Genomic DNA, 115,343 nt, shown 5'->3' with positions numbered 1-115,343 from the left:
CTTGAAAAATACTGGAAGAACGATCGGTCGAGCCCGGGATCAGGGAATCCGGACAAGCCCAACAAGCGCTATCCCAGCTATGAAGCAGCGCGTGCGCGCTACATCCTATCCCCGCCTCAGCCCGTCGAGGAGCCATTCCTGCTAGATTATATTGCGTATCATTCGCTGAAGCATGAAAGAGGCAGTTGGACGTGGAAATTCTCACCAGAGGTTTTCCGGCGGAGCAATAGGCCCGAGGAGTGGCTGAACATGGGTAAGCGCCTGGTGCAAGCGCCGGGCCGCAAAGCAATCGTGCACGGCGGTAACAGTCTGCTCTTCTCACAGGATTCTGCCGATTACATCCGCGAGATGGGTGGAACCGACATCCCGATAATAGCCATACCGGAAGCCCGCCACCACCTGATGCTCGATCAGCCATTGGCCTTTGTCGCAGCTCTCAGGAGCGTTCTTTCTTTTTGGAAAAGCTCCCACGAACGCTAACCGCAATGTTAGAATGACCTGTCATATCTTCGATGAATTGGGTGGTCGAGAATACCAAATATGAATTTTGATACCTTGATTTGAACCTAGTTGTTTAGTCCCGGCATATGATGGGTTGGATTGAGCGTAAATCTGTTTGGTTCGGTTGTCCACATTTTGCAGATGTATTCGAAGGGTGTGAGTCTCTTGAGGGTCTTCAGCCGCCGACCATAATTGTAGGCATCGATGAAGTCGTGGAGATGTGCAGTCAGCTGCGCATGGCTGTCATAATGATACCGTTTGACGGTCGCCTCCTTGATTGTTCGGTTCATCCGTTCGACCTGCCCGTTGGTCCAGGGATGCTTGATCTTGGTGAGCCGGTGCTCGATCCCGTTTTCTTCGCAGCGCATATCGAACATGTGGGTCATGTAGGTGGCGGTCGGACCGTCAGCGTAGCGCGGCGGGAAGGTGAACTGGATACCATTGTCGGTCAGCACGGTGTGGATTTTGTATGGCACGGCCTTGATCAGGGAGACCAGGAAGGCTGAGGCTGTCACCCGGTTCGCCTTGGCCACGAGCTGGACGAAGGCGAACTTGCTGGTCCGGTCAATACCGACATACAGGTGCAGCTTGCCTTCCGCGGTGCGGACCTCGGCGATGTCGATATGGAAGTAGCCGATGGGGTATGTCTTGAACTTCTTCTTCGGCTCCTTGTCCCCAGTAACTTCGGGCAATCGGCTGATCCCGTAGCGCTGCAAACAGCGGTGCAGCGACGAGCGTGTCAGGAGCGGGATCGTTGCCTGCAATGCGTAGAGGCAGTCGTCCAGCGGCAGCAGTGTATGCCGACGGAAGGCAACGATGATGGCCTCTTCTTCGATAGTCAGGACGGTGGACTTGGCCTCCTTGGGGCCGGTGGGGAGGTCGTGCACTGACGTGCGCTGCTTCCACTTGGCCACTGTCTTCGGGTTGATGCTGTAGCGCCTCGAAAGCGCCATCAGGCTCTCTTGACTATGTTGTATTGCTCGACGGACTGTCTCTGTCGTGGTGGCGCTCCCGTGTAGAATCTGTCCCATAGCGCGTCCTTCCATTGGTGGGTGAATATTACACCATCAAATGCCGGGACTAAACACCTAGTGCGTTGTAGCGGCATCGGCAAAAGGTTGCGTTGATGCCGTGATGAGACAATTTGACTAAGCGCGGCGCTCTTTCCACAATCCTCCCGATAGCTTTGCGCGAACGCGGGTTTTAAGCCGAGCATAGTCATCAGGCAAAGCATATGCAGCAGGCACTACCAACAATGTCAAAAAGGTCGATGTCGCTAATCCGCCCATAATGATAAAGCCCATAGCATTGCGCCATTCGGCTCCATCCGACTGAGCAAAGGCGACAGGCATCATTCCGAAAATTGCTGCCAGAGCCGTCATTAACACTGGCCGGAGCCGTTCGGGTGCGGCTTTTTGCATGGCATCCGCTGCGTCCATACCTCCCCGCCGATATTCATTGGCAAGATCCACAAGAAGAATCCCGTTTTTCATCACGATCCCCATCAGGGCAATCATTCCGATTTGGGCGAACATGCTCAATTCCTGATTGGAAAGCCAAAGTGCAATAAACGCTCCGGAAAAAGAAAGGGGAGCCGTAAGCATGATCAGGACAGGTTGTCCGAAGCTGTTAAATTGGCTGGCGAGGACAATATATAGGGCCACAAAAGCAAGCGCAAACGCTAGCAGTATGGCAGAAGTTGTGTCTGCCAGTCTCCGCGCCATACCCTCCATTTTGGTCGACATTCCTTCAGGTGGGGGATTGTTGGTCAGGATTTTTTCAACCTGAGCGACAGCGACGCTCAATGCTACGCCGGGCGGCGTGTTTGCCATGACTGTAATTCGCCTCGCTCGGTCCACGCGATCAATCTGAGCTGGGCTGTCGGCAACTTCAATATCAGCAACTGCCGCCAGATCGACTAAACTTCCACTTCCTGATCGAACTGGAAGCCGGGCAATGTCGTTCAAAGTTTGCCGTTTATCTTCATCCACTCGCACTCTCACATCATAGCGTCTGCCGTCGGCTTCAAATGTTCCCGCATCACTCCCGCCAATTAAAGTTCGCGTTGCTGCTGCGACATCCCGAGCCGTCACCCCTAAATCTGCGGCCCGATTGCGGTCTAACCTGATCTGCAATTCCGGCCTGCCGCCTTCGTAGGTAGAGGCGACATCCACCAGTTCTGGGGTAGCACGCATTTCCTCCGCGATGATATTTGCATATTCATTGATCGTCGTAAGGTCGGAACCAGAAATTATAAGCTCTATCTGAGCCGATCCCACACCGGCACCGGAAACCCATGGAACTTCTACAACCGAAATATCCGTGGCTTCTGGCAGCGTCTTTGCAAGGACCTCACGCGCTTGGTCCATGATCGCGCCCTGCTCGACTGATCGACCCTGTTTAGGACTGAGATCAAAATAGAAATCGAGCAAGTTGGTTTTCTGATTGGTACCTGCCCCTATGGTTACGAAAACATATTCTACATCTTCAATATTGCGTAGCGCTTCGTCGGCTCGCAGCGACGCCTCTTTAGCTGTCGCAATCCCAGTTCCCAACGGAAGTTCAACACTTGCAAGGAACTCTGATCTGTCCGTGAGGGCCATGAAGGTGGCGGGCACCATTGCTGCGAAAAGACCGCCGATTAAAAGACTTATGATGGCTCCCAAAAAAACGAGATATCGTCTTCTGATCGACCAACCTACAAGCCGTTCGTATCGCTTTCGCATGATCTGGTGGAAGATTTCAATTTTTCCCAGCCAGCCTGTTTTCTCTTTTTCCGATTTCAGGAATCGAGACGCAAGCATGGGCGACAGGGTAAGCGCCACCAGCAATGAGACGCTAACCGAAAATACTATCGCCAAGCCATATTGAAAAAAGAAACGTCCGACTATCCCTTCCATAAAGGCAATAGGCACAAACACTGCCAACGTGGCAAATGTCCCGGCAAGCACCGCCAATGCGACCCGCTTGGTTGCTTTTGGTGCGGCCTCCATTGGATCAGCGCCTTCATCGACATCGCTTTGCACGGCTTCAACAACGACGATAGCGTCATCAACAAGCAATCCAATCGCGACCGTCAAGGCCAATAATGTCATGAAATTAAGCGTAAAATCGAAGGCGGCAAAGGCAGCGAACGTGGCAATAACGGAAGTCGGGATGGCCAGCATAACGATAAAAGTTGCCCGCCAGCTGAGCAGAAAAAAGAATGTGACAAAAACAACCAATACCACCGCGATCATCAGATCAAACAGAACATCACCAATGGCCGATTCGATGAATCTCGCTGTTTCTCTCGTGACAACAATTTCAACCCCGCTCGGCAGCTGGTCCTTGATCTGCTCGATTTCCGCTTTGATTGCTCTGGTCATTGCAACGGTATTGCTTCCAGATTGCTTGCGAACCTCAAGCACAACCCCGGGGCGACCATTTAATTGGGCATAGCTGGTTTCATCCTCGACCGAGTCTTCCACGCGACCGATATCGCGGACCCGTGTGACCTGTCCGTTGGGCCGATATGCTACCGCGAGATTGCCAAATTCCGAGGCTGTATTGGCTTCCGCCAATGTTCTGGTCCCATATTGCTTGCTGCGACCATCAATCTCAAGGCGGCCGCCCGGCAACTCGGCATTTTCGTTTCTCAAGGCGGCTACGACATTATCCGTGCTAATAGCGCTTGCCCGCATTTTTGCCGGATCAAGCCAGACCCGCATTTCTCTCTCGCGCCCACCTACAATGGAGATAGAACCTACGCCGCGAATACGCTGAAGCCTCTCTTTAACGACCTCATCGGCAAAGACCGTGAGTTCTCGGACCGGCGCATCTCCTGCGATAAGCAGCGACAGTATCGGCGCTGCGTCCGGATCAAGCTTTTCGACAATAGGCGCGTCCGATTCTTCCGGCAAATTGCTTAATATGCTGGCCACCCGGTCCCTGACATCCTGGGCCTTCACGTCGGCATCTTCCGACAACTCAAACTCCAACACGACCTGACTGACGCCTTCGGCGCTGACTGAACGCATTTGCCGAATGCCAGAAACGCTGTTGACCTCTTCCTCGATAACGTCGGTGATTTCAGTCTCGATCGTATCTGGAGACGCGCCGGGCAAAGTCGTTGTTACCGAAACGTAAGGGAATTCGATTTTGGGGAACAGATCAACACCCAGTCTCCCGAAACTCAACAGACCCAGAACGACTAGCGAAGCAATCACCATTGTCGCAAAAACGGGACGCCGGATCGAGACATCAGAAATCCACATCAGCTTACCGTGCAGGCTTTCTTTGCTTGCGCTCTACTTTTTGCCCATCGCGCAAAGTGGATGGTGGGTTTTGGATGATTTTTTCGCCGGTCCGGACGCCCTGGGTGACCTTGACCCGTTCGAAATCTATGCTTTCGACCTTTACATCCCTTCGGCGTGCGATGCCTTTCTCAAACAGGAATATATATGCGGCTGCGCTATCACCTTTCACGGCTGATCTAGGAAGAATAATTGCGGATTCCGGCGGCGTCTCGATAAGCGCGCGCACGCCAAGTCCGCTACTGATTCGATAATTGGGGTTTCTTATCGGCAATCGCAATTCGACCGTCCGGGATTCCGGGTCAACCCGGTCATTGATGATGAACACAAAGCTGTCGAAAGGCTCATCAAAGCCATCAATATAAACTTTTGCCTTCTGGTTGAGCTTGAAATCATCAACCCGGGCCTGCGGAGCACTGACGATTGCTGCCACTATTTCTAATTCCTGTAGTTGCAAGGCTGCAGATTGTTCACCCATCGAAAAGCGATTGTTGAGATAGGACCCCTCATCGACCAATCTGGCTGTAACGACGCCGTTATATGGAGCGCGGGCAACAGTATCGCGCAGCGCCTGTTTGGCCGTGGCCAGTAGCGATTGCGATTGAGATACCTGCGCTTTCGCGACGACCAGGTCTGTTTCAACCCTTTCGACCTGTGCTTTCGATACAAAGCCTCGCGGGGAAAGCGCAATTACGCGGTCATGTTGGCGCTGGGCCTGTGTCGCCTGCGCTTCCGTCAGGCGTAGCGCTGCGGATGCTTCCGCAACCCGTCTTTTATAATCTGCTTGCCTGATCTGGAAAAGCGCTTGGCCCTTTTTGACCCTATCGCCGACGGTCACAAACATAGTTTCAAGCGGTCCTTCCACGAGAGCGCCGATTGCGCTGCTCTGCTTGGCCGCAATCGTTCCAAAAACCTCGACAGGATCGGCCAAAGGTTCGGACTTCGCTATCAGAAAGTCTACTTCGAATGCGGCGCTTGTTTGAATGTCATCATCATTGGCATTCGCAGTATCGTCGTTCGCACAGCCCGAAACCAAGCCCAGCATGGCTACAGACAAGAGAAATATGATATTTTTGACACCCATTTACGTGCTCAAATATGTCCCGCGCCCGCTGGCTACCAAGCGATCATCATCATCTAAAATGCGGGTGTCTGCGGTGCTTATGGTTTTTCCTAGCTTCACGACCTGCCCAATTGCACGAAGCGGGCCGTTGGTGGCTGCCCGATGATAATCTACCCTCAGATCCACGGTCGCCCTGGCAACGCCCCCTGCAGCAATAATCGCATAAAGCCCGGTTAAATCGATCAGAGATGCCAATATGCCGCCGTGCACGGCTCCAATCACGGGATTAGATACGAGTTCGTCCCGCCACGGCATTTCCAGTTCCAGTTGATCGTTGTTTTGCTGAACAATTTTCAGACCCAACCAGCGATGGAAAGGCGCAATCTGCATTACGTCAGCAAGATTTTCCGTATCATATTTCATGCTGCGGCACCGCGATTGTGGGTCGCATTCAAAAAGGAGATTATCGCCGAACAAAACGCATCATTGCGGTCACCGACGACCATATGGCTAGCATCCGCAATGTCGGTTAAAAGCGCGCTAGGAACCAGCGTTTGGAAATGGGCCACAGCTTCTTCAGAGACCATGTCGCTGGAACCTCCGCGTATGAGATGAACCGGCAGTGTCAACCTGGCAGCCGCAGCGCTTAACCTGTCGAAACCATTCTCTTTTGCTTCGGCAGCGTTGTCCCGAGCGTGCGTCACATGGTGAATAAAATTGGGGTCCCAATGCCAATAATATCGCCCGTTTTCCCGTTTGCGTAAATATCGATCAAGCTTGCCTGTGCCGGTGCGTTTCTCTCGCTGTGGCATATACTCGGCGATAATTTTGGCAGCTTCTTCTGGGGAGGAAAATCCATCTGTCATGTGGGCCTGCATGAACCCGACCACTCTTGATACCCCGACGGCTTCCATCTTCGGCGCGATATCAACCAAGGTGAGCGACCTAAAACCTGCAGGAGCCAGTTCACCGGCCGCAATCATACCCGCGATTCCGCCCAGTGACGCTCCCACTAACGCTGGAGGATTACTAAGCTGCTTGGAAATAGCGACAAGATCACGCGCAAAATCGCGCATATCGTAAGCGCCATCTGATGCCCATTCACTGTCCCCATGACCACGCATGTCAATGGCCGTCGCGCGGTAGCCAGCATTTGCGAGTTCGTCCAGCACCTTCACCCAGGCATGACGGGTTTGCCCTCCACCATGCGCAAGCATTACCGGAAAGCCGGTTTTTGGCCCAGTCGTGCTTGCCGTGATCTGCAAGCCGTTGTGACCGGCCAAGATACTCTCTTCATGGTCCATACTGATTTTATAGGCTGTATAGTGATAGACAGTAAAGGGCTTTATATTATATTAAATTTACGATATGGTCACTATCATGACAACCAAAACAGCTACAATGAGTGCCAACGCGCAAGACGGGTTCCTTAATGAGACCGATGAGTTTGCGTTTTTGCTGGAGGAAGTACCCCGAGTTCTGCGCAAGGCATTTGATGAATCGATTGCCCAGTTCGGCTTGTCCCGCACACAGTGGAGAACATTGGCCTATCTGATCAAGACCGAGGGAATGACGCAAACCGAGTTGGCAAATTGCCTTGAGCTGGAACGCGCTACGATCGGATTAACGATTGATCATCTTGAAAAACTGAGATTTGTCGAACGCCGGTCCGCAGAAGGCGACCGGCGCGTCTGGCGGATATTCCTGCGTCCAAAGGTAATCGATATCATTCCACAACTTCGGAAAGAGGCTAACGCCGTTTATAAAAAGATGTTCAAAGGCGTTTCCAACGCAGACGTGGCCATCATCCGAACCGCGATGGAAAAAATGGTTGGGAATCTAAGGGAATGTTGAGTGTTTAATCTCCCAAAATTTTAGCGAGTTCTGATCCTTCTCTCCCGTTGGATCAGCTGGAGCGAGTGGCTGGGGCCACTCGCTCCCTTTTTTTTGCAGTCCAGGCCAATTAATTTAATAATTATCGGACGGTGAATTATACCGTTGATACCTGCCGGGACACCAATCAAATATGCGCTAGCGCACAAAAGTTGCTATCGCCGTGGCTAGTGGTTTCTCTGATTCATGAAAACAGGTGGCGCGGACAAAGCTCGCGGCTTTGCCTTCACGTTCAAAACAGCTGTGCGTGAATAGATCGCGCGAACCTACGGCTGGACGCAAATAACGAATGTCAATTGACTCTAGCTGCTGGCCGATCGAACTTTCACCGCCTGCCACTCGGCCCTGGCATGCAGCCATCAGCGCCGCAGCAACGGCGCCGCCATGGACAATATTTCCGCTCTCCCAGCCCAAAACGGCCCGGTTTCCTGCAGCAATTTGTGGCGAGCCTGGTGCGCCCGATAAGCCCAAACTGGTGCTCATCGGTCCGGGCATTGCTTGAGGATCGAAATCACCGACCAAATTATAGTCGGCCGGAGCACCCCCCGGAAAGCTCCCCAAACGAAACAGGCCTGTTGCTGTTCCGACGATATCTTGGGACGAGTTGGTTACACTGCCTGTTACAGTGGCAGATGCTTTACCAACCATCACCGCTTCGGCGGTCAACGTCAATTCATCTCCCATCGAAGATCCTGATAAAAGTCCGATCCGCAAATCAAAAGTTGAAATCCCGATTTCTGTCCCAATCAAACCTTGCAACGATTGGGACAATCCTTGGTCCATAAAGCCCATGAGTGCTAGCGGATCAAGGTTTGGATTTCCCGGAGCTTTGGCAATCCGCCTATTGGCTTTCATTCGACTGATCGAACGCCCGCTGCTGCATTCCAGCAATTCCATACCGAGCGTCAATTGGTAAGGGGTTACAAGTCGAACCCGCATTTTCTCACCCGTCTGTTCATCTGGCTTAGATTGCGCAGTCATCCATTTATCTTCCAACAAGGCATACTCAACAAGGCATACTCAAAATTCCTTAGTTAGGCGTAAACTGCAAACAAAGGGCTCCGTTCGCCGGCGACGCGAAAACTGATGTCCGCAAAAACCCGAACGGTGCAAGGTAATTATGATCTAAGGGGATGAGGTCCAATGATTGCGTTTACAATCCTGAACAACATCCCCTTTGTCATTTGGTCATGTTAAATTACCAAGACCACAATCGGAGGTCGACGCAGCGCCGGTTCGCCTTGCCGAAAGTTTCTTAGCGTTGAGCACGCCGCACGTTAGAACTTCACCGTTGCCTCGATGCCATATGTGCGCGGTGTTCCCCGGTTAAGATAATCGAGTCCGAAGATGTCTATGTTCAACCCGTAGCTATAATAGACCTTGTTGGTCAGGTTCTTGGCCCACAGGCTCGCTGAAAAATTATCCTTCTGATATGTCAACCGGCTATTGACGAGCCAGTAGCCCGGGTTTCCGCAAGTGATTGCCGGGCCTGCAGGACGGACGCTACCAGGTGCACCTGGGCGATCACAGGGTGTTTGGCCGTAGTCGCCAAACGGATCGAAGAAATATTTTCCCGTATACGCAGCATCACCGCGCAGACTTAGCTTGCCTGAATCAGTGTCAAAAACGTCCCAGTCGAACCCTGCAGAAAACGTCTCGCGTGGAGCGTTGGGGAACGGATTTCCGTTTACATTGCGTGTGGGGCTTCGAGGATCAGTAGGATCGACAACATTTCCTTGATATTTACTGCGCAACAAGCTGACCGATGCGTCAAAGCGCAGGTTATCGGTAGCAATGATTGCGAGTTCCGCCTCACCGCCGTAGAGTTTGCCATTGGCGCTGCGAACAAACGTCGTCGCTCCAATCACCTGAGTGACCTGATGGTTGCTGTAGTCGTAGTAAAAGCCAGCTAAATTAAGCTGGACGCGCCGATCAAACAGGAGCGTTTTCAGACCGCCTTCATATGCGTTTATCTGCTCCGGCTCAACATAATAGACCTGATCGGTTCCCTGATACGCTAACCCATTAAAACTGCCGCTGCGATATCCTCGGCTGAAATTGACATATCCCAACACATCGTCGGTGAAATCATAACTGACATTGATCCGCCCCGTGACTCGGCTTTCTTTTTCGCGTTGCTCAAGCGGAGGTTGGTTTGGGTTGAAGGGGAAGGTATAGGGAATCGTACTTGCTCGCTCGGTTCCCCCCAAATCAACCAGCACTGTTCGTCCGTTGAGGTAGTTCACTTTGTCTTTGGTGTAACGCAAGCCGACACTGACCGTCAGTTCGTTGGTCACATCATAACTGGCATCAGCATAAATGGCAGCGGAAGGACGTTCGACGGTGAAATTCTGTTCACCGGTTATTGGTCCAAATGGGGGAGCGCCAGCTGCCCGACACGCAGCAGAAAGGGCTCCACCGAAGCCGCCGCCAGCCGAATTATCAATCTGGATATCGGTCTGGAGGGCAATAAGCGATCTCGCATCAAGGAACCCGTTGGGATTCCCGGTTGCAACCGGTGCACAGCTCGATGCAAGAGTGGGGTCAAGGGCTGGATTGACCAAAAATGCCGGGACAATCGCAGCAGCCTGAGGTGCAGAAACAGGTGCGTTAAAAAACGAGTCGCCAATGCCGAAACTGCGCAACACTGGATCCAGAACACCAAAGAAATCGATCCCGTTCCGCGTTTTGATTTTATCTACACCATAATAAAGTCCAGCGATCAGATTGAAACGGTCGTCCTTGTAAGCAAAGCGCAGATCCTGATTGAAATTTTTGCTCGTTGAATTGAAACGGATCGCGCAAACGTCATTCGGTGAACCGTCACAGTCAAACGGAGAAATGCTGTAATTCCCAGTATCATAACCGGTAATCGATGTAACCGAGAGGCTGTCACTAATCTCGTAGGCGACGTTTAGCGCCAGACCCTTCGACAGAGTGTAGTAGTTTCCGCCCGTATCGGCAGATACCTCGTCGCGGTTTAGCGCGCGCCCCCCATTCTGGGCGGGATCGAAACGTGAATAACCCAAAACATCACGGCCCTCTGCATATTGACCGAACGCATACGGGTTGGGTGCAACCGGATTGTCCCGGGAAATATATCCCTTCAAGTTGATATCAAGTGTATCAGTTGGTTTGAAACGGACCGACAGGCGGCCAGCAATCGAATTTGTCGTGCCGGTATCGCGGTTCTGAACGGGATTGAATTGCCAGCCATCGCCCTTGGCAAAGGTTCCCGCAAAGCGGATACCAAGCACATCAGGAACCAGAGTTGTTTCTATCGCACCTTGGATTGTCTTTGTGTCGTAATTACCGTAGCCAACCGAAAGCGTTCCAGTTGTATCAACAAGTTCGGGTTTGTTTGAAAAAAAGCTGATGGCACCGCCGGTTGTGTTCCGCCCATAAAGCGTTCCTTGCGGCCCACGCAACACCTCAACGCGTTCCAGATCGTAAAGCTGCTGACCGTGGCTGGCACGGAAGCTCTGGTAAACTTCGTCAACATACACACCGACAGGCGAAGCGGTTGAAGCATTAAATTCATTAGCCACTGAAACGCCGCGCAGTGCGAAGTTCGGTTGGGTGCGGCCATAAGGCGTGGTGATCTGAAGACTTGGTACAAATCCTTGCAAATCTGATGTTTCATCTACGCCGCGAGATTCCAGTTCCTTTGCCGTCAATGCGGACACAGCGACGGGAACATCTTGAAGCGCTTGTGACCGCTTTTGCGCAGTCACAACAATTACCTCAAAACCACTGGTATCTTGTTCTTTGGTTTGGGCCAAGGCAGTTCCTGATAGAGCTATTTGCAATACAAATAACGCGCAACCTCCAGCCAAATATGTTTTGTTCATGTTCTTCCTCCCTATTTTTCGGACTTTTTTTATTTTTGGTTTTCCAGAATAAACTCTGCAGCGCGCTCGGCGATCATCGCTACCGGGGCATTGGTGTTGCCGGATATTAGATTGGGCATAACGGAGGCATCGGCGATCCAGATATTTTGAATGCCGCGAACCTTTAATTTTTCGTCACACACAGCGGTTTCATCATTCCCCATCCGGCATGTCCCAACCGGGTGATAGACTGTATCTGCGCGCGCCCTTATCGCATCAATGAGTTCTGAATCTCCGCTCATGCCCTTTGTAAAAAGCTCAGTGCCGCGAATGGACTTAAGCGCGTCTGATTCCATAATATCGCGCACCAGCTTGAAGCCGGACAACAGGGTTTTAATATCACCATCTGTTGCGAGAAAATTTGGATCGATGACAGGAGCGGCAAGAGGGTCGGCCGAACCGAGTGTCACGGAACCCCTGCTCTCGGGTCGCAGCACGCAAACATGGCAGCTCATCCCTCCGCCCAAATGGATCTTGCGAGAATGATCATCAATAATGCCGTGGACGAAGTGCATCTGGACATCTGGTCGATTGCCACGACCTTTGGTGGATAGAAAAGCACCGCCTTCCGCCGCGTTGCTGGTAAGCGGACCACGACCATTACGGATATAGTCGGGAATCGACGCACCAATACGCGCGACACCGCCAGGGCTGACAGCAAATAAATCAGGACTTTTGGCGCGATATACCGTGACATGATCAGGATGGTCCTGAAGATTCTGGCCAATTCCCGGTATGTTCAACCGGACGGGTATAGAATGGCGTCGCAGTTCGGACTCCGGCCCAACGCCCGATACCATCAGAAGGTGCGGCGTACCGAACGCACCGCTCGTCAGCACAACGCCGGCATCAGCGCCAAGTGTCATAGACCGTTTGTTGCAAAGCACCTCCAGGCCCGTCGCTCGTTCACCATCCAATATAATGCGAAGCGCCTTTGTTCGTGTCATCACCGTAAGGTTCGGTCGATCAAGGATTGGTCGCAGATACCCGCGCGCTACACTCCAACGCCGGCCATCCTTTTGGTTTACCTGATAACGCCCAACGCCTTCTTGTTCAGCTCCGTTAAAATCGTTTGTTGTTTTGTGTTGTTGTTCCGCTGCAGCCTCGATGAAGAGATCGGTAACCGGGTTGGGTGAACGGTGATCTGCTACGTTAAGCGGTCCCGACACGCCGTGATATTGATCTTCACCGCGTTCATTGCATTCCGACATCTTGAAATAAGGCAGCACATCATCATAGGACCAGCCCGGCGCACTGTCCGCCGCCCAAGCGTCATAATCCTCGGCTTGGCCGCGGATATAGCACATCGCATTGATCGAGCTTGATCCACCAAGAACACGGCCACGCGGTTGATAACCTTTTCGGCCATTGAGTCCCGGCTGTGGAACAGTTTGATAGCCGTAATTATTGATTTTGGTTGGCAACATGGCGGCCATGCCAAGCGGCACGTTGACCAGCATCTGATCGTCATCTCCGCCAGCTTCAATCAAGCAGACCTGTATCGCCGGGTTCGCTGAAAGACGGTTAGCCACCACGCATCCGCCTGAACCTGCCCCAACGATTATATAGTCGAAAACATTTTTCCTCATCGAGCCGGTCATTGATATAAAATCAATGCTGCGCGAGAGGCAGGCGAACGATCAGTCCGTCAAGCTCTTCCGTAATCGATATTTGGCAGGCCAGACGGCTATATTCATCGGCTCCTTCCACAAATTCGAGCATATCGCTCTCACTGCCGTCCGAAGCGTGACCGGTTTTTTCAATCCACGCCGCGTCGATATGAACATGGCAGGTGCCGCAAGCTGCACATCCGCCGCAATCGCCATCGATGCCCGGGACTCCGTTGTCTCGGGCTGCCTCCATGACTGATGAATTGGCATTTACATTGACAAGATGGTCGTCACCTTGAGCGGTAATAAACTTTACTAATGGCATTGGTATTCCTTCACTCTTATCGCGCGTGAACGCGGACCATCATTTTGGTGTAACCTCGGACAAAATTCGACTGAACACGTTCGGGCTCACCGATCACTTCAATGCGGTCGAAGCGATTGAGTATTTCCTCCCACAAAATTCGCAGTTGCATTTCGGCAAGCCGATTACCAACGCATCGGTGGATGCCGAACCCGAAGGATAAATGCTGGCGAGGGTTCGGGCGATCGATGATAAACGCGTCAGGCCGATCAATGACTTCATCATCACGATTTCCCGAAAAATACCACATGACGACTTTGTCACCTTTGCGGATGGTTTTACCGCCAACAACCGAATCTTCCTTTGCTGTACGCCGCATGTGCGCCAAGGGTGTCTGCCAGCGGATAATTTCCGGCACCATGCTTTCAATTAGCGCTGGAGAGGCCCTCAATTTGGCCATCTGGTCCGGGTTCTGATGCAGCGCAAGAACCCCACCCGTCATCGAATTTCGCGTTGTGTCATTGCCGCCCACAATCAGCAGCAGCACGTTGCCGAGATATTCTTCCGGTGTCATGTTTCGGGTCGCCGGGGAATGGGCCAACATTGAAATAAGGTCATTGCCTGGATCCTCGTTTACCCGTTCATTCCAAAGCGTCTGAAAACATTGCGCACATTCCATTAATTCATCTTTGCGCTGCGCCCATGAATCAACGACGCCCCCGCCAGGTGCAGCTGTGGTCACATCCGACCAGCGAGTCAGCTTACGACGATCTTCAAACGGAAAATCAAAGAGAGTGGCCAGCATCTGGGTGGTAATTTCGATCGAGACCCGATCAACCCAGTCAAATTCTTCATCTATTGGCAGGCTATCCAATACGGCCCCGACACGCTCGCGAATGGTGCTTTCCAGAAGAGCAAGGTTACCGGGAGCTACGATGGGGCTGACGGCTTTTCGCTGTTCGTCATGGCGCGGTCGGTCCATCGCAATGAAATTAGGAAGGTCAAGCCCCTCTTCACCACCACCTTTTTGAATATTGTCATCGATGATGATGCCGCCGAAGCCTGCCGCCGACGAAAAGATGTCATGATGGGTATCAACATGCATGATGTCTTTATATTTGGTGATCGACCAATAGGGCCCGTAAGCACTCTCAGCGCAATAGTGGACAGGGTCTTCTTTGCGCAGACGTTCAAAATAGGTGCCAGCCGAATCGTCCTTGAAAAGCGCTGGTGAGCTTACGTCGATTTTATCAAGTGGTATCGCATACGCAGCTTCAGTGCCGGTTCGTGTCATGCTGGCCATCCTCTCTGATGATATATGATTTTTATTGAGTATAGTATCAGTTATAAGTGAGTATAATGTCAACAAGGAAAATCTGTTGCGATTTTTTTTGATGACCGGCACACAAGCGCGCTCGGATTTAAGCGGTGATGCCGGCCATCAATCAGGAGCCTAGTATATTGAAATACAAACACGAATTGGGGAAAAGGCGCCTGAAGCCGGACGAGAGGCGCAAACAATTGACACTCTGCGCGCTCCAAGCCTTTGCGGAGAACGGTGTCGCTCGTGCCACTCATTCTCACGTCGCGAAGCTGGCCGGAGTTGCGATACCAACCGTGCACTCCTATTTTAGATCACGGGAGGATCTGGAGTCAGCGGTGCTCGACGAAGTAGAAAACTACCTGATCAAACTCGTCACTGATTCGCTTGGTGGGAAAAAATCCGTGGAAGAAGCGCTTACGACGCTAGCAACCCGATTTGCCAACGACGCGACCACGAAATCTGATATCATTAAAGTTTGGCTAGACTGGAGCACCGGTGTTCGCGCTGGCGTATGGCCCCGATATCTTACTTTGTTGGACAAGCTACACTCGATTGCTCGACCGGTTTTTTCGCGTGGCAAACGTGAAGGTATACTGAGCGAAAATCTCAATGTGAAAGCAGCGGCCAGATTGTTCATAGGCGGCGGACATACTCTCGCACTAATGCAGTTTGCCAAAGTCCCCAACCGGGATCTAGCGATTTACATGGATCAATTTATACAGAGCTTGATGAACATCGGAAAGCCTTGATCATAGTTTTGGGATGAAGATGGGCGAATTGAACCGGAAATCGCTTCGCGCTCAGCAAGCGTAAGACCTAATCTGGATCGCTTCTACTTTGGTGGATGAATGCCGTCAGTGCGCGACAAAAAGGGACAAATCGATGAGGAAACCGGTCAACCCCGCGACCACTCGAGCTTATCGACTCCCCGCGCTGCCAACGATCCCATATCTCGTACTTCTGAAAGTCGGTAAATATATCCGCTGACTCTGTTTCATCTTCAACGCCCCATCTTCTTTCAAAAGATTAGATTGTTATGACGATCAGTTGAAATCACCACGCATTTGTGGGCGTTTGCCTACCAAACTATCCTGGTTGAACGCGGACGGCCGAATAACTTCTCGTACTGGGTAACAGTCACTAGGAAGCAGAATATGGAGCCGAATAAGTATTGAAGCGCACAGCCGTCGCAGTAATCGCGCCCCAAAATTAGGATCAAAGCCGCAGAGCTAGATTGCCAAACTAAAAAAATAGGGTCATAACCCTAAACATGGAGAGTCGCAGCAGCGATTGAGGAGGAGAAAGTAAATGGCAACAACACTGGCACCTGAAAAAACTGTATTTGATCCAATCGACGTTTCGCTGGCTGAACTTTACACAGAGGACCGCTGGCAGGAGCCGTTCCGCAAACTGCGCGCAAATGCACCTATCCAATATGTCCCAGATTCAAAATTCGGTCCCTATTGGTCGGTCTCCACCTACAAGCCTATTGTCCACATCGAGGCGCTGCCGAAAATTTTCTCTTCTTCGTTTGAATATGGCGGTATTTCGATAGCATTTTATCCGGATCGCCTTCTGCCGGACGAGTTTCGCCAGCCGCAATTTATAGCTATGGACCCGCCACAGCATACAGCCCAGCGCCGGACAATTGCTCCAGCCTTTGGCCCCAGCGAGGTCAAGACAATGCAGGACGAAGTGCGCCAACGCACAGCAGAAGTTCTGGATTCTCTTCCCATTGGAGAACCGTTTGACTGGGTTGAGAAGCTATCTATCGAACTGACCACCGGCATGCTTGCGAAGCTGTTTGATTTTCCTTGGGAAGAACGCGACAAACTGACCTATTGGTCAAACATGCTGGGCGATGTCGAGCTGGTCCATCAGGAGGGCGGGATTGCGCGGCGCAATAAGATTGCGATGGAAATGGCAGGTGCCTTCGCCGAACTCTGGCAACGCAAGGCAGCCGGTGAACCGGGCAAAGACCTGATCTCGGTAATGATGCAATCGGACGCGATGAGCGAGATGAGCCAGGAAGAGTTTATCGGTAATCTCATTCTGCTGATCGTTGGCGGCAATGACACTACGCGCAATTCGATGAGCGCCTATGCTTATGGTCTAAGCCAGTTCCCGGAAGAACGTGCCAAGCTGGAAGTTGATCCGTCTCTTATCCCCAATGCGGTGAGTGAGCTGATCCGCTGGCAGACACCGCTCTCCCATATGCGCCGGACGGTGATGGAAGACACCGAGTTCGAAGGCGTGCAGATGAAAAAGGGCGACAAAGTTGTGCTCTGGTATATCTCTGCCAATCGCGATGAGAGCGTGTTTGACGATCCCGACAGCATCCGCGTTGATCGCGAAAACGCGCGGCGACACTTGTCCTTTGGCTATGGTATCCACCGCTGCGTTGGCGCGCGGGTTGCTGAGTTGCAACTGCACGTGTTGCTGGAGGAAATGGCTAAGCGGCGACTACGGGTGGATGTGCTTGAAGAGCCAGAGCGCGTCCCGGCCTGTTTTGTGCACGGATACAAGAAGATGATGGTCAAGCTGGAGAATTACTGAATTGAAAACCCGCGACCGGATCGTGATGGAGGCGAGGCGGCTATACAACCGAAACGGTTATGGCAATGTTTCCAGTGCGACGCTCGCGTATCATCTCGGCATTTCGGAGGGCAATCTCTGGTATCATTTCAAAGCCAAGCGTGCGATCCTCCGCGCTATCAGCGAGAAGTTCGCGCAGGATATCGAAAAGCGCCTGTCGCGCGCGCCGACCGGCGAAGCGGATATCGTTGATGAATATACCGCCCTGTTACAGGCTATTATTGACGAGCTTCACGAATATCGTTTTCTTTACCGCGACCAAGCGGATTACGGCGAGCATGATGAGATCGTGCAGCAGGGCGTGCGCGGCTGGACCGAGCGGACCCATCGGCAGTTTCAAACCTATCTAGCAGGATTTGTCGCGGCCGGCCTGCTCGACTGGCCCAAGGACCGATTGGCCGACCTCGCTATCAACGTGACCATCATCCTGCGCTACGGTCTTGAATATTTCCGTGAGATGGGCGATCCAATTCAGGAGGGCGGCGGCGCGATACGCAATACATTGCTCCGGCATCTGACTTTGTTCGAATATCGCCTGCTGCCAGAAACGGTGCTCCGGCTACGACGGTTCATTGACCGGATGGAAGTTGAGAGAGAAGCGATGGGCAAGACCATTGGAAAAGTTTTGGAATAGCTGCGCTAGCAAAACGGGACCATCACAGCGGTCACAAACTTGAGGCCACCTCGAAAATTACCCTTTCGTGTGCGCCGATTTTCTGATTCAGTAGATTTGAACTGAGGAAGGATTTCACACCATGGGTCAGCCAGGATTTTTTGATTTGAGCCGCCGTTATGAAGGTCTGGACGCGGCGGGTGATCCGTTGGTGGCGATAGCAGCGGCAGTACCCTTTGAGTTGTTCCGGGGGAAGCTTCAGCGTGCGCTTGTCAAAGGCGGTTTGCGCAAGGCGGATGGGGACCGCAAAAGTGCCGCAGGGCGCAAACCCTGGGAGGAGGTTCTGATTTTCAAGATATTGGTGCTTCAGGCGCTCTATAATCTGTCGGATGATGCGATGGAATATCAGCTTCGCGACCGGCTTTCATTCATGCGTTTTGCCGGGCTCGGCCTGGAGGATGCGGTGCCCGATGCCAAGACATTATGGCTTTACCGCGAGGCGCTGACCCAAGCGAAGGCGGTGGACAAGCTGTTTCACTTGTTTGACAACTATCTCAAGGACCAAGGCTATCTGGCTATGGGCGGTCAGATTATTGATGCCGCCATCGTGCCTGCCCCGCATCAGCGGGGCTCGCGTGACGATAATGCGAAGATCAAAGCGGGCGGGACCCCGGCGGGATGGGAGGCGCACCCCGCCAAGAACCGCCAGAAGGACAAGGATGCGCGCAGGACCAGGAAGCATGGCAAGTCGCATTTTGGATACAAGAACCACATCAACGTTGATCGCCGCCACAAGCTGGTGCGGCGCTACGCCGTCAGCAGCGCCTCGGTGCATGACAGTCAGAAGCTGGATGATGTGCTTGATCGTGCAAACACTGCCAGCGGGGTCTGGGCCGATAGCGCTTACCGCAGCGAGGCTAGTGAAGCGGTGCTCGCCGAGCGCGGCCTGACCAGCCACATCCATCGGCGCGGATCACGGGGCAAACCGCTCACCAGCGCCCAAGAAGCCGCCAACAAGACCCGCTCAAAAGTGCGTGTGCGGGTCGAACATGTGTTCGGATGCCAGCACAGCATGGGCGGCAAGTTCGTGCGCACCATCGGCATCCTGCGGGCGACTACGAAGATCGGGATGCAAAATCTGGCTTACAACATGCGCCGTCTGGTCGTGCTCGAACGGGCGGCAATCGTCGCTACCTGAGGCCAAAGGCCAGAAAGACAGGCTGCATCAACCCAAAACAGGCTGGGGGAAACCCAAAATGATCCGACTTCTGGCCCAGTGAGGATATCAAATCGCTATATCAGCCGGAAATCGGTATTGTTCGAGGTGGCCCACAATCAGGTTGGCGTTGGCGCCTCTGTTACCTTATTCCATTGTTGTTCCAATCGATTTTTCTTGTCTGACAAGATATTGACTTTACTGAGGTCGCCGTCGGCCCATTCCATTACTTTGGGGTCCATCACTCTGAAGAATAGAGGCGGGATCGCTGCCAGTAAAAACATTCCGGGATAGCCACTCGGCAAACGAGGCAAATCGGCAAAATCTCGCAACGTTTGATAAGGGCGCATCGGATTAGCATGATGGTCAGAATGCCGTTGTAAATGAAAGGTCATTAAATTGGAAAAGATATGATTGGTATTCCAGGAATGATGTGGCTGACATGTTTCATAGCGACCATTTTCGTGTTTCTGGCGCAGTAAACCATAATGCTCTACATAGTTGGCTTGAGTTAGCCCGTACCATCCAAATATATGGTGGACAAGAATGAATGGAGCAATCATCCAACCCAGATGTGCGGTTAGGATCACCGTTGCCGCTAGAGTGATCATCCAGCCCTGCAAGATCTCATTGTCCAGTGAAAAAGACGACTTTCCTTTTTTATTGAGGCGCGTTGCTTCCGTTGACCAACCATTTTTCAAGGCACCAGGAATTTCGCGCAGGACGAAGCGATAAATCGATTCACCCATACGTGAACTGGCAGGATCTTCAGGAGTTGACACCAGCATATGATGCCCATGATTATGTTCCACGCGAAAATGGGCATAACCGATAACTGCGTTGGCCCACATGGCGAGCTTTTGATCGAGTTTGTTGCTTTTATGTCCAAGCTCATGACCAATAGTGATCGAATTACCGCTTACCGAACCGACGCCGACAACCAAAGCTATTATGGACCACCAAGGGAGCTCCTGTGTGCCAACCAGCATAGCGGTTGCGATAAAGCTGAGCCACAAAAATGGAACGGTAGCTCTAACCATCCAACTATAAAAACGATCAGCTGCCATCGCCGAGATGACTTCGTCCGGCGGATTGTGACCATCTTCACCAATGATCGCATCCACTATCGGAACAAAAACATATAGGTATATCAGCGGGATAAAAGTGGACCACACTCCGATCTGGGTAAAATAGAGAGCCGCAGCTATCGCCGGAACAAGGGGGAAAAACATGGACCAAAGATAAAGGAAACGTTTTCCATCCTTGTATCGAATTTCAGACCCATCTTTCGCAGTGGCTATAAACATATTCATGGCTCGTCCCTTTTTCCCCAATTGAGTTTTGCAAATAGAAGAGCGTCGCAGACGAATATAGTTCCCATTGCGCCAAATTCGTGGCATTTTGCGCCAACCATGTCAGCAGGTGCCCATCTTCGTATCCCAGCAACTTACGTCAATGCGTTGATTCGGCAATATAGGGACGTGCTAGACGATGATGCTATTTCGCTGGATCTGGCAAAACTAGAAACAAATTCCGGCATTGCCCAAACCGACATTCAGTCGTTATTTGCGTTGATTGAAGCTCTCAATAAGCAGGTGGGTCCAGAATGGCCGATTGAAGCATCATTTGCATGGCGAAGTCAAATGCATGGAACCATCGATGTTGCGGCGCGTAGTGCTAGGACATTGGGGGATGCGCTTAATGTCTTTGCGCGTTTTGGCCGAGTAAGGGCACCGTTCGCGGTTATAAATAAAAACGTATGGTCCAAAACCACCGCGTTAAAAATTCAGCCCTCCGTTTCAATGGAAGATTCAGTCTGGCAGGCACTAGCCGAGTTCATTATGCTGAGCACCACCGCAATCCTTAATCAAATCACCGACGATAGGCTGAGTGGTGTTACTTTCGAAATGCCAAATCGAACGTTTCAGCACAAACAGTCATTGGAAGATGCGTTCGGTGTCCCAACTCAATTTGGCGGCACCCAATTCACCATGACCTTCACAAACGAAACTTGCTCCTTGGTACTGCCCTTTCATGACCCTTTGCTTTTCAAGAACACTGTCGAACAACTGCAATCCGAAACCGAGCAATTGTCACATCACAACTGGATTGTTGAGGATGTAAGACGTCTGCTCTCTAGTCAAAACCACATAAGACCCAGCGCACAATTTGTCGCAGATGAACTCGGTCTCTCGCGGCGCTCTCTCGTCAGGAAGCTCACGGCAAATCAAACTTCATTTCGAACGATGTTGGATGATCATCTGAAAGAACGAGCAACAAAAATGTTGGGGCAAGATAAAATGTCGAAAGAGGCCATATCGGAAGCATTGGGCTATACCGACCGGACCAGTTTTAGCCGTGCGTGCAGACGGTGGTTCGACATTTGATGGCCACGTCGAGAAATGGGCCCTTCCCTTGGGGATTGAAATCCGGTTCAAGGATGCTGATGCAGCGAGGGAACTTGGATCATGGGCCAGCCGGGATTTTTTGATTTGCAGCAGCGGCATTAAGGTCTGGACGCAAAGTCTGATCCTTTGGTGGCGATATTGGTAGCGGTGCCGTTTGAGCTGTTCCGCGTGAATCTGAAGGCGGCCCTGGTGAAAAGCGGTCTGCGCAAAATGGCGGATGATCGCAAGAATGCGGCGGGCCGCAAGCCTTGGGATGAAGTGCTGATCTTCAAGGCCTTGGTGTTGCAGGCGCTCTACAATTTGTCGGACGATGCGATGGAATATCAGCTGCGGGACCGGCTCTCCTTCATACGGTTTGTTGGCCTTGGCCTTGAGGACGCGGTGCCCAATGCCAAGACGCTATGGCTGTACCGCAAGGCGCTGGTCAAAGCGGGAGCGATTGAAGGCCTGTTCCATCAGTTTGACAGCACGCGTCACTGCTATGAATGGCAGCGTGCTCAAAACATGTTATAGCAACTGTATCGTTCACGCTGTTTGCTCCATCCAGTTTATTTGTGAGCGACACAACGCGTTTAGTATCCGACGGAAAAAAATTTGTGGAATTCCGAAAGTTCTAGCTTGTAGCGTCGAGCGATGTCTTTGAGGTGATCCATCCGTTAATATCGCTTTCTAGCCACCTGACGCTGTAACCGCCTATTGAATGAGGCCTAGGAAATTTCCCATCGTCCATCCAGCGATAGATGGTTGATCGTCCTAGTCCGACACGGTGCTGGACTTCTTTCAGACGGAGCAAACGTGCCGCAGGCGGATCTGGCAGTTTATTTGGCTCAATATCAAGCATATCCGCCTCCATGTGCGCGATCGAAGCCATCGCCCAGAAGCGTATCCTTCCGGGCGAGGTCGTCCATGTGCTCAGCGAGCAGTCGCGCGACGCGTTGAGCAGTCCCCTTCGCCCAATGCGGTTTGACACCGTGGAGGTGATCACCAAGCTGGGTTTCTAGGACATCTGGCAAATGGCGAACCAGTTCTTCAAAAAACAAGGCTAGATCCGTTTGCATCCAGCGTGATGCCTTGTCCTGATCTGAAGCTAGATAAAGAAGCAAATGGGCATGCGGCGATGCGCCCGTGCCATATAATATACGCAACGCTTCGCTTACCGTAGCTTCGCGTTTGCCGGCCAAGATACGCCGCATCGTGCCCCGGTCAATTTCAGCCTCGCGCGCAATGCGCACTTGAGAACGGCCTGATGTTGAGGCCGCCTGATTAAGCAGCATAGATACGCCGGCTTTGATATGCGCTTCGGAAATTCTATTCAGTTCAGTCATGTCATTCATCCTGTCTTTAAGAGAACGAATCACCTGATATCTTGAAGGCGCACCTGTAGGAAAATGAAAAGAACATAAAAAGAACAAATAGGAAGTTTCGAATCACTCGATTCGTATTTCCTGTTCAGCTGAAAACATCTTCTGTTCAAACTAGCGCAGCAGCTGTGCTGGCCTGAACAGTTCCGGGCAGATTAGCGCAATCGCTGTTCGGCTATGCCCATTTGCCATCCAGAATGTCGCTTTTTGCTTGGAAGGCACCTATTTTCCCATTTCCTGTTTTCCTACAGGCGGGTCAATCGCGCACTTAGAACATACAGCGAACACATGCTGTTTCATGTTTCTCAAGCGAAAGTGATTTTCCATGACCAATATTTCTCAAACACACCGGCGCGCATCCGATTATCTCATTCCAGCAGCTATAGCGCTTCTCTGTGCAACGGCTGCCTATGCAGGCGCGGACAATACCTTTGATCCTGCGCTAGCAAAATTTACTGACTTTCTAGAAGGTTCTGGTGGCAAGATCATTACCGTTCTCAGTCTGGCTGCGGGGCTTATTGGTCTTGCATCCGGACGCTTTTCATTGGGGCAAATCGCGGTACCCGTAGGCGTCGGTATCGGCGTCGGGACCGGCGTTCCCATCGTCACCTCTGTTGTCACGGCAGTCATTTAACGACTGCGACCGGCAAGGAGGGCGGCACAAATGGCTGACAGATATCTTTTGCCCCGGCGGCTTGATGATCCCGAACTCATCGGATTTTGGACGATCGACGAGTTTCTTGGCCTGATCATCCCGTTCGCCTGGGGCATATTAGCGCAGCATATTTTTGTAGGAATCGCACTAGCATTTGTCGCCTGGTTTGCCCTTCGAAAAGCAAAATCTGGCGGTGCGAACGCGCAGCTCCTTCATGCTGTCTACTGGTATCTGCCCGGATCATTTCTGGGATTGAAAGCGACGCCGCCCTCCTATTGCCGACTTCTGGCCGGTTGAAGGAGGAGAAGATGGAAGCACAAATAGCACATCAATCGGCGCAGCGTCTGCTCCGGCAACGCAACTGGCTTGCGCTCGCAGCCGCAGGGCTAGCGGTCACCAGTCTGGCCGCCATTGCAGCTGGATCAATGCAGTCACGTGAAATCGTGCTGGTACCTGTGACCGGACAATCGCTGACTTTATCGAGCGCAGGCGTGTCCCATGAATATTTGGAGCTCGTCACCCGAGATACCGCTCTCATGCTGCTCAACCGTAGCCCTGAAGGGCTTGATTACTGGATGGAACAGATTCTCAAGCTAGCCGATCCCAGTGCCCATGGCCGCCTCAAATCAGAATTGGTCCAAATCGTTTCCGAACAACGCGGCTCCGATATTGCCCAGGCGTTTGTCATCCGTTCGCTCGTCATCGATCCGAAAGAACTCAAGTCTGAAGTGACCGGAACGCTCAAGACGTTTGTCGGCGCGCAGGTAATCGCCAGCGAGGAGCGCAAATTTATCTTTAGCTGGACCTACTCAGGCCTTCGGCTTGCGCTGACCGGTTTTGCGCAGGTCCCAACCGAGCGCGATCAACAAATTCAGCAAAAATCAATCGAAAAGGATGCCTCGTTATGAGCAGCATATTAACATCCCTGCCCGCCTGTCTTGTGGGCGGCGGCATGGCGAGCATCAGCTGGGGCGTTACGCGGCTTCCCGATACAGGGTTCAAAACTCTTGGCTTGGCATTACTTATTACCGCACTTTCGGTCAGCGCATCACCCGCTTTGGCGGACCAGTTTATCGAGGCGGCGGACAATGCAAAGATTGACTGCACATTATCGCGCGATGAACTCACGCGCATAGCGCTGGTTGGTGACGAATTTTCCAGCGTTTCAAAAATCGCTTCGGGCTATCCCTATAATGATTTCGGGGTGACCCATGAACCGGTGCGCGGCGATATCTATATTTCCGTACCGCCCAGCTTCGCCAGCGACAGCGTTAGTTTCTTCGCCACCAGCAAACAGGGTTTTGTCTATAAATTTGCCTGCCACACGGCCCCTGTTGAAGCGCATCAGCTTTTTATAACCAATCCCGCCCTTGCAAAACCGGAGGCGGAGACTTGGGAAAACGAAAGAAGCGAAGAGCAGACCATCATCGCTTTGGTCAAAGCGGTGGCGGAGGGGAAAGCGCCTCCCGGTTATAGCGTGCGCCAGCGGATGACGCGCCCGGTTCGAACCGGATCCATCGAAGTCCAGCTCATCGCGGAATATCGCGGAGCTAATTACAACGCGCAGCAGTTCATTCTCACCAATCGCGGAAAAATAGCAGTCGAGCTCAATGAAGAAGAGCTCGCACCAAAATCCGCGCGCGCAATTTCCTTTGCCCAAAACACACTGAAAGCCGGAACAAGCACATCGGCCTTTGTTGTCACCGCGACCCGGGGGGCAGACCAATGAGCGACGTCAAAACGGCAACCCAAATTCCGGACATAGAGGCAGAACCCGGACATGCGCGCGTCGGCCTCAACAAGAAGATCGCGCGCCGGCAAAATATGCTGCTCGCCGGTATTGGCAGTCTCGCGCTGATCGCAGGCGGTTGGTTTCTGTTTGCAGGTGATGGCGATGAAAAAGGTACGCAAGAAAGCGGCATAGTGACCATTGATGCTGGCAGTCTGGTCAACCGCAATCTTTCCCAGCGCGAGTTTGTCGCGGCTTATGAAAACCGGCTTAATAAACTTACCCAGGATCAAAAGGCTCTCAAGGAAGCGCAGCTCCCTACACGCGAGATAGAAGATAAGATTGAAGCTCTTCGGCTTGAGAACAGCGAAATGCGCACCAACGGGCAAGCGGCTATCGATGCGATCTCTGCGGAAAACGCGGGTCTAAAGACGCAGCTGGAAGAGAAAGCCGCAACACCGCCGCTGGCGACACCGCCGACCTATGGGCCGCAGGCAAGCGATTTTAACCGCCAGTCGTCATCGCTTGGATCACCCGATGGTACAGAAATCACGCCTGGTGGTTCTCCATCCGGCGCAGTCAAAATACTCAATTTCGGAAGCACCGAGCAGGGATCAAAATCTTCCAAGAAGCGCACATCTGAAACATCACCGCTGCTGGTTGAAGACAGCCCGGAATATCTACCACCCAATAGCTATGCACCGGCAAAAGTTATTGTTGGCGTTGATGCCTCGGTCGGGGTTGCCAGTCAGAGCGACCCCTTGCCGGTGGTACTCAGGATTACCGGCCCTGCCCGTTCGGTGGTCAAAAACGGCAAATTGCTTACGACAAATATCACTGGATGCATCGTCAACGGCGCGGCTCGCGGCGATCTCTCGGCTGAAAAAGTTTATGTGAAGCTTGCGCGTATGACCTGCGATCAGCCCGGCGGGCGGGTCGCCGTCAGCGAGGTTAAAGGCTTTATCAGCTTTGCCGGTAAATCCGGCGTGCGCGGCCGCGTTGTCAGCCGCGAAGGCAATCTTGTCAGTCAAGCCCTGCTTGCCGGGATTGTCGGCGGGTTTGGGCGCGGCTTTTCCGCCAATGCCAACGGCATATTTTCCGGTCAGATTGGCGCGGACGGGAAACGCGATAGCCTTTCGGGCGCGGACATATTGACCGGCGGCCTTGGTCAGGGCGCTGGCGATGCCGCCGATACCGTCTCCAAATATCTCATCGAACGAGCCGAACAATATCAACCTGTCGTCGAGATGCCGACCGGCATCGATGTCGAGATCGTCTTTCTCGACGGCGTCCATGTAAGGAGTGAAAAAAAGTGATCTTTTCCAATTTCAAAACCGAGATACGGAGTTTCAAGTCTCGGGCCGCCGCCATTACGCTTGCCGTCGCAAGCGGCGGGATGGTTTCGGGCCTTGTTGCAGCCAGCTTCATCTCGGCTCCAGCCAATGCCGCTGCTGTACTCGAGGATGTCAGAACGGCAATCGCACTGCGCCTGCCAAAAACACCCATTACCAGCCTCACCTGCAAGGGCTTTGGCGGCCTGTGCGAAGTCGTATCCGAAAAGACATTATTCTATATTGATGAACGCGCGCGCTACCTATTTGTCGGCCGTCTGTACGACATGGAAAGCCGGGCCGACCTGACGGCGGCCAAACTGCTGGAGCTTAATCCGCAGCTGCTGGTCGCAGGTTCCGCGCGTGCAAATGACAGTGGACCAACGGCCTCAAAACAGCCAGCTAAAGAACGCGCATCCAAAGTTCCCGTCGCAGACTTAAAGCCATTGGGAGCCATCCATTGGGGGGCCAAATCCGGCCCCAAACTCATCGTCTTTTCGGATTTCAATTGCAGCTATTGCAAGCGGCTGACGGCTGAACTCAAAAAAGCACGCGTGCGCGTCGAAGAGCGGCCCATTTCGATTTTTGGCGAGAAGAGCCGGAGACTGGCCGAAGCGGTGATTTGTTCGCGTGATCCTGCAAAGGCGCTGCATCAAGCCTATTCCGGCGAAACGCCAAAACCACAAAAATCATGCGACACATCGGGTCTCGATGCCAATGAGGCCTTTGCAAGCAGCCACGGTTTTTCCGGGACGCCGGTCATGGTGCGCGCAAGTGACGGCGCGGTGCTCGAAGGGTATCGCAGCGCTGCCGAAATCCGCGCGTTCCTTGGCTCAAATGCAAAAGGTGCAAAATGACGCGCGCGCGCTTTCCATTGGGCTTGTTTGCGTTTTCATGCGTCTCACTGTCATCCTGTGCTAGTCTGGGCAGCAATATTAGCGGCAGTTTTGATTGCAAGGCGCCGGGCGGTAGCTGCACGCCAACGTCGCAAATTGATGCAGCGGCGAGTGCCGCAATGCTCGATCAACCTCAGCCAAATGGCAGGCGGAGTCTGATATCGGCGGCGCAAACCTCGCGGACCGGCGAGCGTGTTCTGAAAATTGTCTTTCCCGGATTTGTCGATGCATCGGGCAATTTGCATGAAGCCCGCAGCGTGCACGTCGTCGCAAGATCTCCCGACTGGGCTGCCACATTGGCTAGTGGTGATACTAATATCGCCAAGCAAATGGCACGCGATATCTCAGATCAAGCCAAGCAAGCATCCAAAGACAATATCAGTGGCGTTCTTAACGCAGACGATAGCACCGTCGAAACGCAGCCGGACATTACAAGCGCCGTTGATCCATTTCTCAAAAGTTCATACAATTTGCCCTCGCGTGGTTCGTACCCCTTGACCGTGCGAGAGGCAATTGCCGGGGCAAACATGCCGGCAATCGAGGGGTTCGATGGGCTCCCTCCCCCAGCAAGTCGAACCCCTCACCCTGTTTTGAGAGCAATCACGAAAGATGGTTTTCCGAGCATTGAAGCCATCGAAGCCGCCAAGATACGCGGGGCCCAAAAACGGCCTGGCGAGGAGAAGGGACGATGAACTTCTCCATTCCATCTGCGCGCGCAAAACTGTTATCGGGCCTGTTTGGTGATCAGCAAACCGCTGACCATCAAAGACCGAGCATCGCGCTCGACATGCTTTCAGACTGGCTGCCGTACCGGGTGTTTGATACCGGACCGCGGCTGTATCGCAACGCGCGTTCCAAGGGGTTTATATTGTCGGCCGCGCCACTGATTGGCGCGGATGAACGCACCGGTGAAATATTGGGGCAGTTTTTTTCAGAAGGCATGCCCGAAGGCGCGTGCTTGCAGATTTTACATTTTGCCAGCCCGCGCATTGGCCAGGTAGTCGCCCCGTGGTTTGCCAAGCGCTACGCACAGGGCGGCGTATATGAAGCAATGGCGCGCCACAGATCAAAAAGGCTTTATGATCTGGTCTGGGAAAGCGGATCTGCCCATGCGCCGTTTCATGCCCGCTGCCATAATTTGGTTATCTCGCTGGGCGTTCCAGACACCGCAAACATTGATGACAATGAACTTGCGCAGTGCCGCGACGGGCTTGTCGGCGTACTGACGTCTCTTGGCATTGATGCGGGTGAAATGGAACCGCAGGAACTCATCGCGCTCGTTGATGACCTGACTTCCCCCACCACAGCGCCGCAAGAAGACCGAACCGTTTACAATCCGCTCGATGATATTGCCAGCCAAGCCATCCGCCGGGATATTGAGCTCGAAGTTGAAGATGACCGGATGATCCTGCGCACCGAAAGGTTCCGGGAAATTGGCCGAAGCGCTGATGGCACGCCGGAAATTGGCGCAATCTATCCCGATGCCTTTGACATCCGGCATTTTGGCGTCAGGCAAATGCCTGAACGATGGGCGCCTTGGGAATGCGCGCGGCTCATCGGCGACATGTTCACCGACAAATTGCGCTTCCCCTGCCCGGCTGCGACCATGCTTTGTCTGGTCTACCCCGACCGCGAGGGTGCCTCGGCAAAAGCCGGTTTCAAATTCATGCGCACAACCAGCCTCAGCCAATCCAAGAGCGCGCGGTTTCTGCCCAAGCTCGCCCAGCAATCGTCCGAATGGAGCCATGTCCAGGCAGAATTGCAGGCTGGCAAACGCCTCGTGCAACTGTTTTATGGCGTCACCAGCTATTCGCCGCTTGGCCTTGGCGATGCTCATGAACGCTCGATCAAAGCGATCTATAAGGCCGCTGGTTGGGATTTGGCCGACGAGCGCTTTCTCCAGCTCCAAGGTCTGATCGCCGCCATGCCCATGACACTGGCCGATGGTCTTGCCCATGATCTTAAACGTCTAAAGCGGCTTAAAACCATGCTTTCGACTAGCGCGGCTCATATTGCCCCGTTGCAGGGCGAATTTCTGGGCGGGCCGCTCCCGCATCTGCTGCTGGTCGGTAGGCGCGGGCAGCCATTCTACTGGTCGCCGTTCGAGAATGACGCGGGCAATCATAATGTGGCGATCTGCGGCAAATCCGGTTCGGGTAAATCGGTGCTGCTTCAGGAAATGTGCGCAAGCCTGCGCGGCGCCGGCGCAAAAGTTGTTGTTATCGATGACGGGCGCTCGTTTGAACATTCGGTTAAATTGCAGGGCGGGCGATTTGTAGAATTTACCCTCAAATCCGGTTTCTCGCTCAATCCCTTCTCGATGATTGATGATGTGCGCGCTGCCGAAGACGATGATTATAAACTCGACTGCATCGCAATGATCAAAGCGATTGTCGGTCAAATGGCGCGGCACAGCGACCGGCTTACCGATACCGAACGCGGTCTGATCGATCAGGCGGTTACAACAGTTTGGGAAGCGCTTGGCAGCGGCGGCACGATCAATGACGTGGCAGCAGCATTCGCGGGCATTTCCAATCCTGTCGCCGATGATCTGGGCGTTGCCATCGGACCCTATATGAGCGGGGGTAGCTATGGCGGCTTTTTTGAAGGTCAGGCCAGTATCGCGCTCGATGATGATTTTACCGTATTTGAGATGTCTGATCTAGCAACGCGCGAGGAGCTGAGATCGGTCATTCTGTGCGCTATCATGTTCATGACCAGCCAGGCGATGACCCAGAGCCCGCGCAGCACCAAGAAATTACTTCTCATCGATGAAGCCTGGTCGCTCCTCAAAGGCGGCTCGATGGGAGAGTTTGTTGAAACCTATGCGCGTACTGCGCGCAAATATGGCGGCGCGCTGGCTACCGCCACGCAGTCACTCAATGATTATTATAAATCGGACGGCGCAACCGCAGCGCTCGAAAATAGCGACTGGATGCTGGTGCTCCAGCAAAAGCCGGAAACCATTGCTGATTTCCGCAAGAACGACCGCCTCGACATGGATGATCGCACTGAAACGCTGATCCGCAGTTTGAAACGTTCGGGCGAGGAATATAGCGAGGTCTTTATCAAAGGCCCGGAAACGCAAGCGATCGGCAGGCTAGTTCTTGATCCTTATTCCGCCTGTATCTATTCTTCTTCGCCCGATGTTTATGCTGCGATCGAAGCTGAGCAGGAAGCGGGTGCTTCTCTGGCACAGGCGATTGCCCGCGTGTCCGGTGTCGGCGCCGACAATCGGAAGGGTACTTAAAATGCCTGACAAAACCGATACGCTGTTTGATTCTTATCTTTTCCTTGGGACAAGCAAGGACTTGCGCTGCAAAGGTTCGCCGTTTCCGGTGCGACAGTGTTTTCAAACCTCTTGCTACATTATGCTGGAAGCATCGCTATTCGCAATAAGCTCGGTCCTGATGGCCCTCGGCCTGCCGCTGTGCTTTTTCCTGCTGCTATCCGGTTGGGATTTGCTCGGGCTGTTCGCGCATCTGGACAATTTGAGCAGCCGCTACCTCGAAGCGGACGGGGTGCGCAGATTGGCGTTTTCCAGCGATCTTAAAATCATGTTCTTTGGGTCTACTGCTCTGATCGCGGCGCTTCGGATACCGAGATTCATTGCCCGGATTACCGATGATTTTCCCGAAGGGAGGGAGGGATGACCAAATCAGCACTATTAGAGCATCTACCAAGCGGGCGATCCGTTATCATGGTCCTACTGGTAACGGCTTTGGTTTTGTGGATCATCTGGGTCAGCTTGCGTCTGACCCAGCCCAATGGACAACAAATTGTTCAGGTCCATATGTCCGAGATCATGCGCGATTTCGTTGACGCAGAAGCAAAGGGTGATGCTGATCCCGAAGTCACCCGGCAAGAAATTGCCCGGTATCTCCAAGCAACCGAAGCGGCGGTGGATGATTTGGGCCGTAGTGGACATGTGATTTTGGTTGCTGAAGCCGTGCTTTCAAAAAATACGCCGGATGCCACGCTGCAGCTCAAAACCAAAATTGCCCAAAAACTGGAAAGCGCTAGCGAGGAAAAGCCGCAATGAACGTGCTCAAATCCCGTCTCAAACGCCCGCTTGTTCTGGCCTTGCTGGTAGCGATCCCGCTTCTCTATGCGCCGATTGCCAAATTCAGCGACAACCATGCGCTCTTGATCAATGCCAGTCCCAGCCTGCCCAACTGGGCATTTTGGCTGAACAAGAATTTTATACCTTCCCGCGGTACCTTGATATTTTTCGAGCCGCCACGCTCGAAATTGCTCATCAACCATTTCGGCGAGAAACCGCAGATTTTTGGCAAACGAATACTGGGCATGCCCGGCGATCAGGTTCGCCATGACGGCAAAAAAGTCCTCATCAACAATACGTTTGTGGCGCGAACAAAACCCAAAACCCGCAAAGGGGCCGCGCTAACCAAAGGCCCTGAAGGGATAATTCCGAACGGCTGCTATTATGTCGGGACGACCCATAAACATGGCTTTGATAGCCGCTATGGCGAGATCGGGTTCATTTGCGCGCCCCGGATTATTGGTACCGGGAGGGCAATATTGTGAACAGACTATCTTTGCCTTTTCTCATTGCAGCCTTGCTGTCGTCATCAGCTTTGGCGCGCGACTATGGCCAACAGGGTACACATTTCCCGATTATCGAGTTGGACCTGCTTAAGCAAATTCAGTCGCGCCTTCAGGCCATGGACAAGAATGGCGACATTGACGGGCTCAACCAGAAACTCAAATCCCGCACCATCGCGAGGGTGAACAGGCCCAAGCCTGTCGCAGGATTGGTGAGGGCGACAAAAGCCACCACGCAGATGTTCGATCCGACGATCACTTTGCAGGCCGATATATTTGATCATGATGGGCGCAGGATCTGGGCCAAAGGAACCAGGGTCAATCCTCTCGATACCGTTCCATTGCGCGCGGCGTTGGTTTTTTTAGACGGCGATGATCCGGCCCAGCTCGAATGGGCGTTTGCGCAAAAACCAAAGACAACAAAACTCATTCTGACAAACGGCGCGCCGCTAAAACTTATGAAAGCGCGCCAAAGACGTTTCTATTTTGATCAGGGCGGCAAGCTGACCGCGCATTTCGATATTAAAGCACTGCCGGCGATGGTCGATCAACAGGGCCGGATGCTGCGGATCCGCGAATTTACGCTGTCCGAAAAGCGGAGGCCAACCCAATGATAAAGGGCTTTTCAAAACTGTTCGGAACAAAATCCGCTTTGCTATTATGTCTGCTGGCAGTCAGCCTGCTCGCCTCAGCCCCGGCGCGCGCTGATGCCGGCCCTGGCCGCTGCACCGGTAAATTTGTCAATCCGATCACCGATATCTGCTGGTCGTGTCTTTTTCCGCTGTCCATTGGCGGCCTGGATATCTGGCCATCAAGCAGACCTGATCCTAAAAACCCAACCCTGCCCGTCTGTCTTTGCGGTTTGCGCCCGGGCATTGCCATGGGGTTCTGGGAGCCGGTCCGGCTTGCCGATGTCAGCATGAAGCCCTGGTGCTTTGTCAATCTCGGCGGGCTCAAGATCGATCCCGGATTTGACATTGGCTATCGATCCATCTCCGGGCCATCGGCAATTGGTGGGGCCAGCCAATATTATTCAAGCTGGCATGTCCACTGGTATGCCTATCCGCTGATCTACTGGATGGAGATTGTTGCCGATTTTCTCTGTCTCGAAGCTGGCTCTGTCGACATTCTCTATATTTCCGAGATTGATCCGCTCTGGCAAGACAGTGAACTCACCGCGATTATTAATCCCGAAGCAGTGCTGTTTGCCAATCCGCTCGCACTGGCTGCCTGCGCTGCCGATTGTGTTTCTGCCACGGTCAATCTGCCGCGCGATGAACTCTTCTGGTGCGCTGGCTGTCAGGGATCCATGTATCCAATGAACGGCAATGTCTCGGCCAGCATTGGCCATGTCCAGGCCTCGCGGCTCGTACTGTCGCGCTTTGCTTTCAAATTACACCGCCAACTGGTGTCCTGGGGAACCATGGGCAAAAAGGGTCTGTGCGGCAAATATCTGATGCCGATCATGCGCAAGCAGCAATACCGCCTGCAGGCAACCAATCCCAATCCTGCGACCAAGGGCCGCTATGCCTGCCCGCCCATCGGAGCCTCCACCACCTTTCAATCTGCCGGACAGGTCATTCCCGCCATTGGCGAGGACATGGGCTATCTCGTCTGGCGCAAACGGAATTGCTGCGCGCTATGAGAAACACAATTTCCTTTTTCCTTTTGTTCGGGGCCACTTGCACGGCGGGTTTCGCCGCCGCGCAAAATCAAAACTCGGAAGCCCTCGATATTGAGTCCATTCGTGCTTCGGCCAAATCCTATTCCGCCGAGGCAGAAGCGCTGGCTGAAAATGTCCGCATGCGCAGCGGAGATTTGCGAGATGAAGCCCGTCAGACCCAAGACCAGGCAAGGGCTAATGGCGAGCGATATACGAAGACTGTCCAGCGGAAACACAGAAACAACGACAACAAAAAAGACGAAGTCTTTGATTTCGAGCGGATGATTTCGGACCATGCAAAAATGGCCCAGGCCAATCTCGGCGACGCACCGCGTTTCATTGCCTTTGCAAGTCTGTCGATGCCGCCCCAGTCTTTGAAAAAACTCGTTCACGACACATCAGCGGCAGGCGGGGTCACGGTGCTGCGCGGTTTCCCCGGAGGCAGCGCCAAACAGCTGACAAAAATGCTCACCGCCATGGCATCAAACGGCGAGCAATTATCCGCGCTCGGTATTGATCCCAGGCTATTTCGCGCTTTCGATGTCAAGGCTGCGCCCAGTTTCGTCATGGTCTCCTCCGATTTTACTCTGTGCGACGGCTTTGACTGCAAAGGTGCGGTCCCACCCCATGACCGGATGACCGGCAATGTCAGCGTAGAATATGCGCTGGAAACATTTGCGGGCGGCGCTGGTCCGGGATCGCGTCTCGCTGCGCTGCACCTTGCCCGCCTGAAGAAGGAGCGCTGAGCGATGAAGTTTTTGAACACAATTCTACTCGCCGTCATGATCATCAGTTTCTCCGCAGGATCACTACTGGCCGCGCAGGACCGTGAGGCGGCGAGAGAAGAAGGAAAAGCTTTTGCTGGCAAACAGCAGAAACGCGCGCGCGCAAATGCAAGCACGCAGCCTGATGCTTCGCGTATTCCCGGCTACACATCAAATCCAGCTGAGGCCGATTATGCCAATAATCCGGAACGTATTGAAGGCGATGCGCGGGCTGCAGCGCGCAGCCACGAAGGCATGAAAGCGATTAAGGATTCCAATACCCGGCGGGCTAAGTTTGAGATAGATGAAATCAAAGCGGTCACTGCTCGGTCTAAATCGATCAACGAAGACCCGCTTGCCTATACCAGCGATATGGAAGTTAGCGGAGCGGAGGGGCGCTGCGTTCCGCTTCCACCTTCTCCCGGATCGCCGGGCCGTTATACAGCAACCTGCAATAGCGGGGTGGCGCTGGAAGAAACAAACGAGAGCTGCAGCATCTATCTGGATGTAAGCGTCGAAGCGCGGACCCAATATCATTATCTGTGCAGCTACATCAGCCCATATGGTTTTGGCGGCGTCCCTTCTTGCGAGATATTTAACGCAAATGGATGCCGTAGGACCGGATTACGTCCAGGACCATGTTTGCAGTGGCATGACAACGGATATGGCCCGAGATACTGCGTTGAACCCGGCGAGCCCTATGTTGAAATGAGCTGCAGCGCGCCTGTCGCGGGAGAAACGCCCTACGCGACATCATCTGAGAACATTATTCAGGAAAACAAAAATGATGCCGCATGCCGGACTTTCGCCGAAGATGCAGATTGCGAGCAAACAGCCGAAACTTGTAGCGACAGCGACCCGGAAACCCGCATCATAGACGGAGTGCCGGTGACAAAACCCTGTTGGGCATGGGAGCGGGCCTATCAATGCAATGCGCGGCGCGCTGCCAATGATTGCGAGGAACTCGACAATGATCCGGCTTGCCAGTTGCTGCGGCAAGATTGCCTGAGCGAAGATAATCCCTGTTCAACGATAGAGCGCGTTTATGATTGCCCGCTTCCAGATACGCAAGGCTCAGGCAACCAGTATATTTGTGACGGCGATGTCTATTGCATCGACGGATCATGCGAGACAATCGAACGTACGCCCAATGATGAGTTCAAAGATGCCGCTGTTGCCCTCCATGCGATGGACGATGCGCGGGGACAATTTGATCCGGACACATTGACGCTTTTCAAAGGCGAGCGCGAAACGTGCGGCTCGAAAGTCTTTGGCGTACTTAACTGCTGCAAGGGGAAAGGCTTTCCGCTTATTCCCGGTATCAGTCTGCTGGTTGCGCTGGGCTGCAACACGCAAGAGATCCTCCTTCACCAACGCGATGCAAATGGACTGTGTGCCTATGTCGGCAGCTATTGCTCGAAGAAGATCCTCGGCATCTGCATCACCAAGAAGAAGGCATATTGCTGCTTCACCTCGAAATTATCGCGTATTTTGCAGGAGCAAGGCCGCGCGCAGCTTCCCAAGCCCTGGGCACGCGCGAAAGACGAACAATGTCATGGATTCTCGATTGAGGAATTCGCGCAGCTTGATCTTTCAAAAATGGATTTTTCCGAAATCTACTCTGAATTTACCGAAGCTGCCCGCCTGCCCGATGAACTCGAAGCGGCCAATGACATCCAGCAGAAAATTCAAAACTTCTACGAGAGATCAGGCCCATGAAGAACAACTTAGCCCGAAGGTTTCCCCTGCCCTTAGCGCTCGGCGGCTTGGCCGTGCTTGTCCTTGCAATCGTGTTTCTTATTGACGCCGCCATCAGTCCGGCATTTGCGCAAGGCGCAACATCCAATCCAATTGACCCACCAACCAATACCGCGCGAACCAGCGCGGATGAACTCTACTGCGAGAAGCGCCGGCTAGGCTACTGGTTCTATTGCACCAAACCAAAGCCGCCTGAAATGGAAGCGCTGCCGCCAGAACCACAGACAAGCGCAAGCGAGAAACTCGATGCGGTCACGAAGGAATTGCGCGAGCTTAAAGCCAAAGCCATTCTCGAACCAACCCGCGAGAATGTTATCGCTTATATACGCTTCCAACGCGAACAGCTCGACCGCGCGTCGCTGTTTTCGGACGTTTGGCAGCGCGCGATCTGGCAGCAACCCGATCTGGATTACACGCTCGAGCGCCCGGTTTCCACGCTGGCCAAAAGACAGTGGCAAGATGCGCGAAGCGCTTCGCGTGATACCGTCATGGCCAATCTGGGGAAACGCTACGGGCTGTTTTACTTTTTTGCTCAGAGCTGCGGAGCCTGTGAGGTCATGTCGCCAATCGTAAAATCAGTATCGGGTCGCTGGAAACTGACGGTCCGCGCCATCTCAACCGATGGCGGACCATCGAAGCATTTCCAAAATTACACCGTCGAGACCGGGCAACGCGTGCGCATGGGATTGAAGCCTAAAATTACCCCTGCCCTGGTGCTTTGGGATAGCGCGCAAAGCCGGGCCATCCCGATTGGCTACGGCATCATCTCAGCGGATGAACTGCAGGACCGTATTTATTTGCTCACATCAAAGGAAGCCGGACATGATTATTAAAAAAGCAATCGCTACGATTGCAGCCGCAAGTCTAATCATCGCTCCCCTTTCTGCCAATGTCGGAGACAGTATGGACCGGTTCATGGATGATATGGGCGGCGCTGCCAATGTCACCGGACCTACCGCATTCGAGGGCCAGTCGGCGGGCTATTATAGTCTCGGTAATGTCTGGACGCGCTTTCCCCAGAAGACGACCAATATTGCAAACTTGCAGCTACCCTCTGCCAAAGCAGGCTGCGGCGGTATTGATATTTTTGCAGGTTCGTTTTCATTCATCAACGCCAGCGAAATTGTCGCGATGCTCAAAGCCGTGGCGAACAACGCGGTCGGCTTTGCCTTCAGCCTCGCCATCGACACGGTTTGCCCGGAATGCTCGAAGATCATGCAGGAGTTTTCGCAAAAAGCGCAGCTCATGAACAATCTCAATATTAATAGCTGCGAAATGGCGCAGGGACTGGTGGGCGGTATCTGGCCAAAGGGTGATCTAGCTGACAAGGCAATCTGCGAGGCGATTGGTAATTCGGAAGGCATTTTCACAGATTATGCTGCCGCCAAACATGGTTGCGGTACCAAAGGCCAGCGCGATTCCACAAACGCCGGTGCTGGCAGTGATTACGCCGATGTAAATCCTGGCGTCGCGCGCAACTACACATGGCATATCCTCAAGAAATCCGCCTTCTTCAATCCTGGCGGCAGCTTTGACCGCGAACTCGCAGAATATGCGATGACGCTCATTGGCACTATTATATATGTACCGCCCAAAGACGCATCTCCTGGAAAATTTGTGCCGTTCGCCGGCGATGCCTCCTCGACATTAGTAACTGCATTGCTGGACGGCACATCGGGACAGACCATCAAGGTGTTTGATTGCGATGAAGCCGATCAATGCCTCGATCCAACGTTTCGCAATATGAGCCTTGCTAGCTCTAAGGCCATTCGCCCTCGTGTCGCTGCACTGATCACCAGCATGGTCGAGGCTATTCGCGCCGACACGGCGATCGGCAATGCCGAAAAAGAATTGCTGCAGGTTGCATCGGTGCCGCTCTATAAAATCCTTACCGTTCAGGCGGCTTACGGTCGCGGCATGCCAACCGATGACCGCGAGACTCTCGCTGAAATTGCCTCGGTTGATCTGCTGTTTGCGGTGCTTGAACGGATTGTTGGCGAAGCGGGTCGTTCGATGTCCACCTTCATTGGGGCGGATGAAGCAAAACTCGCGATGTGGCAAGGTCAGATGAGCGAAGTGCGCCGCGCCTTGGCGGATAGACAATCTAACAGTCAGGCCAAAGTCAGCGCTATCATGCAGATCATTGAAAAGACTGCGATGATCGAGAATATGCTCTCCGCTTCCATGTCGCCATCCATGGCAGCAGCCCTCGACTGGTCGCGCGCGGTTCAAAACCGCTCGCTGACACCTTGAGTTGGGCATAGGCAGATGGTCGAGATATTCACAATTGGCGGCGGCGAATATATCGTCAATGTCCTCAATGCCGTTGCAGCGTGGACCGGTGCAGGCGGCTATAAAAGTCTGATCCAGGTCGCCATGGTGATGGGGCTTGCATTGTCGGTGATAGTGGTCGCGTTCAATCAGGACTGGCGCGCATGGCTTCACTGGTTTTTAGGCGCAACGCTGATCTACATGTGCCTGATGGTGCCGCGTCTCGATGTCCATGTCACCGACAGGATCAATCCATCACTGGCACCAGCCGAAGTTGCCAACGTTCCCTTGGGGCTGGCACTGATGGCAAGCTTTACCAGTCAGGTCGGCGACTATCTGGTGCGCTCCTCCGAGACTGTGTTCGGGCTGCCAACTGATCTGGATTATTCAAAAAATGGAATGATCTATGGCTCGCGGCTATTTGATTCGACGCGCAGTTTGCGTATTTCCGATCCTGAATTTGCCGCCAATCTCGACGAGCATTTCCGTCAATGCGTCTTCTATGATCTGCTTCTCGGTCGCTATTCGATGAAGGAACTGTCGGCAAGCGATGACATCTGGGCGGTGATTGCGCCGGGAAGCGTAGCGCGCGCGCAAAAGTTCCTGACCCGCAATCCCGATGATAGTGTCAGCGCCAATATCATAACCTGCCGCGCGGCCTATAATGATCTGAATAGCCAATGGACCGCGATGATCGATGAGATGGGGACCATCTTTGGCCGTCAGCTCTATCCCAAACAAACCGCTGCGCTAGCAAAAGCCAAGCTATTTGCTGATCTACCCATTGCGTATAGTTATTTGAGCGGGGTTTCCAAAAACGCCAGCGAGATATTCCGGCAAGTGCTGACTATCAACGCTATGAAACAGGCGATGCACGGAATGGCGGGCTCTAGCGGCACATCAAGCGTTGATGTTTTTGCCCAGACCCGCGCCGACATCCAGACTGAGCGTACTTATAGTTCGATTGCCCAAAATGCGATGAAATGGGTACCCATCCTCAATATCGTGCTGACAGTGGTATTCTACGCACTGTTTCCGGTGCTTTTCCCGCTATTCCTGATGCCAAGAACCGGACCAACGGCACTGCGGGGTTATATTACCGGCTTCTTCTATCTCGCGGCATGGGGGCCATTGTTTGTTATTTTGCACATGATCTTGATGTTCAAAGGTGCATCTGACGTTGGCGGTGCCGCAGGCGGGACTGGGCTAAGTCTAGCAAACTTCTCCGGTATGGTTGATGTAAATAATGATATTGGCGTGCTGGCAGGATATCTGGTTGCCTCTATTCCCTTTCTCGCTGGCGGGATCGCCAGAGGCGCGCTTGCGATTTCGGGTCAAGCCACTTCTTATCTCAATCCATCGCAAAATGCAGCAGAAGAAGCGGCGCGAGAAGCCAGCACTGGCAATGTGTCGCTTGGCAACAGTAATATTGAAAATTCGAGCGTGTTTTCGAAGCAATTTGCCCAAGGGTCTATTGCGCCGAACATTTCCTATGGCGCGGCGCAGACACGCGGGTTTAGCGCAAGCGGAACGCAGACTACCAGTTTCCCCGACAACAGTTTTGACCAAGTTCCCAATTCTGCCTATCCGTTCACACCGACATTGGGGCAGGATTTTACTTCTAGGCTTTCCACGTTGGCGTCCAGCAGTCGATCACAAAGTGAAACGTTTTCAAACCTTGCCCAGCAATCGACCAGTTCTGCCGTCACCCGGTTTAACGAGCTCAGAAATACATACAGTCAGGGAAATTCTTCAGAAACCGCAGTCGGCACCAACGAAAGCAACAGCGTCAACAAGGCGTTCAGCGAGGTGGATTCAGCGTCGAGAAACTTGCAGCAGCAATATGGTCTGTCGCGACGCGCCGCCGATGACATAACAGTATCATGGTTCCTGAACGGCGAAGGTGGTCTCGGCGTAAAAGGTGAGAAAGGAGCGCTAGGAGCGAACCTCGGACTCAAAGGTGGACGAAATCACAGCTGGACCGATAGTGATATCGGAATTGCTTCGGAAGACCGCAACCGGATCATGGGAAGCCTGAACCAGATTTCTGATAGCCGTAACTGGTCCAATACCCGCGATGGTTTTGTCCGCAGTGTCAGTTCCAGCAGCAGTTCCGCCATCTCCAACAGCGCGTCGGGCCTGACCAGCTCACTTTCTGAAGCGCAAAGCTATACCGTCGAAGCGAGACGTGCAGAGGAGCTTGCCAGCCGCCTCGAAAACCAAGCGACATGGTATGAAACCAATAGTGCTGCCGGATCTTTGAACCTCAGCCAGACGTACCGTGAATGGGGTATGGCTGAAATGGACTCCAACCGAGATTTTTATGGCAATGCGCGGTTTGATGATGTGAACTTCCAGCTCAGTGCAGAAGGACAGGAGCTGCAAACGCGGTTTGTGGCAGGATATGCGGATCGGTTGCATGATGATATTGAAGATAAGCTGACACTTCCCGAGTTTGCGCCGGTGCAAAAACCAAGTGTGGGCAGCGCCGATGCCGTAAGAGGTAGTGTTCCACTCGGAGGATCAGGAAGCGGGTCAGTGTCTGCGCCGCCTGATGTTGATGGTATTCGGGACGAAGTATCCGGCGCTCAATCGCGAGGCAAAAAACGGGTTGGGACGGTTCAAGATGCGCTACAGAAACGCACCCGCAATGCTCGCGGAGCTAGCGCTGAAGCAGCCGATGATGTTAAGGAATGGAAGTGATTTAGATTTGGATGAGACCATCGTAAATTGCGACAAATATTGCGAAAGCTAGGAAAGCTATGAAGAATACGATCAATCCAAAACGTCCCCAAGGATCACGCCAAGTCTTTTTCCAAGTATAAGCGGTCAAGCTGTCCTCCGCGAGTGCACGATCAAGCTCCGATAAGCCGGGCCAGTTTTTTTCGTCAACAGATTGAGTCTTTTTATCCTCGGTCATTTTTCCTACTCCAAGTTCTTGGTTCGGTAAGGACCAAGCCCCCTCTTCTCTTCAGCATAACCGAAAACGAGAGGATAGTCATTTTGAAAAAGCACTGTGCAAAAGCGGCCAACAACATAATGAGACTTGAGTTTGTGGCCGAACGCCTCATTATCCAGAAACTTACCTGCCATTGAGCACCGCGACGGAGACATCTGGAATTGATTGAACTACTTTTACTTGGCGCAAGCATCGTCGCGGCTGGCGAAACCTTTGAATGTACGCCCATCCGTGTCTGGGACGGTGATGGACCTATCTGGTGTGCGGAAGGACCTAGAGTGAGATTGTCTGGCATCGCTGCGCGTGAGATGGATGGTTCTTGCACAAGCGGTCATCCTTGCCCCGAGTCGAGCGCTATTGCCGCAAGGGATGCACTAGTAAAACTGGTGGGAAAACCCACCGGAAAATCAAGAGAAGGACATATCCTGGTGTCCGGTCCCAAGATGATTTGCCGTTCCGATGGTCGCGCAGGGGGTTCTCGAACCGCTGCCTGGTGCATATCACCCAAATCTGGAGATCTTTCGTGTGCGATGACTAAAGGTGGTTGGGCGCTGCGATGGGACAAATATTGGAAGACGCACCGCTGTGATGGATAGTCGGGTCTCCTTGCAAACAAGAATGGCAAATTTATTGTTTAGCACGGAAGTTTGCTTCTTCGCCTGGATGATTATCGGCTGGCCGCTTTGTAACCTGGTTCAAAAATTGCTTTAATCTCGCAGGTGGGATGTATGCTATTTCAAAAATCGAGCATTGAGATAAACGCTACCAGTTCTTTGACCTCAGTATCGGATAATGTCGTTGGGACAGTATCTTCGGGAGCAGCTTTCATTCTTCGGTAAAAATTTGATCGCTCTTGGATGCTCATTTTTTGAAAGTTCGCCACTCTCAGTGGATCAAAGTGAGCGACAATTGCCTCATCCAAAGTTCGAAGCGATCCGGAATGGCCATAAGGAGAAGTCTTGGTCGCGTTGTAAAGAGGTGGCGTCCGAAACAAAAAACGATCAGAAGGGTTAAACGTCACATTGTAACGCCCCTCATCATTGCCAAAGCCGTTTTTTCCAAAGCCTAATTGAGGAAATGGAATTGAATGGAAATCAAAATCCGAAAAGTACGGGCCGTTGTGACACGATGCACATCGACCTCTTCCATAGAAAGTTATGCCGCCGTTCAATTCATTTTGCGTGATTGGGCCATTTTCAAATACAAACCGATGGAGTTTCGTTTTCTTAACTCGGAAATTATGCCGAATGAACTGAGCTACAGCATCACCGATTTCACTAAAGGTAAGGTTTTCTAACGGTTTTTGGTAAGCCTTTGCCAATTGAATGCCCAAGTCTGGATCTTGTCTGACTCTACCGGCAAGTGTATTGAAAACCACTTCTGCCGATCCAACATCCTCCGTCACTAGGTCTTTACGAACCTCCGGGGTATCGGCTATCATTTCGCGAAGCTCTACAAAAGGGAGGTGCACAGCCACTACCAAAGGGTCAGAAGATGGAGCAAAATCACCAAACTGGCTCACCACTACCCCGTTTTCAGATTGTACTTTGCCATCCCAGAAAAAAGTATCAAAGTTAGGTCCGCCACGCCCCCAAAGCGGCAAAACATTGCGCGGAATAATCTGGCCACCGCTTGCCATTCGAGCACCGCCTTCGCCCGATGCACCTGCACCAACTGCATTGGGCAGACCGTCGACTGACCCGAATTTATCTAGATGGCAGTCCTGGCAAGAAATATTGCCATTTAAACTTAGCGTTTTTGAAGCAAATAGCTTTCCGCCAATACTACGTTTGGCACTATCTGTCTTCGATTGCAGTGCGCCAACAGATACAAAACCATTTTGAATTGAGGCTTTCCGCAAAGTTTCGATTCTCAGCGTGTCCGTTGCCGGACCCATTTTTTCTTGAGTATAGCTTCCAGATGATTGTTGTTCACAAGCGCTGGTCAATGGAATGAGCAGCAGGTAGAAAAGTAACTTAAAATCGAATTTCATGGGTTGCGACAACTTCTTCCAGATCGGTACTTCGCTCTTCTACGGCTAACAATCGCATTTTAGCTAACTCATTTTCCCTCAAACCCCACTGCATCAAACGTTTCTGATATAAATCGTAGTCCTGACAGATGAGCAATCCAACTTCAGCTGAATAGAGTTCGCTGCCAACATCATCCGAAGACCTTTGGGCGCTACGTTGCCGCGCTTGTAAATGATCTCTCATGGCAACGTCGCATTTTTCCACAAGCGCTCCATATTCCGATTGATTTGCAAACATCACTGCCTGACGCCAAATCGGCATAGCTACCCAGGCCATTGCGACACCAATGAGAAGCACGATCAAATGAGTAGTAATTCTATTCCGCAACAATTTTAAATGCATCCAAAACTTCTGGAGTGATTGTGCCTGTTACCTTGAGGTCAAAGTCTGTCTGGAATTTAACCAACGCAGCGCGAGTTCCCGAACCTGCAATTCCGTCGATTAACCCGGTATAGTATCCATAGGATTTCAGGCCAATCTGAACGCGTCTTACAACGTTTTTTATCGCGTCATCCTGGGGTTTAAAGAACGTATTTGGAGCAATTGCGGGAGATTGAGGAAGCACCGAACTTGGCGGCGTACTCCTCGTATTGCGCGATGGCTTAGGCGCAGGGGTCGTTTTCGGACGGCGGATCGGGGGAGGTGTATATACTGGAGACTTAACCCTACCGCTGGCCCCGGACCGATGGCTACTATGCGACGAATGGCTTGAGTGGGATCTATGCTGTGCTAGCTGGAAAGAATGTTCTTGTGCAAACCTCTTGATAACAGCATCGCCTTCAGGATCTTTTCCACCGGAAGCGATATTGTTAGTTGCAGCAGATTGTGCAGTTGGAAAAGGCATAATGCCGGCCATTGCCAACGAGGAAATCAGAAACTTTCGTTTACTCATAATGGAGAAACTTCATCGAGCATTTCGGCAGGATGCCATTCAAAAAATCCAGAACAAGTTTCCTTCTTGCTGCACATCAAACACTTTTCCCCAAAACGCTGTTTCCAGTCAGATATTGAATTTACAGCAAAATTGCGATGAAATTCTGGCAAATGACAAAGCGGCACGTTGAATAGCTTTGTTGGTATACCGAATAAAGAAGCGACATCCAGTGATTGGGCAATTGGATTGAAACTCTTACGAAAGTCGACGTAAAGAGAGTCCCATCTATTTCTTGCAAAACCGATATTTTCTAGCTGCATCACGGACCATTGCTCGATAAAGTGCAGCAAGCCTGCAATATGCCGCGCGAGAGCGGGGAACGAATTGAGATTGGTTTGAAGCACAACAGTTCTAAGTTCAATTTTAGCGCCGGACAAAAGCAACGTATCAAAACTCTGATGCAATCGCTCATACGCTCCTGTTTTAGCAACGATTTCATCATGTTCAGCGGCATCATTGGAATATAACGGGATTCCCCAAACAACCTTTCGGAACAGTTCCTGACGCAATTGACTGATGTCGCTTGTTTCAAAATGTTGGCCATTGGTAAGGACATGAAATTTCAAATCCGGACGTGCTTTCAACACCGTTTCGAGAAGTTGAAAAACCTCCTGTTTATACAACGTCGGTTCCCCGCCGGTAATTCCGATTGTTATGCCGTTGTCAGCTAAAAGACAGGCCTGAACAAATAGACCGAAGCGGTCGTGATGGGTTTTCTTTGGCGGCTGGGAGCACATCACACATAGTTGATCACAGCGTTCGGTGACTAACAGTGAATTTTGAGTGGAACCAGCCCTTATAATGCGCTCTGCATTGCCCGCAGCAGGCGTCACAATTACGATATCACCATCCAAGTCTTGAATTCCGGGTCCAACGATCTGGAACAATCCGTTCTCGCCGCTGAACACCGATTGACTCTCGCTACTTTCGATGCACCAACTTTCCCATGGAGAATCTGTCCGGTTTTTCGACAATCGAGTTACGAATGGTTTCTCGGCATCCGAAACTGCGGGAAGCATTAGCGGGATCATATTGACTCGCCCAATGTAATTGAATCTCCACTCAACCCTAGCCAGTGACGCAACGAATATTGGACTGCATCTTCATTTGAATAAATCAGAGAAAAAGCCAAATCGAAAATACTCATGTGGCGCTTGCAGAAGTTTGTCTCGTGTCTGCGTAGGTCGATCCGGCCATATCTTGAAATATCGTCGATTATGTCGCGTCCACAATAGGGCTGGTAGACGCAATTTTGACAATCTGGATCATCTGCATTTGTCGATGCTTCGTTGAGTGCTCGTCGTTCTGGAGAATCCCAGCCGGTAGCTATATCGCCTATGGTCAAATCAATAATCCCCGATCGTGAAAGCATGCGAGCCTCATCTGTTGGGTAAATCTTGCCATCAAAATCAACGACAATATAATCTACGCCGACGGGATTGGGGCTACGCAGGTCCACATGTCTATCAAGGCCTGGCTTGAAAATTCGATTCAAACAATGACTGAAATAAGTCTCTTCAATCACTTGATCGCGATTGTCCCAATTTCTCGCAATGAGCCTGTGGATGAATTTTGAATAATACGCACCCCAATGACCTGATTGTTCGATGGATTCCGGGTGTTGTTTTCTGGCAAAGCCTTGATAGTTGATTGGTCGCAGATAAATGCTCGTAAAACCGCGCGAAACGAATGCCTCTACAAGGCTATCAATCTCGGGAGGATCATTCGGATTGACAGTTGGTAACGCGGAAATTTTGCCTGGGCCATATCGCTTGAGAACTAAACTCAAGTTTCTTTCGAATTGTGAAGTGGATGCATCATCTTGAGTTCTTTGAGCCTTGTGAGTAATTAACGAACCATCCAACGACGTGCTAATTTGTACATTCTCTCTATTGAAAATAGTCAAGATTTCTTCATCAAGTCGCTGCAAATTGGTACATATCACGGCTGTCATGTCGGGAATATGTGATCCTGCGTCTAGGACTGCACTTATAAGATCCGGTCTCAATGTGGGTTCACCGCCCTGAAACTCGATCTTGAGTGACCGCCCTGAAAACTGTTTGATCAAGCCAGTTATTTGTCCGAGTGTCGCTTCATCCCAATCATAGCCTTCGGCATTCTCATTGGCCCGCGAAACCTGACAATAGCTGCAAGCGAGGTTACAACGTAACGTGGGGACCAAAATAAGATATTCCAAACCTTCAACGTTTGTCTTGCGACGTGCCTGAGCGAATAGCGACGCATGCTTTACCAACTTACTGCTTTTTATAAGATGTCGCTTTTGCAGGAACTTCAGTTCCTGATCAGATAACTCATTGCTACCGATCCGGCTCAGCAGGTCATGTTGACCTTTAAAAAAACGACCTTCTTCATTTGCAAAAATGTGACGATCGGAAACTGTGCGCGATCTTAAATTCGGAAGACCGTCCAATTCCTCCATTCCAAGAATCCACCCCTAACGAACTACAAAGAAACCGACTGTAACTGTTCAATTTAATAATACAACTCGGTCAATCGGCAGCATGTAACTCCGTCGGTTTTTTCCGGGCAGATCTTGATCCTGATCTGTGCATTTTAATGTCGATATTTGCCAATTGATCTTCCACCTTCGTCAACTCCCAAATCTTTGATCAACAAACGAAAAGTCTGGGACTTACACAGCGCTAGAGCCCTGTTTAGACCTTCCTTATTCGAAGATGTTTCTGAAACGAGAAGTCAGGAAGCGAACAGCTGACCATTTGCGTCTTGATGAGTGAATTCGAAGCGAATAGGCCGAAATCTAACTGATTGCTGAAGCCAAATAGCCGTTGTTCGTCCGTTGCAAATCGGAAACACCATTGGTGCTTTGTGATGCCTTACAAGCTGTTTCCAGTTCCTATTATCAATACCCGACGGGTTTGGAGAAAAACCCGGATGACTATGCCATTCGCCAAGCCAATCTACGCGCTTATGTGACTCTTTCCAAAGTCGTAGCGCACGCATTCGATGTGCTTTGGGTGAACGTATGAACGAAACTCTGCTCTGGCTGTCCCATGCATAAGGGGTGGTAGCCTCAATGACATGGAGATGCCGCCCTTTTCGAAATCCCAGCAACAAACCACCCGCTTCTAAGGGCGAATAGCGCCGTGTCGCTTTCAGCATAATTTCCAAAACTTGGTGATCGAACAAAACGCCATCAATCATCACTATCCCTCGCAGCGCAGGCTGGGCAGGCCGCAGCAGGCGAAGGTGTTGTGGGCTGCCGCTCTGCGCCCCGTTCATGATCAATCACGATTGTCTTAAGCCGTGATCCGGGCTTACCATTTGCCCATCCCAATATCATTTCGGTAGATAGTCCTGCGGCGATTGCCGGTGCAGCTACCGAATAAGGATAATATGCACCGTCCCCGCAAGTAGCCTCCTCAATAATTTCCTCATATTTGGGCTTGAGAGCAGTATAGCGCCAATTCTTGCCCGCATCCGGGCGGAGACAGCGAAAACAATAACCATCGCCAACGATGCTCAGGAAACCTTGGGCGGCCGCTCCGTTTCCACAAATCCAGCTATATAAGACCGCCTCAGCTTTGACGTCTTCGCCGTTCAGAAAGGCTTCATTGACAGCATTTTGGGTATTCCAGTCTCCGGTCGCATCAATAATCAAGTCGCAATCTTTTGCCGTATTCCAGTCATCGAATACGTCTCGGCAAATCGCACGAACGTCGATATCCGGATGAAACCGCTTCAATTCATCACACAGGGCTTCTGCTTTAGCTTTGTCTATTTGTCCAATACCAAGGTAGTGGCGACCGACGTTGCCTGCTGATAGCCCTTGACCATCAAAAAGGTATAACGGAGCATCAAACCCGGCCCCGCTTTGGACAAGAAATTTGGCCAGATGGCTCCCGAGTGTACCACATCCAATTAGAGCAATCTTTTTCCCAGCCAAAGTGTTCATACCTACAAGATTCCTTTCGGCCAAAGTCTTTTGATCACACCAAAAGCCACCAAAACGCGTTAGATTTATTTCTGATTTGCGATTGGCAATCAACTCCGGGATCTTCGCCTTCCTAGTTTTTATCGTGTTTAGGGCTATTTCTAGTCCCCTTGGAAAATCCAGCCGGACGCCCAAAACGCAATTTGGTGCGTCTATCGCCACAATGTTGCGTGCTGCCAGTGCAGCGAATGCTTGGCTATACTCGGCGTCCGTGAAGCCAGGTTGGCCTCGGAACCAGATTTCAAATTGCTCAAGTGTGAGTGGCACCTTGATTTTTCCAACGGGAGAAAGCGGTTCATTGCTAAAAATGAGTAGGCCATGGGAAAATTCTTCAGCCGAAAAGCCGCCAAACTCCGCAACATCTCGTAACCCCAAAAACGGCGTCATCCCTTTCGCTTTGAATCGATAAAAGTTAGTTTTGAGGGTCGCAGTATCACTCGTTGGTCGTTTGATCAGAATTCGAAATGACTCAATACCATCGCGCCAGTAGTCCTGATATTCAGCTGCGACCTCTGCAACACCGCGGCCTTTGTAATTAACCTCCATTGCCACTTTCGCTTGCTCTAGCACGCGTAAGACCGATCCACCCGGGTCATAGATATCGAGGGGTAGTCCCACAGCAGATGCATAGCAGATACCTGAATCGCCGTCGCCCCGGTTAAAAAGATGCCCCACGATTTCCGGGTCGAGTTGCGCCGGGTCCTTCAATTTCACTTTGGGAAGTTTAACAAATGTAATGTCAGGAATTTCAATCGCAACATCGATTGGTTTGCCATGAACGCTTATCCGTCCTTCGAATTCTAGTACAATCGCTGATTTTTCGCTGAAGCCTTGTTCCTTTAGCGTTGCGTTAATCTTACCCAGCGCCTCTCGCCGGTTCATCACCCTGAGTTGGAATTGATAATTTTGGGTGTTGGAACAGTTGCTGCCGGAAAAGCGCGAACGCTTGATGCAGTATCATTGGCAATCGTAATAATATCAGGACGGTTCGGAATACGGCGACCAAAGACGTTTCGAAGGTGATCAATCACGATATCGGGATGGCCTGTACGTTCGAGCGCGCCCTCCATTTCATCGGCAAGCGCTTCGGTTGACTTTAATATTTCGTTTCGATCAGCATCGCTCCAGCCGTTGAGACAACTCCCCTCGACGACCGGGTTGTTGATCTCTCCTCGGAAAATGTCAGGGAGAAGCTTGGCCACTTCCATAATTTGCATATCATCGCGGTCATCAACCGGATTGCCGCCGAGTTCAATCAAGGCAGCGTCTATCGCGCACATCAAGCAGATCGATGACAGTGGCGAATTTTCCCATGTATGATCGCGCCATCCTTTGAAGAACCTGCAAAGACGGCGAAAGACTGGTCCATAGCGCGCAGAGCGGGCTTCCACCCAATCGTGAAGCTGCTTGGGATCAGACTGAATCCATTTCCCATCACGCTGCGCCAGCATCACCAAATTGGTTGGTATCGCGGCCATTGATGGGAACTTGTCGGCCGTAAAAGATATCGACGCCATCCGCGCATCAGCGATTGCACTCTTCATCAACCGATACTTGTCTTCAGGGACCGAATAAATCGGAATATCAACATGTGCCCCTTTCCAAAGTCGAACACGCGCGCAGGTGTTCTTTGAACTGTCAAGCTCCCACCCATTTTCATTGCATACTGGGCTCAACGTTTCCTCAACAAATGTGAAAAGGGATCCAGCTGCCAAAGCCGGATGGCTGTCCTGCATAAATCGAACGGGTACATACATACCGTCATCAAGATCGATTTCTTGGCAGTTCGGCTTAGCGGGCGAGTTTAATGTTCGATATGCGAAGCTGCCTTGCATCAGAAATTTGACCGCTACTGTTTCGGCGACTTGTTTTGCCGCCGCGAAAACAGTCGAGTCACGCCAGAAGCGTTTTTCATTTTCTAGTCTTGATGATGCGTCACGCAACGCTTTCCTGATGATCGTTCGCGCCTCCATCAGCTTGTGATGCTCTTCATCTTCAATGTTGAGTTGTGCCAGATAGCTGAGGTTTTTCTTCAGGCCGACAAAGATCGGGTGAGCGTTGGCAAGCGTCATAGGCAAATCCTCAAAAATTCGTGCTTTTCCAATCCACTTGGTGCATAATTAGCCAATTTCAAGGGACGTGAACAAAATATGTACAAAATTTTCCCGCTCAGGTCATTGACCTACTTGATTTCGTTCCTGACCTTGACGGTTTTCCTCGTAATCGAGTTGGCAACGGACGCTTTTGGATTCGAGGTCAGATTGCTTGCTATTCCCGGCATTGTCTGGGTAATTTTGCTTGGTTTTGCATTCAATCCGATCTGGCGAAAAATATGGTCGTGGAGCGCCAAAATCCCGTTCATTCCAGATCTGAATGACAAGATTTTCCCTGATTTAAACGGTGAATGGGAAATGCTCCTGGAGAGCAATTGGTCACGTCAGGAACAGATTTTGGAGGCTGCTAAAGACGGGCGACGTTCTTTCGATATCAAATCCTGCGATCAGAATGATTTGGAGCCGTTGATGCAGGTGGGCCTCAAAGCCGAGATCGAGCAAAGCTGGTGGTCGATCAAAATCACCGTGACAAATCCGAGACAGGATACTCCCATCAAAGAATCTCAGACTAATATTGTCATACCTCGCAAGAAGAGCGAAGGTCAGCCGTCATCGCTATGCTATTTCTACGATCAAACTAACGACACCGACAATCAGGCGGATGATCCGGAATTCAGCGCGTCTGCGTGCCTGTCCTACGACTATAAGAGAGATATTCTTGAAGGGACTTTCTGGACAGAACGTCAATGGCGGCGAGCGATGAATACGGCTGGCCGCTTAACCCTCAAGCGGATGTAATGAAAATATCCGGGACCAACAAAAAGTAACAAATTCAAAAATTATGTCGTAGTGGATTCCCTAACTTGTCGACGGAACAATGTTCTCGTCTCGGGTCTTCTCATCGGAACTAGCCAAGTAGGCTTCCACCCTCCTCAACGTCCTAGCCCGCGGCCTACGCCCTTCCCTCAAATCCAGAACAAACCGCGGATCACCGACAGCGCGCCTGCCAAACCGCGTCGGCGACATATGTGTCTGCTTGAGATGCTTTTCGATACGATCCAACAGTTTCATATGAGGCCTCCTCGAATCATAAATTGCTTGTGTTCTTGTTATGTTCCTAGTAGGAAGATTGCATATTGTCTAGGATAATTCCTATTGAGGGGTCAAAAGGCACAAAAGATGGATGATGTACGAGAAACTCTGGATCGGTTGATCCGCGAAAACGGGGATGATTATTCCGGTCTTTCAAAAATGCTTGGCCGTAATGCAGCTTATATCCAGCAGTTCATAAAGCGCGGTACACCGCGCAAGCTGGACCCTGAGGACAGACTTAGGCTGGCGAGCTTTTACGGTATTGACGAACAACTATTGGGCGGGCCGCCGCCAACTGGCAGTGACGGCATGGTCGAAGTCCCCGTACTCGATGTCAATGTTTCTGCAGGACATGGCGCTCTGGCGACAAGCGAGGATAGGAAAACGCGTTTTTCGTTCGATGAACGCTGGCTGCGCAAACTGACTCCGGCTAGGGGCGTCAGCCTCTCTGTGGTCCGCGTTATGGGCGATTCCATGGAACCAACCCTGTCGGACGGCGATGACGTTCTGGTGGATGCCTCTGACCATGGTTCGCGGCTGCGCGATGGTGTTTATGTTATGCGGATCGATGATACGCTGGTGGTCAAACGCATTGCACTAAGGCCCGATAGCCCGTTCATTACCATTGCCAGCGACAACCCGACCTATCCGACCTGGGAGGATATTGATCGCAGCACGGTCCATATCGCAGGCCGCGTGCTTTGGTTTGGTCGCGCGCTTTGATCAGAGGTTTGCCCTGAGATCATCTAAATCCCCATATCCAACGGCTTGCTGTGTTCTTTTTCAAGTTCTCGCTGGTCCTTTTGCGGTTCTTTGGGCGCAATTTCATTTCCTTTCGCAAGCCCAGTCGCTGCGGCTTTGCCGAGACGCTGTGTCACTTCAAGCGCCGATCTTTTTGCGCCGTCATTTTTCTCGACTGCTGCTTCCAGTTTCTCGCGGTTATCAACGATGAGCGTCAAACCATCCCGCAATCTCGTAATCGTAACCAGAAATGTCTGCTTGTTGGAAAGATTGCGCTCGCGGCTATCCATGACCGCAATCCCGCGATCAGAAGTAAGCCCCTGCGCCATATGCGCATTGAGCGCGTAAGCCAGATCAATACGTTTTAGCATGGGATCGCTATGGGGCAGACGATGCTCGATGCCGGAAGATGTTCGCAAGTGAACATGCCCAGCATCAATTGCTGTAATATTTGCCTGATCCGCGTTGAACAACCCGCGTTTGTGATCGCTGTCGGTCCAGCGAATTTTATCACCCGCATAAATATCGAGCTGCTTCTTTTCATAGAGAGCGATCTGGTCTTCAGATGCATTTGCGCGAAGCTTGCTCACCTGAAAGCTCCGCTCCCTGCCCCCACGATCTTTCAGGACAAGCTGCTTTGCGCGCTCATCGACCGAGACCACATCATATTGCCCCTTGCCAAGGCGCTGACTTCTGTCCGGAGCTTTAAGTTCAATCATCATGCCGGGTTTGTAGCTGTGAATATAGCGCAGTTCCTCGCGGGTGCTGTTGACGCGGGAGAAGGTGTCCAGTTTTTGCCCTCGTTTTCCCAGTTCACCGTTTTGTTTAAGCCCGGCCTGGACCGCTTCATTGACGGCTGTGCGCAGCGCTCGTCCTGATGCATAGATGGCGGTGGATTGCCGGTCTTGTGGAGAAAGCGCTAACCAGCGTTCGGCGGCGATTAGGGCGCTACCCTCTTTGGTTTCGGTAATATGGTCTTTCAAATAGGACATAGCCTCGCCGATATTTCCGGCCTGGGCTGAATATTGCGCGCGGCGTAATATTTTATCACGCGCGCGCAAATTGGTGATCATTTTTGCGGTATCAATGCCCGAGGCTTGCACAAGCGCGAAGGGCTTGCCGGCATCGACAGCACCCAGCTGCTTCTTGTCCCCGATCATAACCAGACGGTCGACCTCGAGCAGGTTTGCGAGCCGGACCAGTTTTTCTTTTTCAACATTGGAGACCATCGAGGCCTCGTCGAGAACCAGCACATGGTTTTTCATGGCGGCTTTGGCTTCCGTAAGAGCCTTTTTATCGGCTCCCTCCTTGAGGAGGTTTTTGTGGCTTCCAATGAAGCGCGCCAAGGTCATCGACGCAATCCCGGTATCGCGTTCGAGCATCTGGACGAGCGTATTCTGGACGGCGAGACCCAGAACCGTTTTGCCATTCTCGCCAAGAAGCTGCGAGACAGGTTTGAGAAGGCTGCTTTTGCCTGCCCCTGCAATGCCCTGCACCGCGATAATGCGATTGGACGATGATAATATCATCTGGCCGGCGGATTCCTGGCCTTTGTTAAGTGTCATCCCAAAATTGAGACCCGCGACCGCCTGCAACTGCTCGCCAGCCAATTCTGATGACAAAAGCGGCTCCGCCTTGCCCCTGCCCGCTTCCACCTGTCCAATTATGCGCTGCTCGATCTGCAAGGCATCGCGCGTGGTGACAAAATCCCGGTCGCGTCCTTTGCCCCGAACAAGCTCACCTTCCCTGACAAGTGCCCTGACGCGGCGTTCAACATGAGCAATGGATGTCGGGAGGCCAAAATCCAAAGCAGTCTTATAAACATCATATACCCCAAATGCTGCTTCGCGCTGGCTCAGATGGCGAATGGCTGAAGCGGCCGCCTGCGCTGCGGCTATCTCTTCGCGGGGTTTATTGAGGATATGCGCTGGCACCAAAGGATCTGCGGAGGGCTTTGGCCCAAATCCTTGAATTTTTTCTGCAAACGCCCTGAGAAAAATCATTCCTTTTTGCGCCAGTGATAGATTGGGGTTTTGATCAATCTCCAGTCCTGCTGCGCGAATATTGGCTTTGTCGATCAATCCGCCAAGATCGAGCTCCATCGCCTTTGCAGCTTCCTGCCATGTTGCAGACAAGGCATCCCTGTCCTTTATGGCTTCTTTGGGTGCGCGCGTTGCCAGAGCGGCAATCTTGCCAGCTTCCAGTCCTGGTCCCCGGCGCGCATCAAGTACCTCCTGTCGGCGCGTAGAAAAGGCCATAACCGCTTCGCGCGATATACCTGCGGCTTCAAAATTACCGTGCTTGCCCTGATGGGCAGGCTGATAGCCAAGCTTTTCGATTTCAAGACGAAAGCGCGCCATCGTCATGCTATTTAGAAGCGTGTTGTTCGACCAGAGCTTGTCATTATGCAGCGCCCGCCATTTTGCGTCCGGGCCTTGCGTCACATTGGCGACAACCGCGTGAAAATGAACATTGGGTTCAGAATTGCGATTGGTGTCATGCTGAAACAGTCCAATCGTCAGATTGCCCGTTCCAATGGGCTTGATCTTGCCTCGGGAAAAAACCCGCGTTTCGGCGACATTTTTCTCGGCCCATTGCAGCGTATCTGTGACCGCTGTCCGGTACGCATCGATAATCCTTTTATCGCCGCCAACCAGAGCGATCAGCGACCAGCTTTTGGGTAGCGAGAAGGTAAGATCGGTTCCGGCGCGGTGATATTGTTTATCGCTGCCCACTCGCTCGCCATTTGGCAATTCACCGCGCAGCAGAGCTTCAAAGGCTGGCGCATCTACTTGACCTTTTAAACCTAACCGCTCCGCTCCTTCTCCAATCCACTGACCGGACCGGTCGGCATCAGCTTTGGTATAATAGTTATCCGCCGCAAAATAAGTTGCAGCGCCGCCCGCAGAGCGAACATTTGAGGCAGAGAGCATAGTCAATTCCCATCATTTGGACGCGCCCTCCACCGCGCAGGTTTCACATGTCATATTCGCCGATATCGCGGTCCGGCTCATCACGCACAGCGCCCTCGCGAAGATCCCGGCCAGCATCACGCGGCAGACTGCTCAGCGACCGGGCCTTGTTTGCAGGATCGGATGGATCAGGCAGATCAGAGCGCTGCTGTTTGTCATCTTCGGGAGACGGTGATGGCGCCTGCTCATCCTTGCCGAGCGAATTACCTGGACCATCGGTAGCGGGATCCACCGTGCCATCCTTGAGTATTTTATCTCGAGGCTCATCGGGCAACTGGACGTCGGTGATTTCTTCGGGTTCCCGAAAGGCAAACTCCTTCTGATCGGCCGCAGATTGTTTGACGCCTTCTTCGTTGTCATCGGAGTCCGCTGCTGGTTCTACCTCCCCGCCGTGGCTATTTTTATCTGTCCCATCAGGCTTCGAAGACGGCAGAGGTTCTTGACGAGGTACATAGGATTGTCCGGTTTCATCGGGTTCATCAAATGCCCGCGCAATATATCCTTCGGCTAGACTGGGCCAGGATTGCGGGATCAGTTTAACCGGTGCAGCGGGGAAGCCATCGGGAAATTTTATGTAACCATTGAGGCGCGGCAAGTTCATAAACTGATCGGGTAGCAGCAATGGCTCGATCTGCCTTCTTGGGGTCAGGCTGACCGCATCACGGGCATTGTTATAGCCGTAACTATAGCCTTCTTCCATGTCGCGTATTTGCCGGTGACCGATAAAGTCCGAACACCATGTTGCCGTTTCCCGGTCAGCCGTCGCCAGGATTAATTTGGTGCGCGCAAGCGAAGACAATGTCATCGCCATATTTTCACCGTAGACTTCTTTAAGTTTGGCAAATGCGTGGATGCCAGTGACGATAGCGCCGCCAAAATTTCGGGCCGTTTGCAAACCTTTTTCCAGTGCTGGCAGCCGGTGCAATGCGCCCAGTTCGTCAATCATGAACCACACCCGCAAATCGGATGTCCGGCTCATCGACATAAGGGTATTCATCGCGGTGTCCATCCACAAGGTAAGCAGCTTGGAACAGATACTCATGTCGACATAGCGCGCGGATATAAATATGATCCCACCACGCGCGGATTCATCTTTTATCCAGTCGCGGATTGAAAACTGCGGACCATGTTTGGGCAGCAGCATTAGGGCCTCGGCGTTTGCATTAAACACAGCCCGGATCGAAGTTGCCATGCGGGCCGCTTTGGGCGCGGTTAATTGCTCCGCTACTGTGCCTTTCAAAAGCTTGTGCACATCTGTCAGGTCAGCAGTAATGAGCTTCTCGGCCAGCGCCTCATTGGTCGGCGTTCCGGCTTTCATCAGCTGCATGCACGATTGCACAAACAGCGAGCGCGCACCGATAACCCAGAACTGATCTTCGCCGCCGCCATCCTGCGGTACTATCGCTTCAGCGGCGCTGTGGAATTCGGCAATGGTGCTGCAATCATTGAACACGCTCCATTGCGGACAGCGGGCATCAAGCGGGTTTAATATGACATCGCGCGAGGCGTCATAGAAATGTTCGATAAAAGCGCCGGTCAGATCGAATATGACGGCGCGCTGTCCCTTTCTGCGGGCCTCATCTATCATCTCCAGCAGGGCAACGGTTTTACCGGTTCCGGTGGTTCCGATCAGCATCGCATGGCTCTGTTCAAGCCGCCACGGATAACGAACGCCTGCAAGTTTGGAGGGCTGGTAATAGCCTGCCGCAGCAAGACGTTCTTGCCCCGCTAAACGCCAGCGCCAGCCCAGTTCTGCTTTCATTTCCCGTGCCTGCTCGCTAGCATTATGACGAGTTATTTCCGCTTTCAGTTCGGGCAATGTTGCAAGTTGCGCGCCGCGTTCATGTTTGCTTTCTTTCGACCGGCCGCCAAAATATTCTGCCACCCAATAAAATATTATAAAGGCAGGCAGGAACAGCAATGCAGAAATGGCCAAAGCTGTGCGGAGGGCTGTCCATAATGCTTCCATTGCACGCTCGACCGGAGGGAAGTTCTGAACCGCTGAAATCGCCATTTCCATGCTCGCGCCGCCCGCAAGATCAAGATTAACCGGCTTGGTAGGATCAAACTCCATGAACCCATAAAACAAAGCATAAAGGTTCATACCCGCAAGGTAGCGCTGATGGTCGGTAAGACCCGATGTCACCATCCAATAGGAGATGCCTACCAAGAGAACGGCAGCAATGATCAGAGGAGCTTTAAGCCCACTTGCGAACATGAAACCAAAGTGTCCGAGAAGCTGGCTACCGCGCGTGAAGTTTACAATATTACGCTTCATCACGGCCTCCATTCGAAGAGGCTGGAGCAAGCCCCAATCGCTGTAAGCGACGACCATATGCATCATGGGTTTTTTGCCGAAGTGAGCTGTCCGGGTGGGCGCTTAAAATGGCATCAAGCGCTACGGAGGAAAATACAATCTCGCGGGCTTTGTCGAGGCCTTTTAGAGTATCATTATGACCTTCATCCTGCGCAATATATGCCGCCATGACAAGATCGCGAATGAATACGCTGACACATTCGCCGTGGTCATCAGCTTCCGATCTGACCCACTGTGCAAGCGGATAAGAAAGATAGGTTTGTAAACAAATATGGTTGGTCATACTCAGGTTCCTTGACGTTCAAGAACCTGGTTCACCCTTCGAAAAGCCCAATAAGAATAAATCGTGAACAAGTCTAAGTCAATCGGTTATATTTCATTATTTATCAATGCTTTGCGGCGATGTGATTGGGCTAAGACTTGCCAAAAACCCACCAAGTCTTAGAGGATTTATCTGTTACATCGGGCGATTTTGGGACTTAACCAGTTGATATCAATGAAGATAACCAAGGCAGCGAGCTGCGTACGGTGTGCACTCTTTTGTTCCCAGCTCGGCAGTAAATTTCCAGGAATTTTCTCGATTACATCATGTGGCGTTATGCCACGTGGATAGCATGGATAAAAACGCGCGCTGATGCTTGACATCAGCGCTCCACAATTACCCGATGGCTAGAATTTCAAACTAAAGCACGAGCAAAAAATAAGGGCAGCAGAATGGGGATTCCGCTGCCCCTATGTCACCCGATTTGGGTGTTTTCCATATCAACGCCAGCCCGGGTCGCAAATGGCCAGAATCGATACGGAAATTCTGAATAATCTTTATTCCTGATAGTTAGCAACTCGATTCCCACAATGATTGTATAGAATCGACTTTCGGCAAAGTACCTTGTGTTTCTCCCTGTTAGGTTTAAGCCAACCGACAGTGCAGAAAATGTCTTTCAGGCCGACGGTCGGGAGGCTAGGTTTGAAAGACATTTTCGGCGCTACCACTTTCTGAAGCGAACAAAAATAAAGGCAGAGACCGTTTCCGGCCCCTGCCCTGTGTGCCGTCCTTAGAATTCATCCAGCAGCGCCCCATGGACAGTATGGACAACCCGGTTCATTGCCCATGTCGGTAGCGCGTTATAATCTCCTTCATCCAGTGCTACATAACCCTGGTCGTCGTCCTCAACGACATGCTGATCAAAGAAGCTGTGTAGAGCCCTTCGTTCCGCTGTTTCTACTGCCGCAAAATAGCTTTGTGCATCAAATACCGTATCTATAACCTGTGTCATACTACCTCCTGAAATTTGTCAAAATGACGACAAGTCTCGTGATGCGTGGAGGGCTACCGGGTCACAGGACCGGCTGGAACAGGCGGCCGCGAAGCGGCGATGGGGGAAACGATTTTATCGTGTAAGGCGGCCCAGCCGCCGGAGCGGTAAAATGGTGGGGCCCCGTCGTCCTTTACGCGGTGGCCCTTCGCGCATCATACTTGGACTTCAAGTGAGCAACCCCTCCCCAAATTCGTATTCCACATCCAGATTACATTCGCAAAAATCATTTTCCTACAGGTGGGACAATATGCAATTACGGAGTTTCAAGGGGTCAACACTGAGAAAAAGGAAATCTCATGACCAGAAAAACAGGTGCGCTGGCAGCGCTCAAAAAGCTTGAAAGCGAACGCGCAAAACTCGACACAAAACAGCAGGAACTGGAGGCCAAGGCGGCAGCCGAACTAGGACGGATGTTTTTGGGAAGCGGCGTCGAAGCGTTTAGCGCGAAAAGCCTCAAGCGCATAGGAACTGCGCTTGGAAAAATGAATGAAGAACAGGCGCTGGCCATACTCAAAATTGGAGGTTCCAGTTTAGCGCGTTAACATCAACCTTCACGTACAAGAACATAAAAAAGGCCCCGCCGGGAAACCGGCGAGGCCTGATTGTTTGCAGGATGAAGATCAAGGATCATTCATCGATGTCGGGTGCATCCTTGTTATCCTGAGACGCACCACGGGTGAGAAAGTCCACCTTGTCGGCAAGGATTTCGCAGCCATAACGTTTGATTTTGTCGGCATCTTCCCACTGCGTATAATGCAGGCGCCCCTCGATCGAAACCATCTGGCCCTTGGTGCAATATTGGGCAACGTTTTTGCCCAGACCGTTGAAGCAAGTGATGCGGTGGAATTCTGCATCTTTGACCGTAAAGCCTTTTTCATCCTTGTAGGTTTTGCCTTCACTGTTGCGGGCGGGACGGTCGGTTACGACTGAAAGATTTGTAACCGTTGTGCCGCCGGTTGTTTCCCGGCTTTCTGGATCGCGAGTGACACGTCCAACCAAAACTACGATATTTGTCATTGTTATTCTCCTGATTTAATCTTCAAACCGGAACCATTCCGGCTTGCGAACTGACGAAAGAAACAGGGAGAAGCGGCATTGCACCGGGAGGCGCGTAGCGCCGAAGGGAAACCCGCTTTGTCCGGGTGGTGCGGGCAGCACCTGAAAGGTGCAACACGGCCGGTAACAAAGCTGGTTGCAATGTTGCTGACCTGGTTCAGGAAGGTTCGCGAAAAAGCCGATTTGGTCGCGGCTGATTTGGACTTCAGGAGACACTGACAAGCCTCGTATTGGATCCGTCAATCGCGGTTGATGCAAGAATGTTTAACGGCTGGCCTGATGGTCATATGTTGGGAACGCGCCCGCAACATTGGCAATACCTAGGACGGAACAGGCTGCTCGAGAACGAAGCTTACGCCGCCATATTCGCGTCAATGGCAACAAGTTTGGGTTGCTCCCGCATCATCCAGGTCTGTGGTTCGATCAGGCGCGCCCAATCCGCAAACGAGGGGATAGTTCCCAAATCTTCGATGACATGCTGTTCGCCGATCAGGCGGACTGGAACCTCGCGGCCATCGGCGTTAACAATGACCGTACCAAAGAGTGATTCCAGCATGAATATGCCTTCGGCATGATGCCGAAGCGCCCGGTGCCTCGGGTCCGCCAGTATTCCTTTCGATTTATCGAACCATTGATGTAGGGGCAGATAATCGCCTGCCTCGCCGCCCCATTTACGGACCGAAGAAAGCGCATGATAATGACAATGCGACATTATTCCTCTCCCCAAATTTCGGTTTCAAAATATTCGGTCGCACGGAGACTGCAGCACAGCGCCATTGTTCCTTCTTCGACCTCAATCCTAAAGAGGCCATAGGCCCCTTCATTGATTTCCCATCCCGGATGATGCACTTCCAGAGCATCATAAGCGACGGTTTCAAGTGCTTCCGACAGAGGCATGGATTTACGCATGATCATTGTTGAGCCGATCTCAAATGTTTCAATTGCGACTTTGGCATCGGACCAATCGACTGGCTTGTTATCGTTCGAATAGTACGTAGCAGCTTCCAGACAACCGCTGTCACCCATGCCATCATAGTTGAGTTCAACACTCGCGATATTTGCCTCTCGCAGCGCATCAAGAATAGCTGGCTTGTTGCGCTGAAAAGACTGGATCAAACGCGCGCTGCGGCTCTTCTGTTTGTCAAAATAGTCCGTCATCCATTCACTCGGTTCCATGATAAATACCTCCGGTTCTGTTTTAGCCGATCACACCGTGTGTCCGGTTCAGGGAAACCCGAGCCTCCTTTCCTCTTACTGAAGAAAGCCAGCACCGCGGCTGCGGCGCTGGCTCGGACAGCCTAGCTGCCTGTATCGGTTGGCTTTGTCTTGGGGCTGACGCCAAGAGGCCCGCGCCGATCAACGACCGTGATACGCCGTCTCTTGGCTTCGATGACGAGACGTTCCAATACGCCGCTCCCTGGAAAGGCAATGACATAGCGAGGTGCGAGGCCTAGCATCTGTTCGTTGCGTTTGAACCCAGCTCTTGCACCCAGATGGCGATCCAGTGAAAAGGTAAGTTGAGCAACGCCGCGACGCTCGGCCCAAGATGCAGCTAGACGGTCGGCACCCTTGCCATCGCCTCCGTGGACCAGCACCATGTCACCAACGGAATTATGCACTTTGTCGAGCGTGGCCCAGACGTTGTTTGCAAAGGCCTTCGCATCTTCGGTGCAATTCTGCTTGGTGCGGCCACCTGCAAAGATGATTGGCGTACCTTCGGGCATGAGCGCTTTGCGTCTGGACTGGCTGCGTGCTTGCAGAAAATCGCGGCCCTGAATGACGGCAGAGGTCAGCATCGCCCCATGATTGGCACGCGAACTGGAAACCGGCTTCCAGGAGCTATGTGTTTCATCGAGGTAGAGCGCTGCTGCAACTTCGCGCATTTCTTCAAAGGCGACCATAGAGGCTTCTGCCGCTTGCGCGCGTTCAATCTGCTCTTCCAGGTTACTGGTATGCACTTCTGATCCATCAGCAGATGCGATGAGTGCCCGGACCTCATCCGATGCACGGTCAAGCTGCTTTGATTTACGCTGCGCAGCGCGGTGGAAGAGATTGACGAAGCCCCATGCAAGATCTTCAGCGTCGGCTTCAAGCGCGGTATCGGTAAAGACAGCGAATAAATCCGACCAAACAGCTGCAAGTGTCTGCGAAATAGCATCCTGGGCTGGAAAATCCGATGATATAAATGGGGAATTGCTGATTGTGAGACCGGAAAGGTCAAGACCAGCAAGTTGCTGTTTGAATAAATTGTCCATGATGTTCTCCTGATATGCGGGAGATGTTCGGCACCTTGCCGCTTTATCCCGCAAGAGCCCGAAAGGACCGTCAGGGTGCATGGCGCACCGCCGACAGGCGGGGAACCTCGCGAGACAAGGCTGGCGCGGGCCACACGGGCCGCAGTCCTCGCGGGGTTGCGCCGCAGCCCTGATGGGCCAGGGCCTCTCTTGCGGGGAGAAAAAGCGGTCAGTAGTTACGTCTACAATTAGGAGATTATGGAATCAGTGTTGGGGCATGTTTGGTAGGCCGAAAATCTCCGGTTCAAAGGCATGACTTCCTCCGCCCGGAAAAGCCGCAATGGCGTTTAGTCGCCCCTGCTCGAACCGAAAATGCCAAGTCTGGCGATAATCCGGTGTCTTCCCGGCGAATATGGATGGATCAAATATGGCGCTATTATATCCAGCATCCGGATCACGCACCGAGACTGTGCGGATAAGCTGCGCATCTGCTTTGCGAGCCACATCAGCGAAATCCTGACAGGCTTTATAGTCATCCAGATGCGTCCAGTCTGATGCTTGCGCGTCAAATGGCGGCCTGGAAAGATCAACCGCGCGTGAGGTCGAAACGGCAACGGAAAAACTCAGATGCTCGCTGGTCCGGTTCCCAGGAACAAAACCCGGCGACCGGCTGAAAAAGCGCAATCGCCAATAGGCAGTCTCTGCAATCGCTGTGGCTTCGGCCTCACTGGCGTAGAAAATACCAGGACGCTCATTCGCGCGCCGGAACCGGCTTGGGCTTTTATGACCGTATCGAAAGGGTGAAGCGAGAAGATAGTGCAGACCTTGTGCAGACTTCGGAAGGTCAGGTTTTGCTACTTCGGCAAGCTCTTCAAGGCGTGCCTGATCTTCGAAGTTTTCTGCTAGACGATTGGTCGATATACGGTGCTGCGCTTCAACCACCCGCCAAACGGTTTTGCGGTAGCGGCGAAATTCAGACGCGAGCGCGGTGGGCGTCCACATAGTCACATACCGTCAAAAGTCCCTTGAAACTGTCGATGAGATCAATCGGCCGCGCTTCAAGATCAAGATTATGCGATGTCAGCCAGGATGTGGCTGCATCATCGTCACTGCCCATGAGCGCGTCCAGACTGCGGAACAGCCGCAGGAGAAACTGTCCGGCTTCAAAAGATTTGGAGGCAGGATCAAGAAATGTTTTTCCCGAACGAAGCCGGGAAATAGTTGCTTCCGATAGACCTAGTACCGCACTTAATTTGACATTGCTCAGGCTCCAGAATTCTGCAATTCTACCAATTGCAGAACTTAGCAACCTATCATCGCTTCGTTCTATTTTGAGTGCCCGTTCAGTCATTTTCATTTCTTTCTAATGAATGTATTTTACAATAATCTTTCATTTGCAAGATTGCAAGTTTTTTGCTCAATCATGCGGCATCGGATAATTCACCAGGCTCTTGTTGCACATAACCGCCAAGGCTCAACAGCAGATTTGACGCCTCTTCCGCGCGCGCCGCCGCTGTTAGTATAGCGCGATCATCTGTTTTGAGCAGCTTTAGCCAACTGGCGATATAGCTTGCATGATTATCCAGATGTCCGACCGGAAGGCCAAGCTCCGCGCCCAATATGGCACTGGAAAGCTCTGCGACCAGCTCCTCGGCGGCATAAGCAGCACTGCCAAAACGGTTCTTGAGATCACGATTCAGGCGCGACTTATGGCCTGACCAGTGACCAAGTTCATGAGAAAGGGTCGCACAAAATTGGTCATAGCCATCAAACAGACTGATGGGCGGCATCGTAATACGGTCAGCTACCGGTTCATAGTAGGCGCTGCTGCCATGCTCGCGGATATTGGCACCGATATCCCCAAAGAACTGGTCGAGCTTTTCCGTTCGTCCCTCCGGTTCGATATCCAATACTTCAGCCTTGGGATGGTAGCGTTCGGGCAGACCGTCGCATTGATCGGCATTGAATATAGCATAGGATTTGAGCACGCGACGGGTTTCCTCCTGCGCTTCACCATGATCCGCAGCTTCGATTTCTTTGGTATAGCTTTTGTAGAATATGGCGATGGACGATTTTTCGCCCTTGCGAACCTGACCGCCAAGCGATGCGCATTGCCGGTAAGTCATCCAGTAAGGAGAATTAAAGCCACTTTCCTGAGCCATCATCCAGAGCCAGAATACATTCATTCCGCGATAGGGCGTACCGCAACTGCGCAAGGGCCGTGAGACTGGAAGTCCTCTCCAAGGCTGTATCCAGGGTTTTGTTCCAACTTCCAGTTTTTCAATGATGGTTGCTGTAATTCGCGCTGCGGGCGATATTTTGGGGGATTGGCTTTGTTTCCGGGGCATGTGTTTTCTCCTGAATATCTCCAGCGAAATTACTGGATCAGACAGGCCCAAGCCCCCTATCCTCTCTCATTCGGAAGTCAGGCTCTCAATATATCTTGCAATTCTGGAACTCTACTCCATAAATACAAGGATGATTGACCGCCGAATTCACGATATTTTGCTTGAAAGACTGGCTGAAAGCCCCGCAGTTGCCTTGCTGGGGCCGCGTCAGGTGGGTAAAACGACTCTAGCGCAGGAAATTGGTGAAAGCGGTCCTTCCCTCTATCTCGATCTGGAATCGGATGCTGACCGATCCCGAATTAGAGAACCGGAGCTTTATCTTGGTAACCATGAAGACAAGCTTGTAATCCTCGATGAAGTTCACCGTGTTCCGGACCTTTTCCAGAACTTGCGCGGATTGATTGACAAAGGTCGTAAAAAGGGAAGGAGAACGGGCCGGTTCCTCCTGTTAGGATCAGCATCTCTGGACCTGATGCGCCAGTCGGGCGAAAGTCTGGCGGGCCGCATCTCCTATCTGGAAATGCGGCCACTTGACCCTCTTGAAATCGATTCAGGTGACTTGAATGAACTTTGGGTAAGGGGTGGATTCCCGGACAGTTACCTTGCCAAAAGCAATCAGACGAGCATGCGCTGGCGCAGGGATTTTATCCGCAGCTATCTGGAGCGGGACATCCCGCAATTGGGGCCGAGAATTGCCGCTGAAACACTCAGACGTTTCTGGGTCATGCTCGCACATCATCAGTCCGGCCTATTAAACGCTGCCGATTTCGCAAGATCACTGGGGGTCGATGGAAAGACGGTTGCCTCCTATCTTGACTTGATGGTTGATCTGTTGCTCGTTCGTCGTCTTGAACCCTGGCACAATAATACCGGCAAAAGACTGGTCAAATCTCCGCGTGTTTATGTACGTGATAGCGGCATTGTTCACGCGCTACTGGGCATAGACAATCTCGAAGCCCTGCTTGGCCATCCGGTCGCCGGAGCCAGCTGGGAAGGATTTGTCATCGAAAGCCTGATCGCTGCCGCACCTGAAGCTACGCTGGCTAATTTTTACAGGACATCGGCAGGAGCAGAAATCGATCTCCTTCTGACGCTGCCCACAGGCAAACGGTGGGCGATTGAGATCAAGCGAAGCTTGACGCCAAAATTGGAAAGAGGCTTTTATAATGCCTGCGATGACATACAGCCGGACCGGAAGCTTGTGATATATCCAGGTTCCGAAAGCTATCCCCATTCTGAGGACATTGAAATTGCATCACTCCCGGAAGTTGCCGGTCAACTGGCCGCGATCCGGTAACCGCCTACTGCCATGATTTTGATGAAAAGAAGCGGCTTGCCTTAAAAAGGCAAGCCGCTTCAGCCAGAAGACCACCTGTCAGGAGGAGGATCAGGCAGCCTTGTCGGCTATCTCTGGAATATCTTCTGATGCGCCGGCTTCCGAAGCTTCATCTTCCAAAACTTCATCAGCCGCAGACAAATCAGCAAAGCGCATCGCATCGGGAACCCACCGCGCAGCAGCTTGTTTGACTTCAGCCTCAGCAATGAAGTTTCCGGAGAAGATACGCTCGGCCGTTGCTGCAAGATCGGCCTTTTTGGATGCGCCGTAGCGGTTTGAAAGTTCCAGACCGCCAACCTCTTGCATGCCGCCAAGCGTTTTGGCCTTGGGTACACGGTCAAAATAATTGGCCGCAGTCGGACGCCACCAAGCCGCCATATCGATTTCCAAGATACCGCCCAGATAATCGTGCAGTGAGACTTGCCGGTCGCCTTCAACATTCAGGCTTGCAACGAGCGTTCGCGACACGACATGGCCGAGCCAGGCGCTGCGCGCGTCATCGCTTAGCTCCCGAAATGCCATGAAACGCTCAACATCGGTGGTGCCTGCTTTCCAGCTTTCATCCAGAGACCCGCGCAATTCCGCCAATGCTGCACTTGCTGGTGCGTCCTTTGCCTCAAAATTATGCGCCGGACCATGTGCTACGGGGCCCTTGAGCGTCGATGCCTCCTGAGCCTGCCAATCATGACTTTCAGCGTCAGCAAGCGTGAAGATCATAAAGTCGAGCGCGAGCGCCGGATCGCTTGCCACATGAAGCGACAAAATATCGCGCCTCTGCATCGCCAGTTCATCGACCAGTCGTTTGGAAAGAGCTGCACGCTTGGGTTTGGCGGGCTCGCCTTCCTCGACCAGTTCGACGCCTTCATCTTCGATAGGGGCATCAACCTTGTCCGTATAATATTGCGGAACCAATGTCGGTACTCCGTCATTGCCAAGCGCCAGAAAAGCGCCCGCTTCGCTGCGAAGCACGTCGGCCAGAATTGGCTTGCGATTGTTGAGCGCGCGCATTTCCTGTTCGATTTCCGACACGCGTTTCTCGGCTGCGAACACATCATCTTCGCTACTGTCCTCATTTTCGAGTATGACGGCTTCACCATCATATTCGATTTCCAATTCAGACAGACGCGCGATTGCTTCATCGCTAAGCGGTTCAAACTCTGTAGGAAGCCGGTTCAAGCCCTCGACGAGATCATGCGAGACATAACAGTCGAGCGTTGGCTTTACCCAGGCAAGACCATACTGGTCTTTGACCTCATCGGCCCGCCATTCCATTTTCTCAGCGGCGAGACGTTCAAGAAGAGCAACGTCAACCCAGCTTTCACTGTCATCATCATCGAAGAGTTCCCGGTCGATTTTGCCGCCTGCCTCAAGATAAGCATCGCGTCCGACCAGAACGGCACGGGGATCGCTAGCCCGGACACAGGCGTCCAGAACCATGCGCCGGATGCTGTCGGAATTTACGCTGTAATATCCTCCCGACACTTCCTCGAATATCTGTGCCTGGCGTTCGACATCCGAGGTTGCGCCGTAAGCTTTCGCAATATCAAGCGTGATGTCGCCGCTTGCCAAAGCCTCAAAAACCACTGGTGCGAGCTTGGCGAGCCGCAAACGCCCTTCGACAAAGCGAACCGTCTGACCAAAGCGAATGGCGACGTCTTCAACACTGGCGCCATCGTTCACAATATCTTGAAACGCTTCGGCTTCATCGGCAGGGTTGAGTTTTACGCGTTGGAAATTCTCGGCCAGACTGATTTCGCGGATCTCATGTGCTTCGCCGTTTTTAACGAGGCATGTAATCGGCTCGTTTTTCTTAATCGCCTTGTCCTTGGCAAGAGCCTTCAACTGTTTGAGACGCCGGCCACCTGCCGTGACCTCAAATTTGCCCCGAGCAATCGCGTTAACGACCAGATTTTGTAACAATCCACGCGCTGCAATGTCCGCCTTCAGCCATGCATCGGTTGCGGGATCAGACCGCTTGCGGACATTTTTCTTGGATTCAACGAGCTTGTTGAGTGGAATAGATTTGAACATTTTATAACTCCTGAAGAAACGAACCAACGATTTTCTGCGACCATCGCCAAAACCGGGTTCAAAAGAGCCAAGCCTCCTCCCCTCTCATTGCTAGGGATCACGCGTTCGCTTTCTGGTGGTTTGAAATTGGGGGAGAGCGGCAGCACTTAGGTCGCCAGTTTTTCCAGTATCTGCGCTGCTTCATTGACCGGCACGAATAGACGCGTGCGGTAGCGGATAATCTCGGTGAAACAGCCTTTGGATTTATACCAGTTGAGACGCTCGGCTGAAAAGCCCGTCAGTTCCAGTCGCTGGCTGCCATTGACCAGTGAGCGTTTGGCCATAAGGTCATCATGGCATTGAACTGAAAACGGCTTGCCGCTTTGCATCACCATTTCCGCAATCCGGGAGGGATTGATTGTCTGATCAAGATCGAGACCAAAGGCCCGTGCGAGATCAGCCATATCGAGTTCGGAAATTTCGCGGCCAATGATCGAACACCCGTCGCTCGCAGCAATACGGGTGACACGGACAAACTCTCCTGGAATTTTATTCCAAACTGGCAGTAGCAATCCGGTGGCAAGATGAACGCGTTCATGGGCCGTTTCGGACGCCGCTTGTTCTTCCTCCTCCAACCAGCCTTTTCGAAAGATTTTGAAATCAACCCGCTCCCAGAGACTTTCCGACAAAGCTTCGAGTGTCCAGTTTACCGTTTTTAGCGGCCTGATCAGCCGGCGACGTTCGATCGTCTCTCCCTCATCGGTGATCATACGCCGGGTCGGAACAGAAAGGGCGACACCCCCGGAGCGCGCATTGCGTAATAATTGAACTTGCGGCAGGCTGAAATCGTAAAGCTTGTAAAGCCGCTTGAAGCGAAGCGGTTTGAGCGGGCGCTGTGTTTTCAACGTCACAAGATGCGTGGTTGCCCCAGAGACGCTGTCCGTTCGGAGCAGCTTGTCCGACATAATTTCAAATGTATCAACCGCAATCGTTTCAACGCCGAGATCCAAGGTTCCCGCTTCGCGCGCTGCTTCCACGCGGGCTTCAATCAGCGAGAGATATTCATCAAATATTGCATTCTGCAAAGCGATGGGCAGCGCGAGTATCCGGTTTAGCCAGCGCTGGATGGTTGGCAGTTTTTCAGCCAGATCACCATCGGGTGTTTCAAGCTTAAGGCCCGTGACATCCTGAAAACGGTCCAGTGATACGGCATCCAATTTACCTGCATAGAGCAGGTGGAACCAGCTAGTGAGCGCGTCGCGAGCATATTCGCTTTCAAGATTATCAGCCGGATTAAACAGGTTTTGCCCGCCGGTCTGCCTTTGGCCGCGGGTCAATGCGCCAAGGCTATCGAGCCGCCGGGCGATCGTGGAGATAAACCGCCGTTCGCCTTTGACGTCAGTGGTTACGGGCCGAAAGAGCGGCGCGGATGCCTGGTTGGTGCGGTTGGTGCGGCCAAGTCCTTGTATGGCATTGTCTGCCCGCCATCCCGGTTCGAGAAGGAAATGCACGCGGCGCTGCTGGTTTTGTACGTCCAGATCGGCATGATAGGACCGGCCTGTCCCGCCCGCATCAGAAAATACCAGCACGCGCTTCTCGCCGTCCATGAAACTCTGAGCTTCGACTAAATTCGACCGCGCCGTACGGCGTTCAAGGCGTTGACGTCCGTCGCTGCCATTGACAAGCCTGCGGGTCCGGCCCGTCACTTCGGCAACATGGTCTGTTCCAAAACGTTCGATTACCGCATCAAGCGCCGCCCAAATGGGCGGAAGCGCACAAAGCTTTTCGATCATCGCGTCTCTCGCCTGAACGGCGCGCGGGCAAAGCACCGGATGGCCTTCAGAAGTGGACATAGGCTCTGATCGCAAGTTGCCGTCATCATCGCGGAACACCTGCATCAAACGGACCGGAAAACTTTTGGCCAGATAATCAATCACATATTCGCGCGGCGACAGGTCGATATCGAGCTGTTCGCGTTCTTCGGCGCTGAGATCGGCAAGTCTGCGGTTGAGCATGGCCTCGGCGGTCGAGACAAGCTGCACAACGGCGGAATGTCTGTCTTCCAATGCCTGTTCGATCGCTGGGAGCAGGCTGGGAAGTTTCATCGATAGCAGCAGCTGCGCGAAGAAACGCTGCTTGGTTCCCTCGAATATCGAAAGCGCCGCTGCTTTTGCATTTCGGTTAAGCGTATCGCCGCTATCCTCATCAACGATCCGCGTAGCTTCGAGGGCCGCCTCGAGATTTTTGTGAATAATCGCCCAAGCCTCGGCATAACTATCGTAGACCGATATCTGCTCTGTGGTAAGTTCATGCTCGAGAAGTTCATATTCAACGCCCGCAAAGGACAAGGCGCGGGCCAGATAAAGCCCTTGGGATTTAAGATCGCGCACGACCAGTTCCATCGCAGATATGCCGCCGGCGCGGATATCGCATAGAAACTTATCATAATTTGGAAAGGCGGTTTCCGGCCCCCAGAGCCCAAGGCGCGCCGCATAGCCAAGATTTGCAATATCGGATGCACCGGTTGCCGATGCATATATTATCCGCGCTCGGGGCAAAAGATTTTGGAGCCGCAGACCAGCGATGCCTTGCTCCGATCCTCTGACCTTGCCTCGGCTTCCTGTTCCTCCCAGTGCATTCGCCATTGCATGGGCTTCGTCAAAAGCGATGACGCCGTCAAATTCGTCCCCTGCCCATTCCAATATTTGAGCGAGCCTTGTCGTATCCATCCGGCCCGAACGCAGCGTTGGATAAGTGACGAATAAAATCCCGCCTGACATTGAAACCGACCTTCCCAGTTTCCAACTCGAAAGCGACTGGATATCGAGCGGCAGGCCGCCAAGGGCTGACCAGTCCCGGCGGGCGTCCTCGAGCAAGGTTTCGTTCTTGGTGACCCAGATATGGCGGCAATGGCCCTGCAGCCATCTGTCCATGATAACGCTGGCAATCTCACGACCCTTGCCCGCTCCGGTACCGTCTCCGAGAAAGAAGCCCGTACGGTAGCGAAAACCCTCTTCGGACGGTTCCAGCCCGGAGCCTTCGTTGATTGGCCTGTAAGTTCCGGGCAAATCGCGGGCGAAGGCATTCACTGCATAAATAAGCGTTTCGCACTGGGCATCGGAAAGTAGCTGTTTCTCCCGCCAGTCAGCTGGAACCACCGGCTGGTGCTGCGGGATTGGTGCAGCAACAGACCCCATCGCCACCGATTCCACCAGCGGTGTCGGGTGAACAGGAGCATTTTCGATTGTTATCCGGCTTGGCCGGTAGGCTAGATAAATGCCTTTTTGCTCCGGCGTTGGTGCCGCATCGTCGAGAACTTCAAAGATGAGCTTTTCGAATATTTGCATGTCTGGTGAGGATTTTGAAACTTGCGCGACCGGGCGTTTGGAACGGTAGCTCGACACAAGCGCGAGTGGGTTTGCTTTGGGTCTGGAAGTTTGCGCAGTGGATTTTGAGGCGGCGCGCTCGGGCAAAGCGCAGCAGGCGTCGTACAAACCCTCAAAATCAGCGATGTCGATTGGCGCTGCGCATTGTTCGGCAGCAATTTTGTCGATGACAACAAGACGCACGGTGATGCCGGTTCCCCGGCGTGTAAAAGATCGTATGATGCGCACATCAAGGCGCAGTGCACATGGTGCCGGTTCGCTTTTGGCAAATTTGGCGGCGCTGAATCCCTCGGGCATGATCGCCACAAGCCGGCCGCCAACTGCCATACGCCGCCATGCAGAACGCAAGTGCCGCAGAGCCGAGCGACCATCTTTTCCGCGTTCGGCGCTACACGCAAATGGCGGGTTCATAAGCACGAGATTTGGATTGTGGCGGGATGGAAGCAACTCATTGATCAGCTCGCCATCGTGTGAGGAGAGCACAGCGCCCGGAAACAGCTCGCTTAGACAAGCACTACGCAGGTCATCAATCTCATTGAGGATCAGCTTCGCGCCGACAAGATGCGGCCAAATGGCGAGAATTCCCGTTCCGGCAGATGGCTCGAGCACGATATCGTCGCGCGAAATGCCCGCTGCCAAAGCCATCGCCCAGGCAAGCCGGGTAGGGGTCGAAAATTGCTGGAGGGCAATCTGGTCATCATGCCGGTTATGTTGTGGCGGAAGAACTTGCTCAAGGGCCATGAAGCATTTGTCGACTTCAGCAAAATCGGAATTGAGTGAAATACCGGAATGTTCGCGAAGCCATATTAGCTCTGCCAGCTCGATGGCACAGCCAGTCATTTTTACCGACCAGCCATCGGTCGCATCGCTGCTTCCGGTGAGGGTTTCGAAAATAGCGTTGATGTCTTTTCGTGTGACTTGGGAACCTGTTCCGAGGCGACCTGTTATTTCCTGAGCGGCCTTGATTATTATTTCGCTGGCCAGATCCTGTGTATCGTCAAGTTGCAACTGTGCGTTTTGTAGAGTCATGATGGTTTTCCTCCGTTAGGCACGGACAGACCTCAGACGGCCATCTCGTGCATAATCAGGGAAAAGCCCCCTTTCCTCTGGGTCACGGGTGGACCGGGTTAAGTGGAAGCTGCGATTGCTCGAAACAATTCGTTATTCCAGTCATCGCCGCGCTGACCGGGTCGGCGCGCTATAATCGACCGGTCGGGCATCTGAAAATGTTCACGGGCCTTGGCTTCGGCAAGGTCGCCGCCAGCGTCATGATCCACGAAGAGATAAAGCCGCTTCACGCTTTCCGGGATGGTAACGATCCCGAAACGCTCATTGCCCAGCGTCGCCCAGGTCGGAATGCCGGTAAGCTGCGTCGCGGACATGGCGCTTTCTGTGCCTTCCGCTAATCCCAGAACTCCATTTTTGGGTGGAAAAAGGCGCACGGCCCCGGTGCCGAGGGATCCCAGCGCGCGTTTGGGTTTTATGAAATCGGCCTGGCCTGAACCATCGGCAAGCAGGAAAGTGCGGTGAATGGCCATGATTTCAGCGTCTGTGCGCACCGCTGCCAGCATTGCCGGTAAAAAGCGGACATGGCCTTTGGGGCGAAGCGGCGTGCGTTCGAGGAAGCGCAATTCTGGGGAAGTAATACTAATCAGGCGCTTTTGGAGATAAGTCCGGGCTATGCTTCCCTGCAGGCGCTGAGCCTGCCGCCAGAGCCGCTGTGCATTGGCGCTTGGTTTTATCTCTTTGGGGTTTGCTGCGGGAATTGAAACGGAGCTCCCGCTGAACAGACTGCGTGCGGGCACACCTTGGCGCTCAAGTCCCGCAAGCACGTCTTTCTGCGGACATCCCGCGAAACAGTGAAAAAGAATCGCATTCCGGCCGATGCTAACTCCAAGCGATGGGGTATTGTCATCATGTGCCGGGCAGCAGCACATTCCTTTGCTATTTTTCCAATAGCCTGAAAATTTTTCACAAATCTGTCTGGCGGTATTCTCGAGGGATGACGTGGGATTAGTTAGGACGTTACGGGACATCGAGGAGTTCCTTGCATCTGCGCCAGTTCTCCCCTTCCCGGCAGCCTCCCCTCTTCAACACGTAAGAAAACGCTTTCCTACAGCTGTATGTTCTATTTATGTTCTCATCCGATTCGATGCAAGATGGAGATGAATTTTGGCAAAGAAGCTCTCAATGGGACTGCTAGCAATAGTGTTGTGTTCCAGCACGGCTTGGGCACAAGAAGCAAGTTTACCGGAAAGCAGCGGTACTCCCGAAACAGAAACTCCCGACAATCAGGCAGATGGAAATTCAACGTTCCAGCTATTCCAACACGGAATTTGGCATCCAGAAAATCCATTACAACCTGTCCCCAAAACATCGGCAGTTCATGACGGTGCCAGAACCAATCTACAAAAGAGAAAACTTACGCGGCTTAGCCGAACAACCTCCTCCAGACGGTCTATTTACCTAACCTCGATCCGGGCAGCCGAAAGGAAACATGCCCTTCCCTTTGGGTTGCTAGATGCGCTAATTTGGCAGGAATCGCGGTATAATCCGATGGCTGTTAGTCCAGCGGGTGCGGTTGGTCTTGCCCAACTCATGCCAGGGACAGCTTCGGACCTTGGGGTATCTTATGCTCCGCCGGTCGAAGGTCAGTATGGCGCAGCTCCGGCGCTCACTGACCGCATGACTCGACTGGACGTACCGGGCGATCTCGCGCTGCCGATCAGGCCTCAGACTTTTTTTGACAGAACATCCTGCAAAATATGCTTGTCCAGGCTGAGATCAGCAACCAATCGTTTGAGCTGCCGGTTCTCGTCCTCCAACTGCTTGAGCCGTCTCAACTCACCAACACCCAGCCCGCCGTAAAGCTTCTTCCAGCGGTAAAACGTCTGCTCCGAAATCCCCATCCGGCGGATTACCTCCGCCACCGGCGTTCCCGTCTCCGCCTGCTTCATCGCGTAGGCAATTTGTTCCTCAGTATATCGACTCTTCTTCATGGCACGCTCCTTCATAATCAGGGTTACAATACCGGAAAACTCTCATTCAAACTGGAGGAAAAAACAGGGAGGACGTCACGAAACATTAGGGTCAGGACCTATTAAAGGGATTCCCACCGCGGTATTTTTGTGATTCAATGGTGGCCTCAAAGGAGGTGCCACTGATGAGTGATCTGTTTATATTGAGCAAGGCGCAGATGCGCCGGATAGAGCCGTATTTTCCGTTATCGCACGGGGTTCCCAGGGTCGATGACCGGCGGATATTAAGCGGGATCATCTTTGTCATCCAGGGTGGTCTGCGCTGGCGCGATGCCCCCGCTGCTTACGGGCCACATAAAACGATCTATAATCGCTTCATTCGCTGGAGCCGCATGGGTGTGTTCAACAAGATATTTGCTGCGCTGGCCGCTACCAGCGATGCCGATGATGTGCTGATGATCGATGCCACGCATCTCAAAGCACATCGTACCGCTGCCAGCCTTTTAAAAAAGGATCTGTTTCCAGATATATCGGACGCACCAAGGGCGGCTTGAATAGCAAGCTCCATGCCGTGTGTGACGGGATCGGTAGGCCGCTGGTCCTGTGTTTAAGCGAAGGTCAGATGAGCGATCATATCGGTGCAAAACTTACCTATCCCGCGCTGCCGGATCATGCCACCTACATGATCGGTGTCGCGCGACAATCTAGGTGAAAAAGCGCCGTCAATCAGGATAAGAACTCACCTTTGAGGATGTTGCCTGCGGGCGTAGCCCGCAGGCAACATCCTCAAAGGTGACGGCGCGATCTTTAGGGACCGATCGGGGACAAAGGCTATGACAGCGACGAGTATCGCGCCGCCCTGCAGGCCAAAGGCATCACGCCGTGTATCCCGCCGCGAAAGGGGCGAATATTACCCGCTGACTTCGACAAAACCCTCTACCGGCAGCGTCACAAAATCGAGAATATGTTCGGGCGCCTCAAGGACTGGAGGCGTATCCACACCCGCTATGACCGATGCGCGCACACCTTCATGTCCGCCATCGCTATCGCAGCTACCGTCATCTTCTGGCTCAATTAATGAGTCCTGACCCTAGTCATCTGGAATTGAAGTAAGTATCATTGTATATGCTCTGTTTGAACAGACAGGAGCATTGGTAATGGTAGGCAGGCAGGCGGGTTTGGTCGTATTGAGCGGCGAGGACCGCTTTTTTCTTGAAGGGCAGGTTCGCAGGCACAAGGTGCCGCGCTCGTTGTCGGATCGATGCCGGATGATTCTGCTATGCGCGGAGGGATTGCAGAGCAAGGAAGTTGCGCAACGCCTCGGTGTCCACGAGCACACAGTTGGCAAATGGCGACGGCGGTTTGTACAGGATGGCATTGAAGGGCTGACCGACGAATATCGTTCGGGACGACCACGAACGGTATCAGATGCGCAGGTGGCTCAGGTGATCGAGCGCACGCTGAACAGCACGCCGAAGGATGCCACCCATTGGTCAATCCGCACGATGGCAGCCGAGACCGGGCTGTCGCACACTACCATCCGGCGGATCTGGTCTGCCTTTGGCCTGCAACCGCACCGCTCACAGACGTTCAAACTGTCTACCGACCCTTTGTTCGTCGATAAGGTGCAGGATATTGTCGGCCTCTATTTGTCGCCGCCAAACCGGGCGGTCGTGCTGTGCGTAGACGAAAAATCCCAGATCCAGGCGCTGGACCGTGAGCAACCGGTCTTGCCTATGGCACCCGGTGTGGCCGAACGCAGAACACATACCTACATCCGCAATGGTACGACGTCCTTGTTCGCTGCGCTCGACATCGCCACCGGCGCCGTGATCGGCAAATGCTACAAGCGGCACCGGGCCACCGAGTTCCTCGACTTCCTCAAGAGAATCGACGCCGAGATACCCGAAGGACCGGACATACACCTCGTGATGGACAACTACGCCACCCACAAGACGCCAAAGGTCAAGGCCTGGCTGGCGCGCCGCCCGCATTGGCATGTTCACTTCACGCCGACATCGGCATCCTGGATCAATCAGGTCGAACGCTGGTTTGCAGAGTTGACGCGCAAGCAGTTGCAACGCGGTGTCCATCGATCAACGGCAGAACTCGAAGCCGACATTGTCGCCTTCATCGCAGCACATAATGAAAATCCCAAACCCTACAAATGGGTCAAATCCGCCGACGAAATCCTCGCCGCCGTCAAACGCTTCTGTCAAAAAACAATGAGCCGAACTTCAGATTCAGGTGACTAGGCTATCTGCCGAGTATGCTTTTCCCAATATTTAGCCCTCACATTTTTGCGGAGAACCTTACCAACCGTAGTGGTTGGCAATTCATCCACAAAAGTGACCGTTTTGGGAGCCTTAACCGAACCGATCAGACTTTTTGCATGGTCGATCAGTTCTTGCTCGTGCACTTCCGTCACTCCATTTCGGATGACTTCTGCGTGGACAGCCTCCCCCCATTCTTCGTCAGGGATGCCGACCACGGCTGACATTGTTACACAGGGATGAGAATTAATTGCGGCTTCCACCTCGTTCGCATAGACGTTGAATCCACCTGTGATTATCAGGTCTTTTTTTCGGTCAACCAGATAGCAATATCCAGCTTCATCGGAATAGCCTAGATCGCCAGACTTCCAGTAACCTTGGAAAAATTCTTCCGCTGTTTTTTCTGGATTGCCTTCATAACCCTGGCATGTACCCCGGGACCGGAGATATAATTCGCCAACTTCACCCTGCAGCACGGGGTTGCCGTCATCATCGCAAATGGTCACCTCAACCCCCGCGTTCCGCCGTCCGGCCGATGCCAGCCTCTTTTCCGTCTGCGTATCTCCGACATGTTCTGCCTTGCCCAAAAACAGGGTCGCCACGAGATGTTCGGTGGAACCATATACTTGCATGAAAAGCGGACCAAATTTGGCAACTAATTTCTTGGCCTTGGCCGGACTCATTGGCGCGGCTCCATAGAAAATTGTTTTAAGCGTCGAGAGATCATATCTCTCAGCCTCCGGCATCTCCAGCAAGCGATAAGCGATTGTTGGCACAACAAACGCATGAGTGATCCGTTCTTTTTCAATGTGCTCACACCAGCGCTCCAGATCGGGCTGGTTCATAGTCACCGTACAACCGCCGCGAAACAAGGTTGGCTGCAACATCATACCGCTGGCATGACTCAACGGTGCGATATGGAGCATCCGGCTGTCTGGATCAAAATCATGACCTGGCAATGTTAGAAAGCTCTCTGAACAGGCCATAATATTGTCTGCAGTATATTTTGCGCATTTGCTATCGCCTGTCGTGCCGCCGGTAAAGCGCATCAAAACAATATGCGTTCTATCATCAATTTCTACGTCTGTATTATGTGTTGGAGCCTCTGCCAACAAGCTCGGCAGTTCCAATATACCATCCCTTTTTTCTTCCAGTCGATCAACCACCACCACTTGAATGCCGCGTTGCGTAAGTAGCTCAGCGTGGGTTTCGACTAAGGAATTTTCGATGAAAGCAACTTTAGGACCAGTTATCTCGACCTGTCTCATGTGGGTTTCTAAGCTGTCACGGAAATTACCATGGCAGCAGGTGGCCAAAGCTTTGGCTGCCGACCCCCAATGGAAAAGTGACAGATTGTCATTGTCGAGCAAACAGACGTATCGGTCGCCAGTGCCCAATCCCAACGGACCATGTAAGACGTGAGCAAATCGGTTGGTCAACTCGTGATATTCGCGAAAGGTTAATCGGCGCCCGCGTTCGATATTCACGATCGCTTCGCGATCACCGAATGTGTCGACCAGTCCTTGCATGATCCGGCTGTAGTTGAAAGACCCAGTAGAAAGCGTTTGTGTATTTGATGGAGTGAGTTTCGATTTCATTTCAAAGTTTCCGATGTTATCTGGCCCTCAGGCGCGTTGCAGCATCAAGCCGGATGGTCTCACCGTTTAAATAGGCATTTTCGACGATATACTGGCAACTATGGGCGAATTCACGCATATCGCCAAGCCGCTTGGGCGCCTCCACCATTTCGATGAGTGAAGAAACAATCTTTCCTCCCAATCCCATAATCATGGGCGTCCCGAACAAACCCGGGGCGATAGCATTGACTCGGATACCGTGGGCACCCAGTTCCCGCGCGGCGGGTAAATTGAGGCCAATGACACCGGCCTTGGATGCCGAATAGCCAGCTTGCCCGATCTGGCCTTCATAGGCCGCACCGGAAGAGACATTGATAACGACTCCACGCTCCCCGTCATTTTCTGTAGGGTTTTTGACCATCACAGCAACGCATTTGCTCATGACGTTGAACAAGCCGATAAGGTTGACATTTACCACTTTGGCAAATTTTGAAAGGTCGCAGGCATTGCCTTCGCGGTCGAGAATTTTTGTTGGTGCTGGTATCCCGGCCGCGTTAATGTTGATGTGAATAGTGCCAAATTTTGCAGCGGTCTTTTCGATCGCCTCCTTCGCCTGGGTATCATTAGTTACGTCAACATTATGAAATATGGCGTTTTCCGCCCCCAGTTCTGCACACAGACTCTGGCCTGCTTCCTCGTTCAGATCGAAAAGTGAAACTTTGGCACCATGTTCAACAAAGTATCGTGCAGTAGCGGCGCCGAGACCGGATGCCCCACCCGTAATGACTACTATCTTCCGTTTAAGTTGCATTAGTCATCACCCTCGCTAAATTATCGAAACGGTCCATTTTTATATTTCCACTTGTTTTAGATATAGCACCCGGGAAGTCGAATGCCGACTTTATGACCAATGCCGATTGACACGATCTCGCCGTAGAGCTGGATATTAATTTGCCTTCCCTACCCAGCAATTTAAAATTTTTACCGATTGACATTATCATTAGAGCTTTCGCTGAAATTGTTAGGCGCACTCCAGTTTGCCCGCCTCCAAACTCGATTAAATTTAGGAGCTTTGGCACAAAAAATCTTGGTGTAACATTGGTCAGACTGTGCCAATCTGTCGTCTTCGGGCACGCAACGCTATGCTCATAATTTCAGAACGATATACCCCGACTCCTTGAGTATCCGAAAAAATAGCGGTTGCGTTATAGTCGGGAAGCGATTCTGTATTGGGGCATGATCCGCAGTGGTTTTCTGAGCAAAGCAGAACGGCTTGAGCTACGAGCTCTGGCGCGGGATGGGCTGAGTGAAGCGCGCGCGGCGCGCCGTGCCAATGCGATCATTCTGCTGGACAAGGGATGGAGCTGCCAGGAGGTGGCGGAGGCTTTGTTGATCGACGATGACACGGCTCGCTCCTGGCACAGACTTTATGACGAGCATGGCCTGACCGGCCTTGTGGTCTTCGATGTTGGGGGCAGTCACAGCCGGCTTTCTGCGGAACAGGAAGATGCGCTGTTTACGTGGGTCAGCGCCAGCCTGCCACGCAACGCGCGCACGATCGGCGCGTGGATCGTCGACAGTTTTGGCATTGAGTACAGCCACGCGGGGCTGATCGCGCTGCTGCATCGGCTGAAGCTTTCGTACCGCAAGCCTGCGATGGTGTCGGGCAAGCTGGACGCGGCCAAGCAAGCGACGTTCATCGCAGACTATGACCGGCTGATGTGCGGCCTTAAGAACGACGAGGCAGTAGCGTTCGTCGACGCCGTTCATCCGACCCATCAGGTCCGTGCGGTGGGCTGCTGGGCACCCACGGGCGAGGCGGTAGCGATCACGCCCAGCAGCGGTCGTGACCGGGTGAATATTCATGGCGCCATCGACCTCGAGACCGGCAAGACCCAGATGCTCGATGTCCTCACCGTCGATGCGCAAAGCACGATCCTGCTGCTCATGGCGATCCTTGCCACCCATCCGTCGCGGCGGTTGATCCACGTCTTCCTCGACAACGCCCGCTACCATCATGCCCGGCTGGCGCAGGAATGGCTGGTCCGAAAAGGCCAGCGGATCAGGCTCCACTTCGTGCCGACCTACAGCCCCCACCTCAATCCGATCGAGCGACTCTGGGGAGTGATGCACTAAAACATCACCCATAACCAAGGCTACGCAACGGCGCGCGAATTTAGGGCAGCGATCCTGGGGTTCCTAACTCAAAACGTGCCGAAACAATGGCACGCCTTCCGCGATCAGGTCACCAACAACTTTCGCGTCATCAATCCCGCAGATTTTCGGATCCTGAGGTAGACGGGGTATAGTATGTAGACGGGGTATAGTATAGTGTCAGCGCATTGTTTTTAGGGTACGAGTATCCGCCCGAGGACATATGCTTGCTTATTATGTCGTTTGAAAAACTCGTATCAATCTCAATAAAAAATCTAGTGCTTGAAATAGGAGAGAAAAATTGGAGGGCGAAGCGGAATTCCCGACAGCTAAAGTGACAGTCATTGCTACGTGGCTGATCCACTTGGTTGCGATTGTTGACGAGTTCTATTCGGAGTTTGACACCAATGAAATTCTGCAAGAAGTAGGAATCAATCCTGAGCTTTTGAATGATCCCAATGCGCGTGTTCCTTCGTGGCAGGTGAGCAAGTTTTACGAGATTATTCAGAGAATTACAGGCGATGAAGCGATTGGCTTGAAGCTCGGCGCACGCCTTACACCGGGCTCCATGCACGCATTAGGATATTCACTGTTTGCCAGTCGCACTCTGAATTCTTTCTTCGTAAGATACGAACGGTTTTTCCAATTAATTTCGCAGGCGGGTAATGCCAGCACACAGATCCGTGATAAGCGGTTAGTTTTTTCGTTAACAATACGAGAAAAACTGCCTCCGACGAGGGAGGATGCATTTTTGGCAACTGTTCTGCGATTTGCAAGGATGGTTTATCGGTCAAACTTTTCGCCGATTTTGGTGCGTATGCCCCGACCTAAACCTAAATTCGCATCTGCCGAGTTTGATGATTATTTTTGCTGTCCCATCGAATATGGGTGCGAACGGCTCGAACTGCACGTCTCCGAATCCGATTCTAACCAACGATTGCGAGGGTTCAATCCAGAGTTTGTCCGTGCTCATGATCAGATTGCAACGGAATATATCGCCCGATTTGATGATGAGCAAATCATTCCTCGGATTCAGTCAGCCATTGTAAATATGCTGCCCGATGGTGACGTGTCGATCCGCACAATTGCAAGCGCACTTGGTATGAGCAATCGAAGCCTCCAACGGCAGTTACAGAATGAAGGTTCAACTTTTAACGCGGTGCTTGACGGTATGCGTAAATATCTCGCTATCCGGTATTTGCGTTCCGGACGTCATTCGATCAAGGAAATGTCCTATCTTTTAGGATATAACGACTCCAGCAACTTTTCGCGTGCATTTCGAAGATTGACCGGTCGGTCACCGCACGAGTATCTCGAAAAATCAAAGCTGAAATCCGAATAACAGCAAGTTTCAATCGTCCGATGGTTTTGTTGACGCTATTTTGGCGTGCAATGGCGAGTCAATCGCATGTCAAACGCAGGCTTTCGCTATAATTGTCAGTATTCGGCAGCGCAGTTGAATGCGTCTTTTGCCTTATCATGGACGGGATATGATGACCGATGGCTTATGAAACAATAAAATTTGAAACTCGCGATGCCATTGCCTGCATAACATTGAACCGGCCTAAGGCGATGAATGCGCTTTCGGGGGCAATGGTGGACGAACTTTCCAGTGCGGTTTCCGTCGTTGCAGAAGATGACGGTTTGCGTGTGCTAATCATAACGGGAGCGGGGCGTGCCTTTTGTTGCGGGGCGGATCTGAAAGGCGTTCTTGCCGAAGCCCAGGCAGGCAATGCGAAGGAATTTTTATCCTTTCTTGGTACTATCCAGGAGATATTCCACCAATTGCGGGAACTGCCTAAACCAACAATTGCGGCGCTGAATGGATTCACGCTTGCCGGAGGTCTGGAAATGGCTATTGCCTGCGATATCGTCCTTGCCGCCCGTAGCGCACGATTGGGCGACAGCCATTCCAATTTCGGTGTGCTGCCGGGTGGTGGTGGGGGCACGATCATGCCGCGGCTTATTGGTGAGAAGAAGGCTAATCTGCTGCTTTTTTCAGGTGAAAACTGGCCAGCGGAGGAATTTGAAAACCTTGGCTTCGTCAGCGCCGTCCATGACGATGAGAGCCTGATGGACGAAGCAATGAAGCTCGCCGATAATCTGGCGCAGAAAAGTCCCTTGGTTCTGCATCGCATGAAACAGATGGTGGCGGATGGTCGTCAGCTCAATCCGCGCGATGCGCTGACGCTGGAAACCCGGCTATTAGCAGAGCATTCCAAATCCGCCGATTTTCTAGAGGGCCTGTCTGCCTTTAGCGAGAAACGGGCACCAGAATATACGGGAAAATGATCGCGCCGGTTTTCCGGAAAAAAGATTAGAGGGAACTTTCGACAATGGAAAAGGCATATATAGTCGGTGTGGGCATGACAAAATTCGGCCGACACCCTGACCAAAGCATAAGGCAGTTGCTTGACACGGCCATTAGCACTGCTCTCGGTGATGCGGGCGGCCATAAGTCTGACGTTGAAGCGGTTTATCATTCAAGCTCGACACAAGGTTTCCTGCAAGGGCAAACATTCATTCCCGGGCAGGTGGCGCTGGGCCAGATTGGCCTGTCTGGAATACCTGTCTTCAACATAGAGAATGCTTGCGCGTCGAGCTCGTCTTCCTTCCATCTGGCCGTGCAGGGGGTTGGCTCCGGCATGCACGACATTATTTTGGCCGCCGGTGTTGAGAAAATGAATGTTCCTGACAAGAAAAAAATGTTTGCGGTGTTTGATGGCGCTTGGGACGTGGCCACGGTCGATGAAAATATTGAGCGCCTTGTTAGTCTTGGCAAAGGCATGGAATGCCCCGAAGGGTCCGAATCGGAACGGCCCTATAGTATTTTCATGAAGGTCTATGCGGCCTTTGGGCTCAACCACATGAAGCGTAATGGAACGACGCAGCGGCAGATCGCGGCCATCGCTGCCAAAAACCATGAACATTCGGTGCATAATGAATATTCGCAATATCGTCAGGCCTATTCGATTGAGGAGGTGCTGGCTGCGCCGCCTATTACCTATCCGCTGACCTTGCCAATGTGCGCACCCATTTCCGATGGTGCTGCTGCCGCGGTTATTTGCAATGAAGAGGGGCTGAAGAAGCTGGGCATGGACAAGTCCCGCGCTGTGGAAATCCTAGCTAGCGTATCGATGAGCGGCAATGCCGAAAGGACCGCTGACGAACCGGAAAACCACATGGCCCGGCTGGCGGCGCAAAAAGCCTATCAGATGGCTGGCCGTTCCCCCGATGATATGGATGTCGCCGAAGTCCATGATGCGACTGCTATCGGAGAGTTGATGCATGCGGAGAACCTGATGCTTGCTCCTCTGGGTGAGGCGGGTCCGGCGGCGGAACGCGGCGATTTTACGGTAGGCGGCAGGATACCCATCAACCCGTCGGGTGGATTGGAATCAAAAGGACATCCGATCGGCGCGACGGGCCTTGGACAACTTCACGAACTGGTTACGCAATTGCGCGGAGAGGCGGGCAAACGGCAAGTCGAAAATGCGCGGCACGCCATTCACGAAAATAGCGGCGGCCTGGTCGGTATCGAAGAAGGCGCAGCTGTAATCAATATTTTGGGAAAGGTGGAAGCATAATGAGCAACATTGGTTTCATGTTCAATGAAGATGAACGTCTTGCGATAGACGGTCTGCGGCGTTTTCTGGATGAGCGGCTTGAGCCGGAGTTGAAGGAGCTAGGCGATGTTTTCTATCCCAAGGAAAATATCCGTGAATGGATGATGCAGCTAGGGGAATTTGGCATTGTCAACGCGCCCCAGCCGGAATCGGATGGCGGGCTGGGCCTGTCCTGGCGCCTGCATGTACAGCTGATTGAAGAGCTGGCATATTCCTCCGGCGATTTGGCGATCGTCGCGCTGGTTAATGCCGCTGCCACGTCGATGCTCCTGAGGCTCGCGCCGGATCATATTAAATCACGATATGCCGGCCCGATGCTGCGCGGTGAGATAATAGGTGCGGTTGGCATATCGGAACCAGATATCGGATCGGATGTGTCGGGCGTCAAGACCCGCGCCGTGCGTGATGGCAATGACTGGATTATAAACGGAGAGAAAACCTGGATCACAAATGGAGAATATTCTGACTTTTTCATCTGTACATGCCGCTCGGATGAAAATCAGCTGACGCACATTTTGCTTGATCGGGAAGAGCATCCCTATGAGGTGCGCGGCATTCCCAAAATAGCACTGAACAGCCAGTCAACTTCACAGATATTTCTGAATGATGTGCGGGTGCCGGTCAGCAATACAATCGGCGAAATTGGTAGCGGGTTGAAAAATACACTGACCCTGTTTGAACGGGCGCGCATCCATGTCGCGGCTTGGGGCTATGGCATTGCCAGACGGGCACTGGAAGAATCCATTAAATATGCACAGGATCGCGTCCAGCATGGCAAACAAATTGCCGGACATCAACTGATCGCCGACAAGATTGCGACCATGGCAACCCAGATTGATGCTGCGCGATTGCTTGCGCTTCGGGCGGCATCTATGATTGACGCAGGTCAGCGCTGTGATGTCGAATGCGCTATGGCGAAATGGTACGGCACGGAAATAGCAGTGGAGGCTACGCGCCAGGCGGTTCAGATACATGGCGGCAATGGCCTAACGAAGGAATTCATCGTCGAGAGATTGGCCCGCGAAGCCATGATTACACCCATTCCTGACGGCACTACGGAAATTCAGAAGCTCTTGATCGCTCGGGGTTTGACCGGCATTTCCGCATTCCGGTGAATGGGACAATGACAATGGGACAGGGGCCGCTCAGCGGCATCAGGATAATTGAAATGGAGGGGATCGGACCGGGGCCCTTTAGTGGTATGCATCTGGCCGATCTTGGCGCCGATGTCGTACTGATCGAGCGCAAGGAAAAAGGTAGTGATCCCGGCTCGACAATGCCGATTGGTATATTGAAACGCGGGAAACGTTCCATTGCGCTTGATCTCAAGAATTCGGATGACCAAGAGCTGTTGATGAATCTGATCGAGGGAGCGGACGCTCTGATTGAGGGGATGCGTCCTGGTGTAATGGAGCGTCTGAACCTTGGTCCCGATGCCTGTATGAAACGCAATCCTCGGCTGGTCTATGGCCGAATTACCGGATGGGGACAGGATGGACCATTGGCACAGGCGGCCGGTCACGATCTCAACTATGTGGCTGTCAGTTCCGCCATGTGGTATGCTAGCCCTGCGGGCGGAAAGCCCCTGCCGCCGCCCGGCCTTGTCGGGGATGTCGGCGGCGGTGCCAATTACCTGACCATTGGTCTTCTGGCAGGGATTATCCGGGCGCGCACAACTGGCAAGGGCGATGTCATTGATGCGGCGATTGTGGACGGGTCGGCTCATATGATGAATTTGGTGTTCGACCTTTTGCCGAAGGGTTTGATGCAACCGGAACGAGGCCAAAGCGCTCTGGACGGAGCGCCCTGGTATAACAGTTACCGATGTGCTGATGGTCGATATATAACGTTAGGAAGTCTCGAACCAAAATTCTATTCGGTGCTACTGGATCTGTTGAACCTTACAGACGATCCCGTGTATGAACACCAGTTCGATAAGAACGCATGGGCCAATCAAGCCAAACGGCTAAGCGATTTGTTTGCTTCTCAACCGAGCGCGCATTGGTGCGAACTTTTGGAAGGAAGCGATGCCTGTTTTGGTTTGGTGACAAGCCCTACCGACGCTGCGGATCACCCTCATAATAAGGAACGCGGCATATTTGATGACAGTCTCGGCTTTAGACAAGCCATTGCTGCACCACGTTTTGCGTCTGTGTCCAACGATTTTCTTGGTGAGGCACCTTTACATAATGAACATCGGCAGGAATTGATTGACGAAATGGTTAGTGAGCAAAGACGGTGGATTGGCGCTCATTGAATAGTGGCATCAGTTGCACCGCTGATCAGTTTGTTTAAGTTCTGCATCTTAGAAGATTATAAAAGTGTATTAGGGGGAAAAATCATGCGATTTGTTTATTTGCGCAGTGCGTCCGTTATTGTAATAGCTGCGCTGGCTCTGTCGACGGCAGGAATGGCACAAGCTCAGGAAACAGATCAGTTAACCTCTGATCAAGATCAGTCATCCGGCGGTTTTACTTTTCTGGACGATGTGATTGTTGTCACCGGCACTAAAAAGGCTGGCGGTGAGAATGTGCAGGATGCCGCGTTGGCAATTACAGCCTATGGCTCAGAAACATTGGATGCTCTGCAAGTACGCGACATTTCTAGTCTTAGTTTCAAAATGCCGAATGTTGCACTTGATGAGGTCGGCACTACGAAAGGCGTTGCGAATTTTGCTATACGCGGCCTCGGAGTGAATTCATCGATTCCTTCGATCGATCCAGCTGTCGGTGTATTTGTCGACGGCGTCTATCTGGGGATAAATGGAGGCGTTGTATTTGACACATTTGATCTGGAAAGCGTGGAAGTACTGCGCGGTCCACAGGGCATTTTGTTTGGGAGGAACGTGACTGGTGGCGCAGTATTGCTAAATACCGCTGACCCTAAGAATGAATTTCAGACAACAGCAAAACTAATCGCCGAATCTGGTCTCCGCGGGACAGGCGGAAATTATTATGCCATGGGCACGGTCACCGGCCCGATTGTTGAAGACAAGCTGTCCGCCAAATTGGCACTCTATTACAATAAGGATGATGGTTGGTTCAAAAATACGTTGGCCTCCGGCGAAACAGAGACTTTTGGTGAGTCTGAAACAGTTATCGTACGCGCCGCAATCAAAGTAACACCTAACGATATTGGTAATTTCACCTTGAAATTTGAGCACGGTGAAGCCGATGGTCAGGGACCTGCCAACCAAAACCATATAAACGGACGTGGGGTAGAGGCGGCACCTTTAAATCCTCCGGGCACTTCCGGAAGGTTCAGCCGTGAGAGCTTTGATTTCTCCATTGATGAGCTCGGCTTTTTCGATACAAGTTGGAACCAAGTGATTGCTACGATCAACGTTGATGTCAATATTGGTGATGGCGGTTCTATTGTCAATGTTTTCGGTTGGCGCGAATATGAACAGACGGCTCGCAGCGACATTGACGGCACTCCACTGTCACTGTTTCATGGGGACTTTGCAACAAAGCAGAACCAGATATCGAACGAACTGCGATTTAATGGACGCTTTGGCGACATGGTCGATTTGACGACAGGTATCTATTATTTCTCACAGAAACTGGTATATACAGAAGGACGCGATCTGCTTGGTGCGCTGACGCCAACAGGCGTACCGGCACTGACACAGCATGGCGGTGGTATAGTAGATCAGGAGACATTCGGCGTCTTCGCCGCGGTTGACATAGACCTGACCGATAGTTTTTCGATCAACGCCGGTATCCGCTATGCTGACGAAACAAAAGATGCCCAAGTCGCATCACTCGTTAATAATGTGAATACCCCTTGTAATGTCATCGCGGGAACTTGCGCATTCGATTTCGTGGATATATTCCAAACGTCGAACTGGTCACCCAAGATCGGTATTGGCTATGAATTCAGTCCGGATGCACGAATGTACGCGCATTGGGCGCGGGCCTATCGGGCCGGTGGTTTCAACTTGCGTAATACAGCCGCTGATAAGGTTAATTTTGGACCTGGTCCGTTTCAGGATGAACAGATCGATTCCTTTGAGTTGGGCTTTAAGTCTGAGCCCATGCCGCGCTCGCGTCTGAACTTTGCGGTCTTCTATAACCAAATGGAAAGCCTGCAGCGTGAAATTCTCTTGACTGATCCGATTGCGGGTATCGTTCAGGTTATTCGGAACACTGCCGATGCTACCATCTGGGGCGTTGAGATCGACGGCCAGATTGAAATTCTTCCTGGCTTATTGCTTGAAGGTTCTCTCGGATATGTCGACGGTGACTATAAAAACGTGGTGTTTGACCTCAATGGCGACGGAGTAATTGATACAGATGATGCTTCTCTGCAGATTCCGCGCCTCGCTAACTGGACCGGTAATATCGGGCTGATCGCCGAACAAGAAATGGACTTTGGTACCCTAACTGGCCGGGTCGCCTATTCACATCGTGATGGTGCGGCGCTTACCGACAATAATCTCGGTTTTTTAAACCCATCTGACCGGATTGATGCCAGCGTTTCGTTCGCGCTCATGGATGGGGATATGACTTTCACACTCTATGGTAAGAACCTGACCAACGATGTGCAGCATGGCGGCGATACGCTGCTTCCGGACATCTTGGGGCCGGTACCGCTCGGCGGCACACTTGCGCCGCTTTCTCGCGGAAGGACATTTGGCATCGAGTTGAGGTTGAATAGCTTTTGATGCGATAGCATTGATTTCCGGGTCGGGCTGCTAAGTAAATATTACATTTCTCCTTTGCCGAAACGGCATCGCAATGTTTGCCGCAACCGATCCGGATTGAAAACGAATATGGGATTCGTTTTCCAGACAAAACTGGAGGTTTCTCTTTACGCACTTGTCACCTGACGGGTGTTGAAGAGGGGAGAGGTGGCTCGGGAAAACTGCACAGCGGGATAAGTGGATTTTCTGTCTAACGGCGGCCAAGGCGGCCGCATGACAGGAGCGTATATGAGCAGACGACCACGCCGGAACCACAGTCCGGCATTTAAAGCAAAGGTGGCATTGGCTGCGGTGAAGGGTGAGAAGACGCTGGCTGAGTTAGTGCAGCAGTTTGACGTTCACGCAAACCAGATCACGGCCTGGCGCACTCAGTTGCTGGAAGGGGCTGCGGGTGTTTTCGGATCGGACGGCGGTAGCGCAGCGGCAGAGCCGGCGATCGACGTAAAGACGATGCACGCCAAGATTGGCGAGTTGACGCTGGTGAATGATTTTTTGGCCGGAGCGCTCGGGAAAGCCGGACTGTTGCCGGGCGCAAAACGATGATCGATCGCAAGCACGCATTGCCGCTCGTGCGGCAGGCCCGGGAATTGAGGATCAGCCGTGGCAGCGTGTATTACCTGCCTCGGCCGGTATCGCCTGCCGATCTGGCGATCATGCGGCGGATCGATGAGCTGCACCTGGAGTTCCCGTATGCAGGCAGCCGAATGCTGCGCGATCTTCTGCGCCAGGAGGGCATCAAGATCGGCCGCCTGCATGTCGCCAGCTTGATGAAGAAGATGGCGATCGAAGCCATCTACCGCCGCCCGAACACTTCGAAGCCGGCTCCAGGGCATAAGATCTACCCCTATTTGCTGCGAGGACTGCCGATCGTGCGGCCGGGTCAGGTGTGGGCTACAGACATCACCTACATCCCGATGGCCAGGTAAACCTCCTCATACTTCACTGAACGCCAGAGCCGTTCTACAATGACGTTGCCGCGCCATGCACCCCTGCCGTCCATGCTGATGGCGATTTTTTCGCGCAGCAGCACGCTGGTGAAAGCCATGCTGGTGAACTGACTGCCCTGGTCGGTGTTGAATATCTCAGGGTTGCCATAGCGGGCCAGTGCTTCTTCCAGGGCCTCGACGCAAAAATCAGCCTCCATCGTGATCGATAGTCGCCATGAGAGAACCTTGCGACTGAACCAGTCGACGATGGCAACGAGATAGACAAAACCCTTGCACGCCTATGGCGGGGTCAGCGAAGCCCGGTCGTCGATCGGCAGGTATCTGGGCTTTTACAATGGGAGAAGACCGCATTCGAGCCTTGCCGCCAAGACGCCCGATCAAACATATTTTGACAACCTACCTGTGAAAATGGCAGCATGAATTTGGCAACCGATATGGGGTGTCATTCCGGTCGGGCTACGCCCTCCCTGCATGACACCCCATATCGGAATATTGAGGAAACAAACGGCAGACGATCCGCTTATCTTTTGCCAATCGCTGTGCAAACAAACCGAGCCACCTCTGTATTCTCGATGGATGATGTGGGATTAGTTAGGACGTTACGGGACATTGAGGAGTTCCTTGCATCTGCGCCAGTTCTCCCCTTCCCGGCAGCCTCCCCTCTTCAACACGTAAGAAAACACTTTCCTACAGCTATATGTTCTATTTATGTTCTCATCCGATTCGATACAAGATGGAGATGAATTTTGGCAAAGATGCTATCAATAGGGCTGCTTACGATTACGCTGTGCTCGAGCGTGGCATGGGCACAAGATGTGAGTTTACAGGAAAGCAATGGCGGTCCTACAACGGAACTTGGGGATCAGCAGGCCGATGAAAATTCAACGTTTCAGCTATTCCAGCATGGAATTTGGCAGCCAGCAAATCCATTGCAAACCATCCCCAGAACATCTGCAGTTCATGATGATGCCAGAACCAATCTACAAAAGAGAAAGCTTTCAAGGCTCAGCCGAACTGCTTCGTCCAGGCGGACTATCTATATATCCTCCATCCGGGCAGCGGAAAGGAAACACGCCCTCCCCTTTGGGTTGCTCGACGCTCTAATTTGGCAGGAATCACGGTATAATCCAATGGCTGTAAGCCCAGCGGGTGCTGTTGGTCTGGCCCAACTTATGCCAGGAACAGCTTCGGACCTTGGGGTACGCAATCGCTATGACCCTGTGGCCAACATTAACGGCGGTGCCCGCTATTTAAGGCAAATGTTGGACAAATTTGGCGGAATTCACTTGGCGCTAGCGGCATATAATGCCGGACCGAATGCGGTGCAGCGAGCCAAAGGTATTCCTCGATATCGGGAAACCCGCGACTACGTGAAGAAGGTTCTAGCGCGCTGGACAGAATCGGGACTGTAGGACAGAGAACACTTGATTGTAGNCGTTTCCACGCCACCCGATCCGGCACCGTTCCGGTGATGGCCCGGCGATGCAAATAGCGCCCCATCCCGCCCGGCCACTCCCGTTCGACAATCGGCGTGGACAGATATTGCTGCACCAGCCGTTTGTCCCAGAGCGGCCAGCGATAGTCGATGCCATAGGATGCTGCCATCAATGTGCAATTCTCGAGCCGCGTCGGAACATAGGCCATCTTCAACAATCCGCCGATGATCCAGTCATTATGTTTGCGATGGACAGCATCATAGCGGGCGGTTTCCATATATTGCCGATGTAGGTCATAGCGGGCGACAATCTCGTCGCGCAAAGGCTGCTCGGGCCATCTTTCCTTCCAGGCGGCAAGGAAGGTCGGATTGTATCCGTCGTTTTTCCGCTCGGCATAGATCCGCCTGAGCAGCCGATATATCCGCATCGGCAAATTGCCCTTCATCACCTCTATCGCGGCCTTGTAGGCGCCCTTGTCGACCAGTTCCCTCTGGATATGGTTGGCATAGTTGGTGACCACTTCATCGCCACCATAGCCGGAGAATAATGTCCTGATGCCGTAAATTTGACATTGATCATAGAAAGGCCGGTGGGTCGTCGCATTGCCATGCTCTTCCGGATAGCCGAGAATTTCCAGATCCTCCCGGATATGCTCGTCCGCATAGTTGATCTGCCCGTAATTGGATGTGTTGATATGGTTGTGGACGATTGACACAGCCTGGCTGGTTTCCAGGATATGGGCGGGTTCCTCTTCTGAAAGCGCGAAGCCGAAACTGTGCAGACGGTCCCCCGGCACGCCAAGAAATTTCCCAAGATATGCGGTGATTGTCGCGGAATCGATTCCGCCACTATTCTCCGTCCCGAGCGGATAATCGCTGACCATCTGGGAGCGCATCGTCTCCTCGAGAATTTCGCGATAGGCCTCGACACGCGCCGGGTCGCGGGTGAACACATCCGGCGCATCATCCCGCCAATGATGGTAGCGCCGCAATTCCGGCTGGCCATTGCCGATGCTGAGCGAATGGCCGCCCGGCAATTTCATGATTTCGTGAAAAGCCGTGCGATCCTGGCTTTTTGACTGGCCGATAACATAGCGCGCAATCCAGCCGGGATCGGGCGTGGGCCGGGCATTTTTCAGCTTGAGCAACGCCGCCGGCGTAGAAGCGAAGACCAGACCCTGTGCATACGGCCAGTAGTAGAAGGGTTTTATGCCGATCGGATCGCGAGCCAGAAATGCCGTGCGCTTTTCGCTATCTATGATCGCCAGCGCGAAGTCACCGGCCAGCTTTTCCGGCAGGCTCTCTCCCCATGCAAGCCAGCCGGCAAGAACCAGCCGGGCGTCGGGCGTTTCATCAAGCGGCCGGTCCAGCGCCAGCTGTGCCGCCAGTTCGTCACGATTGTCCAGCCGCCCCCAGAAGGCGACGCGGAACCGGTCTGCCACCAAGGGTACTGCATCGATATGATGCGACGAAGGCGTGTTATATATATCCGCCTCAACCAGCAGGCTGTGTTCGTCGCGCCGGAAACCGCTCACATCCGGTTTACAGCGGGGATAAAGGGCGGAAATCCAGACCTCCGGCGCAACCCATGCTTCGACCGGCGGAGAATTGTCATAGCAAAGCAGACCGGCAAACATAGATCGGGGCACACCTGTATTGATTATTCCCGCGAGACAACTAGGGCGATATCTGCTTGCATGCCAGCGCTTTTCACGTCCCGCTACCGCTCCTTCTCGCTCGCCGCTCGTATTGATTGCCAGCCAGACTTGGCTTTGATATTGCGATAGCAAATCCAACCATATGAGGCTTTTATGAGCGAATTAAACTTCGATAGTGTCGTCCAGCGCAATCCTGAAATGGTGTCCGCCGACATGGATGGCGAAATGGTAATGATGAGTATCGAAGACAGCGCCTATTATGGATTGAATGCGGTGGGCTCCGATCTGTGGGAAGCCATGGAAAAACCTGTCAGCGTGACCGCCCTGTGCGATCGGGTTACCGAAAATTTCGACATCGACCTTGCTACCTGCCGGAGCGACGTCATGGAATTACTGACCGATTTGCGCGCACGCAATCTGGTGCAACTGGCAGCGTAGCGGAAGGGAGGGTTTCTCTCCGGTTGCAACGGACATGATCAAAACCCTGAAACGAAAATTTGATACGGCTACGCAGATGCCGCTGCTATTCTACCTCTGGCTCGGCCCTGCATGGGTGCTGCTGGGGCTGAGCCGGCTGGTCATTCTCACGGTGACGTTCAAGCGTTTCGCGCACTGGCTCGGGCTGCACGATGGCCTCGCCCCGCGCACCCCCTTGACCACGGCAGAACAGGCAAAACGCGCACGAGCGATCAGCAGCGCCATCATTGTCGCGGCCAAATTTGCGCCATGGAAGGCCAACTGCTTTCCCCAGGCGATCACCGCCCGGCTGATTCTGGGCCTGTATGATATCCCCTATGCCCTCTTTTTCGGCGTGACGCGTAGCAAGCAGGAGGAAGACAGGGGTGCGATCAAGGCCCATGCATGGGTTGTATCAGGCCGGGTAAATGTCACGGGTGGGCGCAGCTTCGGACAATTCACATCGGTAGGCTGTTTCGTATCGAAATAGACCGGCTGCAGCTAGCCACCCTGCGGACAATATCCCGTTATCGCTGTCCCACCGGCACGGGATCGGGCAACCCTGCTCAATGGATTTTTCTTCCATCCTTTCCTGTTATTTCGAACAGAGACCGTTTGAGCCGAGCCTGTCACCAATGATCCATTCCCCGCAAGAGAGGTGACCAAATTGGACCGTACTGGGGGATTTCTGGGAGAAGCCAGCAGCGGCGGGTGGAAGATTCTGCTGGCCGGCGTCATCGGCATGATATTGGGGATCAGCGCCCTTCCCTTCTACACTCTGGGCGTTTTCGTGCAGCCAGTGGCCAATGATTTCGGCTGGTCCAGAACGATGGTTGTCTCCGGCCTGACTTTCCAGATGGCCGGAACCGTGCTGGTGGCCTGGCTGGCGGGCTGGATGATCGACCGCTACAGCGTACGGAAGATCGCCCTGCTCAGCCAGGCGGGCCTTGCTCTGGCTTTCTTCCTGCTAGCGTTGCAGGATGGCTCGCTCTGGCTGTGGCAGTTGAACTGGTTCATACTGGCGCTTCTGGGCATCGGAACGTCCCCGATGAGCTGGTCCCGCGGCATAGTCGAACGGTTCGAAAGCGGTCGTGGCCTTGCCCTCGGCATTGCCCTGTCGGGCAGTGGTATCACTGCCTTTGCGGGACCGCCGCTGATCGAAGCGATTATCGAGGCATATGGATGGCGCGCGGGTTTTTATGCTCTGGCTGGCGCCGTCACCCTGATCGGAATTCCCTCCACATGGTTTCTTTTCCGGATCTCTGGCCAGAGGGAAGCACGCGGAGCCGCGACGACAGCAGTCCCGTTGACCGGGCTGAGCTTCAAACAGGCGCTTCTGACGCGCTATTTCTGGCTGATTCTCCTCGCATTTTGCACGATCACCTTCGCCGTGAGCGGAACCATTCCCAATCTTGTGCCGATCATGCAGACAATGGGGATCGGACAGGCCGCTTATTATGTGAGCCTGATCGGCATCGCGATTATCATCAGCCGTCTGATCAGCGGCTATCTGATCGACCGCTTCTGGGCCCCCGGTGTGGCTGCCATGCTGGTTCTGATCGCAGCCGGTGCCTGCGGGTTACTTTCCCAAGGCATAGCACCGGCCTTCGCCGTCATCGCGCTCGGCGTAGCCGCCGGAGCCGAGTTTGACCTGATCGCTTTCCTCTGCGCCCGTTATTTCGGCATGCGTGCTTATGGTCGCATCTACGCCTGGCTCTGGGCCGGCTTTGCTCTCTCGACCGGCACGGGATCAATCACGATCGCCTATTTCCTGGAAACAGGTCTTGGCCCATCCGGCGTCATGCTCGCGGTGGTCGGTGCCCTATTCATTGCAGCAGCAGCACTGCTGGGGCTGGGACGCTATCCGGACCCCCGGCAATGGGAACAGCCGGCCTGACCGGCGGAAAAGGCGTGTCACCGGGCATAATATCCGCAACCGCTTCATTACGGTTTTCCCGGGAACCAGTATCCGGTCCGGCTTCAGTTTCTTGTCGAATGGGGTGCCGTCCCGGCCAATGTGTCCGGACTATCTGTCCGTGAACTCGAAGGCATAGCGCAGTCCGATACGGCCGACAAATCCGTCATAATCGCGCACCGGGATATTTGATGCATTGCTGACAAAGCCGGCTTCGGCAAAAAGCGAAACCTGGTCCCAGGCTTGATAGTCCAGCCCCGCAACGGCGCGGATATGGGTGTCGGAGCGCTTGGCCGGATAGAGCTGCGAGAAATCATCCTCATAGTCGCGCTGCACCACGGACATACGACCGAAGCCAGTCAGGCTTTCGGCCAGCGGCGTGCGGCCGACCAAGCGAAAGCCATATCCCTTATAGCTAAAGCGATTGTCGTCTGCGTCATGCTTCAGTCCAAGCAATGAGAGATTGAAGGAGGTCGGGCCGCCCTTGGGGCGCCAGTTGTGGCGCAATTCGGCCAGCCACTCGGATTGGTCAAAACCGGTGAAGCGATCCTCGGACTGGTTGCGGAAACCGTAGCGCAGGCGCGCCGTGGTCGTATGCTCCCGGGAGTGCCGATGGATGAGCTGCGCTTCTGCCCGCGGACGATCGAACACGCGGCCGTCATCCCCCAGAACATATTGATATTCGGCACCCAGCCGCAGTTTCGTTGCCGCATTCTCTCCGAGCGGGAAGTCGGCCCGCAGCCCAGGTCCGAATGCATAGCGGTTGAACCGGCTGTCTTCCGGATAGAGGGCGACTTCTGCGCCGAAGTCCAGAAGCAACGGCCCCATGTCGTAGCCAAGCCGGACTTCGCTTTCCAGGACGCTGGCGATGCGATCCTGGTCAATGCCGTTCTCGATAATATCGGCCGGTACGACATCCCGCCCCGCTGCGACTTCTACCGTGGCAAAAAAATCGCCGTCGTTAGCCATGGCTGCACCGCTGAAATTTGCCGCGATAGCGAGTGTCATTATCGGAAATGCTGTTTTCATGAGCTTGTGTCACTTTGCGTCGAGAGAGAAGGTTGGCGAAACGATTTGGCCTTCCGGTTGATCGGAATGGTCAAGACGGATTCTAGGGTGAACCAGGCGCGCATGGCCCGGAACAGGATATATTCGGGTAGCGCCAGAAGCGCTGCGGGCTTGCCGTTGATCAGGATGGCGGCCACCGCCACCAGCATCGGAGCGCCGATCAGCACGGCGGCAATAGCTTGCCAGACCAACGGACTGGTCGGGTCGGTATCGGTGAAGAACTGGAATATGCCAAATAGCAGGATCGGCACCATCATCGCACGGCGGGCCGAATTCAGCAGCATATAGGGCAATACCAGCTTGCCCCGGATGGTCATGGATGACGATGTGATGATATCCTGGCAGCGCGAGGAGACATGATAGACCGACCGGAACCAGCGCAGCCGCTGCTCGCGCAGATGCGCAAAACTGGTCGGAACTTCCGAAACATAGCGCACCCGATGGTCGACAATCGCCCGATATCCCATTTCGCCGATCCGCAATGACATATCGGTATCTTCGCCGTTCATCCCCGAAGCAAATTCGCCTACGCTTTTCAGCGGTTCGGTCCGGTAAACAGCGAACATGCCGGGCACTCCGACGAGCCCCCAAAGCGCGCTCAGCGCCGGTGAATAATAGCCATGTTTCACCAGAACCTCGACCAGCCGGGCGCGGTCGAACATCGCGCCACCGGGCGGCATGGGAATACCGCCGACCACGCCTATTTCCGCATCGGAAAAATTCTGCACCGCGAGGGTGATATTGTCCGGTGCAATCAGTGTGTCGGCATCGATACGGATGGTGATCGGATGACTCGCTTCCGCTATCCCGCGGTTGAGGGCATGGGCCTTGCCGCTTTTCGCGACATGTATGATCCGTCCCTGCAAGGCGGTTGCTTCTGCGATCGCCTGGCGGGCTACTGCTTCCGTCTCGTCGGTGGAGCCGTTATCGAGAATGATCAGTTCGACAGTTTCGCCATAGTGCCGGGCAGCCGCGTCGATGTGCCGGATGGTTTCGGCAATGATATAGCGCTCGTTAAACGCCGGCACGATGATGCTGACGGGCGAGCGGAAATCATCCTCGGCATCCAGCCGCCGTTCGATCATGCTTATCAGATAAAGCTGGAAAAAAAGCAGCGGCAGAAACAGGAGGACGCCCGGACCAATGCCGCCGAGCAGGGTGATATCCCGCAATCCCTTTACCACGGCAAAATCGGAATAGCCGACAAAACCGGAAAGGGCCGCTGCAATGACAGCCGTCGCAGCCAGTCGCAGAACCGGGCGCAGGTTTTCATGTTCGCCGATTTCCATGTCCGCTTTCTCCGGCATCGACCCGCGCTCCAGCAACATCAGCGAAAACAGGCCGAAACCGATCAGCCCGGCAATGATCTGCACGACGGCCAGGGCATAGGGGTCGCCGAAGAGCGACAGGAAAATCGTATTCAGCAGATCGAGCAGACAACAGATCAACAGAAAGCGCAGGACAAGATCGAAGGCGAAAAGCAGCCGCGCAACGGCTGAACCACTGCCGAAGCAGGCAAAGGCGATGTAGAAGGAAACGATATAGGTACGGATCGCTATGGAATGCTGCCCGGTATAAGGCGCAAAAATATAATCCCGCTGAGGGAAAAGCCAGTCGAACCGGCCCGTACCAAAGGCCCAGAGCTGGAGTAAGGCCAGTAGGCAAAAGGTGAGCAGCATGGCCGGCACGCGCAACGGCGATACCGAGGCAGCCAGTCCGCGCGGGCGACTGTCGACCGATCCGAATTGGGCCTCTCGCCTGGAATCACTGGTGAGCGGTATGGTCAACCATCAATTCCTGCCGTATCGGGCAGTGCTTCGTCGTCGGCTATGGAGACAAGCAGTGCCACAGCCGAGCTGGACAGCGTCACGATCTCCCCGACCGGTCGGGCGATTACGCCGCCGTTGCGATCCTGCGACTTGTAGACAATCCAGTCACCGGGCTGAACGCCTTCTTTTGCGATTGCGGCAACAATGTCACCGCTGACAATGCGTATTTTTGCAGCCGTAGGGCCAGTGACGAAGGACAGGCCACGCGGATCCAGTTGCCCCAGCAATTGAGCGGCAGCCTGAGCGTCGACCGCGGTCTCCATTTCGCCAAGCAGCGCAACCGTATCGACAGCCGCCAGTTTTGCGCGCAAAAGCGAAAGGCTATCCGACGCGCGTTGTTCTCCGCCTTTCAGCACGGTTGCCGGCAGCAACTCGGCAACCGACTGCCGGTCGGTGCCGCAGCGATTATAGTTACCGTCTCCCGAGGCCAGCGATATCTCGATCTTGTTGTCCGCTTTGTGAAAATCGGCGGGCAGCGCTATCGACTGGCTGACTCGTTCGGTTTGCGGCGACAGCCGCCGCGAAAACAGCATATGGTCATTGAGCGCGACGGTGAGGTCATAAGGGGTGTTGCTGCCAGCAGGTCCCACAGCCAGACGCAGGTCCAGCGCAGACGGCAGTCTCTGGTTCGGCAGATCCGTAACGCTATAATGATAGCGCCAGCTGGTCTGGCGATCGAACTTCCGCATGCCGCGATTGACATTCTTGCCGGTAAACGGAATCGGATAGGCAGGCTGGACGAACACATCGCTATAGGGTTTCGCTTCCGCGGAGAGCTTCGTCAGAGCCGCGCTGTCCAGACCATTCGGACCGAAATGCAGCAAATATCCCTTTTGCACCAGCCGGGCGCCATGCACCAGCGATACCAGCGCCTCTTCATTTCCGTTGCTTTTGTTCCAGGAAACCGGCACCCGGCCGCCCCACAAGGCGAGTCGATCACTTGTCGTCTCGACTGCCTTGGCAAGCTCGAGCCGCAACCCGCTCTGGGGTTTGATCTCGACCACGGCGGCGATGGAGTCATTGGGAGAACATTGCGCAATCTCGCCACGACCCTGCAGACTCAATCCAACGTCAAGAGCACCCGAGGACAACTCACTGGCGGTCAGTTCGATTTGGGCTTTCTGTTCGCCCTTGACCTGATTTAGAAGAATGTCGGCGCGTTTGACCCCGTTGATCGACACCCGCAGAACACCTTCAACGCCTTCGGCGACCCGGCTCGAATACAGCAGTTCATACCGCCCGTTGACCGGGCGGGCATCGGTCGGCAAGTGGAAAACCAGCCCGGTGTAGGAAGGCAGCCCGCTGAGAATGAGGGGCGCGTCGGAATCCTGCCCTGTCGTGAAAACGCTGGTCCCGCTGGTATCAGATCCGAGACCGGACGCGCCTTCATAGTTGGAGAATTGCTGCTGCTCGCCGCCACTCAGCTTGGTCCAGCCGGATTTGAATGCGCCGCCCTGGCCCAATAAAATGAGCACACCGGCCAGCACGAAAGCCAGCAACCCTACACCTACTAATCTCATCTCATATTTCTTTTCGGTTTGTTGTTAAGCTGCTTTTTGGCATTGCTGCTGGCCCTGCGGGTCGTCATCGCCGCTTTCGGTATCTGCATTTTCCTGTCCCCCCAGCGCATTCGACCGGTCTTCATTCCAGGCCGTGCGTGCAGGGATTTTGTCAAGATTGATCCGGTCCTTGTAGCGCGATGATATTTCGATTGTATCGTCGAGCAGTCCCGCCGCGAGCAAGATCGGATCGAGGCCCAGCGCCCGCAAATGCCGGTTGCTGACATTCAGTTCATTTTCTTCTGCTTCCTTGCGCGGGTTGGGCACATAGGCAATTTCCGCACCGGTGATCGACGAAACCAGCTGCGCCAGTTCCTTGACCCGCAGGGTTTCCGCAACCTGGTTGAGGATCTTCACCGGACTGCCGGCTGCCGGCGGATTGTTGACGGCCAGTTCGACACAGCGAACCGTATCCTGAATATTGATGAACGCGCGCGTCTGGCCGCCCGTACCATGGACCGTCAGGGGATGGCCGACTGCGGATTCCACCAGGAACCGGTTCAGCACCGTGCCATATTCGCCATCATAGTCAAATCGGTTGACCAGCGCCGGGTGGCGACGGGTCTGATCGGTCTGGGTACCCCAGACAATGCCCTGATGCAGGTCGGTGATGCGCATCTTGTCGTTGTTGGCATAAAACTGGAACAGCAGCTGATCGAGCGATTTGGTCAGATGATAGACGCTGCCCGGATTGGTCGGATACAGGATATCGCGCTTGTGCCGCTGTCCCTGATCATCGGTCACTTCAACCGGCAGATAGCCCTCGGGCAATTCGAAACCGGCACCGGAATAACCGTAAACACCCATGGTGCCGAGATGCACCAGATGGGTGTCCAGCCCCAGATCATTTAGTGCCACCAGAACATTATGCGTAGCCGACAGGTTATTATCGACCGTATAGCGTTTTTCCTTCGGGCCGCGCATCGAATAAGGTGCCGCGCGTTGCTCGGCAAAATGGACAATCGTATCCGGCCGCAGTTCCGCGAGGAAATCACAAAATTCCTGATATTCCCGGGCAATATCGATAACGGCATAGTCAATCCGGTTGCCGGAGACTTCTTCCCATGCCTCGACCCGGATATCGATCGGTTCGATCGGGGTCAGACTGCGAATACCGAGTTCAAGATCAATCCTGCGACGCGACAGATTGTCCAGGATGGTCACATGATGACCCAGGGAAGACAGATGCAAGGCTGTCGGCCAGCCGCAAAATCCGTCACCACCAAGCACAAGTATTTTTTTGCCGTTCATAAGATAAGGCCCCATTCTTCAAAGATTATCGTTCAATCGGGCTAGCATCCCGGCCAGTTACTACTGGAGCGCAATTACTCTCTGCGCATCTTTGGTCTGGAGAATTCCGGCGACGACAACAATGGCAAATTACATTCTGTTAGACTTGTTTACATTTAGCTTTCACGGCGTTTGCAGCGCTGGTTTCAGCGGTTGGTAGACTAAGCCTCTGTAATCTTCTCACTATTTGCCGGGAATCAATCGTCGTTGACTGCCGGAGAACAAGTAGGCGCAATCTTCGCCATAAGACGGCACATCCAGGCAGTGGGACCGTTTTTCACCGGCAGATGCGCGTTGCGACTTAATCACTACTGATAGCCGCGAGGCTGCTTTTACGGTCGAGGCGGACAGTCTCGGACCTTACCGCCTCACCAGACAACGCCCGTCTGTTCACTGGTCCTGGGAACCATAATTAAGATCAATTCTCGTCAGTTGCATAGGCCGCCTCCGGTCCGGCTTGCCGCTCTCGGCCTTGACGAAGCGAGCCAGTCTGGCAAATACATTATATTCTTCCAGAACCAGCCGTTTTGCTTCTCGAATAGCATCCAGATTTCTTTCCCAGCGATCGGATTTGACAACATCCGCAATGATCCGGAAGACATCCGGGTCTTCCGGATCGAGGATAACCATACTCTCCGCGGGAAAGAATTTCGTGATCGCCGGACTGCCGTAATAGATCGGCATCGTCTCCGCCACGAAACAGTCGCCCAGCTTTTCTGTAAAATACCAGTCGTCCCGAAAATTTTCGAACGCAATGCTGTATTTATAGGGAGCGAGACCGTCCCATTTGTCGGTGACAGGACGAAACCCTCTCCCGAAATGGTCGAATGCGACATTCTGTTTCATCTTTTCGAGGAAAGCCAACCGATATCGATGTCCGGCCATTATCGATTCAGCCGAACATATCCAGGACAATGCGCGGGTCTTGTCAGGCGTTTCGCAGGATGAAAGATAGTCATATGACCGGTCAACCGTCCACATCGGCGTCAGAGAATTTTCAATCTGATAGCGGCGAGCAGGGGATGCGCTGGCCACAATATCGGCATCACAGGTCAGCACGATGGTACCATCTCCCTGGCCCCGGTGCCAAGGCCTATGCGTCGGCGTTGGAGGCTCGCAAACCGCGAGAATGGTACGGTTCGGTCGTCCCCAGAATCGCAAATCCCTTCTGTCCCAATCGAGATTGTTCAGGATCAGGTGCCAATCAGGGGCCGGGTTTTCCCCGCGGATGAACGCGACCCCATCCCAAACACAGCTTCCATTGGGTGTGGCACGGCGTGCAGCATCGACCAGATTGCCCCAACCTCCGTGGCGATGATCGGTCCAGTTATCGTAGCAGGAAACAATGATGTCAGCCGCTTTTGCCTGGGCAGGAGAAGCCAGCGGCCGTAGATCGGAGGACGGCGGAGCGAACCAGCCTTGCCGAAAATTACTCGCGCGCGCGCGGACGCGATGAAGCATGATGGACTCTCCAAGATGATTTCCGGTCGGAATAAAATTTTCGATACCGGCCCGGAGATTGCCAGTAGCATAGACTATTGGCAAGCTCCCCAGCTGATATTGGGGTCTGGAAAAGCAATTTCCGGAATTCGATAGCCGTTGACTTCCCGCGGCTATATCAGCTTAATCTTCACCATGCGACGGGACAGCCAACCGATAGAGCCGCAATTCACCCGCCGAGGGGTGCTACACGGCACGGTCTGCGCCGGATTTGCCCTCGGCAGCCCCCTTCCCGCTCTCGCGTCCGCCGGACCGGACGACACCCTATCCGCGATCGCGGCAAGCCGCGGCTTATCCTTCGGCAGCGCGATATCGGCGCGATGGCTGGGCAATGACAGGTTCGCCGGCCTGATCGCCCGCGAATGCGATACCATCACCACCGAAAACAGCCTGAAATGGAAATATCTCGAGCCGGACCGGAGTCGTCGAAAGGCGGCGCCGGCGAAAGCCCTTGCGGAATTCGCCCGACAACAAGGACTCGCCACCCGCGGCCATTGTTTCGTCTGGAATCATGACAATCGCATGCCGCAATGGCTCGTCGAAATGACCAGTGAATTGCGCCCTGGTCACCGGCGACCCTTGACAAGCCGCATGTGGCGGCATGCAGCCTATCTTGGCCGGGTCTTCCCGGATATCTCTTCCTGGGACGTCGTGAACGAGGCGATCAACCCGCGAAATGGTGATCTCCGCGACACCGCCCTGCACCGGCTGATGGGCGAACAGTTCATCGATCTGGCGTTCAAGATGATGAAGAGAAAAGCGCCCAAAGCACAGCTGGTTTATAATGACACGATGAGTTGGGATGCATCGCCATTGCATCGCAATGCAGCGTTGCGGCTGCTCGAACGGCTGTTGTCGCGCAATGTCCCCATCAATGCGCTCGGCATTCAGAGCCACCTTGGCAATACGCTGGGCAGGCCAAGGGACGAGAGCGGCTGGCGGCTGTTTCTGGAGGAGGTAAAGGCCATGGGGCTCGATATCATCCTGACCGAACTGGATTGCAGCGATCGCAATGTTGACCATCCGGATAAGGCCCGACGCGATACAGAGACCGCAGCATATACCAGAGGCTATCTCGACCTGACGCTGGATTTCGCCAATGTGAAGCAGATCATATTATGGTCACTGACCGATGCCACCAGCTATATGAACCGTCCCGGCTATCCGGACTATAAAAGGCGCGCCGACGGTCTGGCCTTGCGGGGTCACCCCTATGATGATCGCTGGCAGCGGAAGAAAATGCATACCGCCATCGGCAACGCATTGCGCGCGGCTCCCCGCCGCTGACATGGTCTCCCGGACCCTGGACCACAAGACCGCTCTGCCACCAGTGTGGCGGCGGCGGCCAAAAGGCGCTACCCTTGAATGTCTGGCGGCATCAGCCCTTCGCTAAGCTTTCGGATCGGCTTTCCCGTGATCACGGCAGGCCGGCGTGCCGCCATCCCGGCTCGCTCCGCCCAATTCTCTCTGCACGCATTTTTCGAACAATATCTGCTCGCGTGAAGGATTGTCGTTAGCGACCCGTTTGGTTTGACGAGGGTTGCCCGACGCTGTGCCCCCGACAGACATATTGAGTTTGCTCGACAACATCCGGTGACTATCTCTGCACGCGACCAGATCCGTCGCCGGACATGAGTTTCTCGACCTCCGGTACCGTGACCCGGTTGAAATCGCCGAGAATGGAATGTTTCAGACAGCTTGCCGCCACCGCAAACTCGAGCGACTGCTGTCGGTCATCATAGGCATTCAGCCCATAGATCAACGCCGAAGCGAAACTGTCGCCGCCACCGACCCGGTCCACGATATCGGTCAGTTCATAGTGGCGGGACAATTTGAACCCCTGACCCCGGTCGCGCAGGCAAGCGGACCAGCCGTTGCGGTCGGCGCTGTGGCTTTCCCGCAGCGTGATCGCGATGGTTGCCATGTCGGGGTAGAGATCGAGTACCTTGTCCGACAGCGCTTCATATTTTCTGGTGTCGAGCTCACCGGCTTCGACATCGACATCAACGCTGATGCCGAGCGATTTCTGGCAATCTTCTTCATTGGCAATGCCGACATCGACATATTTGACCAGTTCGCTCATTATTTCTGGCGCGCTCTTGCCATATTTCCAGAGCTTGCCACGGAAATTGAAATCGCAGGAAACGGTCAGGCCCGCCTGTTTTGCGGCTTTCACACATTCAATACTCAGATCGGCAGAATCCTGGGTCAAGGCGGGGGTGATGCCGGTAATGTGAAGCCATTTGGCGCCGGCGAAAATGCTCGGCCAATCGAAATCTCCGGGCTTGCACTCGCTGATAGCCGAATGGGCGCGATCATAAATCACCTTGGACGGTCGCTGGTTAGCGCCGGTTTCCAGAAAATAGATGCCGACCCGGTCACCCGAGCGGCGAATGTGGCTTGTATCCACGCCAAAGCGCTTGAGCTCGCCAATTGCCGAGGCCCCGACATCATTGTCCGGCAGCGCCGAAACAAAAGCCGATGACAACCCGTAATTGCTCAGCGCAACGGCCACATTGGCTTCGCCGCCGCCAAATGTTGCTTCAAATGACGGTGACTGGAAAAAACGTTCATGCCCGGGTGTTTTCAACCGCAGCATGATTTCACCGAAGGACAAATATTCTGCCATTTCCGAATTCCTTATGATCTACCGGCACGTGCGAGAGCGACAGCTTCGCGCGCCAGGCTGGTTATTGCATCGTAATCGCCGGCCTCGATCGCCGCTTTCGGTGTGAGCCAGCTACCGCCGCAGGCAATTACCGACGGCACAGCCAGAAATTCACCGAGATTATCCGCAGACACACCGCCGGTCGGCATGAAACGCATATCGCGAAAGACCGAGCTCAATGCCTTGAGCATCGGCACCCCGCCGGCAAGCTTGGCCGGGAAGAATTTCACTATGCCCAGACCGAGATTATGGGCCTGCTGCACTTCGCCCGGCGTCATCGTTCCCGGGAAAACCGGAAGATCTTCCTCCTTGCAAAAATGGACCACCGCATCGACCAGCCCCGGCGACACGATGAACTGCCCCCCCCGGGCAGCGGCGGCTTTTGCATCAGCCACGGTCAATATCGTTCCCGCACCGACGGTGATACCGCTTGTCTCCGCAATAATGGCCGCCATGCAATCGAGCGCCGCGTCGGTCCGGAGAACGACTTCGACGACATCGAGACCACCTGCCTGCAATGCTTTCGCGGTCGCAACCGCAACCCGGGGATCACTGGCTTCGATCAGGGGCACCACAGGTGCAGCGGCAAATTTCGCCTCTAGTATCTGGTTTGTTTCGCTGGTCATTTCACGCTCGCAATTTTGGGTCAGGAGAAGAAAGTTCCGCCGTTGATGTCGATATTCGCGCCGGTGATAAAGCTGCTGTCATCCGACACTAGATTGGCTACCGTGCGCGCAACCTCTTCGGAATTGCCCTGACGCCGGAGCGGGGTACCGGCAGCTACAGCGGTCCGCACTTCGTCTTTGGTAAATGTGTCATGGAAAGCCGTAGCAATCATACCGGGGCACAGCGAATTGACGCGGATGCCTTTGGGTCCGAGTTCCTTGGCCATCGCCCGGGTGAAGGTCATCACCGCCCCTTTTGATGTACCGTAAGCCGCCGCGCCGGGGCCGCCGCCATCACGGCCGGCTTGCGAAGCGAAGTTCAATATCGCACTGCCCTCCGGCATATGCGGGGCCACGGCCTGGGTCATCATGAATGTCGAGGTTACGTTGAGCTGCATGACATGATTGAAAAATTCTTCATCCATCTCGGCAAGGTTCTTCCGTGCAACCAGTCCGCCAGTGACGTTGACCAGAATGTCGATCGTCTCGCCAAAGGCCGCAATCGATTCAGCCACCAGACGATCAACATCGGCCTGTTTTGTCACATCGGCCTGGACCAGTATCGCGCTCCCACCGGCGGCTTTGATCGCATCCAGAGTGGCCTGCCCATCGGCTTCATTGTTGCAGTAGTTAACCACAACATTGGCGCCTTCGGCAGCCAGTTTTTCAGAAACGGCGCGGCCGATATCACGGCTACCACCGGTTACGATCGCAGTCTTGCCCTTGAATTTAGTCATATATTTTTCCCTGTTTTTCAAATGAGGAGGAGGAAGTAATCAAATATTTTTCGGTTTCAGAGGTTTGATGTCGGTGCAGAGGACCAGAACCGACAGGACAGTCATGATCGCCAGTCCGGCGCCGACGGCAAAGGCTGGCGCGTAGCTGTTGACCGTGATGACCGGAATCAGGAAGTTGAGCCCCACCACGGCCAGCTTGGCAGCGGTGCCGGCAAAACCAGCCAGCGAAGCAACGGATTTCCCGCTGTAAAAATCGCTCGGCAATGTCTGGATATTTCCGACCGCCGTCTGGAAACCAAAAAGAATGGCCGCCATCAGCAAAACCGCGATCAGGGGCGAAGCCGCGACAATCGTCAGCAACAGCGACACCAGCATGATCAGCCCGCCCAGTGCGATCACCAGCTTGCGCGTCTTGTTGACGGTCCAGCCCGCCTTTATTAGCCGGCCGGCGAGCAGCCCGCCGAACCATGCGCCGAACATCGCGCCGACATAGGGAACCCAGGCATAGGTTGCGATTTCCTCGACGCCGAAACCATAGGTTTCGAACAGATAAAGCGGCAACCAGCCGACAAACAGCCACCAGATCGGGTCAAGGAAGAAGGATGCCATGATAACGCCCCAGCTTTCCTTGCGCGAGAGAATTTCGCCCGAGTTCGGCGCATAGGTAGCCGCCTCGTTGGTCTCGGCATTTTTCTGGCCGGTCAGGATATATTGCCGCTCGTCTTCCGTCAGCCAGGGATGGCTTTCGGGGCCGGATTTGTAGATGATCAGCCACGGCACGAGCCACAGGAACCCAAGGGCGCCGACGGCGATGAAGGTCGCTTGCCAGCTGCCCAGAAATACAAACAGGATGCCGATGATCGGTGCCGAAATAATGCCCCCGATCGCAGCTCCGGAATTGAAAACACCTTGGGCGAGCGCACGTTCGTTGATCGGGAACCATTCGGCATTGGCCTTGGTCGCACCCGGCCAGTTGCCAGCTTCGGACAGGCCGAGAAGACCACGGAACACGGCGAAGCTCATCAGACCGGTCGCCGCGGCGTGCAACATCGTGGCAGCGGACCAGACGACGATCGACAGGACGAAGCCAAGACGTGTCCCGATCCAGTCAAATATCTTGCCGAACAGCGTCTGGCCGAAGGCATAGGCGAACGTGAAGACGTTCAATATGATCGCATAGTCGGTTTTGGTAAGGCCGATATCTTCAGAAATCTCAGGCCACAAAAACCCCAGAGCGCCGCGGTCAATATAGTTGATGATCGTCGCCAGGGCGACCAGACTGACAATGGCCCAGCGGAGATTTCCGACTTTTTTCACAGCGCTCACGATTTTTCTTCCCCCGTTGCCAAAAAGTCTTCCCGTTGCGGATTGAATATATCGAGCAGCGAGCCCGCTTCGATGCAGCTGATTCCGTGATCGGTATCGGGCGAAACAATCACGCTGTCGCCGACATCCAGTTCCTGTTCCCTGCCGTTCACGACGGAGAGAAAACGGCCCGATTCGATATAGCTGATCTGGCTATGCGGATGCCGGTGCACGTCGCCGACGGATCCGGTGTCGAACCACAAGCGACAGAGCATGAGATCCGGGCCATAGCTGAGGATTTGCCGTGTAATTCCTTCGCCGACAGTTTCCACGGGTACATCCGAGGCGTGGACGAATGTCTCGCTGCAATTTTGTGAGGGTGCGGTCATCGCTTTGCCTTTCCCGCTGGCAGGTCAATACGTGCGGCGAATCCGGTCCAGGTCAACATTTGATCGCCAAGCTTCACCGAATGTTTCTTTTCGGAATCGGAATCGTAAGACACAACAAGAACGACCTGCTTGCCGTCCAATTTTTCCACGATGACGATGTCAGAACCATTGACGCTTTCATGGCTGAGTGATTTTATCAGGCTGTCGCTGCCAACCGTCTGCTCGGCCGCTCCGTCATAGCGACCGTGCGATTCCAACAAGCTGACAAAGGTCGTATTTTGCGCGTCCCTGGTCCGCTGGATAATAATCGGCTCGCGGCGAAGATTGAAACGGGGGTCATTGGCACCGATTTCCGCCAAAATGGTTTCCGCGCCTTGTTGCGGTACAAATCGGTAGGTGTAGAATCGTCCATCGAGCAGGGTTGTGACAAATCCATTCTGCCCTTGCGGCTTTCCGACCGCATCAACCCAGATATGCTGATAGCCGTTGCCGGTTCCCAGCACCGGTCGCGCGGCGATATGGGATTCGGTGTCAAAGCCGACCCGCATGATATGCCCCTGATAATGCAGCGGCAGATCATATTGATGCGGGCTGTCGGATTGCACGCGCACGATATCCAGAGCGACCGGCGCAGATAGGCCGTCGACCGGAAACAGCGCCAATGTCCGGATGAAGCGGGTGTCGGGATAGGCGCCCTCGATCACGGCGGAGCTGATTTGCGCGCCTTCGGCATCCGAGAAATAGAGCTGCTCAGGTGCGATCGAATCCGCGATCTTCACTTCGCCATCGAAATGGCTTTTTTCATCGACCACCAGCGTATTGTGGGCAATCGTCTGCTTGGCCCAGCTTTCATTCTCGGACAGGTAGCGGCCGCCGTCCTTGGCCTCGATATTCAGGAAACGCGCCGCGCCATAGTCGCTGATAATCTCGTTGCCATTGTCATAATATTGCCAGCTGAGCTTGTCGAAATGGCCATGTCCCATGCCTTGCGAACTATTCTTCGCAACCAGCGCCTGGCCGCTTGTGCTGTCCCCTTCGCGCAGGATGGCGACCGCGCCCTGTTCGCCTTCGGGTCCGTCACTCAACAGCAGCGATTTGAAGGGGAAGGGCATGGCCTTGCCAGCAGCCAGATCATCGGCGACCAGATTGCCGTCATCGGTCAGCACGGTCCGTCCTTGCCACTGGGCAATCGACAGCAGTCCGGGATCGCGGGTCTTGCGATAGGCGATGGCGACGCCGTGATAGAGCTCATCGGTCTGCAGGCTCTTGTCCTTGATCGCGTCGTTGAACGGGAAGAAATAGCCATCATAGGTCAGCTGGATGGTGGTGCGCAGCGCCTTCAGCAATATGCCGTCACGATGTTCGAAAATCTTGCGCGCCGGATCGTTCTTTTCGATTACCCCGGCAAAAACCACGAAGGGCTTCAATGCAAAGCGCTGATAATAGGGCCCTTCGGTATAATAGCCGTCGGGGGAAAAGAGCAGTTCGCTCTGCCGCAAGAATCCGGTCTCGCCGCTTTTGTCCAATCCGAGCAGAGCAATGTCGACCAGTTCCCTGTCGTCCAGAACATAGCCCGTCATCCCGACACCGGCCGTGGCCCATGTCGCATGGTTGTGGATCTTGCTGAACGTCACCGCCGAGCCGGTGGAGAGGAACTCGGCTGCCTTGCGGAAGAGATTATCGTCGATATTTTTCCGGTCGGTCTCTGACAGGCTGTCGCGAATGGCTTCATAGCCTTGGATGCCATGCACCATCCACATCGCATCGTTCAGCACCTGCCAGAAAATCCGCCCGGAGCTCTGGCTGTTCTTGCGCGCCGGATGCTCGTCCAGCGTGGGATAGAGATCAGCATAGGCCAGCAACATGTCGCGCACATAGTCGGCATATTGCTGCTCGCCGGTAATCCGGTAAAGCTGGCCGCCTTCGTAAATCGCCTTGTAATTACGCTTGTGCTGCTCGTGCGTGTAGCCACCACCAGGATCCCTGGGCACAGGAACGACCACGCCCGCATCCATCATCTGATCGACAAAAGCCCGGGCCCGATCCAGTTCGCTTTCGTAGAGCGGCGCATATCTTTGTGCCGCCGCGTCAGATTCAGTCGGGGAGGAACCGACCGGCCCGGCCACGGCGGCAGAAGATGCAGCAGCCCATAGTGCGACCGCGATGAGCCTAGTTCTCATGGTCTTGCTGCGCCTTCAAACTGATTGTCGGCAAGGATCGCGCGATGCGCGCCTTGAAAATCCAGTTCCTCAAGAACCGGTGCGGGCATATTTTTCGACTGGTTGCCGGTGATCCGAGTTTGCGGTCGACCGACGGTGTGGACGATCTTGATCGGCGCAGCATTCAGGAAACTATTGTTGTTGATATCGCTATATTGCACCCCGTGCAGAACCATTGATGATCCTGTGGCGTTGTTGCTGCTGCGCCCCACATTCATGAAAGCGGAACCGGTCAGGGAAAAATGCGGCCCAAATGTACTCTCGTCCCGACCACCCCGGTAAATATTGAAAACAGTATCGCCGACATCCCTGAAACTGGAATCCGCCACGGCAACATATTCGACATTATACTGGCCGTAATCTTCGGCTTCCGCCGCCGCCTGCAAGACCGATCCGGAAATATTGGCAAATTTGCTGTTTCTGATGCTGATCCGATCCGCAAACGAACTTTTGCCCAGTGCGATGACGTGGAAGGACTTGTTGACGTCCAGATTCGCCACGGTAACGCCGTCAAGCTCGATCAGAAAATTGGACTGGATCGGGTAAATCGCTGTCCGGATAACCGCATTGCCAACCGAATCCGGGGCCAATTCTCCGTCAATGACAAGATTGCTGAGGCGCAGACTTCCGCCCTGCCTGATTTCGACTAGCGAGGGCCTTGCAAAACGGATTCTAGCACCCGCATTTTCGGGTCCTGCGATCGAAAGGACCTTGTCCAGCGGCAGTATCTTGTTCACCAGATAGTCGCCGGCGCTCAACATCAGTCGATCGCCGTCGGAGGCTTGGGCAAAAGCCTCGGTCAGCGTGTCTTCGCCCGGGCGCACGGATACGGTCTGGCCGGTTTCGAAACGGTCGCCTGCGGGCGGTTTGGGATACCAGTGCACTCCAACCTGATCGCGCGTAACGGGATCCAGATCACGCGATACGCCCTTTTGGGAGTCTTCCGGATAGAGCAGACCGTTTTCCGCCCGGATGAGAGTGATTTCGCTTTCTGAAATCCCGGCTATTGGCTTTTCGAGCTTGCCATCAACGAGCATGTTTCCGGCGAATGCGATGCCGCTTATATCATCCTGGACCTTCAAGAAGGTACCGGAGCCAGTACCGCCGAGCAGATTGTTCTCGAAGCGACTGTTAACCGGGGCTGCGGATCGTTCCGCATCGGCACCCGCCGCGAATGTGATGCGCGTGCTGTCCACGACGCTGTTATTCTCGATGACGGCATTGTCGACCTGGACATAACGATTCACGGGCGAGTTTGGCACGCCGTTCATCACCGTCAGGGCACTGGCAAAGCCTGTGCCGCGCAGGCCTTCCATATAATTGTTTCGCACCGTTTGATCACGATTGATGACCCGGATGCCACCGGTGTGGTCCTTGCCGTTACCGAGGAACACATTATTCTCGACCAGATTGCCATCACCATGGCGCAGCGTCAGAGTGCCGCTGGATTCATAGAATATATTGCCGCGAAAGACATTCCGGCCGGCTTTCGAGGAGATGATCTCGACCTCGCCATCGCAGCGGTCGAAATAATTATTCTCCACCAGAGTGTTGGAATCGAACATCGAATATTTGCTGGTCCCGATCCGCAATGTCTCGCCACCGTTCGAACCGAGAACAGGCCGATGTCCAAAATAATTATGGTCGATGCGATGACCGTTTTCTTGACTGCCCTTGCTGTCCAGCCGGACCGCCAGGGTCACACCCTTGTTGGTCTTGCCGGCCAGATGATTGTGATCAAAACGGTTGTTCTTGCCATACATCCCGACCCAATAGTCGGACTCATATCGATCGGGCTTGCTGAACCCGTCGATCACCACCTCGGTGACGCGGCTGTTGCTGGCGAGATCCTCTTTGGACCGGCGAAAGGAAATGACTTCTCCAGTGGGGCTATAGCCGTTCAAAAACACCAAACCTGTGACCAGAATATATTCGCCGCCAATCCGCAGATTAGACTGACCGGTAATTACGACTTTCCCGGGATCCTGGGAAATCAGGGTAATCGGCTTTTCCTTCGTACCCTTGCCGGAAATCTTGATCTCGAAATCATGCCATCTGCCATTGGCGAGGATGATGATATCGCCGGCCACGAGCTTCTTCGCAGCAACATTATATTCGTCGATATTTTTAACGAAATATTGTTCGGCCTGCACGGGGGCCGCCATCAGCCAAATGCAAAAGCCAGCAAGACAGCGCCCTGTCCACATTCCCCGTCACCCTCTCTTATTATCTGGGAACGGGCTATCAGCAGAGTCGGCTGGAGTCAACCAATTGATGCTACCAAATACAATATTTGTTCATACCAATTGGTATGAGGGCTTAGCCATTGGGTAATTGTCAGCCGAGTTTGACCGAGGACAGAAAGCGTTCGCGGCTCTCATTGGCACGCTGCTGCACCTCCTCCAGCGCCCGCTTCTCGGTCGCATCCAGCATCGCCTCGATCAGGCGCCGGAAATGACTGTGCATGGCCTGTCGTGCCGCCAGCGGATTGCGTGATGCCAGGGCATCATAAATTTCCTGATGCTCGTCGGTTCTGGTGCGGACATCATGCTCGCAAACCGATTCATACGCGGCCTTCACATCGGGCAGTTCTTCCCGCATCCGCCAAAGCGTTTTTATCGTATGAACGATCGCCGCATTGCCGGATGCTTCGGCGATCGTGATGTGAAAATGCTGATCCGCCTGGGTGGAGACCTCTTCGTCTTTCGAATCCATTTCCTTGATGAATCTGCCGAGCTTGGCGATATCTTCATCCGTAATATTCTGGGCAGCCAAAGCCGCTGCTTCGGCTTCAAAGAGCGACCGCGCTTCGGTCAATTCAAAGGCACTGACGTCTGGCAGACGACTGTCGTCACCAGGCTGTTTTTCGCTGACATAGACACCGGAACCGGTCTTTATTTCGATCCGGCCAATCGCCTGGAGCGCAATTTCGGCTTCGCGTATAGTAACCCGGCTGACACCAAATCGCTCAGCCAGTTCACGCTCACCGGGAAGCCGCGCACCTACCGGAAACACGCCGTCCTTGATCAGATCGGTGATTTGCTCCGCCACGCTATGGAAAAGTCGCTTTTCGCCCATATTCCCTGTCTATCCCATTGAAAGATTGTTACTTCGCCATCGTTTCCTTCTATTAGCCCAGCTGCATACCAATTGTCTACTCCAGCCTCGACTAGTCTTGTTGCAAAAAATGGCGTAGCGGGCTCAAGCTCCCGCCACGCCACCCCCCGTACGAAGCTAGAATTTGAACTGCACACCCGCAAAATAGCGTGGCCCATAGACCTGGATGGCGCCGAAATCATCTGGCGCGCCGCGATAATTGGTCCGCGGTTCGTTGAACAGGTTGATTCCTTCGAGCGTGAACTTCACATTGTTGTTCAGCCGGAAAGAAACACGGGCTTCGAACACACTGACATCGTCAACATATCGGACGCGTCCCGGCGTCGCGACAAACTGCTGGAAGTAATTGCTGCGATATTTGTAGACGCCCTGGAAATCAAACGGACCGATTTCATAATATAGCTGCGCCGCCAGAACGTGCTTGGAAAAACCGAACAGGTTTGAAGGCACGATCAGACCGTTGCTAACCGTCGTTCCAGTCGGGGTCGGGGTTGTGATTGCTCCCAGGGTATCGTCTTCGAACTCGAAATTCGAATCCGCATAATTGTAGCTTATCTTGAAACCCAGACCGTCAAGCGGCGCCGGCAGATAGCTCAGGCGATGCGCAGCGGTGATCTCAACGCCATAAATTCTGCTTGTATCGTCACTGGTCGCAACCGATGTCGTAAAGAGATCGACGTCCTGATTGTTGATAGTGAACGTCTCGGTAAAGCCGATTGCATCAAATCCGCCATCGAAACTCTTGTAATAGGCGTTGAAAGCCAGGATCGTATCCTCGTTGGGATACCATTCGAGACCAGCGTCGAAATTCCACGAAAGCAATGGTTCCGTCAGCGGATTGCCCGTCGCGCTGACATTGTTGAAGCCTCCGGCAATGGCATCTGCCGGCGTTGCAAATTCGTCATCGTCATTGAAGCTGAAGACCCGGCCATCGCCGAGCGACGAAGGGTCAGGACGCGACAGGGAACGATAGATGGCAAAGCGCCCGAGCAGATTGGGCTGGAATTCTGCAACGATGTTCAGGCTGGGCAGAAATTCCGTGTAGGAATTTTTCGTCTGCCGCTGGATCAGGTTGGTGGTATCTTCGACCAGCACAAATCCGGCGGTGCCGTCACCATCGACATCATCGACAACAACGTTGAAATCCGAACGGAAGCCGGTGGAATTCACCAATGTCTTGACTACCCGCAAGCCCGCGTTTCCGCGAATTGGGGTGTCACCAAGATCACCATCAAAATTGGCCTGGATATAGGCAGCCATGCTGCGCTCGGTCACATCCGTATTTTGCGCGGAATCGAAATTTCCGGACGGATAGATCGGAACGCCATCGTCGTCAAACTGCAGACCCGACGGATCCTCGCGCTCGAGAACCTGCGCAATGCACAAAGCATCGAATGTGGCATAGCTGTTGGAAGTACCGATCACATTGCCCGACGCGTCGACATTGGTAATAAGCGGGTTTCCACCGGATATGGAAGACAGGAACCCGGTTTCGGGAAAGCTCGTCCGGCATTCCCGGTTGGCAGCGGCCAGAGCGCCGGTACCGTCGGTGTCATTATAGCTGTTCTCAAACCGGCTGGCGCCGAGCGCACCCGGAACGTCGCGGTATCTCAGCTGCTGATAGCGGGCACCGGCCTGGATTGTGTTTATGAAACCGTCCATTTGATATTCGACATCGCCGCGGAATGCCCAGACGCTATTGAACCGATCCTGCTCCAGATCAGCGCGCAGTCGCGGATCATTGGCAAACAGGTCATGATTGGTCACATCAAAATTCTGGGTGACAAAATTCAACCCTTGCGAGCC

95 protein-coding genes and 8 pseudogenes (2 of these 103 only partly in view) are annotated in these 115,343 nt (G+C 53.3%); 48 read left to right on the top strand and 55 right to left on the bottom strand.

The features are described from left to right. Positions 1-480, top strand: partial view of an alpha/beta fold hydrolase gene (locus tag BOSE62_RS16905; protein ID WP_089132082.1) — the final stretch only. The gene continues 504 nt to the left of window position 1, outside the view; 480 of the gene's 984 nt are visible here — the last part of the coding sequence; its start codon lies off the left edge, out of view; it ends in the stop codon at positions 478-480. An 86-nt stretch (positions 481-566) separates the two neighbouring features. On the opposite strand, the gene BOSE62_RS16900 is transcribed toward BOSE62_RS16905, so the two are convergent. From BOSE62_RS16900 to BOSE62_RS16880, 5 genes are all read right to left on the bottom strand, one after another. Then, positions 567-1,532 (bottom strand): IS481 family transposase, encoded by a 966-nt coding sequence (locus BOSE62_RS16900; RefSeq protein WP_089132081.1) that lies wholly within the window; start codon positions 1,530-1,532, stop codon positions 567-569. A gap of 117 nt (positions 1,533-1,649) precedes the next feature. Beyond that, positions 1,650-4,757, bottom strand: a complete 3,108-nt coding sequence (locus BOSE62_RS16895) for an efflux RND transporter permease subunit (RefSeq protein ID WP_159647811.1) — start codon at positions 4,755-4,757, stop codon at positions 1,650-1,652. 4 nt (positions 4,758-4,761) lie between these two features. Further along, positions 4,762-5,880 (bottom strand): efflux RND transporter periplasmic adaptor subunit, encoded by a 1,119-nt coding sequence (locus BOSE62_RS16890; RefSeq protein WP_089132079.1) that lies wholly within the window; start codon positions 5,878-5,880, stop codon positions 4,762-4,764. Then, the gene (locus tag BOSE62_RS16885) at positions 5,881-6,282 is read right to left on the bottom strand and encodes a hotdog fold thioesterase (RefSeq protein ID WP_089132078.1); all 402 of its coding nucleotides are present in this window, start codon (positions 6,280-6,282) and stop codon (positions 5,881-5,883) included. Further along, positions 6,279-7,142 (bottom strand): alpha/beta fold hydrolase, encoded by an 864-nt coding sequence (locus tag BOSE62_RS16880; RefSeq protein WP_236554122.1) that lies wholly within the window; start codon positions 7,140-7,142, stop codon positions 6,279-6,281. Before BOSE62_RS16880 ends, BOSE62_RS16885 begins: the two co-directional genes overlap by 4 nt. A 97-nt stretch (positions 7,143-7,239) precedes the next feature. On the opposite strand from BOSE62_RS16880, the gene BOSE62_RS16875 reads away from it, so the two are divergent. Continuing rightward, positions 7,240-7,713: a MarR family winged helix-turn-helix transcriptional regulator gene (locus BOSE62_RS16875; protein WP_236554121.1), complete on the top strand. Its 474-nt coding sequence runs from the start codon at positions 7,240-7,242 to the stop codon at positions 7,711-7,713. Positions 7,714-7,890: 177 nt separating this feature from the next. On the opposite strand, the gene BOSE62_RS16870 is transcribed toward BOSE62_RS16875, so the two are convergent. From BOSE62_RS16870 to BOSE62_RS16850, 5 genes are all read right to left on the bottom strand, one after another. Continuing rightward, positions 7,891-8,733 (bottom strand): PaaI family thioesterase, encoded by an 843-nt coding sequence (locus BOSE62_RS16870; RefSeq protein ID WP_145955437.1) that lies wholly within the window; start codon positions 8,731-8,733, stop codon positions 7,891-7,893. 296 nt (positions 8,734-9,029) lie between these two features. Then, the gene (locus tag BOSE62_RS16865) at positions 9,030-11,603 is read right to left on the bottom strand and encodes a TonB-dependent receptor (RefSeq protein WP_159647810.1); all 2,574 of its coding nucleotides are present in this window, start codon (positions 11,601-11,603) and stop codon (positions 9,030-9,032) included. A gap of 29 nt (positions 11,604-11,632) precedes the next feature. Next, positions 11,633-13,243: a GMC family oxidoreductase gene (locus tag BOSE62_RS16860; RefSeq protein WP_236554120.1), complete on the bottom strand. Its 1,611-nt coding sequence runs from the start codon at positions 13,241-13,243 to the stop codon at positions 11,633-11,635. A 10-nt stretch (positions 13,244-13,253) separates the two neighbouring features. After that, positions 13,254-13,577 (bottom strand): 2Fe-2S iron-sulfur cluster-binding protein, encoded by a 324-nt coding sequence (locus BOSE62_RS16855; RefSeq protein WP_089132075.1) that lies wholly within the window; start codon positions 13,575-13,577, stop codon positions 13,254-13,256. Positions 13,578-13,593: 16 nt separating this feature from the next. Further along, entirely contained in the window at positions 13,594-14,850 is a 1,257-nt protein-coding gene (locus BOSE62_RS16850) for a cytochrome P450 (protein WP_313906756.1), read from the bottom strand. 167 nt (positions 14,851-15,017) lie between these two features. On the opposite strand from BOSE62_RS16850, the gene BOSE62_RS16845 reads away from it, so the two are divergent. From BOSE62_RS16845 to BOSE62_RS16830, 4 genes are all read left to right on the top strand, one after another. Continuing rightward, positions 15,018-15,629: a TetR/AcrR family transcriptional regulator gene (locus BOSE62_RS16845; protein WP_159647809.1), complete on the top strand. Its 612-nt coding sequence runs from the start codon at positions 15,018-15,020 to the stop codon at positions 15,627-15,629. A gap of 559 nt (positions 15,630-16,188) precedes the next feature. Beyond that, entirely contained in the window at positions 16,189-17,436 is a 1,248-nt protein-coding gene (locus tag BOSE62_RS16840) for a cytochrome P450 (protein ID WP_089132072.1), read from the top strand. Position 17,437: 1 nt separating this feature from the next. Further along, positions 17,438-18,109: a TetR/AcrR family transcriptional regulator gene (locus tag BOSE62_RS16835; protein WP_089132071.1), complete on the top strand. Its 672-nt coding sequence runs from the start codon at positions 17,438-17,440 to the stop codon at positions 18,107-18,109. Positions 18,110-18,230: 121 nt separating this feature from the next. Further along, positions 18,231-19,286 carry an IS5 family transposase gene (locus BOSE62_RS16830; protein WP_089132070.1) on the top strand — a complete coding sequence of 352 codons (1,056 nt, stop codon included), beginning with the start codon at positions 18,231-18,233 and terminating at the stop codon, positions 19,284-19,286. A 137-nt stretch (positions 19,287-19,423) separates the two neighbouring features. Here BOSE62_RS16830 and BOSE62_RS16825 read toward each other — a convergent pair whose 3' ends face one another. Next, positions 19,424-20,617: an alkane 1-monooxygenase gene (locus tag BOSE62_RS16825; protein ID WP_089132069.1), complete on the bottom strand. Its 1,194-nt coding sequence runs from the start codon at positions 20,615-20,617 to the stop codon at positions 19,424-19,426. 99 nt (positions 20,618-20,716) lie between these two features. On the opposite strand from BOSE62_RS16825, the gene BOSE62_RS16820 reads away from it, so the two are divergent. Together BOSE62_RS16820 and BOSE62_RS16815 are read left to right on the top strand one after the other, a co-directional pair. After that, positions 20,717-21,691, top strand: a complete 975-nt coding sequence (locus BOSE62_RS16820; protein WP_089132068.1) for an AraC family transcriptional regulator — start codon at positions 20,717-20,719, stop codon at positions 21,689-21,691. Between the two features lie 126 nt (positions 21,692-21,817). Further along, a pseudogene (locus BOSE62_RS16815) lies at positions 21,818-22,177 on the top strand (transposase); the annotation flags it as partial. Between the two features lie 148 nt (positions 22,178-22,325). Here the strand turns inward: BOSE62_RS16815 and BOSE62_RS16810 are convergent. Beyond that, positions 22,326-22,553 (bottom strand): helix-turn-helix transcriptional regulator, encoded by a 228-nt coding sequence (locus BOSE62_RS16810; protein WP_089134615.1) that lies wholly within the window; start codon positions 22,551-22,553, stop codon positions 22,326-22,328. Further along, positions 22,546-23,037, bottom strand: coding sequence for a hypothetical protein (locus tag BOSE62_RS16805; protein WP_089134614.1), 492 nt, complete (start codon positions 23,035-23,037; stop codon positions 22,546-22,548). Before BOSE62_RS16805 ends, BOSE62_RS16810 begins: the two co-directional genes overlap by 8 nt. Before the next feature lie 361 nt (positions 23,038-23,398). Between BOSE62_RS16805 and BOSE62_RS16800 the strand changes: the two genes are divergently transcribed. The 18 genes from BOSE62_RS16800 to BOSE62_RS16715 are packed head-to-tail and all read left to right on the top strand — an operon-like array spanning position 23,399 to position 41,409. Beyond that, positions 23,399-23,707, top strand: a complete 309-nt coding sequence (locus BOSE62_RS16800; protein ID WP_089132067.1) for a TrbC/VirB2 family protein — start codon at positions 23,399-23,401, stop codon at positions 23,705-23,707. Positions 23,708-23,737: 30 nt separating this feature from the next. Then, positions 23,738-24,025 carry a type IV conjugative transfer system protein TraL gene (gene traL / locus BOSE62_RS16795; RefSeq protein ID WP_089132066.1) on the top strand — a complete coding sequence of 96 codons (288 nt, stop codon included), beginning with the start codon at positions 23,738-23,740 and terminating at the stop codon, positions 24,023-24,025. A gap of 11 nt (positions 24,026-24,036) precedes the next feature. Beyond that, positions 24,037-24,636, top strand: coding sequence for a type IV conjugative transfer system protein TraE (locus BOSE62_RS16790; protein WP_089132065.1), 600 nt, complete (start codon positions 24,037-24,039; stop codon positions 24,634-24,636). Next, entirely contained in the window at positions 24,633-25,457 is an 825-nt protein-coding gene (locus BOSE62_RS16785; RefSeq protein WP_089132064.1) for a type-F conjugative transfer system secretin TraK, read from the top strand. Before BOSE62_RS16790 ends, BOSE62_RS16785 begins: the two co-directional genes overlap by 4 nt. Further along, a complete protein-coding gene (locus BOSE62_RS16780; protein WP_089132063.1) occupies positions 25,454-26,773 on the top strand; it encodes a TrbI/VirB10 family protein in 1,320 nt (439 codons plus the stop codon). The genes BOSE62_RS16785 and BOSE62_RS16780 overlap by 4 nt, the downstream gene beginning before the upstream one ends. Then, entirely contained in the window at positions 26,770-27,645 is an 876-nt protein-coding gene (locus BOSE62_RS16775; protein ID WP_236554118.1) for a DsbC family protein, read from the top strand. Before BOSE62_RS16780 ends, BOSE62_RS16775 begins: the two co-directional genes overlap by 4 nt. Beyond that, the gene (locus tag BOSE62_RS16770; protein WP_159647808.1) at positions 27,642-28,376 is read left to right on the top strand and encodes a hypothetical protein; all 735 of its coding nucleotides are present in this window, start codon (positions 27,642-27,644) and stop codon (positions 28,374-28,376) included. Before BOSE62_RS16775 ends, BOSE62_RS16770 begins: the two co-directional genes overlap by 4 nt. Next, positions 28,373-30,934 carry a type IV secretion system protein TraC gene (gene traC, locus BOSE62_RS16765; RefSeq protein ID WP_089132061.1) on the top strand — a complete coding sequence of 854 codons (2,562 nt, stop codon included), beginning with the start codon at positions 28,373-28,375 and terminating at the stop codon, positions 30,932-30,934. The genes BOSE62_RS16770 and traC overlap by 4 nt, the downstream gene beginning before the upstream one ends. Before the next feature lies 1 nt (position 30,935). Then, positions 30,936-31,337, top strand: a complete 402-nt coding sequence (locus tag BOSE62_RS16760) for a hypothetical protein (RefSeq protein ID WP_089132060.1) — start codon at positions 30,936-30,938, stop codon at positions 31,335-31,337. Then, positions 31,334-31,726, top strand: coding sequence for a TrbI F-type domain-containing protein (locus BOSE62_RS16755; protein ID WP_089132059.1), 393 nt, complete (start codon positions 31,334-31,336; stop codon positions 31,724-31,726). Before BOSE62_RS16760 ends, BOSE62_RS16755 begins: the two co-directional genes overlap by 4 nt. Next, a complete protein-coding gene (locus BOSE62_RS16750; protein WP_089132058.1) occupies positions 31,723-32,232 on the top strand; it encodes a S26 family signal peptidase in 510 nt (169 codons plus the stop codon). Before BOSE62_RS16755 ends, BOSE62_RS16750 begins: the two co-directional genes overlap by 4 nt. Continuing rightward, positions 32,229-32,864 carry a type-F conjugative transfer system protein TraW gene (gene traW, locus BOSE62_RS16745; protein WP_186266019.1) on the top strand — a complete coding sequence of 212 codons (636 nt, stop codon included), beginning with the start codon at positions 32,229-32,231 and terminating at the stop codon, positions 32,862-32,864. Before BOSE62_RS16750 ends, traW begins: the two co-directional genes overlap by 4 nt. Beyond that, the gene (gene traU, locus BOSE62_RS16740) at positions 32,861-33,895 is read left to right on the top strand and encodes a conjugal transfer pilus assembly protein TraU (protein ID WP_236554116.1); all 1,035 of its coding nucleotides are present in this window, start codon (positions 32,861-32,863) and stop codon (positions 33,893-33,895) included. The genes traW and traU overlap by 4 nt, the downstream gene beginning before the upstream one ends. Continuing rightward, positions 33,892-34,659 (top strand): type-F conjugative transfer system pilin assembly protein TrbC, encoded by a 768-nt coding sequence (gene trbC / locus BOSE62_RS16735; RefSeq protein ID WP_089132057.1) that lies wholly within the window; start codon positions 33,892-33,894, stop codon positions 34,657-34,659. Before traU ends, trbC begins: the two co-directional genes overlap by 4 nt. Before the next feature lie 3 nt (positions 34,660-34,662). Continuing rightward, complete coding sequence (locus BOSE62_RS16730; protein ID WP_089132056.1) at positions 34,663-36,396, top strand: conjugal transfer protein TraN; 1,734 nt, start codon at positions 34,663-34,665, stop codon at positions 36,394-36,396. Beyond that, entirely contained in the window at positions 36,393-37,268 is an 876-nt protein-coding gene (locus BOSE62_RS16725) for a conjugal transfer protein TraF (RefSeq protein ID WP_089132055.1), read from the top strand. The genes BOSE62_RS16730 and BOSE62_RS16725 overlap by 4 nt, the downstream gene beginning before the upstream one ends. Continuing rightward, positions 37,258-38,688 carry a conjugal transfer protein TraH gene (locus tag BOSE62_RS16720; RefSeq protein ID WP_089132054.1) on the top strand — a complete coding sequence of 477 codons (1,431 nt, stop codon included), beginning with the start codon at positions 37,258-37,260 and terminating at the stop codon, positions 38,686-38,688. Before BOSE62_RS16725 ends, BOSE62_RS16720 begins: the two co-directional genes overlap by 11 nt. A gap of 15 nt (positions 38,689-38,703) precedes the next feature. Next, complete coding sequence (locus BOSE62_RS16715) at positions 38,704-41,409, top strand: conjugal transfer protein TraG N-terminal domain-containing protein (protein WP_089132053.1); 2,706 nt, start codon at positions 38,704-38,706, stop codon at positions 41,407-41,409. Between the two features lies 1 nt (position 41,410). On the opposite strand, the gene BOSE62_RS16710 is transcribed toward BOSE62_RS16715, so the two are convergent. From BOSE62_RS16710 to BOSE62_RS16670, 9 genes are all read right to left on the bottom strand, one after another. Beyond that, positions 41,411-41,626, bottom strand: a complete 216-nt coding sequence (locus tag BOSE62_RS16710) for a hypothetical protein (RefSeq protein WP_089132052.1) — start codon at positions 41,624-41,626, stop codon at positions 41,411-41,413. A gap of 775 nt (positions 41,627-42,401) precedes the next feature. Next, positions 42,402-43,658 carry a His-Xaa-Ser system-associated MauG-like protein gene (locus tag BOSE62_RS16705; RefSeq protein WP_201295700.1) on the bottom strand — a complete coding sequence of 419 codons (1,257 nt, stop codon included), beginning with the start codon at positions 43,656-43,658 and terminating at the stop codon, positions 42,402-42,404. Next, a complete protein-coding gene (locus BOSE62_RS16700) occupies positions 43,642-44,040 on the bottom strand; it encodes a TIGR03982 family His-Xaa-Ser system protein (protein ID WP_145955436.1) in 399 nt (132 codons plus the stop codon). Before BOSE62_RS16700 ends, BOSE62_RS16705 begins: the two co-directional genes overlap by 17 nt. Then, positions 44,015-44,590: a His-Xaa-Ser repeat protein HxsA gene (gene hxsA / locus BOSE62_RS16695; RefSeq protein WP_089132048.1), complete on the bottom strand. Its 576-nt coding sequence runs from the start codon at positions 44,588-44,590 to the stop codon at positions 44,015-44,017. Before hxsA ends, BOSE62_RS16700 begins: the two co-directional genes overlap by 26 nt. Further along, positions 44,587-45,663 (bottom strand): His-Xaa-Ser system radical SAM maturase HxsC, encoded by a 1,077-nt coding sequence (gene hxsC / locus BOSE62_RS16690; RefSeq protein WP_089132047.1) that lies wholly within the window; start codon positions 45,661-45,663, stop codon positions 44,587-44,589. The genes hxsA and hxsC overlap by 4 nt, the downstream gene beginning before the upstream one ends. Next, positions 45,660-47,072: a His-Xaa-Ser system radical SAM maturase HxsB gene (hxsB, locus tag BOSE62_RS16685; RefSeq protein WP_236554115.1), complete on the bottom strand. Its 1,413-nt coding sequence runs from the start codon at positions 47,070-47,072 to the stop codon at positions 45,660-45,662. The genes hxsC and hxsB overlap by 4 nt, the downstream gene beginning before the upstream one ends. Before the next feature lie 275 nt (positions 47,073-47,347). Then, the gene (locus BOSE62_RS16680; RefSeq protein ID WP_159647807.1) at positions 47,348-47,815 is read right to left on the bottom strand and encodes a Mov34/MPN/PAD-1 family protein; all 468 of its coding nucleotides are present in this window, start codon (positions 47,813-47,815) and stop codon (positions 47,348-47,350) included. Next, on the bottom strand, positions 47,808-49,487 hold the full coding sequence (locus BOSE62_RS16675; protein ID WP_089132045.1) for an E2/UBC family protein: 1,680 nt from the start codon (positions 49,485-49,487) through the stop codon (positions 47,808-47,810). Before BOSE62_RS16675 ends, BOSE62_RS16680 begins: the two co-directional genes overlap by 8 nt. Next, positions 49,487-50,677 carry a CBASS cGAMP synthase gene (locus BOSE62_RS16670; protein ID WP_089132044.1) on the bottom strand — a complete coding sequence of 397 codons (1,191 nt, stop codon included), beginning with the start codon at positions 50,675-50,677 and terminating at the stop codon, positions 49,487-49,489. Before BOSE62_RS16670 ends, BOSE62_RS16675 begins: the two co-directional genes overlap by 1 nt. A 78-nt stretch (positions 50,678-50,755) precedes the next feature. On the opposite strand from BOSE62_RS16670, the gene BOSE62_RS16665 reads away from it, so the two are divergent. Together BOSE62_RS16665 and BOSE62_RS16660 are read left to right on the top strand one after the other, a co-directional pair. Then, positions 50,756-51,457, top strand: a complete 702-nt coding sequence (locus tag BOSE62_RS16665; protein WP_089132043.1) for a hypothetical protein — start codon at positions 50,756-50,758, stop codon at positions 51,455-51,457. Between the two features lie 381 nt (positions 51,458-51,838). Continuing rightward, positions 51,839-52,474 (top strand): S24 family peptidase, encoded by a 636-nt coding sequence (locus tag BOSE62_RS16660; protein WP_089132041.1) that lies wholly within the window; start codon positions 51,839-51,841, stop codon positions 52,472-52,474. Positions 52,475-52,497: 23 nt separating this feature from the next. Here the strand turns inward: BOSE62_RS16660 and mobF are convergent, their stop codons facing one another. The 4 genes from mobF to BOSE62_RS16640 form a co-directional block, all read right to left on the bottom strand. Then, the gene (gene mobF, locus BOSE62_RS16655; protein WP_089132040.1) at positions 52,498-55,425 is read right to left on the bottom strand and encodes a MobF family relaxase; all 2,928 of its coding nucleotides are present in this window, start codon (positions 55,423-55,425) and stop codon (positions 52,498-52,500) included. A gap of 43 nt (positions 55,426-55,468) precedes the next feature. Continuing rightward, the gene (locus BOSE62_RS16650; RefSeq protein WP_089134609.1) at positions 55,469-57,742 is read right to left on the bottom strand and encodes a type IV secretion system DNA-binding domain-containing protein; all 2,274 of its coding nucleotides are present in this window, start codon (positions 57,740-57,742) and stop codon (positions 55,469-55,471) included. Next, a complete protein-coding gene (locus BOSE62_RS16645) occupies positions 57,732-58,064 on the bottom strand; it encodes a hypothetical protein (RefSeq protein ID WP_089132039.1) in 333 nt (110 codons plus the stop codon). Before BOSE62_RS16645 ends, BOSE62_RS16650 begins: the two co-directional genes overlap by 11 nt. A 769-nt stretch (positions 58,065-58,833) precedes the next feature. Continuing rightward, entirely contained in the window at positions 58,834-59,055 is a 222-nt protein-coding gene (locus tag BOSE62_RS16640; RefSeq protein WP_089132038.1) for a hypothetical protein, read from the bottom strand. Positions 59,056-59,393: 338 nt separating this feature from the next. Here BOSE62_RS16640 and BOSE62_RS16635 point away from each other — a divergent pair, with 338 nt between their 5' ends. Then, positions 59,394-59,639, top strand: a complete 246-nt coding sequence (locus BOSE62_RS16635; protein WP_089132037.1) for a DUF6437 family protein — start codon at positions 59,394-59,396, stop codon at positions 59,637-59,639. 85 nt (positions 59,640-59,724) lie between these two features. On the opposite strand, the gene BOSE62_RS16630 is transcribed toward BOSE62_RS16635, so the two are convergent. The 7 genes from BOSE62_RS16630 to BOSE62_RS16600 form a co-directional block, all read right to left on the bottom strand. Continuing rightward, the gene (locus tag BOSE62_RS16630) at positions 59,725-60,114 is read right to left on the bottom strand and encodes a single-stranded DNA-binding protein (RefSeq protein WP_089132036.1); all 390 of its coding nucleotides are present in this window, start codon (positions 60,112-60,114) and stop codon (positions 59,725-59,727) included. Positions 60,115-60,505: 391 nt separating this feature from the next. Then, on the bottom strand, positions 60,506-60,865 hold the full coding sequence (locus BOSE62_RS16625) for a DUF6915 family protein (protein ID WP_089132035.1): 360 nt from the start codon (positions 60,863-60,865) through the stop codon (positions 60,506-60,508). Then, positions 60,865-61,329 (bottom strand): DUF6878 family protein, encoded by a 465-nt coding sequence (locus tag BOSE62_RS16620; protein WP_089132034.1) that lies wholly within the window; start codon positions 61,327-61,329, stop codon positions 60,865-60,867. The genes BOSE62_RS16625 and BOSE62_RS16620 overlap by 1 nt, the downstream gene beginning before the upstream one ends. 122 nt (positions 61,330-61,451) lie before the next feature. Next, positions 61,452-62,408, bottom strand: coding sequence for a DUF2493 domain-containing protein (locus tag BOSE62_RS16615; protein WP_089132033.1), 957 nt, complete (start codon positions 62,406-62,408; stop codon positions 61,452-61,454). 243 nt (positions 62,409-62,651) lie between these two features. After that, on the bottom strand, positions 62,652-63,389 hold the full coding sequence (locus BOSE62_RS16610; protein WP_089132032.1) for an RES family NAD+ phosphorylase: 738 nt from the start codon (positions 63,387-63,389) through the stop codon (positions 62,652-62,654). After that, positions 63,361-63,738 carry an MbcA/ParS/Xre antitoxin family protein gene (locus tag BOSE62_RS16605; RefSeq protein ID WP_089134608.1) on the bottom strand — a complete coding sequence of 126 codons (378 nt, stop codon included), beginning with the start codon at positions 63,736-63,738 and terminating at the stop codon, positions 63,361-63,363. The genes BOSE62_RS16610 and BOSE62_RS16605 overlap by 29 nt, the downstream gene beginning before the upstream one ends. Positions 63,739-63,808: 70 nt before the next feature. Then, positions 63,809-64,735, bottom strand: a complete 927-nt coding sequence (locus BOSE62_RS16600; protein WP_089132031.1) for an ArdC family protein — start codon at positions 64,733-64,735, stop codon at positions 63,809-63,811. A 130-nt stretch (positions 64,736-64,865) separates the two neighbouring features. Between BOSE62_RS16600 and BOSE62_RS16595 the strand changes: the two genes are divergently transcribed. Next, a complete protein-coding gene (locus BOSE62_RS16595) occupies positions 64,866-66,032 on the top strand; it encodes an ATP-binding protein (RefSeq protein WP_089132030.1) in 1,167 nt (388 codons plus the stop codon). A gap of 90 nt (positions 66,033-66,122) precedes the next feature. Here the strand turns inward: BOSE62_RS16595 and BOSE62_RS16590 are convergent, their stop codons facing one another. From BOSE62_RS16590 to BOSE62_RS16580, 3 genes are all read right to left on the bottom strand, one after another. Next, entirely contained in the window at positions 66,123-68,102 is a 1,980-nt protein-coding gene (locus BOSE62_RS16590; RefSeq protein WP_089132029.1) for a ParB/RepB/Spo0J family partition protein, read from the bottom strand. Positions 68,103-68,248: 146 nt separating this feature from the next. Continuing rightward, positions 68,249-72,496, bottom strand: coding sequence for a strawberry notch-like NTP hydrolase domain-containing protein (locus tag BOSE62_RS16585; RefSeq protein WP_089132028.1), 4,248 nt, complete (start codon positions 72,494-72,496; stop codon positions 68,249-68,251). Positions 72,497-72,594: 98 nt separating this feature from the next. Continuing rightward, a complete protein-coding gene (locus tag BOSE62_RS16580; RefSeq protein WP_089132027.1) occupies positions 72,595-73,503 on the bottom strand; it encodes a DUF7146 domain-containing protein in 909 nt (302 codons plus the stop codon). Positions 73,504-73,657: 154 nt separating this feature from the next. On the opposite strand from BOSE62_RS16580, the pseudogene BOSE62_RS16575 reads away from it, so the two are divergent. Next, positions 73,658-74,041: pseudogene (locus tag BOSE62_RS16575) on the top strand (lytic transglycosylase domain-containing protein); the annotation flags it as partial. A 146-nt stretch (positions 74,042-74,187) separates the two neighbouring features. Here BOSE62_RS16575 and BOSE62_RS16570 read toward each other — a convergent pair. Then, positions 74,188-74,466, bottom strand: a pseudogene (locus BOSE62_RS16570) (transposase); the annotation flags it as partial. A gap of 164 nt (positions 74,467-74,630) precedes the next feature. Here BOSE62_RS16570 and BOSE62_RS16565 point away from each other — a divergent pair. The 3 genes and pseudogenes from BOSE62_RS16565 to BOSE62_RS16555 form a co-directional block, all read left to right on the top strand. Beyond that, positions 74,631-75,112 (top strand): annotated as a pseudogene (locus BOSE62_RS16565) (IS5 family transposase); the annotation flags it as partial. A 150-nt stretch (positions 75,113-75,262) separates the two neighbouring features. Next, positions 75,263-75,523 (top strand): annotated as a pseudogene (locus tag BOSE62_RS16560) (transposase); the annotation flags it as partial. A 79-nt stretch (positions 75,524-75,602) separates the two neighbouring features. Further along, complete coding sequence (locus tag BOSE62_RS16555; protein WP_089131732.1) at positions 75,603-76,700, top strand: IS630 family transposase; 1,098 nt, start codon at positions 75,603-75,605, stop codon at positions 76,698-76,700. Here BOSE62_RS16555 and BOSE62_RS16550 read toward each other — a convergent pair. Together BOSE62_RS16550 and BOSE62_RS16545 are read right to left on the bottom strand one after the other, a co-directional pair. Then, entirely contained in the window at positions 76,697-78,316 is a 1,620-nt protein-coding gene (locus tag BOSE62_RS16550; RefSeq protein ID WP_201295699.1) for a class I adenylate-forming enzyme family protein, read from the bottom strand. The genes BOSE62_RS16555 and BOSE62_RS16550 overlap by 4 nt on opposite strands. Before the next feature lie 16 nt (positions 78,317-78,332). Next, the gene (locus tag BOSE62_RS16545) at positions 78,333-79,106 is read right to left on the bottom strand and encodes an SDR family NAD(P)-dependent oxidoreductase (RefSeq protein ID WP_089132019.1); all 774 of its coding nucleotides are present in this window, start codon (positions 79,104-79,106) and stop codon (positions 78,333-78,335) included. Positions 79,107-79,531: 425 nt separating this feature from the next. On the opposite strand from BOSE62_RS16545, the gene BOSE62_RS16540 reads away from it, so the two are divergent. From BOSE62_RS16540 to BOSE62_RS16505, 8 genes and pseudogenes are all read left to right on the top strand, one after another. Further along, positions 79,532-80,431, top strand: coding sequence for an IS630 family transposase (locus tag BOSE62_RS16540; protein ID WP_089132020.1), 900 nt, complete (start codon positions 79,532-79,534; stop codon positions 80,429-80,431). 319 nt (positions 80,432-80,750) lie between these two features. Beyond that, complete coding sequence (locus BOSE62_RS16535) at positions 80,751-81,791, top strand: AraC family transcriptional regulator (protein WP_089132021.1); 1,041 nt, start codon at positions 80,751-80,753, stop codon at positions 81,789-81,791. A gap of 158 nt (positions 81,792-81,949) precedes the next feature. Further along, complete coding sequence (locus BOSE62_RS16530) at positions 81,950-82,741, top strand: enoyl-CoA hydratase/isomerase family protein (protein ID WP_089132022.1); 792 nt, start codon at positions 81,950-81,952, stop codon at positions 82,739-82,741. A 44-nt stretch (positions 82,742-82,785) separates the two neighbouring features. Next, positions 82,786-84,036, top strand: coding sequence for a thiolase family protein (locus tag BOSE62_RS16525; protein WP_089132023.1), 1,251 nt, complete (start codon positions 82,786-82,788; stop codon positions 84,034-84,036). Next, a complete protein-coding gene (locus BOSE62_RS16520; protein ID WP_236554109.1) occupies positions 84,036-85,190 on the top strand; it encodes an acyl-CoA dehydrogenase family protein in 1,155 nt (384 codons plus the stop codon). The genes BOSE62_RS16525 and BOSE62_RS16520 overlap by 1 nt, the downstream gene beginning before the upstream one ends. Positions 85,191-85,198: 8 nt before the next feature. Then, a complete protein-coding gene (locus BOSE62_RS16515; protein ID WP_089132024.1) occupies positions 85,199-86,332 on the top strand; it encodes a CaiB/BaiF CoA transferase family protein in 1,134 nt (377 codons plus the stop codon). Between the two features lie 3 nt (positions 86,333-86,335). Continuing rightward, positions 86,336-88,741: a TonB-dependent receptor gene (locus BOSE62_RS16510; RefSeq protein ID WP_236554107.1), complete on the top strand. Its 2,406-nt coding sequence runs from the start codon at positions 86,336-86,338 to the stop codon at positions 88,739-88,741. 267 nt (positions 88,742-89,008) lie between these two features. Further along, a pseudogene (locus BOSE62_RS16505) lies at positions 89,009-89,703 on the top strand (IS3 family transposase); the annotation flags it as partial. Here BOSE62_RS16505 and BOSE62_RS16500 read toward each other — a convergent pair. After that, positions 89,700-89,999: pseudogene (locus BOSE62_RS16500) on the bottom strand (transposase); the annotation flags it as partial. The pseudogenes BOSE62_RS16505 and BOSE62_RS16500 overlap by 4 nt on opposite strands. Here BOSE62_RS16500 and BOSE62_RS16495 point away from each other — a divergent pair. Further along, positions 89,998-90,147: pseudogene (locus tag BOSE62_RS16495) on the top strand (integrase core domain-containing protein); the annotation flags it as partial. The pseudogenes BOSE62_RS16500 and BOSE62_RS16495 overlap by 2 nt on opposite strands. 326 nt (positions 90,148-90,473) lie before the next feature. Beyond that, on the top strand, positions 90,474-91,139 hold the full coding sequence (locus BOSE62_RS17440; RefSeq protein WP_236554105.1) for a lytic transglycosylase domain-containing protein: 666 nt from the start codon (positions 90,474-90,476) through the stop codon (positions 91,137-91,139). A 23-nt stretch (positions 91,140-91,162) separates the two neighbouring features. On the opposite strand, the gene BOSE62_RS17615 is transcribed toward BOSE62_RS17440, so the two are convergent. Beyond that, the coding region (locus BOSE62_RS17615; protein ID WP_443028814.1) for an asparagine synthetase B family protein at positions 91,163-92,799 on the bottom strand (1,637 nt) is incomplete at its 3' end. Between the two features lie 174 nt (positions 92,800-92,973). On the opposite strand from BOSE62_RS17615, the gene BOSE62_RS16485 reads away from it, so the two are divergent. From BOSE62_RS16485 to BOSE62_RS16475, 3 genes are all read left to right on the top strand, one after another. Next, positions 92,974-93,258, top strand: coding sequence for a lasso peptide biosynthesis PqqD family chaperone (locus BOSE62_RS16485; RefSeq protein WP_159647804.1), 285 nt, complete (start codon positions 92,974-92,976; stop codon positions 93,256-93,258). Between the two features lie 34 nt (positions 93,259-93,292). After that, positions 93,293-93,766 (top strand): lasso peptide biosynthesis B2 protein, encoded by a 474-nt coding sequence (locus tag BOSE62_RS16480; protein ID WP_159647803.1) that lies wholly within the window; start codon positions 93,293-93,295, stop codon positions 93,764-93,766. 168 nt (positions 93,767-93,934) lie between these two features. Next, positions 93,935-95,173: an MFS transporter gene (locus tag BOSE62_RS16475; protein WP_159647802.1), complete on the top strand. Its 1,239-nt coding sequence runs from the start codon at positions 93,935-93,937 to the stop codon at positions 95,171-95,173. A 129-nt stretch (positions 95,174-95,302) separates the two neighbouring features. Here the strand turns inward: BOSE62_RS16475 and BOSE62_RS16470 are convergent, their stop codons facing one another. From BOSE62_RS16470 to BOSE62_RS16450, 5 genes are all read right to left on the bottom strand, one after another. After that, positions 95,303-96,220 (bottom strand): DUF2860 family protein, encoded by a 918-nt coding sequence (locus BOSE62_RS16470; RefSeq protein ID WP_159647801.1) that lies wholly within the window; start codon positions 96,218-96,220, stop codon positions 95,303-95,305. Continuing rightward, positions 96,217-98,046 (bottom strand): glycosyltransferase, encoded by a 1,830-nt coding sequence (locus BOSE62_RS16465; RefSeq protein WP_159647800.1) that lies wholly within the window; start codon positions 98,044-98,046, stop codon positions 96,217-96,219. Before BOSE62_RS16465 ends, BOSE62_RS16470 begins: the two co-directional genes overlap by 4 nt. Further along, positions 98,043-99,608, bottom strand: a complete 1,566-nt coding sequence (locus tag BOSE62_RS16460) for a cellulose biosynthesis cyclic di-GMP-binding regulatory protein BcsB (protein WP_159647799.1) — start codon at positions 99,606-99,608, stop codon at positions 98,043-98,045. The genes BOSE62_RS16465 and BOSE62_RS16460 overlap by 4 nt, the downstream gene beginning before the upstream one ends. A 24-nt stretch (positions 99,609-99,632) precedes the next feature. Next, complete coding sequence (locus BOSE62_RS16455) at positions 99,633-100,898, bottom strand: NAD-dependent epimerase/dehydratase family protein (RefSeq protein ID WP_159647798.1); 1,266 nt, start codon at positions 100,896-100,898, stop codon at positions 99,633-99,635. 429 nt (positions 100,899-101,327) lie between these two features. Then, entirely contained in the window at positions 101,328-102,398 is a 1,071-nt protein-coding gene (locus tag BOSE62_RS16450; RefSeq protein WP_159647797.1) for a glycosyltransferase family 10 domain-containing protein, read from the bottom strand. 138 nt (positions 102,399-102,536) lie between these two features. Here BOSE62_RS16450 and BOSE62_RS16445 point away from each other — a divergent pair, with 138 nt between their 5' ends. Then, positions 102,537-103,724 carry an endo-1,4-beta-xylanase gene (locus BOSE62_RS16445; RefSeq protein ID WP_159647796.1) on the top strand — a complete coding sequence of 396 codons (1,188 nt, stop codon included), beginning with the start codon at positions 102,537-102,539 and terminating at the stop codon, positions 103,722-103,724. A gap of 310 nt (positions 103,725-104,034) precedes the next feature. On the opposite strand, the gene BOSE62_RS16440 is transcribed toward BOSE62_RS16445, so the two are convergent. From BOSE62_RS16440 to BOSE62_RS16400, 9 genes are all read right to left on the bottom strand, one after another. Then, positions 104,035-105,066, bottom strand: a complete 1,032-nt coding sequence (locus BOSE62_RS16440; protein WP_159647795.1) for a sugar kinase — start codon at positions 105,064-105,066, stop codon at positions 104,035-104,037. Positions 105,067-105,077: 11 nt separating this feature from the next. Then, the gene (locus tag BOSE62_RS16435; protein ID WP_159647794.1) at positions 105,078-105,731 is read right to left on the bottom strand and encodes a bifunctional 4-hydroxy-2-oxoglutarate aldolase/2-dehydro-3-deoxy-phosphogluconate aldolase; all 654 of its coding nucleotides are present in this window, start codon (positions 105,729-105,731) and stop codon (positions 105,078-105,080) included. A 20-nt stretch (positions 105,732-105,751) separates the two neighbouring features. After that, positions 105,752-106,507 carry an SDR family NAD(P)-dependent oxidoreductase gene (locus BOSE62_RS16430; protein WP_159647793.1) on the bottom strand — a complete coding sequence of 252 codons (756 nt, stop codon included), beginning with the start codon at positions 106,505-106,507 and terminating at the stop codon, positions 105,752-105,754. Positions 106,508-106,546: 39 nt separating this feature from the next. Then, complete coding sequence (locus tag BOSE62_RS16425; protein ID WP_201295698.1) at positions 106,547-107,833, bottom strand: MFS transporter; 1,287 nt, start codon at positions 107,831-107,833, stop codon at positions 106,547-106,549. Next, a complete protein-coding gene (locus BOSE62_RS16420; protein ID WP_159647792.1) occupies positions 107,830-108,201 on the bottom strand; it encodes a cupin domain-containing protein in 372 nt (123 codons plus the stop codon). The genes BOSE62_RS16425 and BOSE62_RS16420 overlap by 4 nt, the downstream gene beginning before the upstream one ends. Then, entirely contained in the window at positions 108,198-110,381 is a 2,184-nt protein-coding gene (locus BOSE62_RS16415) for an alginate lyase family protein (protein ID WP_159647791.1), read from the bottom strand. The genes BOSE62_RS16420 and BOSE62_RS16415 overlap by 4 nt, the downstream gene beginning before the upstream one ends. Beyond that, entirely contained in the window at positions 110,378-112,573 is a 2,196-nt protein-coding gene (locus BOSE62_RS16410; RefSeq protein ID WP_236554103.1) for a polysaccharide lyase 6 family protein, read from the bottom strand. The genes BOSE62_RS16415 and BOSE62_RS16410 overlap by 4 nt, the downstream gene beginning before the upstream one ends. A 184-nt stretch (positions 112,574-112,757) precedes the next feature. Continuing rightward, positions 112,758-113,498: a FadR/GntR family transcriptional regulator gene (locus tag BOSE62_RS16405; protein ID WP_159647789.1), complete on the bottom strand. Its 741-nt coding sequence runs from the start codon at positions 113,496-113,498 to the stop codon at positions 112,758-112,760. Positions 113,499-113,654: 156 nt separating this feature from the next. After that, a protein-coding gene (locus BOSE62_RS16400; protein WP_159647788.1) for a TonB-dependent receptor crosses the window boundary here: on the bottom strand, positions 113,655-115,343 show its 3' portion. 1,404 nt of this gene lie beyond the right edge of the window; 1,689 of the gene's 3,093 nt are visible here — the last part of the coding sequence; the start codon falls outside the window, past its right edge; the stop codon is at positions 113,655-113,657.

The sequence above is a fragment of the Sphingorhabdus sp. 109 genome (genome assembly GCF_902506555.1).
GTDB lineage: Bacteria > Pseudomonadota > Alphaproteobacteria > Sphingomonadales > Sphingomonadaceae > Parasphingorhabdus.
The sequence above is the reverse complement of the archived record's forward strand: the minus strand, read 5'-3'. Positions and strand labels throughout refer to the sequence as shown.

Bases quoted from the DNA above. Each gene is read 5' to 3' on its own strand.
- BOSE62_RS16810 (WP_089134615.1), bottom strand. From the start codon at position 22,553: ATGCTTGATATTGAGCCAAATAAACTGCCAGATCCGCCTGCGGCACGT.
- BOSE62_RS16405 (WP_159647789.1), bottom strand. From the start codon at position 113,498: ATGGGCGAAAAGCGACTTTTCCATAGCGTGGCGGAGCAAATCACCGAT.
- mobF (WP_089132040.1), bottom strand. From the start codon at position 55,425: ATGCTCTCTGCCTCAAATGTTCGCTCTGCGGGCGGCGCTGCAACTTAT.
- BOSE62_RS16825 (WP_089132069.1), bottom strand. From the start codon at position 20,617: ATGAATATGTTTATAGCCACTGCGAAAGATGGGTCTGAAATTCGATAC.
- BOSE62_RS16755 (WP_089132059.1), top strand. From the start codon at position 31,334: ATGACCAAATCAGCACTATTAGAGCATCTACCAAGCGGGCGATCCGTT.
- BOSE62_RS16540 (WP_089132020.1), top strand. From the start codon at position 79,532: ATGATCCGCAGTGGTTTTCTGAGCAAAGCAGAACGGCTTGAGCTACGA.
- BOSE62_RS16890 (WP_089132079.1), bottom strand. From the start codon at position 5,880: ATGGGTGTCAAAAATATCATATTTCTCTTGTCTGTAGCCATGCTGGGC.
- BOSE62_RS16530 (WP_089132022.1), top strand. From the start codon at position 81,950: ATGGCTTATGAAACAATAAAATTTGAAACTCGCGATGCCATTGCCTGC.
- BOSE62_RS16770 (WP_159647808.1), top strand. From the start codon at position 27,642: ATGACGCGCGCGCGCTTTCCATTGGGCTTGTTTGCGTTTTCATGCGTC.
- BOSE62_RS16900 (WP_089132081.1), bottom strand. From the start codon at position 1,532: ATGGGACAGATTCTACACGGGAGCGCCACCACGACAGAGACAGTCCGT.
- BOSE62_RS16875 (WP_236554121.1), top strand. From the start codon at position 7,240: ATGACAACCAAAACAGCTACAATGAGTGCCAACGCGCAAGACGGGTTC.
- BOSE62_RS16895 (WP_159647811.1), bottom strand. From the start codon at position 4,757: ATGTGGATTTCTGATGTCTCGATCCGGCGTCCCGTTTTTGCGACAATG.
- BOSE62_RS16440 (WP_159647795.1), bottom strand. From the start codon at position 105,066: ATGGCAGAATATTTGTCCTTCGGTGAAATCATGCTGCGGTTGAAAACA.
- BOSE62_RS16590 (WP_089132029.1), bottom strand. From the start codon at position 68,102: ATGTTCAAATCTATTCCACTCAACAAGCTCGTTGAATCCAAGAAAAAT.
- BOSE62_RS16785 (WP_089132064.1), top strand. From the start codon at position 24,633: ATGAGCAGCATATTAACATCCCTGCCCGCCTGTCTTGTGGGCGGCGGC.
- BOSE62_RS16470 (WP_159647801.1), bottom strand. From the start codon at position 96,220: ATGAAAACAGCATTTCCGATAATGACACTCGCTATCGCGGCAAATTTC.
- BOSE62_RS16680 (WP_159647807.1), bottom strand. From the start codon at position 47,815: ATGATTGATGGCGTTTTGTTCGATCACCAAGTTTTGGAAATTATGCTG.
- hxsB (WP_236554115.1), bottom strand. From the start codon at position 47,072: ATGGAGGAATTGGACGGTCTTCCGAATTTAAGATCGCGCACAGTTTCC.
- hxsA (WP_089132048.1), bottom strand. From the start codon at position 44,590: ATGAGTAAACGAAAGTTTCTGATTTCCTCGTTGGCAATGGCCGGCATT.
- BOSE62_RS16580 (WP_089132027.1), bottom strand. From the start codon at position 73,503: ATGTCCCGTAACGTCCTAACTAATCCCACGTCATCCCTCGAGAATACC.
- BOSE62_RS16595 (WP_089132030.1), top strand. From the start codon at position 64,866: ATGATTGACCGCCGAATTCACGATATTTTGCTTGAAAGACTGGCTGAA.
- BOSE62_RS16625 (WP_089132035.1), bottom strand. From the start codon at position 60,865: ATGTCGCATTGTCATTATCATGCGCTTTCTTCGGTCCGTAAATGGGGC.
- BOSE62_RS16780 (WP_089132063.1), top strand. From the start codon at position 25,454: ATGAGCGACGTCAAAACGGCAACCCAAATTCCGGACATAGAGGCAGAA.
- BOSE62_RS16430 (WP_159647793.1), bottom strand. From the start codon at position 106,507: ATGACTAAATTCAAGGGCAAGACTGCGATCGTAACCGGTGGTAGCCGT.
- BOSE62_RS16630 (WP_089132036.1), bottom strand. From the start codon at position 60,114: ATGACAAATATCGTAGTTTTGGTTGGACGTGTCACTCGCGATCCAGAA.
- BOSE62_RS16455 (WP_159647798.1), bottom strand. From the start codon at position 100,898: ATGAACGGCAAAAAAATACTTGTGCTTGGTGGTGACGGATTTTGCGGC.
- BOSE62_RS16640 (WP_089132038.1), bottom strand. From the start codon at position 59,055: ATGACACAGGTTATAGATACGGTATTTGATGCACAAAGCTATTTTGCG.
- BOSE62_RS16515 (WP_089132024.1), top strand. From the start codon at position 85,199: ATGACAATGGGACAGGGGCCGCTCAGCGGCATCAGGATAATTGAAATG.
- BOSE62_RS16585 (WP_089132028.1), bottom strand. From the start codon at position 72,496: ATGACTCTACAAAACGCACAGTTGCAACTTGACGATACACAGGATCTG.
- BOSE62_RS16525 (WP_089132023.1), top strand. From the start codon at position 82,786: ATGGAAAAGGCATATATAGTCGGTGTGGGCATGACAAAATTCGGCCGA.
- traL (WP_089132066.1), top strand. From the start codon at position 23,738: ATGGCTGACAGATATCTTTTGCCCCGGCGGCTTGATGATCCCGAACTC.
- BOSE62_RS16480 (WP_159647803.1), top strand. From the start codon at position 93,293: ATGATCAAAACCCTGAAACGAAAATTTGATACGGCTACGCAGATGCCG.
- BOSE62_RS16885 (WP_089132078.1), bottom strand. From the start codon at position 6,282: ATGAAATATGATACGGAAAATCTTGCTGACGTAATGCAGATTGCGCCT.
- BOSE62_RS16645 (WP_089132039.1), bottom strand. From the start codon at position 58,064: ATGACCAACCATATTTGTTTACAAACCTATCTTTCTTATCCGCTTGCA.
- BOSE62_RS16620 (WP_089132034.1), bottom strand. From the start codon at position 61,329: ATGGAACCGAGTGAATGGATGACGGACTATTTTGACAAACAGAAGAGC.
- BOSE62_RS16555 (WP_089131732.1), top strand. From the start codon at position 75,603: ATGGTAGGCAGGCAGGCGGGTTTGGTCGTATTGAGCGGCGAGGACCGC.
- BOSE62_RS16600 (WP_089132031.1), bottom strand. From the start codon at position 64,735: ATGCCCCGGAAACAAAGCCAATCCCCCAAAATATCGCCCGCAGCGCGA.
- BOSE62_RS16830 (WP_089132070.1), top strand. From the start codon at position 18,231: ATGGGTCAGCCAGGATTTTTTGATTTGAGCCGCCGTTATGAAGGTCTG.
- BOSE62_RS16415 (WP_159647791.1), bottom strand. From the start codon at position 110,381: ATGAGAACTAGGCTCATCGCGGTCGCACTATGGGCTGCTGCATCTTCT.
- BOSE62_RS16635 (WP_089132037.1), top strand. From the start codon at position 59,394: ATGACCAGAAAAACAGGTGCGCTGGCAGCGCTCAAAAAGCTTGAAAGC.
- BOSE62_RS16760 (WP_089132060.1), top strand. From the start codon at position 30,936: ATGCCTGACAAAACCGATACGCTGTTTGATTCTTATCTTTTCCTTGGG.
- BOSE62_RS16855 (WP_089132075.1), bottom strand. From the start codon at position 13,577: ATGCCATTAGTAAAGTTTATTACCGCTCAAGGTGACGACCATCTTGTC.
- BOSE62_RS16790 (WP_089132065.1), top strand. From the start codon at position 24,037: ATGGAAGCACAAATAGCACATCAATCGGCGCAGCGTCTGCTCCGGCAA.
- BOSE62_RS16550 (WP_201295699.1), bottom strand. From the start codon at position 78,316: ATGAAATCGAAACTCACTCCATCAAATACACAAACGCTTTCTACTGGG.
- BOSE62_RS16720 (WP_089132054.1), top strand. From the start codon at position 37,258: ATGATTATTAAAAAAGCAATCGCTACGATTGCAGCCGCAAGTCTAATC.
- BOSE62_RS16460 (WP_159647799.1), bottom strand. From the start codon at position 99,608: ATGAGATTAGTAGGTGTAGGGTTGCTGGCTTTCGTGCTGGCCGGTGTG.
- BOSE62_RS16860 (WP_236554120.1), bottom strand. From the start codon at position 13,243: ATGACCGGCTCGATGAGGAAAAATGTTTTCGACTATATAATCGTTGGG.
- BOSE62_RS16840 (WP_089132072.1), top strand. From the start codon at position 16,189: ATGGCAACAACACTGGCACCTGAAAAAACTGTATTTGATCCAATCGAC.
- BOSE62_RS16850 (WP_313906756.1), bottom strand. From the start codon at position 14,850: ATGACACGAACCGGCACTGAAGCTGCGTATGCGATACCACTTGATAAA.
- BOSE62_RS16450 (WP_159647797.1), bottom strand. From the start codon at position 102,398: ATGCTTCATCGCGTCCGCGCGCGCGCGAGTAATTTTCGGCAAGGCTGG.
- BOSE62_RS16705 (WP_201295700.1), bottom strand. From the start codon at position 43,658: ATGAAATTCGATTTTAAGTTACTTTTCTACCTGCTGCTCATTCCATTG.
- traC (WP_089132061.1), top strand. From the start codon at position 28,373: ATGAACTTCTCCATTCCATCTGCGCGCGCAAAACTGTTATCGGGCCTG.
- BOSE62_RS16435 (WP_159647794.1), bottom strand. From the start codon at position 105,731: ATGACCAGCGAAACAAACCAGATACTAGAGGCGAAATTTGCCGCTGCA.
- BOSE62_RS16725 (WP_089132055.1), top strand. From the start codon at position 36,393: ATGAAGAACAACTTAGCCCGAAGGTTTCCCCTGCCCTTAGCGCTCGGC.
- BOSE62_RS16610 (WP_089132032.1), bottom strand. From the start codon at position 63,389: ATGTGGACGCCCACCGCGCTCGCGTCTGAATTTCGCCGCTACCGCAAA.
- BOSE62_RS16545 (WP_089132019.1), bottom strand. From the start codon at position 79,106: ATGCAACTTAAACGGAAGATAGTAGTCATTACGGGTGGGGCATCCGGT.
- BOSE62_RS16420 (WP_159647792.1), bottom strand. From the start codon at position 108,201: ATGACCGCACCCTCACAAAATTGCAGCGAGACATTCGTCCACGCCTCG.
- BOSE62_RS16650 (WP_089134609.1), bottom strand. From the start codon at position 57,742: ATGAAGCGTAATATTGTAAACTTCACGCGCGGTAGCCAGCTTCTCGGA.
- BOSE62_RS16605 (WP_089134608.1), bottom strand. From the start codon at position 63,738: ATGACTGAACGGGCACTCAAAATAGAACGAAGCGATGATAGGTTGCTA.
- BOSE62_RS16730 (WP_089132056.1), top strand. From the start codon at position 34,663: ATGAAGTTTTTGAACACAATTCTACTCGCCGTCATGATCATCAGTTTC.
- BOSE62_RS16820 (WP_089132068.1), top strand. From the start codon at position 20,717: ATGTCAGCAGGTGCCCATCTTCGTATCCCAGCAACTTACGTCAATGCG.
- BOSE62_RS16485 (WP_159647804.1), top strand. From the start codon at position 92,974: ATGAGCGAATTAAACTTCGATAGTGTCGTCCAGCGCAATCCTGAAATG.
- BOSE62_RS16665 (WP_089132043.1), top strand. From the start codon at position 50,756: ATGTACAAAATTTTCCCGCTCAGGTCATTGACCTACTTGATTTCGTTC.
- BOSE62_RS16660 (WP_089132041.1), top strand. From the start codon at position 51,839: ATGGATGATGTACGAGAAACTCTGGATCGGTTGATCCGCGAAAACGGG.
- hxsC (WP_089132047.1), bottom strand. From the start codon at position 45,663: ATGATCCCGCTAATGCTTCCCGCAGTTTCGGATGCCGAGAAACCATTC.
- trbC (WP_089132057.1), top strand. From the start codon at position 33,892: ATGAGAAACACAATTTCCTTTTTCCTTTTGTTCGGGGCCACTTGCACG.
- BOSE62_RS16865 (WP_159647810.1), bottom strand. From the start codon at position 11,603: ATGAACAAAACATATTTGGCTGGAGGTTGCGCGTTATTTGTATTGCAA.
- BOSE62_RS16520 (WP_236554109.1), top strand. From the start codon at position 84,036: ATGAGCAACATTGGTTTCATGTTCAATGAAGATGAACGTCTTGCGATA.
- BOSE62_RS16870 (WP_145955437.1), bottom strand. From the start codon at position 8,733: ATGACTGCGCAATCTAAGCCAGATGAACAGACGGGTGAGAAAATGCGG.
- BOSE62_RS16670 (WP_089132044.1), bottom strand. From the start codon at position 50,677: ATGACGCTTGCCAACGCTCACCCGATCTTTGTCGGCCTGAAGAAAAAC.
- BOSE62_RS16675 (WP_089132045.1), bottom strand. From the start codon at position 49,487: ATGAACCGGCGAGAGGCGCTGGGTAAGATTAACGCAACGCTAAAGGAA.
- BOSE62_RS16750 (WP_089132058.1), top strand. From the start codon at position 31,723: ATGAACGTGCTCAAATCCCGTCTCAAACGCCCGCTTGTTCTGGCCTTG.
- BOSE62_RS16715 (WP_089132053.1), top strand. From the start codon at position 38,704: ATGGTCGAGATATTCACAATTGGCGGCGGCGAATATATCGTCAATGTC.
- BOSE62_RS16800 (WP_089132067.1), top strand. From the start codon at position 23,399: ATGACCAATATTTCTCAAACACACCGGCGCGCATCCGATTATCTCATT.
- BOSE62_RS16805 (WP_089134614.1), bottom strand. From the start codon at position 23,037: ATGACTGAACTGAATAGAATTTCCGAAGCGCATATCAAAGCCGGCGTA.
- BOSE62_RS16700 (WP_145955436.1), bottom strand. From the start codon at position 44,040: ATGCATTTAAAATTGTTGCGGAATAGAATTACTACTCATTTGATCGTG.
- traU (WP_236554116.1), top strand. From the start codon at position 32,861: ATGATAAAGGGCTTTTCAAAACTGTTCGGAACAAAATCCGCTTTGCTA.
- BOSE62_RS16615 (WP_089132033.1), bottom strand. From the start codon at position 62,408: ATGGACAATTTATTCAAACAGCAACTTGCTGGTCTTGACCTTTCCGGT.
- BOSE62_RS16710 (WP_089132052.1), bottom strand. From the start codon at position 41,626: ATGACCGAGGATAAAAAGACTCAATCTGTTGACGAAAAAAACTGGCCC.